This is a genomic window from uncultured Ferrovibrio sp. (genome assembly GCF_937960835.1).
Taxonomy (GTDB): domain Bacteria; phylum Pseudomonadota; class Alphaproteobacteria; order Ferrovibrionales; family Ferrovibrionaceae; genus Ferrovibrio.
The window spans coordinates 1-112082 of sequence record NZ_CALGPC010000006.1; the positions used below are offsets into that span (position 1 = coordinate 1).

At 63.9% G+C, this 112082-nt stretch carries 110 protein-coding genes (1 of these 110 running past the window's edge); 66 read left to right on the plus strand and 44 right to left on the minus strand.

Going from position 1 to position 112082, the window contains the following annotated elements; genetic code table 11:
* Window positions 1–514 precede the first annotated feature (514 nt).
* Window positions 515–2290 (minus strand): SLC13 family permease, encoded by a 1776-nt coding sequence (locus Q0603_RS04370; RefSeq protein ID WP_298722615.1) that lies wholly within the window; start codon window positions 2288–2290, stop codon window positions 515–517.
* Between the two features lie 134 nt (window positions 2291–2424).
* On the opposite strand from Q0603_RS04370, the gene Q0603_RS04375 reads away from it, so the two are divergent.
* Complete coding sequence (locus tag Q0603_RS04375; protein WP_298722618.1) at window positions 2425–3714, plus strand: NCS2 family permease; 1290 nt, start codon at window positions 2425–2427, stop codon at window positions 3712–3714.
* A gap of 3 nt (window positions 3715–3717) precedes the next feature.
* Here the strand turns inward: Q0603_RS04375 and Q0603_RS04380 are convergent, their stop codons facing one another.
* Window positions 3718–4626 (minus strand): DMT family transporter, encoded by a 909-nt coding sequence (locus Q0603_RS04380; protein WP_298722621.1) that lies wholly within the window; start codon window positions 4624–4626, stop codon window positions 3718–3720.
* 157 nt (window positions 4627–4783) lie between these two features.
* Here Q0603_RS04380 and Q0603_RS04385 point away from each other — a divergent pair, with 157 nt between their 5' ends.
* The 4 genes from Q0603_RS04385 (at window position 4784) to Q0603_RS04400 (ending at window position 9070) form a co-directional block, all read left to right on the plus strand.
* Window positions 4784–5506 (plus strand): transporter substrate-binding domain-containing protein, encoded by a 723-nt coding sequence (locus Q0603_RS04385; RefSeq protein WP_298724191.1) that lies wholly within the window; start codon window positions 4784–4786, stop codon window positions 5504–5506.
* Between the two features lie 32 nt (window positions 5507–5538).
* The gene (gene cmk, locus Q0603_RS04390; RefSeq protein ID WP_298722624.1) at window positions 5539–6213 is read left to right on the plus strand and encodes a (d)CMP kinase; all 675 of its coding nucleotides are present in this window, start codon (window positions 5539–5541) and stop codon (window positions 6211–6213) included.
* A 132-nt stretch (window positions 6214–6345) separates the two neighbouring features.
* Window positions 6346–8082: a 30S ribosomal protein S1 gene (rpsA, locus tag Q0603_RS04395; protein WP_298722627.1), complete on the plus strand. Its 1737-nt coding sequence runs from the start codon at window positions 6346–6348 to the stop codon at window positions 8080–8082.
* A gap of 565 nt (window positions 8083–8647) precedes the next feature.
* The gene (locus Q0603_RS04400; protein WP_298722630.1) at window positions 8648–9070 is read left to right on the plus strand and encodes a YbaN family protein; all 423 of its coding nucleotides are present in this window, start codon (window positions 8648–8650) and stop codon (window positions 9068–9070) included.
* Window positions 9071–9107: 37 nt separating this feature from the next.
* Here Q0603_RS04400 and Q0603_RS04405 read toward each other — a convergent pair whose 3' ends face one another.
* From Q0603_RS04405 to Q0603_RS04415, 3 genes are all read right to left on the minus strand, one after another.
* A complete protein-coding gene (locus Q0603_RS04405; RefSeq protein ID WP_298722633.1) occupies window positions 9108–9665 on the minus strand; it encodes a hypothetical protein in 558 nt (185 codons plus the stop codon).
* Between the two features lie 435 nt (window positions 9666–10100).
* Window positions 10101–11162, minus strand: a complete 1062-nt coding sequence (locus Q0603_RS04410; protein ID WP_298722636.1) for an alcohol dehydrogenase — start codon at window positions 11160–11162, stop codon at window positions 10101–10103.
* A gap of 72 nt (window positions 11163–11234) precedes the next feature.
* Complete coding sequence (locus tag Q0603_RS04415; RefSeq protein ID WP_298722639.1) at window positions 11235–11519, minus strand: GNAT family N-acetyltransferase; 285 nt, start codon at window positions 11517–11519, stop codon at window positions 11235–11237.
* 217 nt (window positions 11520–11736) lie between these two features.
* Between Q0603_RS04415 and Q0603_RS04420 the strand changes: the two genes are divergently transcribed.
* Window positions 11737–12114 (plus strand): response regulator, encoded by a 378-nt coding sequence (locus tag Q0603_RS04420; RefSeq protein WP_298722642.1) that lies wholly within the window; start codon window positions 11737–11739, stop codon window positions 12112–12114.
* Between the two features lie 236 nt (window positions 12115–12350).
* Window positions 12351–13106 carry a helix-turn-helix domain-containing protein gene (locus Q0603_RS04425; RefSeq protein WP_298722644.1) on the plus strand — a complete coding sequence of 252 codons (756 nt, stop codon included), beginning with the start codon at window positions 12351–12353 and terminating at the stop codon, window positions 13104–13106.
* 132 nt (window positions 13107–13238) lie between these two features.
* On the opposite strand, the gene Q0603_RS04430 is transcribed toward Q0603_RS04425, so the two are convergent.
* Window positions 13239–14768, minus strand: coding sequence for a hypothetical protein (locus Q0603_RS04430; protein ID WP_298722647.1), 1530 nt, complete (start codon window positions 14766–14768; stop codon window positions 13239–13241).
* A gap of 138 nt (window positions 14769–14906) precedes the next feature.
* Window positions 14907–15422, minus strand: a complete 516-nt coding sequence (locus tag Q0603_RS04435; RefSeq protein WP_298722650.1) for an RNA methyltransferase — start codon at window positions 15420–15422, stop codon at window positions 14907–14909.
* Window positions 15423–15499: 77 nt separating this feature from the next.
* Here Q0603_RS04435 and Q0603_RS04440 point away from each other — a divergent pair, with 77 nt between their 5' ends.
* From Q0603_RS04440 to Q0603_RS04450, 3 genes are all read left to right on the plus strand, one after another.
* The gene (locus tag Q0603_RS04440) at window positions 15500–16537 is read left to right on the plus strand and encodes an asparaginase (RefSeq protein WP_298722652.1); all 1038 of its coding nucleotides are present in this window, start codon (window positions 15500–15502) and stop codon (window positions 16535–16537) included.
* A gap of 189 nt (window positions 16538–16726) precedes the next feature.
* Complete coding sequence (locus tag Q0603_RS04445; RefSeq protein ID WP_298722654.1) at window positions 16727–18286, plus strand: MFS transporter; 1560 nt, start codon at window positions 16727–16729, stop codon at window positions 18284–18286.
* Between the two features lie 158 nt (window positions 18287–18444).
* Window positions 18445–18801 carry a response regulator gene (locus Q0603_RS04450; protein ID WP_298722656.1) on the plus strand — a complete coding sequence of 119 codons (357 nt, stop codon included), beginning with the start codon at window positions 18445–18447 and terminating at the stop codon, window positions 18799–18801.
* Window positions 18802–18847: 46 nt separating this feature from the next.
* On the opposite strand, the gene Q0603_RS04455 is transcribed toward Q0603_RS04450, so the two are convergent.
* From Q0603_RS04455 to Q0603_RS04470, 4 genes are all read right to left on the minus strand, one after another.
* Window positions 18848–19696: a hypothetical protein gene (locus Q0603_RS04455; protein WP_298722659.1), complete on the minus strand. Its 849-nt coding sequence runs from the start codon at window positions 19694–19696 to the stop codon at window positions 18848–18850.
* Window positions 19697–19775: 79 nt separating this feature from the next.
* Entirely contained in the window at window positions 19776–20204 is a 429-nt protein-coding gene (locus Q0603_RS04460; RefSeq protein ID WP_298722661.1) for a DUF1499 domain-containing protein, read from the minus strand.
* Entirely contained in the window at window positions 20201–21367 is a 1167-nt protein-coding gene (locus Q0603_RS04465) for a GTP-binding protein (RefSeq protein WP_298722664.1), read from the minus strand. The genes Q0603_RS04460 and Q0603_RS04465 overlap by 4 nt, the downstream gene beginning before the upstream one ends.
* 66 nt (window positions 21368–21433) lie before the next feature.
* Window positions 21434–22690 carry a nucleotide sugar dehydrogenase gene (locus Q0603_RS04470; RefSeq protein ID WP_298722665.1) on the minus strand — a complete coding sequence of 419 codons (1257 nt, stop codon included), beginning with the start codon at window positions 22688–22690 and terminating at the stop codon, window positions 21434–21436.
* 180 nt (window positions 22691–22870) lie between these two features.
* Here Q0603_RS04470 and Q0603_RS04475 point away from each other — a divergent pair, with 180 nt between their 5' ends.
* The 3 genes from Q0603_RS04475 (at window position 22871) to Q0603_RS04485 (ending at window position 27037) form a co-directional block, all read left to right on the plus strand.
* Window positions 22871–24034, plus strand: a complete 1164-nt coding sequence (locus Q0603_RS04475; RefSeq protein WP_298722668.1) for a glycosyltransferase family 4 protein — start codon at window positions 22871–22873, stop codon at window positions 24032–24034.
* Window positions 24034–25053 carry a glycosyltransferase family 4 protein gene (locus Q0603_RS04480; protein ID WP_298722670.1) on the plus strand — a complete coding sequence of 340 codons (1020 nt, stop codon included), beginning with the start codon at window positions 24034–24036 and terminating at the stop codon, window positions 25051–25053. The genes Q0603_RS04475 and Q0603_RS04480 overlap by 1 nt, the downstream gene beginning before the upstream one ends.
* A gap of 85 nt (window positions 25054–25138) precedes the next feature.
* The gene (locus Q0603_RS04485) at window positions 25139–27037 is read left to right on the plus strand and encodes a nucleoside-diphosphate sugar epimerase/dehydratase (RefSeq protein ID WP_298722673.1); all 1899 of its coding nucleotides are present in this window, start codon (window positions 25139–25141) and stop codon (window positions 27035–27037) included.
* 15 nt (window positions 27038–27052) lie between these two features.
* Here the strand turns inward: Q0603_RS04485 and Q0603_RS04490 are convergent, their stop codons facing one another.
* The 4 genes from Q0603_RS04490 to Q0603_RS04505 form a co-directional block, all read right to left on the minus strand.
* Window positions 27053–28030 (minus strand): CoA ester lyase, encoded by a 978-nt coding sequence (locus tag Q0603_RS04490; protein WP_298722676.1) that lies wholly within the window; start codon window positions 28028–28030, stop codon window positions 27053–27055.
* Window positions 28031–28113: 83 nt separating this feature from the next.
* Complete coding sequence (locus Q0603_RS04495; RefSeq protein WP_298722679.1) at window positions 28114–29028, minus strand: site-specific tyrosine recombinase XerD; 915 nt, start codon at window positions 29026–29028, stop codon at window positions 28114–28116.
* A gap of 23 nt (window positions 29029–29051) precedes the next feature.
* The gene (locus tag Q0603_RS04500; RefSeq protein ID WP_298722682.1) at window positions 29052–30986 is read right to left on the minus strand and encodes a hypothetical protein; all 1935 of its coding nucleotides are present in this window, start codon (window positions 30984–30986) and stop codon (window positions 29052–29054) included.
* A 2-nt stretch (window positions 30987–30988) separates the two neighbouring features.
* Window positions 30989–31120: a hypothetical protein gene (locus Q0603_RS04505; RefSeq protein ID WP_298722685.1), complete on the minus strand. Its 132-nt coding sequence runs from the start codon at window positions 31118–31120 to the stop codon at window positions 30989–30991.
* A gap of 148 nt (window positions 31121–31268) precedes the next feature.
* Between Q0603_RS04505 and Q0603_RS04510 the strand changes: the two genes are divergently transcribed.
* Genes Q0603_RS04510 through Q0603_RS04525 form a run of 4 tightly spaced genes read left to right on the plus strand, consistent with a single transcriptional unit; the run spans window position 31269 to window position 35272 of the window.
* Window positions 31269–31955, plus strand: coding sequence for a shikimate kinase (locus tag Q0603_RS04510; protein WP_298722688.1), 687 nt, complete (start codon window positions 31269–31271; stop codon window positions 31953–31955).
* On the plus strand, window positions 31952–33073 hold the full coding sequence (gene aroB, locus Q0603_RS04515) for a 3-dehydroquinate synthase (protein ID WP_298722691.1): 1122 nt from the start codon (window positions 31952–31954) through the stop codon (window positions 33071–33073). Before Q0603_RS04510 ends, aroB begins: the two co-directional genes overlap by 4 nt.
* Before the next feature lie 8 nt (window positions 33074–33081).
* Window positions 33082–34371: an HlyC/CorC family transporter gene (locus tag Q0603_RS04520; protein ID WP_298722694.1), complete on the plus strand. Its 1290-nt coding sequence runs from the start codon at window positions 33082–33084 to the stop codon at window positions 34369–34371.
* Between the two features lie 10 nt (window positions 34372–34381).
* On the plus strand, window positions 34382–35272 hold the full coding sequence (locus Q0603_RS04525) for an AEC family transporter (RefSeq protein WP_298722697.1): 891 nt from the start codon (window positions 34382–34384) through the stop codon (window positions 35270–35272).
* Here the strand turns inward: Q0603_RS04525 and Q0603_RS04530 are convergent.
* Both Q0603_RS04530 and Q0603_RS04535 read right to left on the minus strand, forming a co-directional pair.
* A complete protein-coding gene (locus Q0603_RS04530) occupies window positions 35226–35555 on the minus strand; it encodes a ribbon-helix-helix domain-containing protein (RefSeq protein WP_298722699.1) in 330 nt (109 codons plus the stop codon). The two genes, Q0603_RS04525 and Q0603_RS04530, sit on opposite strands and share 47 nt — an antisense overlap.
* 183 nt (window positions 35556–35738) lie before the next feature.
* Window positions 35739–36032, minus strand: a complete 294-nt coding sequence (locus Q0603_RS04535) for a BolA family protein (protein ID WP_298722702.1) — start codon at window positions 36030–36032, stop codon at window positions 35739–35741.
* 105 nt (window positions 36033–36137) lie between these two features.
* Between Q0603_RS04535 and Q0603_RS04540 the strand changes: the two genes are divergently transcribed.
* From Q0603_RS04540 to cobT, 3 genes are read left to right on the plus strand one after another with little or no spacing between them, the layout of a single operon-like run.
* Window positions 36138–36752, plus strand: coding sequence for a DnaJ domain-containing protein (locus Q0603_RS04540; RefSeq protein WP_298722705.1), 615 nt, complete (start codon window positions 36138–36140; stop codon window positions 36750–36752).
* 56 nt (window positions 36753–36808) lie between these two features.
* Entirely contained in the window at window positions 36809–37810 is a 1002-nt protein-coding gene (gene cobS / locus Q0603_RS04545; protein WP_298722708.1) for a cobaltochelatase subunit CobS, read from the plus strand.
* 18 nt (window positions 37811–37828) lie between these two features.
* Window positions 37829–39700, plus strand: a complete 1872-nt coding sequence (gene cobT, locus Q0603_RS04550) for a cobaltochelatase subunit CobT (RefSeq protein ID WP_298722710.1) — start codon at window positions 37829–37831, stop codon at window positions 39698–39700.
* Window positions 39701–39722: 22 nt separating this feature from the next.
* Here cobT and Q0603_RS04555 read toward each other — a convergent pair whose 3' ends face one another.
* A complete protein-coding gene (locus Q0603_RS04555; RefSeq protein WP_298722712.1) occupies window positions 39723–43919 on the minus strand; it encodes a PAS-domain containing protein in 4197 nt (1398 codons plus the stop codon).
* Window positions 43920–44041: 122 nt separating this feature from the next.
* Between Q0603_RS04555 and Q0603_RS04560 the strand changes: the two genes are divergently transcribed.
* Window positions 44042–44974 carry an esterase-like activity of phytase family protein gene (locus Q0603_RS04560; protein ID WP_298722714.1) on the plus strand — a complete coding sequence of 311 codons (933 nt, stop codon included), beginning with the start codon at window positions 44042–44044 and terminating at the stop codon, window positions 44972–44974.
* 99 nt (window positions 44975–45073) lie between these two features.
* Here Q0603_RS04560 and rpmB read toward each other — a convergent pair whose 3' ends face one another.
* A complete protein-coding gene (gene rpmB / locus Q0603_RS04565) occupies window positions 45074–45376 on the minus strand; it encodes a 50S ribosomal protein L28 (protein WP_298722716.1) in 303 nt (100 codons plus the stop codon).
* Window positions 45377–45678: 302 nt separating this feature from the next.
* Between rpmB and rpmH the strand changes: the two genes are divergently transcribed.
* Genes rpmH through argB form a run of 6 tightly spaced genes read left to right on the plus strand, consistent with a single transcriptional unit; the run spans window position 45679 to window position 49908 of the window.
* Window positions 45679–45813, plus strand: a complete 135-nt coding sequence (rpmH, locus tag Q0603_RS04570) for a 50S ribosomal protein L34 (protein ID WP_298722719.1) — start codon at window positions 45679–45681, stop codon at window positions 45811–45813.
* 10 nt (window positions 45814–45823) lie between these two features.
* A complete protein-coding gene (rnpA, locus tag Q0603_RS04575; protein WP_298722722.1) occupies window positions 45824–46201 on the plus strand; it encodes a ribonuclease P protein component in 378 nt (125 codons plus the stop codon).
* Window positions 46198–46455, plus strand: coding sequence for a membrane protein insertion efficiency factor YidD (yidD, locus tag Q0603_RS04580; RefSeq protein WP_298722725.1), 258 nt, complete (start codon window positions 46198–46200; stop codon window positions 46453–46455). The genes rnpA and yidD overlap by 4 nt, the downstream gene beginning before the upstream one ends.
* The gene (gene yidC / locus Q0603_RS04585; protein ID WP_298722728.1) at window positions 46455–48281 is read left to right on the plus strand and encodes a membrane protein insertase YidC; all 1827 of its coding nucleotides are present in this window, start codon (window positions 46455–46457) and stop codon (window positions 48279–48281) included. The genes yidD and yidC overlap by 1 nt, the downstream gene beginning before the upstream one ends.
* A 5-nt stretch (window positions 48282–48286) precedes the next feature.
* A complete protein-coding gene (yihA, locus tag Q0603_RS04590; RefSeq protein WP_298722732.1) occupies window positions 48287–48952 on the plus strand; it encodes a ribosome biogenesis GTP-binding protein YihA/YsxC in 666 nt (221 codons plus the stop codon).
* A gap of 41 nt (window positions 48953–48993) precedes the next feature.
* Complete coding sequence (gene argB / locus Q0603_RS04595) at window positions 48994–49908, plus strand: acetylglutamate kinase (RefSeq protein WP_298722735.1); 915 nt, start codon at window positions 48994–48996, stop codon at window positions 49906–49908.
* A 52-nt stretch (window positions 49909–49960) separates the two neighbouring features.
* On the opposite strand, the gene Q0603_RS04600 is transcribed toward argB, so the two are convergent.
* The 3 genes from Q0603_RS04600 to gcvA are packed head-to-tail and all read right to left on the minus strand — an operon-like array spanning window position 49961 to window position 52824.
* Window positions 49961–50866, minus strand: coding sequence for a DMT family transporter (locus Q0603_RS04600; RefSeq protein WP_298722738.1), 906 nt, complete (start codon window positions 50864–50866; stop codon window positions 49961–49963).
* Between the two features lie 18 nt (window positions 50867–50884).
* Window positions 50885–51886 carry an LLM class flavin-dependent oxidoreductase gene (locus Q0603_RS04605; protein ID WP_298722741.1) on the minus strand — a complete coding sequence of 334 codons (1002 nt, stop codon included), beginning with the start codon at window positions 51884–51886 and terminating at the stop codon, window positions 50885–50887.
* A gap of 44 nt (window positions 51887–51930) precedes the next feature.
* Window positions 51931–52824, minus strand: a complete 894-nt coding sequence (gene gcvA, locus Q0603_RS04610; RefSeq protein ID WP_298722746.1) for a transcriptional regulator GcvA — start codon at window positions 52822–52824, stop codon at window positions 51931–51933.
* An 85-nt stretch (window positions 52825–52909) separates the two neighbouring features.
* Here gcvA and Q0603_RS04615 point away from each other — a divergent pair, with 85 nt between their 5' ends.
* A complete protein-coding gene (locus Q0603_RS04615) occupies window positions 52910–53362 on the plus strand; it encodes a VOC family protein (RefSeq protein WP_298722749.1) in 453 nt (150 codons plus the stop codon).
* 54 nt (window positions 53363–53416) lie between these two features.
* Here the strand turns inward: Q0603_RS04615 and purB are convergent, their stop codons facing one another.
* Window positions 53417–54805 carry an adenylosuccinate lyase gene (gene purB, locus Q0603_RS04620; RefSeq protein ID WP_298722752.1) on the minus strand — a complete coding sequence of 463 codons (1389 nt, stop codon included), beginning with the start codon at window positions 54803–54805 and terminating at the stop codon, window positions 53417–53419.
* Between the two features lie 218 nt (window positions 54806–55023).
* On the opposite strand from purB, the gene Q0603_RS04625 reads away from it, so the two are divergent.
* Window positions 55024–56853, plus strand: a complete 1830-nt coding sequence (locus Q0603_RS04625) for an acyl-CoA dehydrogenase (RefSeq protein WP_298722754.1) — start codon at window positions 55024–55026, stop codon at window positions 56851–56853.
* 396 nt (window positions 56854–57249) lie between these two features.
* On the plus strand, window positions 57250–57624 hold the full coding sequence (locus Q0603_RS04630) for a VOC family protein (RefSeq protein ID WP_298722756.1): 375 nt from the start codon (window positions 57250–57252) through the stop codon (window positions 57622–57624).
* Between the two features lie 54 nt (window positions 57625–57678).
* Here Q0603_RS04630 and Q0603_RS04635 read toward each other — a convergent pair whose 3' ends face one another.
* Complete coding sequence (locus tag Q0603_RS04635) at window positions 57679–58095, minus strand: hypothetical protein (RefSeq protein ID WP_298722759.1); 417 nt, start codon at window positions 58093–58095, stop codon at window positions 57679–57681.
* Window positions 58096–58322: 227 nt separating this feature from the next.
* Between Q0603_RS04635 and Q0603_RS04640 the strand changes: the two genes are divergently transcribed.
* Window positions 58323–58961, plus strand: a complete 639-nt coding sequence (locus Q0603_RS04640; protein WP_298722762.1) for a LysE family translocator — start codon at window positions 58323–58325, stop codon at window positions 58959–58961.
* Window positions 58962–59173: 212 nt separating this feature from the next.
* Here Q0603_RS04640 and Q0603_RS04645 read toward each other — a convergent pair whose 3' ends face one another.
* Together Q0603_RS04645 and aceB are read right to left on the minus strand one after the other, a co-directional pair.
* Window positions 59174–59488, minus strand: a complete 315-nt coding sequence (locus Q0603_RS04645) for a hypothetical protein (protein ID WP_298722765.1) — start codon at window positions 59486–59488, stop codon at window positions 59174–59176.
* Between the two features lie 144 nt (window positions 59489–59632).
* Window positions 59633–61243: a malate synthase A gene (gene aceB / locus Q0603_RS04650; protein WP_298722768.1), complete on the minus strand. Its 1611-nt coding sequence runs from the start codon at window positions 61241–61243 to the stop codon at window positions 59633–59635.
* Window positions 61244–61476: 233 nt separating this feature from the next.
* Here aceB and Q0603_RS04655 point away from each other — a divergent pair, with 233 nt between their 5' ends.
* Complete coding sequence (locus Q0603_RS04655; RefSeq protein ID WP_298722771.1) at window positions 61477–61980, plus strand: GntR family transcriptional regulator; 504 nt, start codon at window positions 61477–61479, stop codon at window positions 61978–61980.
* A 31-nt stretch (window positions 61981–62011) separates the two neighbouring features.
* Window positions 62012–62200: a hypothetical protein gene (locus Q0603_RS04660; RefSeq protein ID WP_298722774.1), complete on the plus strand. Its 189-nt coding sequence runs from the start codon at window positions 62012–62014 to the stop codon at window positions 62198–62200.
* Between the two features lie 9 nt (window positions 62201–62209).
* Here the strand turns inward: Q0603_RS04660 and sugE are convergent, their stop codons facing one another.
* Together sugE and Q0603_RS04670 are read right to left on the minus strand one after the other, a co-directional pair.
* On the minus strand, window positions 62210–62527 hold the full coding sequence (sugE, locus tag Q0603_RS04665; RefSeq protein WP_298722777.1) for a quaternary ammonium compound efflux SMR transporter SugE: 318 nt from the start codon (window positions 62525–62527) through the stop codon (window positions 62210–62212).
* A 12-nt stretch (window positions 62528–62539) separates the two neighbouring features.
* Complete coding sequence (locus tag Q0603_RS04670; RefSeq protein ID WP_298724193.1) at window positions 62540–63259, minus strand: 3-oxoacyl-ACP reductase family protein; 720 nt, start codon at window positions 63257–63259, stop codon at window positions 62540–62542.
* A gap of 165 nt (window positions 63260–63424) precedes the next feature.
* Here Q0603_RS04670 and Q0603_RS04675 point away from each other — a divergent pair, with 165 nt between their 5' ends.
* A complete protein-coding gene (locus tag Q0603_RS04675; protein ID WP_298722782.1) occupies window positions 63425–64126 on the plus strand; it encodes a TetR/AcrR family transcriptional regulator in 702 nt (233 codons plus the stop codon).
* A 126-nt stretch (window positions 64127–64252) separates the two neighbouring features.
* Here Q0603_RS04675 and puuE read toward each other — a convergent pair whose 3' ends face one another.
* The 3 genes from puuE to Q0603_RS04690 all read right to left on the minus strand — a co-directional run bounded on the left by puuE (window position 64253) and on the right by Q0603_RS04690 (window position 67847).
* Complete coding sequence (gene puuE, locus Q0603_RS04680) at window positions 64253–65242, minus strand: allantoinase PuuE (RefSeq protein ID WP_298722785.1); 990 nt, start codon at window positions 65240–65242, stop codon at window positions 64253–64255.
* Window positions 65243–65244: 2 nt separating this feature from the next.
* Complete coding sequence (locus Q0603_RS04685; RefSeq protein WP_298724195.1) at window positions 65245–66417, minus strand: ArgE/DapE family deacylase; 1173 nt, start codon at window positions 66415–66417, stop codon at window positions 65245–65247.
* Window positions 66418–66614: 197 nt separating this feature from the next.
* Window positions 66615–67847 (minus strand): allantoate amidohydrolase, encoded by a 1233-nt coding sequence (locus Q0603_RS04690; RefSeq protein ID WP_298722788.1) that lies wholly within the window; start codon window positions 67845–67847, stop codon window positions 66615–66617.
* A 108-nt stretch (window positions 67848–67955) separates the two neighbouring features.
* Here Q0603_RS04690 and Q0603_RS04695 point away from each other — a divergent pair, with 108 nt between their 5' ends.
* The 4 genes from Q0603_RS04695 to Q0603_RS04710 all read left to right on the plus strand — a co-directional run bounded on the left by Q0603_RS04695 (window position 67956) and on the right by Q0603_RS04710 (window position 70680).
* On the plus strand, window positions 67956–69224 hold the full coding sequence (locus tag Q0603_RS04695; protein WP_298722792.1) for a glycerate kinase: 1269 nt from the start codon (window positions 67956–67958) through the stop codon (window positions 69222–69224).
* 99 nt (window positions 69225–69323) lie between these two features.
* Entirely contained in the window at window positions 69324–69836 is a 513-nt protein-coding gene (gene uraD, locus Q0603_RS04700; protein WP_298722795.1) for a 2-oxo-4-hydroxy-4-carboxy-5-ureidoimidazoline decarboxylase, read from the plus strand.
* Window positions 69837–69853: 17 nt separating this feature from the next.
* Complete coding sequence (uraH, locus tag Q0603_RS04705) at window positions 69854–70207, plus strand: hydroxyisourate hydrolase (RefSeq protein WP_298722798.1); 354 nt, start codon at window positions 69854–69856, stop codon at window positions 70205–70207.
* Window positions 70207–70680 carry a nucleoside deaminase gene (locus Q0603_RS04710; protein WP_298722801.1) on the plus strand — a complete coding sequence of 158 codons (474 nt, stop codon included), beginning with the start codon at window positions 70207–70209 and terminating at the stop codon, window positions 70678–70680. The genes uraH and Q0603_RS04710 overlap by 1 nt, the downstream gene beginning before the upstream one ends.
* A 196-nt stretch (window positions 70681–70876) precedes the next feature.
* On the opposite strand, the gene Q0603_RS04715 is transcribed toward Q0603_RS04710, so the two are convergent.
* Together Q0603_RS04715 and Q0603_RS04720 are read right to left on the minus strand one after the other, a co-directional pair.
* Window positions 70877–72064 carry a urate hydroxylase PuuD gene (locus Q0603_RS04715; RefSeq protein WP_298722804.1) on the minus strand — a complete coding sequence of 396 codons (1188 nt, stop codon included), beginning with the start codon at window positions 72062–72064 and terminating at the stop codon, window positions 70877–70879.
* A 115-nt stretch (window positions 72065–72179) separates the two neighbouring features.
* Window positions 72180–72737 (minus strand): hypothetical protein, encoded by a 558-nt coding sequence (locus Q0603_RS04720; protein ID WP_298722807.1) that lies wholly within the window; start codon window positions 72735–72737, stop codon window positions 72180–72182.
* Window positions 72738–72849: 112 nt separating this feature from the next.
* Here Q0603_RS04720 and Q0603_RS04725 point away from each other — a divergent pair, with 112 nt between their 5' ends.
* Window positions 72850–73407, plus strand: coding sequence for a histidine phosphatase family protein (locus Q0603_RS04725; RefSeq protein WP_298722810.1), 558 nt, complete (start codon window positions 72850–72852; stop codon window positions 73405–73407).
* Between the two features lie 33 nt (window positions 73408–73440).
* Here Q0603_RS04725 and phnF read toward each other — a convergent pair whose 3' ends face one another.
* On the minus strand, window positions 73441–74196 hold the full coding sequence (phnF, locus tag Q0603_RS04730) for a phosphonate metabolism transcriptional regulator PhnF (RefSeq protein WP_298722813.1): 756 nt from the start codon (window positions 74194–74196) through the stop codon (window positions 73441–73443).
* Between the two features lie 142 nt (window positions 74197–74338).
* Between phnF and phnG the strand changes: the two genes are divergently transcribed.
* The 9 genes from phnG to Q0603_RS04775 all read left to right on the plus strand — a co-directional run bounded on the left by phnG (window position 74339) and on the right by Q0603_RS04775 (window position 81438).
* Window positions 74339–74818, plus strand: a complete 480-nt coding sequence (gene phnG, locus Q0603_RS04735) for a phosphonate C-P lyase system protein PhnG (RefSeq protein ID WP_298722815.1) — start codon at window positions 74339–74341, stop codon at window positions 74816–74818.
* 2 nt (window positions 74819–74820) lie between these two features.
* Window positions 74821–75447 carry a phosphonate C-P lyase system protein PhnH gene (gene phnH / locus Q0603_RS04740; protein ID WP_298722817.1) on the plus strand — a complete coding sequence of 209 codons (627 nt, stop codon included), beginning with the start codon at window positions 74821–74823 and terminating at the stop codon, window positions 75445–75447.
* 1 nt (window position 75448) lies between these two features.
* Window positions 75449–76552 carry a carbon-phosphorus lyase complex subunit PhnI gene (locus Q0603_RS04745; protein WP_298722820.1) on the plus strand — a complete coding sequence of 368 codons (1104 nt, stop codon included), beginning with the start codon at window positions 75449–75451 and terminating at the stop codon, window positions 76550–76552.
* A complete protein-coding gene (locus Q0603_RS04750; RefSeq protein WP_298722823.1) occupies window positions 76549–77460 on the plus strand; it encodes an alpha-D-ribose 1-methylphosphonate 5-phosphate C-P-lyase PhnJ in 912 nt (303 codons plus the stop codon). Before Q0603_RS04745 ends, Q0603_RS04750 begins: the two co-directional genes overlap by 4 nt.
* Window positions 77457–78233 carry a phosphonate C-P lyase system protein PhnK gene (gene phnK, locus Q0603_RS04755; RefSeq protein ID WP_298722826.1) on the plus strand — a complete coding sequence of 259 codons (777 nt, stop codon included), beginning with the start codon at window positions 77457–77459 and terminating at the stop codon, window positions 78231–78233. Before Q0603_RS04750 ends, phnK begins: the two co-directional genes overlap by 4 nt.
* A 7-nt stretch (window positions 78234–78240) precedes the next feature.
* A complete protein-coding gene (gene phnL / locus Q0603_RS04760; RefSeq protein ID WP_366132447.1) occupies window positions 78241–78936 on the plus strand; it encodes a phosphonate C-P lyase system protein PhnL in 696 nt (231 codons plus the stop codon).
* Window positions 78933–80081, plus strand: a complete 1149-nt coding sequence (locus Q0603_RS04765; protein ID WP_298722828.1) for an alpha-D-ribose 1-methylphosphonate 5-triphosphate diphosphatase — start codon at window positions 78933–78935, stop codon at window positions 80079–80081. The genes phnL and Q0603_RS04765 overlap by 4 nt, the downstream gene beginning before the upstream one ends.
* A 76-nt stretch (window positions 80082–80157) precedes the next feature.
* Entirely contained in the window at window positions 80158–80712 is a 555-nt protein-coding gene (gene phnN / locus Q0603_RS04770; RefSeq protein WP_298722831.1) for a phosphonate metabolism protein/1,5-bisphosphokinase (PRPP-forming) PhnN, read from the plus strand.
* Between the two features lie 72 nt (window positions 80713–80784).
* A complete protein-coding gene (locus Q0603_RS04775; RefSeq protein WP_298722834.1) occupies window positions 80785–81438 on the plus strand; it encodes a LysE family translocator in 654 nt (217 codons plus the stop codon).
* Here Q0603_RS04775 and Q0603_RS04780 read toward each other — a convergent pair.
* Window positions 81435–82127 (minus strand): DUF1045 domain-containing protein, encoded by a 693-nt coding sequence (locus tag Q0603_RS04780; RefSeq protein ID WP_298722837.1) that lies wholly within the window; start codon window positions 82125–82127, stop codon window positions 81435–81437. The genes Q0603_RS04775 and Q0603_RS04780 overlap by 4 nt on opposite strands.
* 160 nt (window positions 82128–82287) lie before the next feature.
* Between Q0603_RS04780 and phnC the strand changes: the two genes are divergently transcribed.
* The 3 genes from phnC to phnE are packed head-to-tail and all read left to right on the plus strand — an operon-like array spanning window position 82288 to window position 85073.
* Complete coding sequence (phnC, locus tag Q0603_RS04785; protein ID WP_298722840.1) at window positions 82288–83163, plus strand: phosphonate ABC transporter ATP-binding protein; 876 nt, start codon at window positions 82288–82290, stop codon at window positions 83161–83163.
* Window positions 83164–83196: 33 nt separating this feature from the next.
* The gene (phnD, locus tag Q0603_RS04790) at window positions 83197–84201 is read left to right on the plus strand and encodes a phosphonate ABC transporter substrate-binding protein (protein WP_298722843.1); all 1005 of its coding nucleotides are present in this window, start codon (window positions 83197–83199) and stop codon (window positions 84199–84201) included.
* A 59-nt stretch (window positions 84202–84260) separates the two neighbouring features.
* On the plus strand, window positions 84261–85073 hold the full coding sequence (gene phnE, locus Q0603_RS04795; protein ID WP_298722846.1) for a phosphonate ABC transporter, permease protein PhnE: 813 nt from the start codon (window positions 84261–84263) through the stop codon (window positions 85071–85073).
* A gap of 90 nt (window positions 85074–85163) precedes the next feature.
* Here phnE and Q0603_RS04800 read toward each other — a convergent pair whose 3' ends face one another.
* From Q0603_RS04800 to Q0603_RS04810, 3 genes are all read right to left on the minus strand, one after another.
* Window positions 85164–85340, minus strand: coding sequence for a hypothetical protein (locus Q0603_RS04800; protein WP_298722848.1), 177 nt, complete (start codon window positions 85338–85340; stop codon window positions 85164–85166).
* Between the two features lie 80 nt (window positions 85341–85420).
* Window positions 85421–85909 carry an RT0821/Lpp0805 family surface protein gene (locus tag Q0603_RS04805; protein WP_298722850.1) on the minus strand — a complete coding sequence of 163 codons (489 nt, stop codon included), beginning with the start codon at window positions 85907–85909 and terminating at the stop codon, window positions 85421–85423.
* 241 nt (window positions 85910–86150) lie between these two features.
* Window positions 86151–86441, minus strand: a complete 291-nt coding sequence (locus Q0603_RS04810; protein WP_298722854.1) for a glycine zipper family protein — start codon at window positions 86439–86441, stop codon at window positions 86151–86153.
* A gap of 197 nt (window positions 86442–86638) precedes the next feature.
* Between Q0603_RS04810 and Q0603_RS04815 the strand changes: the two genes are divergently transcribed.
* The 3 genes from Q0603_RS04815 to Q0603_RS04825 are packed head-to-tail and all read left to right on the plus strand — an operon-like array spanning window position 86639 to window position 89433.
* Complete coding sequence (locus tag Q0603_RS04815; protein ID WP_298722857.1) at window positions 86639–87229, plus strand: hypothetical protein; 591 nt, start codon at window positions 86639–86641, stop codon at window positions 87227–87229.
* A complete protein-coding gene (locus Q0603_RS04820; RefSeq protein ID WP_298722860.1) occupies window positions 87213–87935 on the plus strand; it encodes a response regulator transcription factor in 723 nt (240 codons plus the stop codon). Before Q0603_RS04815 ends, Q0603_RS04820 begins: the two co-directional genes overlap by 17 nt.
* On the plus strand, window positions 87928–89433 hold the full coding sequence (locus Q0603_RS04825) for an ATP-binding protein (RefSeq protein ID WP_298722863.1): 1506 nt from the start codon (window positions 87928–87930) through the stop codon (window positions 89431–89433). Before Q0603_RS04820 ends, Q0603_RS04825 begins: the two co-directional genes overlap by 8 nt.
* A gap of 8 nt (window positions 89434–89441) precedes the next feature.
* On the opposite strand, the gene Q0603_RS04830 is transcribed toward Q0603_RS04825, so the two are convergent.
* A complete protein-coding gene (locus tag Q0603_RS04830) occupies window positions 89442–90014 on the minus strand; it encodes a DUF308 domain-containing protein (protein ID WP_298722866.1) in 573 nt (190 codons plus the stop codon).
* Between the two features lie 163 nt (window positions 90015–90177).
* Between Q0603_RS04830 and Q0603_RS04835 the strand changes: the two genes are divergently transcribed.
* A complete protein-coding gene (locus Q0603_RS04835) occupies window positions 90178–91188 on the plus strand; it encodes an adenosine deaminase (protein ID WP_298722869.1) in 1011 nt (336 codons plus the stop codon).
* Here Q0603_RS04835 and Q0603_RS04840 read toward each other — a convergent pair.
* Complete coding sequence (locus Q0603_RS04840; RefSeq protein ID WP_298722872.1) at window positions 91178–92104, minus strand: LysR family transcriptional regulator; 927 nt, start codon at window positions 92102–92104, stop codon at window positions 91178–91180. The two genes, Q0603_RS04835 and Q0603_RS04840, sit on opposite strands and share 11 nt — an antisense overlap.
* Window positions 92105–92247: 143 nt before the next feature.
* On the opposite strand from Q0603_RS04840, the gene Q0603_RS04845 reads away from it, so the two are divergent.
* Together Q0603_RS04845 and Q0603_RS04850 are read left to right on the plus strand one after the other, a co-directional pair.
* The gene (locus tag Q0603_RS04845) at window positions 92248–93453 is read left to right on the plus strand and encodes an acyl-CoA dehydrogenase (RefSeq protein WP_298722875.1); all 1206 of its coding nucleotides are present in this window, start codon (window positions 92248–92250) and stop codon (window positions 93451–93453) included.
* Window positions 93454–93486: 33 nt separating this feature from the next.
* Window positions 93487–94707, plus strand: a complete 1221-nt coding sequence (locus Q0603_RS04850) for a CaiB/BaiF CoA-transferase family protein (RefSeq protein WP_298722877.1) — start codon at window positions 93487–93489, stop codon at window positions 94705–94707.
* On the opposite strand, the gene Q0603_RS04855 is transcribed toward Q0603_RS04850, so the two are convergent.
* Window positions 94704–95657, minus strand: coding sequence for a DMT family transporter (locus Q0603_RS04855; protein ID WP_298722880.1), 954 nt, complete (start codon window positions 95655–95657; stop codon window positions 94704–94706). The genes Q0603_RS04850 and Q0603_RS04855 overlap by 4 nt on opposite strands.
* 186 nt (window positions 95658–95843) lie before the next feature.
* On the opposite strand from Q0603_RS04855, the gene Q0603_RS04860 reads away from it, so the two are divergent.
* Window positions 95844–97052: an acyl-CoA dehydrogenase family protein gene (locus tag Q0603_RS04860; RefSeq protein ID WP_298722883.1), complete on the plus strand. Its 1209-nt coding sequence runs from the start codon at window positions 95844–95846 to the stop codon at window positions 97050–97052.
* Here Q0603_RS04860 and Q0603_RS04865 read toward each other — a convergent pair.
* Window positions 97041–97964 (minus strand): LysR family transcriptional regulator, encoded by a 924-nt coding sequence (locus Q0603_RS04865; RefSeq protein WP_298722886.1) that lies wholly within the window; start codon window positions 97962–97964, stop codon window positions 97041–97043. The genes Q0603_RS04860 and Q0603_RS04865 overlap by 12 nt on opposite strands.
* 85 nt (window positions 97965–98049) lie before the next feature.
* Here Q0603_RS04865 and Q0603_RS04870 point away from each other — a divergent pair, with 85 nt between their 5' ends.
* Genes Q0603_RS04870 through Q0603_RS04890 form a run of 5 tightly spaced genes read left to right on the plus strand, consistent with a single transcriptional unit; the run spans window position 98050 to window position 103591 of the window.
* Window positions 98050–99396, plus strand: coding sequence for an acyclic terpene utilization AtuA family protein (locus tag Q0603_RS04870; protein WP_298722889.1), 1347 nt, complete (start codon window positions 98050–98052; stop codon window positions 99394–99396).
* A 29-nt stretch (window positions 99397–99425) separates the two neighbouring features.
* Entirely contained in the window at window positions 99426–99779 is a 354-nt protein-coding gene (locus tag Q0603_RS04875; protein ID WP_298722892.1) for a hypothetical protein, read from the plus strand.
* Complete coding sequence (locus Q0603_RS04880; protein ID WP_298722897.1) at window positions 99776–100738, plus strand: TAXI family TRAP transporter solute-binding subunit; 963 nt, start codon at window positions 99776–99778, stop codon at window positions 100736–100738. Before Q0603_RS04875 ends, Q0603_RS04880 begins: the two co-directional genes overlap by 4 nt.
* A 30-nt stretch (window positions 100739–100768) precedes the next feature.
* Complete coding sequence (locus Q0603_RS04885) at window positions 100769–102652, plus strand: TRAP transporter fused permease subunit (RefSeq protein ID WP_298722900.1); 1884 nt, start codon at window positions 100769–100771, stop codon at window positions 102650–102652.
* Window positions 102653–102679: 27 nt separating this feature from the next.
* Window positions 102680–103591, plus strand: a complete 912-nt coding sequence (locus Q0603_RS04890) for a 3-hydroxyacyl-CoA dehydrogenase NAD-binding domain-containing protein (RefSeq protein ID WP_298722903.1) — start codon at window positions 102680–102682, stop codon at window positions 103589–103591.
* Here Q0603_RS04890 and Q0603_RS04895 read toward each other — a convergent pair.
* Together Q0603_RS04895 and malQ are read right to left on the minus strand one after the other, a co-directional pair.
* Window positions 103588–104052 carry an NUDIX domain-containing protein gene (locus Q0603_RS04895; RefSeq protein WP_298722906.1) on the minus strand — a complete coding sequence of 155 codons (465 nt, stop codon included), beginning with the start codon at window positions 104050–104052 and terminating at the stop codon, window positions 103588–103590. The two genes, Q0603_RS04890 and Q0603_RS04895, sit on opposite strands and share 4 nt — an antisense overlap.
* A 3-nt stretch (window positions 104053–104055) precedes the next feature.
* Complete coding sequence (gene malQ, locus Q0603_RS04900; RefSeq protein ID WP_298722910.1) at window positions 104056–105963, minus strand: 4-alpha-glucanotransferase; 1908 nt, start codon at window positions 105961–105963, stop codon at window positions 104056–104058.
* A gap of 128 nt (window positions 105964–106091) precedes the next feature.
* Between malQ and Q0603_RS04905 the strand changes: the two genes are divergently transcribed.
* The 3 genes in view from Q0603_RS04905 to glgB are tightly spaced (each overlapping or abutting the next) and all read left to right on the plus strand, a layout consistent with a single transcriptional unit that may run on beyond the window.
* Window positions 106092–108032 (plus strand): alpha-1,4-glucan--maltose-1-phosphate maltosyltransferase, encoded by a 1941-nt coding sequence (locus Q0603_RS04905; protein ID WP_298722913.1) that lies wholly within the window; start codon window positions 106092–106094, stop codon window positions 108030–108032.
* Complete coding sequence (gene treS / locus Q0603_RS04910; protein WP_298722915.1) at window positions 108029–111340, plus strand: maltose alpha-D-glucosyltransferase; 3312 nt, start codon at window positions 108029–108031, stop codon at window positions 111338–111340. The genes Q0603_RS04905 and treS overlap by 4 nt, the downstream gene beginning before the upstream one ends.
* A protein-coding gene (gene glgB / locus Q0603_RS04915; protein ID WP_298722918.1) for a 1,4-alpha-glucan branching protein GlgB crosses the window boundary here: on the plus strand, window positions 111337–112082 show its beginning. Its footprint extends 1402 nt past the window's final position; 746 of the gene's 2148 nt are visible here — the first part of the coding sequence; its start codon is at window positions 111337–111339; its stop codon lies off the right edge, out of view. Before treS ends, glgB begins: the two co-directional genes overlap by 4 nt.

Below are 112082 nucleotides of genomic sequence, written 5' to 3' on the forward strand. Positions count from 1 at the left end.
AGAAGACGGCATACGAGATTGGTCAGTGACTGGAGTTCAGACGTTTGCTCTTCCGATCTGAGCCGCACCTGTACGTGTTGCGGCCATGTGTCGGCGGATAACCGCCAGACACAGGCCCGGTTCGCGTGCGTGGAATGTGGCTTCGAGGACAACGCCGATGTGGTCGGCGCGATCAATGTACTAAGGGCGGGACACGCCCGGTTCGCCTGTGAAGTGAGCGGTGAGGTAATGCCGCCAGCAGCAGGAACCCACCGAAGCGACTCAGGGGCGGCTCAATGCCGCGCCTGAGCGCCGTAGGAATCTCCGGCCTTCAGGCCGGGGAGGATGTCAAGCGGCGAGAGGGCCACCGCCCACCGTATTGCCGACGGCAATCGATTCCTTGCGCGAGATTTAGCCGGCAACCATCAGGAGCGTTTCGGGCAAGGCGGTCTGGCCGGCTGTATAGGAGCCGACAATGGCCGCCGCTCAGACGATCCGGTGGTCTTGGGCTATCTTCTATCCCTCTCAAGCAGCCCTAAAGCGGCCAGACCAGCGGCAGCAGAAGCATGCTGGTGATGAAGACAACCGCCTGCAGAGGCAGGCCGAGCCGCCAGAAATCGCCGAAGCGATACCCGCCAGGGCCCATCACCAGAAGATTGTTCTGATGCCCGATGGGCGAGAGGAAGGCGCAGGAGGCGCCGACCACCACCGCCATGAGGAAGGTGTCGGGATTGGCATCGACCTGCTTGGCCATATCGATGGCAAGCGGCGCCATCAGCAATGCCGTCGCCGCATTGTTGACCATGTCGGACACCCACATGGTCAGCAGCAGCATGGCGCCAAGCAGCCAGAGCGGCACGACCTCGCCCGACAGGTCGACCAGGAATTCAGCCAGCAGTCCTGTCGTGCCCGTGCTGTCGAAAGCATCGCCCACCGGTATCAGCGCGCCGAGCAGGATCAGCACCGACGGGTCGATGGCCTGATAGGCTTCGCGCGTCGACAGGCGGCCCGTGAGCAGCAGCAATGTCGCCGCCGCGCCCAGGCAAACCGCCGCCGGTGCCAGTTCCAGGATCAGCGCCAGAAGGCCTAGCCCGGCGATCCCGAGAGTGAAGGCGGCACCGGCGGGGCGGGTCAGCATGAATTCCCGCTGCGCCAGCGCGAGCAGGTTGAGCCGGCTGATCGCATCTTCCACGCGGTCGGTCTCGCCCTGCAGCAGCAGCACGTCGCCGGCATGGAAGCGCCAGTTTTTCAAGCCGCCGAAAGTATTCTGGCCTTCCCGCGCGACGCCCAGCAGATTGACGCTATAGCGCTGCCGCAAGCGGATTTCGGCCGGCGTCAGGCCTTCGATAAGACTGTAGGGCCGCACCACGGCTTCAGCGGTATGCAGGTCCAGCTTCTTGGCATCCGGCACTACCGCCTGATGCGGCTTGATGAGTGACAGCCCCAGGCTTTCGGTGATGGCTGCGACGTCTTCGGGCGCGGCCTCGATCAGCAGCGTGTCGCTGGCCCGCACCGGCGTCCATTGCGCGGCGCCGGGAATGGTGACGCTGCCACGCCGCAGGCCCAGCAGGGTAGCATCGAGCTTGTCGATCTGCGCCGCAACCTCACCCAGCGGCTGCCCGATCAGGGATGAGTCCTCGCTGATCGTGGTTTCCAGCAGATATTCCTGCACGCCTTCCTGGCGCCCCTCGCCGGCCTTCACCCGCTGCGGCACCAGCCGCCAGCCGGCGATGGCGATGAAGGCGACGCCTGCGAGAGTGACCGGGATGCCGATAGGTGCGAAATCCAGCAGCGCAAAGCCGCTGCCCAGCTTGTCGGCGCGGACGCCGGAGATGATGATGTTGGGCGGCGTGCCGATGAGCGTAATGACGCCGCCCAGCACGGTCGCATAGGAGAGCGGCATCAGCACGATGCTGGGTGAGCGTTTGGCATTCTGGCAGGCGGCGATGGCAACCGGCAGAACCAGCGCTAGGGCCGCCACATTGTTCATGACCGCCGAGGCGAAGGCGGCCGGCAGGCACAGAACGGCAATTAATACTGTCGGATGCTTCGCCCGTCCGGCCAGACGATTGGACAATGCATCCAGCACGCCGGTGGTGGCGATGGCGCGGCTTATGATCAACGCGGCAGCCACGGTAATGACGGCGGCATGGCCGAAGCCGGTGAAAGCCTCGCTGGCGGGCACCAGGCCCAGCCCCACGGCGACAAACAAAACGACCAGCGCGACCACGTCATGACGCCAGCGGCCCCAGGCGAACATCGCCAGGGCCACCACAAGCAGGATGAGGATTTCGATCTGGGATTGGGTCATGAGGGGGCTGAAAAGACCTCGTATTAACGTGTGTTACAGGAAAAAGTTTCATACTAAAGTCGAACAAGTGATTCGGCGGCGAGCGTACCGGGGGGTAGGCGTCGCCGAATGAACCATTATGGGGGAGTTCACGTATGCTCGACCGGTATTTCAAACTGGCAGAGAACGGTACCACCGTCCGCACGGAGGTGCTGGCCGGTATCACCACCTTTCTGACGATGGCTTATATCGTCTTCGTCAATCCGGCCATTCTCGCCGATGCGGGAATCGATCGCGGCGCTGCCTTCGTCGCCACCTGCCTTGCGGCGGCGATCGGCACGGCGATCATGGGCCTTTACGCCAATTATCCGGTCGCGCTGGCGCCCGGCATGGGGCTGAACGCCTATTTCACTTATGGCGTTGTGCTTGGCATGGGCCATAGCTGGCAGGTCGCGCTGGGCGCGGTCTTCGTCTCGGGCGTGCTCTTCCTGATCCTCTCGGTCCTGCCGATCCGCGAGAAGATCATCAATTCGATCCCAACCTCACAGAAATTCGCCATCGGCGCGGGCATCGGCTTGTTCCTCGGGCTGATCGGCCTGAAGAATGCGGGCATCGTCGTCGACAATCCGGCCACTCTGGTGGCGCTCGGCAAGCTGACCGTGCCGACTGTCGGCATGGCCATCCTCGGCTTCTTCATCATCGCCGTGCTGGATCACCGCAAGATTCCGGGTGCGATCATGATCTCGATCCTGGGCGTGACTGTGCTGGGTATTCTGTTCGGACTGTCGCCCTTCGGCGGCATCGCTTCGGCTCCGCCGAGCCTGGCGCCGACCTTGCTGCAGATGGATATCAGCGGTGCGCTGTCGCTTGGCCTGCTCACCATCGTCTTCGCCTTTTTGATGGTCGACCTGTTCGACACCGCCGGCACCCTGGTGGCCGTGGCGCCGCGCGCCGGACTTCTGGAGCCAGACGGCAAGCTAAAGCGGCTTGGCAAGGCGTTGGTTGCGGATTCCACGGCCACCATTGCCGGCGCTGCGCTCGGCACCTCGACCACCACCAGCTACATTGAATCGGCGGCGGGCATCCGTGTCGGCGGCCGCACCGGCCTGACCGCGGTGGTCGTGGCGATCCTGTTCGTGCTGGCGATCTTCTTCGCGCCGCTGGCCGGCTCGATCCCGGCTTATGCCACCGCGCCGGCCCTGATCTTCGTGGCCTGCGTGATGACCAGCAGCCTGGCGCGCATCGATTGGGAAGACATCACGGAATATCTGCCGGCGGTCATCACCGCGGTGATGATGCCGTTCACCTTCTCGATCGCCACCGGCATCGGACTGGGCTTCATCACCTATGTGGTGCTGAAGGCGCTGACCGGTAAGGGCAAGGACATCCATCCGGTGATGGCGGCGGTCGCGATCATCTTCGCGATCAAGTTCATCTTCGTGTAACGATCAGCGCGCGGCCAGTGCCAGCAGGATTCCGGCAATCAGGACGATCACGCCGATAATCTCGCTGCGCGCTGGCCGCTCGCGAAACACCAGATAGGACATCAGAAACGTAAAGACCATTTCCGTCATGCCCAGCATGCGGACATAAGCCGCCACCTGCAGGGCCATGGCGGTGAACCAGCCGGCCGATCCGGCTGCCGATGCGATGCCGACAACCAGGCCAGGCTTCCAGGCCGCGATCACGCGGTGAAGTTCGCCCGGCTCGCGCCAGACCAGATAAATCACCATCACGGTAATCTGCAGCACGATGGCATGCACCAGCGTGGTGGCAGCCGCGAGCGGCAAAAACTCTTCGTCCAGCGACAAGGAAGCCGCACGGAAGCCGATGGCGGAGACGGCAAACAGCGCGCCCGAGCCGATGCCGATCAGGGCTGAGCGTTCCGTCCAGCCCAGCAGAAAGGCGCGCATCGGCTCGCCGCTGCCTTTCAGCGAGATCAGCAGCACGCCGAGCGTGCCGATCACGATAGCGGCGACGCCGCCAAGCGAAACAGGTTCAGCCAGGATCAGCATGCCGAAGGCTGCGGCCTGCAAGGCTTCCGTTTTGGAATAGGCGGTGGCGACCACGAAGTTGCGCATCGACAGCGCGAGGATCAGCAGATTGGTCGCAAGAATCTGCGCGATGGCGCCGAACGCCGTCCAGGCATAGAAGTCCGAATGGGGCTCCGGCATGGCGCGGCCGCTGCCCCAGGACACGGCGGCGAGATAAAGCAAAGCCACCGGCAGGCCATAGGCGAAGCGCACGAAGCTGGCGCCATTGGTGCTCAGGCGGCCCTTCAGCTGTTTCTGCAGACCGGTGCGGATGGTCTGGCAGAAAGCAGCCCATATGGTGATCGGTATCCAAGCCCATTCCATGGCAAAGGGAGTAGCCGCTGCTCCGGCGCAAGGCAAATGAGAAGCGCTGCGAACGGGGTTGAGACAAATTTGCCCGACGATTTCGCTTGCAACCTCCATTGCGCCGGGATGAACTCATGAGGAGTGGTTGTGCATCCTGGCCTGGAGGCGCGGCTTGATGCATCTGGTCGGCATCTTGGTTGCCATGGTCATGTGGGCTGCGGCTCCCGTGCGGGCTGAAGTCTGGCTGATCGCCTGCGATGAAAATTTCCCGCCCTATAACTATGCCGAGAATGGTCGCGTCATTGGCCTGGATGCGGAGATCGTTGCCGCCATCGTCCGTCAGGCCGGCGCGGAGCCGCGCATCGAGCCGCATCCATGGAACCGCGTGCAGCAGATGCTGGAGCGCGGCGAGGTCGATGCGGCCTTTCAGTTCGTCGGCCGCGCCGACCGCTTCGACCGGTACTTCATGATCGGTCCGCACCGCACGGGATCGACGGTCTTCGCCGCGCGCCGCGGCCAGACGGTGGCCTACCGCGAGCTGGAGGATCTGCACGGCCTGCGCATCGGCGTGATCCAGGGCTATACCTATGGCGCGGCTTTCGATGAATCGGCCTTCCTGATCAAGGACGCAGCCGCTGGCAATTACCGCCAGCTCGTGCGCATGCTGGCGGCGGGCCGCGTCGATCTTGTCATCGGCGACCGCGAGACGCTGACCTATTTCGCGCGGCTGGAGAATCTGCGCGAGCAGATCACGGTGCTGCCGAAACCCTTTGCTAAGGTGCCGCGCTACATCGCCGTGCCGCGCAGCAAGCCGGCAATCGCCGACCGCATGGAGAAGGCGCTGGCCGCCCTGCGCCGCAATGGCGGACTGGCGGCGATCCTGGCGCGCTGGGAGTAGCGCCGCCGCCGCGCCTGGGCTAAACCGGCGCCATGACTCAGCAGATCAAGTCAATGGTGGTTGCGATCGACGGGCCGGTGGCGGCCGGCAAGGGCACGCTGGCCCGCAGGCTCGCCGCCCGCTACGGCTATGCCTATCTCGATACCGGCTCACTTTATCGCGCGGTCGGCAGCAAGGTGCTGCGCCAGGGCGGCGATCCCGCCGACGAGGCCGTGGCGACCCAGGCTGCGGCGACGCTCACCGAAAGCGATCTGGCGGCACCTGATCTGCGGACCGAACCGGTCGGGCTTGCGGCCTCCAAGGTCGCTGCCATTCCAGGCGTGCGGGCCGCGCTGCTGGATTACCAGCGCCGCTATGCCGTAACCCCGCCGGGCGGCCAGCCCGGCGCAGTTTTGGATGGCCGCGACATCGGCACGGTGGTCTGCCCGGATGCGCCGGTAAAACTCTTCGTGACCGCCCGCGACGAAATCCGCGCCCAGCGCCGCTACAAGGAACTGCTGGATCGGGGCGAAACCGCCACATTCGAGCAGGTTTTGGCCGATCTGCGCCGCCGCGATGCGCAGGATCAGGCCCGCGCCACTGCGCCGCTGAAGCCCGCCGCTGACGCCCACTTGCTGGATACCTCGGATTTGGATATAGAAGCGGCCGTCACCGCGGCTGTGGATATCGTCAACGACATCCTGAATCGCGGGTCCCTGTCGCGCTGACGCCGCGGCGGGTGGCTCAATCAACCGACCGGTCGTCGCGTCAGCGCCGGATGCCTGCTTCGCCCCGCGGCGGTGCCCTCATAATCTCGCACCCCGGCAGGCCACAACCCCTAGGGGCGTCTAGGAGACATAATGGCTAAACGTAGTGCCGTTCAGGCCGCGGAAACCTATTCCGCCGATACCGAGAATTTTGCTGCCCTGCTGGAAGAGTCCTTCACCACCGCCTCCGCGATGGAAGGCTCGGTCGTCAAGGGCATCGTGGTCAGCATCGAGAATGACTTCGCCCTGATCGATGTGGGCCTGAAATGCGAGGGCCGGGTGCCCTTGAAGGAATTCGCCGGCCCCGGCCGGTCTGCCGAAGTCAAGGTCGGCGACGTGGTCGAGGTCTTCCTCGACCGGATCGAGAATGCCCAGGGCGAAGCGGTGATCAGCCGCGACAAGGCCCGCCGTGAAGAGGCCTGGGAGAAGCTGGAGCAGAGCTTCAACGCGCAGCAGCGCGTCGAAGGCGTCATCTTCGGCAAGGTCAAGGGCGGTTTCACCGTCGACCTGTCGGGCGCCGTCGCCTTCCTGCCGGGCAGCCAGGTCGACGTCCGTCCGGTGCGCGATATCGGGCCGCTCATGGGCCAGCCGACCGCGTTCCAGATCCTCAAGATGGACCGCCGCCGCGGCAACATCGTCGTGTCGCGCCGTGCCGTTCTGGAAGAGAGCCGTGCCGAAGCCCGCAGCGAACTGGTCTCCAACCTCAAGGAAGGCCAGATCCTCGACGGCGTGGTCAAGAACATCACCGATTACGGCGCCTTCGTCGATCTCGGCGGCGTGGACGGCCTGCTGCATGTCACCGACATCGCCTGGCGCCGCGTCAACCATCCGTCGGAAGTCCTGTCGATCGGCCAGACCGTCAAGGTGCAGGTCATTCGCGTCAATCCTGAGACCCAGCGCATCAGCCTCGGCATGAAGCAGCTCGAGGCCGATCCGTGGGAAGGCGTGAAGTCGAAGTATCCGGTGACCGCCCGCTTCATGGGTCGCGTGACCAACATCACCGACTACGGCGCCTTCGTGGAGCTGGAGCCGGGCGTGGAAGGTCTGGTGCACGTCTCCGAGATGAGCTGGACCAAGAAGAACGTCCATCCGGGCAAGATCGTCTCGACCAGCCAGGAAGTCGAGGTCATGGTGCTCGAGGTCGATCCGGCCAAGCGCCGCATCAGCCTCGGCCTCAAGCAGTGCATGGCCAATCCGTGGGATGCCTTCGCCGAGAAGCATCCGATCGGCTCGACCATCGAAGGCGAGATCAAGAACATCACCGAGTTCGGCCTGTTCATCGGTCTCGATGGCGGCGTCGACGGCATGGTGCACCTGTCGGATCTCGACTGGAACAAGCCGGGCGAGCAGGTCATCGGCGAGTACCAGAAGGGCCAGATCGTCAAGGCGCAGGTGCTCGACATCGACGTCGAGAAGGAGCGCATCAGCCTCGGCATCAAGCAGCTGGCGAATGATCCGTTCCAGTCGCTGGGCGAGCTGAAGCGCGGCAGCGTGGTCACCTGCACGGTGGCCGCGGTCGACCCGAAGGGCATCACCGTCACCGTCGGCGACGGGGTGCAGGGCTACATCCGCAAGTCGGAGCTGTCGCGCGACCGCGACGAGCAGCGTCCGGATCGCTTCTCGGTCGGCGACAAGCTGGATGCCAAGATCACCACGATCGACGGCAAGGCCCGCAAGCTGACCCTGTCGGTCAAGGCGCTGGAGATGGAAGAAGACCGCAAGGCGATGGAGCAGTACGGCTCGACCGACAGCGGCGCTTCGCTCGGCGACATTCTGGGTGCGGCGATGAACCGCGCCAAGGCCAAGAAGGAAGGCGAGGCCGGCCAATAAGACGCCGCGCCCCGGTTTCCAGACCGGTTCAGACCCCGGCGGAGCAATCCGCCGGGGTTTTTCTTTGGTGGCCGGGGTTTTTCTTTGGTGGCCAGGGTTTTTCTTTGGGGGAACGGGATTTCCTGAGCTTATCCCCTGTCGCCAGCGGGCAAAAGCGGGCCGGCAGAAGCTGTCGGCGAGGTCCAGGCGGAGCAAAACGGAGCCAGGCTCGTCGCAAAACGCCGAACGCGCCCAAACTCATCCAAACTGGGCCAAACGCGCCCAAACAGGACCAATTCGGGTCGATTCCGGTCAAAACAGGCCGGATTTGGGGGTAACGCATACGCAGCTATGCGCCGGCTGTGCATGCGTGCGCCGGCGCGCCGGGGCCGCAAGGCACCGGGCCGGGAGGAAAGCGGGCCGGGAGGGAAGATAGACGATGTCCGACAGCGGCAGGACCATGAGGCTGGTTGTCGAGCCGGGGCGTTAAGCCGGGCCTGCGATCGAGCCGAGCAGGTGGCACGCCGGCAGCCTTTGTAACTCCCGCCATTGTAAACCCGGGGAGGGCGCGATAGGTGGTAGCCACATGCGTCCCCTCTGGCTTGCATCGGGTTTCGTCGCCACCGGCTTTGGCATTGCCGGGGCGATTCTGCCGCTATTGCCGGCGACGCCGTTCCTGCTGCTGGCGGCCTTCTGCTTTGCGCGCTCCTCGCCGCGCTTTCACCGCTGGCTGATCGAGCATCGCCAGTTCGGGCCGTTGATCACCAACTGGCAGCGTTACGGTGCCATCGGCCGGCGGGCGAAGATCGCCGCGCTTTCGGTGATGGGCGCGACCCTGATCCTTGGTCTGATCGCGGGATTGCCGGCCTGGGTGCTGGCTTTGCAGGGTACCATCATGCTGGCCGTGTCGGTCTTCATCCTGACGCGGCCCACGCCGCCGGCATCCGCGGCCGCCAACGAGGATGCGGCAGACGCTGACGACAGCGAGGCGGATGCGCAAAGCGGCTGAGGCACCGATCAAAGAGCGCTGCGCGCCGATTTTGGTTTTAAGTGTTCGGGCCTCGCGGCATGCCCAGCTTGTCGCCCATGCCGGCCGCGATCAGCAGGCTGGCGCCGAGATCGGCAAACAGCAGTGCCAGCGATTGCACATTGAGCTGCAGGACGCTGGCTTCGTCGGCGACCTGCAGATCGGCATGGCGCGTCAGTGTTTCGGTGGTCGACTTGATCTGGCGCAAGAGTGTGCCGGTCACCACCGCCTTGGATATCGCCGGCGCGGCGCGCAGATCGTCGGGCGCATCCGGGGAGACGAAACGGTTGACCAGACGTCCGCCCTCGATGCCGTCGAGATAGCGCATCAGATCCTGCGGTGTGCTTTCGTAGCCGAGTTCGAGCGTCAGGCGCGCCGTGCAGACATGCAGCAGCATGTAATACAGATCGGCTGTCATTGCGCGCCAGGCGTCGAATTCCTCGGGATCTTCGAACAGCTTGCGGTTCAGATGGATCGCTTCGGCAAACGAGCGCGCCATGCGCAGCTGGTCCGCCGCCTTATCCGCAAGTTCGGCATCGGATTGCGGCTGAACCGCCGTCTTGTCTAACGATTGCATAGGGCCTCCATGCTGAAGCGCGACCTTTGCCGTCGCGATTGCAGGATTCAGTCAGGATCGAGACCTAAGAGTCTGCCAAATTCGCTCCCTGCCTGCCGGTGACCAAACGGGGGCAAGAAAAGTTGCAGGGATCATGCAGGGCGACGATCGCTCTGCCTTTTCTTGCCCGCACCTTCCGGCTCTGCCTTTCCGCAGGCAGGCGAAAGGACGCGGCGGAACAATAGGAGGTTCTGGCGGTTTTATTCCGCACAACCACGGGAGCATGCCCGATGATCAAGTTCCTCGGCTGGACCGTCCTTATCATCTTCCTGATCGGGCTGGCGGTCGTGCTCGGTGTCTTCAAGATGATCTTCTGAATTCACCCGTCTTAGGCGTTCGCCTGGTCCCGCATTCCACATGGAGTTCAGGCCACATGGTGTTCAGGCCACATGGCGTTCAGGCCGGTTCCGGGCAGAGAACCGTGCGGCCAATGATCTTGCCGTCGCGCAGATCTGCGAGCGCGCGGTCCGCCTCATGCAGGCCGCGCCGCGAAACCGGGCGCGGCTTCACAAGTCCCTGACGTACCATGGCGACCAGTTCCTCCAATTCCTGCAAGCTGCCGGTATAGCTGCCCAGAATGCTGGCGGCTTTCATCGGAATCAGCGGCAGCGACCAGCTGGCCGCGCCGCCGAACAGGCCGACGATGATCAGCTTGCCGCCCTTGGCAAGCGCATCGAAGCCCAGCGCGGTTGTCTGGCTGCTGCCGACGAAATCGATTACGGTGCGTGCAGGCCCGCCGGGTGCCGCCGTCACCGCAGCCAAGGCATCCTGCCCTTTGCCGGAAATCGTCGCCGTTGCGCCCGCAGCCTTGGCCGCGGCGCGCTTGCTGTCATCGACCTCGACCACCACGGCGCCAAAGCCGCCCAGCGCCTTGAGGATTTCGATGCAGATCAGGCCAAGCCCGCCAGCGCCGATGATCACGACGGGCGCTTCGCGCAAAGCGTCGCCGGCTTTTTTCAGCGCGCTATAGGCAGTAAGGCCGGAGCAGGCAAAGGGCGCCATCACGGCGGGATCGAGGCCGTCGAGGTCGATCAGGTAGCGCTGATGCGGCACCATCACATGATCGGCATAGCCGCCATGGCGATGCACGCCGAGATAAATGGGCTGTGGGCAGAGATTTTCCTCGCCGCGCTTGCAGGCGGAGCAGAGGCCGCAGCCGGTCCAGGGATAGACCAGATAGCTGCGTCCCATCGCGGCAGGATTGGCCTGTTCGCCGATAGCGACGACGCGGCCGGCGATTTCATGGCCCATGGTGAGTGGCAACTGGATGCCGCGGTCCTTCAGCGACAGGCGGCGCCCATTGCCCAGATCGTAGCCGCCTTCCCAGATATGCAGATCGCTGTGGCAGACGCCGGCCGCCTCGACGCGCAGCAGCAGCTCGGTGCCGCGCGGCACGGGATCAGGCTGCTGCTGCAGGGTCAAGGGGGCGCCGAATTCGGCCACCTGATAGCTTTTCATGATCTCCTCCCCGGACCGGCCGCCATGCGATCTGGCCGGCGCTTCGTTGGGAGGAAGTATAGGGTGGGACGGTCAGACGACCATGCCGGAATAGTCCTGGCTGTGGCGGCGCAGCCAGGCGGCGGCATAGCTGCAAAGCGGCCGCAGCTTCCAGTTCTCGGCCCGGGCGATTTCCGCCACGCCCTGCATCAACTGGCCGGCAGCCCCGGTGCCGCGCAGCACCGGCGGGGCCTCGACATGGCGGATCACCAGAATGTCGCCCTCGCGGCGGTAGGTGGCGAAGGCCACAGCGCCGTCGATCTCCAGCTCGTAGCGGCTGAGTTCGGGATTGTCGCGGACGGAATTGATGTGGGTCATGGTGCTGATCTGGCGCCTCGGCCAAGTTTTATCAAGCCCGGATCACGCCGCGGCGGACAGGCAGGTTTCCTGTGGGAAAACGGCCGCGATTCGCTGGGGATGAGGGGCTAAGTAGATTTCCGTAATTTTCGAGATCCAGGGAAGCCCCTATTGTTCGAGCGTTGAGGGGCCGATCTGAAAACGGTTTCTGGTTGACCGTCAGGAAAGGGCGGCGAGTATGGGTGCGTCTACTCCAAAAGCTTTGATCGGCGTCATCGACGACGATGAAATGGTACGCGATTCTCTGAAGGTCCTGCTAGAGACCCGGGAATACGCCGTCGCCGACTTCAGTTCGGGCAGCGAGTTTCTCAACCGCCCCAGCCATGATGACATGGCCTGCCTGGTGCTCGACGTGCATATGCCGGAAATGACCGGCCTTGATCTGCTGCAGCGCTTGCGCCATGGCGGCGACAAGGTGCCGGTGGTGATGATCACCGGCCGCAGCGATCCGCAGATCAAGGCACAGGCAAAATCGCTCGGCGCCGTCGCCACGCTGGACAAGCCGGTGGCCTTCACCGCCCTGTTCCAGGCGATCGAGCAGGCGCTCAATTCCTGACCGGCCATCATTAGGGCAAGCGGCGGTAAATTGCGCCGTACAGCACCGTTTTTGCATGCGCATGTCAGCGGTAAGCGCCGCGGCGGCCGGTCATGGCCGTGATTCGCAGCCGCTGCATGCAGCGACTACGCAAAAACCCTTAAGTAGAATTCCGAAATATTCAGCAGCGGTGACAAAGGGTAGGGTCCCAGCATCGAACGCGCGTGTTGCGCAGTTGATGCGAAAGGTGGGACAAAATGACACAGGCGCTTGCATATCAGGAAAAGGCCCGCATTGCCCCCGTGGCAAGCCAGCGTGAGCCGGTTTCCACGCCGCGCAAGCCGGCGCTGCATATTGTCGGTGGCCAGTCCGTCAACGCCCAGCTGCAACAGATCGCTTCGGTGGTTCATCTCGAGCGTGAAGAAACCCTGCTGGACGAGGGCGATCCCGCCGATCACGTCTATCAGGTCGCGCGCGGCACGCTGCGCGCGGTGAAGCTGCTGCCGGATGGCCGGCGCTGCATCACCAAGTTCATTCATGCCGGCGATCATGTCGGCCTGAGCCAGGTCGATACCTATTCCTTCTCCATCGAAGCCGTGACCGATGCGACGCTGGTGCGCTATCCGCGCCGCCGCTTCCAGGCGCTGCTGCAGAGCGATGCGAAGCTCATGCACAGCTTCTACGCCATCATGTGCGACGAGCTGGCCGCGACGCAGGACCGCATGCTGCTGCTGGGCCGCAAATCGGCCAGCGAACGCCTTGCCAGTTTCCTGCTGAACATGGCCATGCGCAGCGTCAAGTCGGAAGGCGCGATGACGGAAGACGGCGGCATCATCGTGGAACTGCCGATGAGCCGCGCCGATATCGCCGATTATCTGGGGCTCACCATCGAGACGGTCAGCCGCCTGATCAGCAAGCTGCGCGCCCAGCGCATCATCACGCTGCGCAAGGCGCAGGAGATCGTGCTGCTGCGCCGCGACCTGCTGGAAGAGATGAGCGAGGCCGCTGCGTAAGCGGCAGCCCGGATACGACGTTTACAGGAGAGCGTCCTGTCGCCGTTCTTCCTCCCCGTCACGCGGTATTTCCTGGCCCGGCCTTCATGGCCGGGCTGCTTTTTTGGCCTGAATTAGCTTTGCCGGGCCTGTTCAGACCTTGGCGCCGGCGAGCGGGTCGAAATACAGCGCGACCTTCTTGGCAAGCTGCGGGTCCAGGCAGCGATAGCGCATCGCCACCATGCCGTCCTCGGTGTAGCGCACCACGTCGCCTTCGGCGTCGAAGGTGATCTGCAGTTTCGGATTCTTGATCCGCACGGTGAGCTTCAGGATCTCGCCTTCCAGGAAGCTGCCGGTGATCGGCCCGAACAGCAGGCCGATGGCGCTCCAGTTCTTCAGCGGGATGCGGGTGCCTTCCAGCACGACATGATCTTCCGGGCCGCATTGTGTGCGGCTGGCGCGGCGCTGGTCGCCGCGCTGCAGGCGCTGGATCAGCGGATCGAGGATGCCGAGGAACTGCTCGCGGCGATGATCCGACAGGCCGGAACTGATCAGCTTCTTGCGCAGCTCCTGGGCGATTTCGACCTTTTCATCCGGCGTATAGGCCGGATCGACGAATTCTTTCTCCAGGTCGCGGTGCTCGAACAGGTAGGAGATGTATTTGAGCAGGATCTCCTTCGGCCCTTCGCCGATGGCTTCCTCGAAAAGCTGCAGGCCCTGCATCAGTTTCGGCGCCGAGTAATAGCCCGGGATCAGCTTGTTCAGCTTCTCGGCGGTCACCAGCCGCACCATGCGCTTCTCGAACAGGTCGGCAGCGCCAAGCTCCAGCGCGAATTCGCGGTCGCGGGTCAGCAGCGCGTAGATTTCGCGGGTTGCGCCGAATTCCTCGGTCGGCTCTTCCGACAGCAGCGGCACCGAGGACAGCAGCAGGCGGCGCACGAGCTGCACGATGGCCTCGCGCAGGGCCGGAAGGCTGTGCCGCGTCATGATGTCGTGCGCATGCCGGGCAAAGTCGGTGGCGTAGGCTTCCTCGTCGATGGCGTAGCGTTTGTCGAGCAGCGACATCAGCTGGATGATGCGCAGCCGGCCGTCGCGGAACTTGCCGAGCAGTTCGGGCACCGCGCTCTTGGCCTGCAGGATTTCCGCCAGCGCCTCGTCGAGGATGGTCACGGCGCTGGGCTCGATGCCGGGGCCGGGCTCGAACAGCTTGAGGCAGCGGTCGGCCTTTTCGGTCCAGCTCTTCGACATGTAGAGGTGATGCGCCAGCGCGGTGAAGGCGATGCGCTCGCCATAGAGCGGATCGGCGGCGACAAGCTGGGCCAGCAGGCGATGGGTCAGCGGCGCGGCAGGCAGGCGCTTCTCGAAGCTCTCGACCTGGGTGGTCGCCGCCGTGGTGATGGCATAGAGCTTCTTGACCTTGTCGCGGACGGGGCTGTTGGTCGCCTGGGCCTGGGCGACCGCCGCCTTCTGGATCAGGGCGGCGTAGAGCGACTCGGAATTGTTGATCACCTTGGCATGGCCGCTGTGGTGCAGCAGCTCGATGGGGATCATGATGTTTTCGTCGAGATAGTCACGGCAGACGCGCCCGATCATGTTGCGGGCGCGGCGTTCCGATAGAGAATGGGCGTCCTGGCACAGGATCACTCCCCCGGACGCTTCCGTAATGCCTGACGGCGCGTTCATTGCGGCCTTAATTCCCTGCCTCGTTTTGCCAACACTATGACAGGCAAGAGAAAAAGGAAATGAACAGGCCCGGCCGCCCGATCAGCGCTCGCTCTCACCGGTTATATAAGTCTATGAGAAATAGACTAGAAATAGCGCCTAGCGCTTCGGGTGCCGGCCGCCGGGATTGCCGGGGTCGACCGGCTTGGCCAGCGGCGAGATCGGCCGTTCGCCGAACTTGCCGAGCGTGATCAGCCGGTCATACATCACGATGGCGCCGGCGACCGCGACGTTGACGCAGAAGCTGGTCGGGATCTTGATCACATGGTCGCAGCGGGCGACCAGTTCCGGGCTGAGCGAGCCCATCTCCGGCCCCAGCACATAGGCGGCGCGCAAGGGATGGCGGAAGCGCGGCAGGTCGATGGCGTCGTCCAAAAGCTCGATGCCGACCAGCTGGCAGCCCTGGGGCAGGCTGAGCTCGGCGGCGCTGGCATAATCGTACCAGGGCAGGTTATGCGGCGACTTGCTGGTGTCGGAGCGCGCGGCGTTGACCGAGTAGGTAGCGCCAATGGTGAAGACGAAGCCGGCGCCGAAGGCATGGGCGGTGCGGAACAGGTTGCCGGCATTCATCGGCTTGCTCATCCGCTCGACGCCGATTCCGAAATAGCCGCGCATGCCAGTTTGCCCTTAAGTGTTGTGCCCAATGCCGATGCGTGTATAAGCCGGAGCAGAATATTGCAGGAGATTCAGGGATGACACGTCCCTTCGGTCCGCTGCCGCCGCCCGGCGCGCGGCCCTTTATTGTCGAGGTCAAGCGCGGAACGCAAGTGGAAAGCCGCCATCCGGTGGCAGCCGCCATCGTCGATGCCCAGGGCAAGCTGGTCGCCGGCTGGGGCGATGTCGATGCGCTGATCTTCCCGCGCTCATCCAACAAGGCGATCCAGGCCCTGCCGCTGATCGAAAGCGGCGCCGCCGATGCCTTCAATCTGAGCCAGGCGGAAATCGCCATGGCCTGCGCCAGCCATGGCGGCGAACAGCGCCATACCGAAACCGTGGCGGCTTGGCTTGCGCGCATCGGCCGCAAGCCGGAAGACCTCGAATGCGGCGCGCACTGGCCCTATCATGAGGAGACCGCGCGGCAACTGGCACGCAGCCAGCAGACGCCGACCAATCTGCACAACAACTGCTCGGGCAAGCATGCCGGCATGGTCTCGGTCGCCACCCATCTGGGCGAGGATATCCGCGGCTATGTGCGGTCCGATCATCCGGTGCAGCGCCGCGTCACTGCCGCGATCGAGGATGTCTGCCAGATAAAGCTGGCCGCCGATGCGGTGGCGGTCGATGGCTGCTCGATGCCGACGATTGCCTTGCCGCTGCGTGCGCTGGCGCATGGTTTTGCGCGGTTCATCACCGGCGAGGGCCTGCAGCCCGAACGCGCCAAGGCAGCCAAGCGCATCGCCGCCGCAGTGATGGCGGAGCCGTTCTTTGTGGCCGGCAGCGGCCGTTTCTGCACCGCAGTGATGCAGGCGGGCAAGGGGCGCTTCATCGCCAAGACCGGCGCAGAAGGCACCTTTACGGCGGCCGCGCCGGAACTTGGGATCGGCATCGCGCTGAAAGTGCTGGACGGCACCGCGCGGGCGGCGCAGACGGCGCTGGGCGGGTTGCTGGACCATGTCGGCCTGCTGGACGAGCAGGGCCGCGAAGCGATCAGGCCGATGGTCGAGCAGCCGCTGAACAACTGGCGCGGGATCAATGTCGGCAGCATCGGTCTGGCGCCGCCGGCTTTCTGAGACGCGGCAGTGCCTCATTAGCCTCATCATCGCTGTCTCGGAAACGCGGCGCTTCTGACATATCGCGCCAAAAAGCGTCCGATTGTCGGGGTGCAATTCGTGTGACCGGTGTCATCGCCGCGTCCGAGGGTTGCTCTATGTGTTGCTAGCCGCCGTATCGCAGCTCATAAAAATATTCCGGGGAGCATCGTGACTGACACCGCCGACATGCCGAAAGCAACGCGCCGTGAATGGATCGGCCTGGCGGTGCTGGCCTTGCCCTGTCTGCTCTATTCGATGGATCTGACGGTGCTGATCCTTGCGGTGCCGCATCTGAGCGCCGATCTGCAGCCGACCGGCACGCAGCTTCTGTGGATCATGGACATCTACGGCTTCCTCGTCGCCGGCTCTTTGATCACCATGGGAACGCTGGGCGACCGCATCGGCCGCCGCAAGCTGCTGATGATCGGCGGCGCTGCCTTTGGTCTTACCTCGATTTTCGCGGCTTTCGCCCCCAGCGCCGAGATGCTGATTCTCGCGCGCGCCCTGCTCGGGATTTCTGCAGCGACGCTCGCGCCGTCGACGCTGTCGCTGATCCGCAACATGTTCCTCGATCCGAAGCAGCGCACGGTGGCGATCAGCGTGTGGGTTGCAAGCTTCTCGGCCGGCGGCGCGCTGGGGCCGGTGATCGGTGGCGCATTGCTGGCCTGTTTCTGGTGGGGATCGGTGTTCCTGATCGCCGTGCCGGTGATGGTGCTGCTGCTGACCATCGGGCCGTTCCTGCTGCCCGAATATCGCGATCCCAATGCCGGCCGCCTCGATATCCGCAGCGCGGTGCTGTCGCTGACTGCTGTGCTGTCGAGCATCTACGGCATCAAGCGCATCGCCGCCCATGGCACGGACGAGATCGCGGCCGTGTCGATCATCGCGGGCCTGATTATTGGCGCGCTGTTCGTGCTGCGGCAGCGTAATCTCGCCGATCCGCTGATCGACGTGCGGCTGTTCCGCATTCCCGCTTTCAGCACGTCGGTAACCTGCAACATCTTCGGCGTCTTCGTTGCCTTCGGCTTTTTCCTGTTCCTGGCCCAGTATTTCCAGCTGGTGCTGGGCATGGGTCCGCTGGAGGCCGGGTTGTGGACGGCGCCGTCGGGTATCGTCTTCGCCGCCGGCTCGATGGTGGCGCCGTGGATATTGAGCCGCGTGCGGCCAGGCTATGTGCTGGCCGGCGGCTTTGTCTGTGCGGGGCTGGGCTGCGCGATGCTGGCGCATGCGATCGGCATGCAGCAGGGATTCGGCATGCTGATGACCGCCTTCATGGTTTTCTGCCTAGGGCTCGCGCCGATCTTCACCCTGACCACCGATGTCATCATTGGCACGGCGCCGCCCGAGCGTGCTGGCGCGGCATCGGCGATTTCGGAAACCGGCGCGGAATTCGGCGGCGCGATGGGCATTGCGATGCTGGGCAGCATTCTGACCGCCATCTATCGCTGGATCATGGCCGATGCCGTGCCAGCAAACGTCGCGCCGGACGCAGCCGAGGCGGCCCGCAATACGCTGGGTGGCGCGCTAACCGCGGCCGCGCAGTTGCCGGCTGCACAAGGCGAAGCCCTGGCGGCTGCGGCGCGTGCTGCCTTCACCCAGGGTTTCGTGGCCGTTGCTGCCCTCAGCGCGGTCATCGCGGTGGCAACGGCGATTCTGGCCATGGCTGTGCTGCGCCGCGTCGGCATCCAGAACGGAGAAAAGACCGTTGCTGCAGCATCTGCCGACTGATCGTCATCCTCTTCCATCCATGCTCAGCTAACCGCCAAATTTGCTTCATCGGCTGCGGAATAGTCACATCAGTCCGTGGAACAGGGAGGCGCGGCAGGCGGTTTGGACGAGTATCGTCATTCCGCTCCGGGATGACGTTGTTCAGGCGAAAGCAGCCCTTGCAAAAGACGGTCTTGATTGTGGAAGACGAATTCCTGATCGCGATGGACCTCACGCTGTTGCTGGAGGGACATGGCTGGCGGATCATCGGGCCAGTCGCGAGCGTATCGGCAGCACTCAGCCTGATGGAGGACGAGCGGCCCATGGTCGCGCTGCTCGATGTCAATCTTGGACATGAACTGGTCACGCCGGTGGCCGAGAGCCTGAAGGCGCGCGACATCCCGTTTGCGCTGGCCAGCGCTTATGACAGGCCCGAACAATTCGGCGGCCAGGTGCTGGCCGACGTGCCTAATATCGGCAAGCCGATCAATGAACAGCGCCTGCTGGCCACACTGGCGCGGCTGACGGAGGCTTGAACTTCTGGGGCTTGAACTTCAGGGGCTTGAACTTCAGGGCTGAGACTTAGTTTTCCGCTGCTTCAGCCTGCGCAAGGGCGCGGCCGATGGCCTGATCGGCCGCAACAGCCTGACGAACATCGCGTCCCGCATGAGGCGCGATCCAGCGCGCCAGTGCCAGCAGCCAGGCCATGCGTCGCCGCAGGCGCTGTAACGCGGCGCGGCTTTTGGGGCTGGCCTGCGCGATCATCACGGCGGCTTGCGCGCTGATGCGCGGCAGTCCCGGCGCGCGGTCATAACGGGTCAGGGAATACAGAAAGAGCAGCAGATCGCGGGCCTGCCGGTCTGCCAGCGTCATGCGGTCAAGGCCGTGATCTTCGAGGTCGAGCAAACCCGGCTGGCCATCCTGCCAACAGAAATTGCGGATCTGGGCGCCGCCATGCCAATGACCGGCGGCATGCAGCCGGGTCAGCAAGGTGCCCGCAGACGCGATGAAGCGCCAGCGCTTGTCATCATCCCTGGTGGCATGCAGCAACGGCTCCAAAGCCTGGCCGGCATCGCCCAGCACCAGATACTGATCGGTGCAGGCAACGACCTCCGGCACGGGGAAGCCAGCCTGCGACAGCATGCGAATGGCCGAGGCCTCCTGGGCAAGGCCGGCCGGGCCCACCAGCTGACGCGCAGGCAGCAGAATGGGAAGTGCGAAGACACGGGCAATGCCTGTCTGCATCAGCACCGAGGAACGCAGCCGCGGCACGCCCGGCCGCTTGATCCATAGCTTCCGGCCGCCATAGGTCAGCGAGAAGACGCGATCGCGGGCGGTAGCGCTGAGACTGGCGATCAGATCGAGAAGATCCTGCGGGATCGCGTCAGATGAAGGCGATGGGCCGCTATGCAGCGACGGCGTTGCGGTCATCGCGAATAACTCTTTTGCCGATAAAGGTGCTTTTGCCGACGACGCGTGTGAGATGCCAGTGCAATCATGCTGCGGCTTTTTACATCCTTTGGTCCGCCTGCTCCAGCCGCGCAGGCAAAGCCGCCAGCCAGCGTTTGACACGGTCGCGGTTCACGCTGGAGTTTTGCCAGCCGTATTTTGAGCGGCTGAAGATCGCCAGCGTGCTGCGGCTGGCGCTGCCATTGGCATCGCGAACAGGGAGGATTTCGACGGAGATCAGATCTGGAAGGCGGAAAAACCCTCTGCGCTGGACCAGATCGAAACGCAGGCCATCGGCGCTCGTCTCGCCCCAGGTAATATGCGGCTCCTCGGCGAGGACGGCACGCAAGGCGTCCTTCAGACGCTGCGGCGGAACGTCGTATTCCGGCGCTACCCGATGTGGTGGCAGCCAGGCGAATCCCCGCGGACTGATCCAGCACTGATTGCCGGGCTGAACCTGCGCCAGCTGACGCAAGTCGATCAACGTCATGCTGCGTTCACCGGCGGTTCGGCCTGGCGCAGCGCCGATAGCGTCTGCTCGATCACCTCGCGCGGAAGGTCGCGGGTGATGAAGACGATCCGGCTGCGGCGATCCTCGTCGGGCCAGGCGGGAATGGTGGCTGGCGGGTGAAACAGGTGCTGCACGCCATGGACCACCACCGGACGGTCTACGCCGGTGACATTCACCAGGCCTTTCACGCGCAGCAGATTGTCGCCGCGATAGGCGGCGAGGAGATCGAGCCAGGTGGCCAGCGTGTTCCAGTCGAAGGGCTCGTCGAAGGTGAGACAGAAGGCCTGGATCGAAGCATCGTGGCGGTTGACGTCATGCGGGTCCTGGCCACCCCCCGCGTCATGATGATGGTCATGATCATGGTGATGATTGTGGCCGTGACGGTGATCATGGTCGTGGTCATGACCGTGATCGTGATCGTGATCGTGATCGTGATCGTGATGATGGTGGTGCCCGCCCTCATAGGCCTCGGCGCGCAGCCAGTTCTGCACATCGAAAGTCTTGGTCGCCGGGTCGTACAGGCCGGCATTGAAAAGCTGCTTCGGCGCAATATCGCCATTGATCGCCGTGAGGATCGGCGCGCCGGGGTTGAGATGACTGAGGCGATGGCGCAGGCGCTGAACCGTTTTCTGCTCGGCGACATCGACCTTGCTCAGCACCAGGCGATCGGCCACGGCCGCCTGCTTGACCGCTTCCTTGTGGCGATCCAGCGTGCCATCGCCGTTGACGGCATCGACCAGGGTGACGACGCTTTCCAGGCGGCAGCGCTCGGCGACGACCGGATCGGTCATCAGCGTGTGCAGGACAGGCGCCGGATCGGCAAGGCCGGTCGTCTCGATCACGACGCGACGGAAGGGCCTGATCTCGCCGCGGTCTCGCTTGGCCGTGAGGTCGCGGAAGGTGTTGACCAGATCGCCGCGCACGGTGCAGCACAGGCAGCCCGAATTGAGCAGAACAGTGTCCTCACTGCTGGAGGCGATCAGCGCATGATCCAGCCCGATCTCACCGAACTCATTGACGATCACGGCGGTCTCACCCATGTCCGGGTGGCGCAGCAGGCGGTTCAGCAGGGTGCTTTTACCGGCGCCGAGAAAACCGGTGATGACGGAAACGGGAATGCGCGGATCAATCTGCTCGGACATGACTAGCTCCTCGGAAGCCGGTCATTATGTCGTATCCGAGCCGGGGGATGTCCAGTGCCTTGGCGCCTACAAGGTCCAGTATTTGAGGCTTTCCGGAATGGCCTGGTTGCGCCAGATGCCTTTGAGGTCGGCGACGAGACCGCCCGGCTTGAGCAGCCTGGCCAGCCCGGTAGGCGTCATCTCGCGATAGGCCTGATGCGGCACGGCGGCAACGATGGCGTCGCAGCCGCCGATCTGGTCCAGCTTGGGCGTCAGCATGATGCCGTATTCATGCTGGGCTTCGTCAGGATTGGCCAGCGGGTCATGGACGATCACCCGATGGCCAAGCTGGCGCAGATGGACGATCAGGTCGGCCACCTTGGAATTGCGCAGATCCGGCACATCTTCCTTGAAGGTCAGGCCCAGCACCAGGATCTGGCTGCCGGGGGCGATGCGGGCTGAGACGCAATCGCCGATATAGCGGCTCATGCCGTCATTGATGGCGCGGCCCGACAGGATGATACGGGCATGATGGCCAAGCTCCTCGGCCCGGTGCGCCAGGTAATAGGGGTCGACACCGATGCAATGGCCGCCGACCAGGCCGGGCTGGAACTTGAGGAAATTCCATTTGGTACCGGCGGCTTCCAGCACGTCGTAGGTCGAGATGCCCATCTTGCCGAAGATCATGGTGATCTCGTTGACGAAGGCGATGTTGATGTCGCGCTGGGCATTCTCGATCACCTTGGCGGCCTCGGCCGTCTTGATGTTCGGCGCCAGATGGATGCCGCCCGTAGTGATCTGGCCATAGATGTCGGCCAGCTTCGCGGCCACGTCCGGGGTCTGCCCCGCCACCACCTTGGTGATCTTGTCGACGGTATGCACCTTGTCGCCCGGATTGATGCGTTCGGGCGAGTAGCCAAGGAAGAAATCCTTGCCGCAGGTCAGGCCGGATTCGGCCTCCAGAATCGGGCCGCAGATCTCTTCGGTGACGCCAGGATAGACGGTGCTTTCATAGACCACGATGGCGCCGGGCACGGGATTGCGGGCCAGGGCCTGGCCGACGGTGCGCGACGCAGAGCGGACCGGGCCGAGATCAGGCTGGTTCTGGGCGTCTACAGGCGTCGGCACGGTGACGATATAGACCGCATGGCCCGGCAGGTCGGCCGGGTCGGCCGACAGGCGCAGGCTGCTGCTGCGCAGCGCTTCGGCGTCCGCCTCTTTGGTACGGTCGATACCGGTGCGCAATTCATCCACCCGGCCCCGATCGATGTCGAAGCCCAGCACCGGAAAATGCTTGGCCAGCGCCAAGGCCAGCGGCAGCCCCACATAGCCAAGGCCGATCACGGCAAGCGATGCAGCCTGAAGTGGGGCAGGGTTTGGGGATTTTGCAGCTGGCACGCGATTAGCCTCAGAATGGCGTCGCGACGGGGGTAGCGTGCCTATCCTGCCCTGTCAATGAACGGCGCCGTGAATGGTGGCGGTCGCTGGCTTGACCCATGGGGAAGAGCAGGATAGAGCCCGGGCATGTCCCGCCGGCTGCTCTTCGCCGTCCAAGAGGCGCTTTTTTTCACGACCCATCGGCTGCCCATCGCCCAGGCGATGCGCGCGCGCGGCTGGGAGATCCATGTCGCTGCGCCAAATGATCCGGCCATCGCAGCCAAGCTGCAGCAGCAGGGATTTGTGTTTCATCCCATTCCTCTGGCGCGTGGCGCCCGCGACATTGTTGCCGAACTGCGGCTGATCGCGGCGATGGTGGGCTTGTTCAGGCGGGTAAAGCCCGACCTTCTGCATCTGGTTTCGATCAAGCCGGTGATCTGGGGCGGGCTGGTGGCGCGTCTGCTGCGCGTGCCGGCCGTGGTGCACGCGATCACCGGACTGGGCTTTCTTTTCATCCGCGATGGCGAAGATGGCGGCCTGCTGCGCCGCGTGATCCAGTGTCTCTACCGGTTTGCGCTTCATCACCGCAATTGCGTCGCAATTTTCCAGAACGGCGACGACCTCGCCTTGTTCGAAGCGCGCGGCATGGTTCCATCTGACCGGTGGGTGATGATCCGCGGCTGCGGCGTGGACATGAACGTGTTCGCCGCGCGGCCCGAGCCGCCGATCGATGAAGGGCATCCGCCGGTGGTGATGTTTCCCGCGCGGCTGCTTGGCGACAAGGGCGTGCGCGAATTCGTTGCCGCCGCGCGACTGCTGCAAGGCGAAGGCGTGACGGCGCGCTTCGTGCTGGTCGGGCGGCGCGCCCCCGATAACCCGACCGATATCGGCGAGACAGCCTTACAGGAATGGATTGCCCGCGGCATCGAATACTGGGGCTATGCCGAGGATATGCCCGGCATGCTGGCGCGGGCGCATATCATCGTGCTGCCTTCCTATCGCGAAGGCCTGCCGCGCGGGCTGATCGAAGCCGCAGCGGTGGGACGGGCCATCGTCACCACCAATGTCCCTGGATGCCGCGAAGTTGTGCGGCATGGCGAGAATGGCCTGCTGGTGCCGGTGCGCGATGGCGCGGCGACGGCAGAAGCAATCCGCCGGCTGCTGAACGACGGCGAATTGCGTCAGCGCCTTGCGCGGCGCGGACGCGCCATCGCCGAGGCGGAATTCTCCGTCGAGCATTTCGTCGCAGCGAGTCTGGCCGCCTATGACCGGGTTCTCGCCACCGCTGATGCTGCCAAGGGAGCCGGGTGATGACGGCGGAATTTTCCTGGGCCTTGGCGCTGGCCTTTGCCGCCGCAACCGGGGGTGGCGTTTTCCTTGCCATGGGGCCCGCGATTGCCTGGCTGAAGCGCCGCGCGGTGTGGGACATTCCCAATGCGCGTTCCAGCCATAGCGAGAAGACGCCTCGTGGCGGCGGCATCGTGGTTTCGACCGCCGTTATCCTGGCCTCGGCTATCTGGTTCACTCTTTGCCCGGACGAGGCGGCGGCACTGGTGCTGGTTGGCGCCGCAGCGCTGGCACTCATCTCATGGATCGACGACCGCCGGCCGGGGGGATTGCCCGCCTGGTTCCGGCTGGGTGCCCAGGCTCTGGCAGTTTTCGCCGTGCTGGCATTCCTGCCCGAAGAGCAGCGCATCGCCGAAGCCTGGCTGCCGCTTTGGCTCGAACGGCTGCTCTGCTTCCTGGCATGGTTGTGGTTCACGAACCTGTTCAACTTCATGGACGGGATCAATGGAATTGCGGGCCTGGAGACGGTGTCCATCGGCATCGGCACCGCTGTCGTTCAGTTCCTCGCCGGACCCGCGCCTCTTGCCGGCCTGGCCCTGATCCTTGCGGGCGGGGGGCTCGGCTTCCTGCCCTGGAACTGGAACCGGTCCAAAGTTTTTCTGGGTGATGTCGGCAGTGTGCCGCTGGGCTTTCTGCTCGGCTGGCTGCTGCTGGGCCTGTCGATGACGGGGCAATGGGCTATCGCGTTGATATTGCTGATGTTTTACTGGATGGATGCGACTGTTACGTTGATCCGGCGCCTGTGGCGCGGAGAAAAGGTCTGGCAGGCGCATCGCAGCCATTTCTACCAGCAAGGGACCGACAAGCTGGGCTCGCATGTGGCGGTGACTTGGCGGATTGCTGCGCTGAATGTCCTGCTGATCGGCCTTGCCGCCGTGGCAGCATCGGGCTGGCCGCAAGACGTGCTTGGCGTGCTGACGGCGGCAATCGCGGCAGCGCTACTGTGCAGGCATTTCGCGATGACGGCAAAGCGAGTAGAATGATGTTTTCGAGTAACGACGGCGGGTAGCGATCGCTGTGCGGCCACTATCGTATCTTCGATCGTATCTTCGCCGAAACCGGCGCGTCATGCTGGTGGCGCTGCATGACCTGGTCATGGCGGCCGCTTCCTTCCATCTGGCGCTGCAGTTCCGTTATTGGCTTGCCGACCTGCCTTGGAGTGCCGGCGAAAGCTGGGCCGGCATGCTCATCTTCTCAGCCGTAGCCGCCATCGTATTCCAGTATTGCGGCCTCTACCGTGGCATCTGGTATTTCGCCTCGCTGCGCGATCTGCTGAACATCGCGCGTGCCAGCGCATTGTCGCTGCTGATCTTCCTGCCGCTCCTGTTCTTCGTCACCCGGCTTGAAGCCTATCCGCGCAGCGCCCTGGTGCTGCAATTCTTCATTCTCGTCTGTTTGCTGGCCGGTCCGCGACTGCTGTACCGGAGCTGGAAGGACGGCAGCCTGATCGAGGTGCTGAGCCGCGCCGAGGACAAGCGCGTGCCGGTCCTGCTGGTAGGATCGGGTCTTGCCGCCGATGCCTTCATTCGCGAAACCGAGCGCAACCGGCTGACCGAGTATCGCGTCGTCGGCATTCTCGACAACAGCGAGAGCCGCCAGGGCCGCGACATGCGCGGCGTGCGCATCGTCGGCAACATCGAAGATCTGCCTGAGATCGTGCGCAATGCCCGCGATATCGACAAGCCGCGCCGCATCATCGTGGCGGACGAGCGCATCGGCGGCGCCGCGATCCGTGCGCTGCTGGAAAAGGCGGCGCCGCTGGGACTGAGCGTGGCGCGCCTGCCGCGCTTGACCGAATTCCGCAAGGAAGGCGTGGGCGCGCAGCAGCCCAGGCCGATCGATGTTGAGGATCTGCTCGGCCGGCCGCAGCGTGTGCTCGACCGCGCGCCGGTGGCCCAACTGATCGCAAACCGCCGTGTGCTGGTCACCGGCGCCGGCGGCACGATCGGCTCGGAACTGGTGCGGCAGATTGCCGACCTCAAGCCCGCCCTGATCGTGCTGTTCGAGCAGAGCGAGCACGCGCTGTATCAGATCGACCTGGAAATGGCCGAGCGGTTTCCGGCGGTGCCGCGTGCTGCCGTGATGGGCGATGTGCGCGTGCCGGATCGCATCGAGCAGGTCTTCCGGCAATACCGGCCCGAGATCGTCCTGCATGCCGCGGCCTACAAGCATGTGCCGCTGGTCGAGGCCAATGTCGAGGAAGCGGTGCTGACCAATGCCATCGGCACCCGGCTGGTGGCGGAAGCCTGTCAGCGCCATGGCGTTGCGACCATGGTGCTGATTTCCACGGACAAGGCCGTCAACCCGACCAATGTGATGGGCGCGACCAAGCGCGTGGCGGAGATGATCTGCCAAAGCTTCGATCTGACCCAGGGCGCGACGCGGTTCGTGACCGTGCGGTTCGGCAACGTGCTTGGCTCGTCAGGCTCGGTGGTGCCGCTGTTCCAGCGTCAGCTCGCCGCCGGCGGTCCGCTTACGGTCACTCACCCGGAAGTGACGCGCTTCTTCATGACCACACGCGAAGCGGTCGAGCTGATCCTGCAGGCCGCAGCATTACCAGCTGGCGAGCTTCATACAGAGGGCAAGATCTTCGTGCTCGACATGGGCGAGCCGATGCGCATCCAGGATCTGGCGCGGCAGATGATCCGCCTTGCCGGCCTGCGGCCCGATGTCGATATCCAGATCGCCTTCACCGGTTTGCGGCCGGGCGAGAAGCTGTATGAGGAAGTGCTGCATCGCGACGAGGCCCTGGTGCCGACCCAGCAGGATGGCGTGCTGCTGGCCGCGCCGCGGGTGATCAATCTGGCCGAATTGCAGCCGGCGCTGGAAACCCTGATGCGCGCCGCCAAAGCGCGCGAAACTGCCCTGGTTCTGGCCCAGCTCAGGCAGCTCGTGCCGGAATTCCAGCACGCGCCGCTTGGACAGGATAAGAGCGCGGTGAAGTCTGCCGTGGATGCGGCAGACTGACGCGTCCTGCGCGCGTCAGCCGCGCGCGATCAATTCCGCCTGTTTGACGATGCCTTCGGCCTGGCGGATGGAAGCGATGTCGATCAGCTTGCCGTCCAGCGCCACCGCGCCTTTGCCTTCGGCCTGCGCCTGTTGCATCGCTTCCAGGATGCGGCGCGCCTTCTTCACTTCCTCTTCCGGCGGCGTGAAGACTTCGTTGGCGAGCGGGATCTGCGAGGGATGGATCGCCCATTTGCCTTCGCAGCCCAGGATCGCGGCGCGATTGGCCTGCGCTTTGTAGCCATCGGCATCGGAGAAGTCGCCAAACGGGCCGTCGATCGGACGCAGACCGTTGGCGCGTGCCGCGACCACCATGCGGGCGATGGCATAATGCCACATATCGCCCCAGAAGAATTCGCGCGGCTTGTCGCCGTCCTTGTCGGTCAGCACGCCATAAAGCGGATTGGGGCCGCCGATCGAGGTGGTGCGGGCGCGGGTCGAGGCCGCGTAATCGGCGACACCGAAATGCAGGCTTTCCAGGCGGGGCGAGGCGGCTGCGATCTCATGGATGTTCTGCATGCCGAGCGCGGTTTCGATGATCGCCTCGATGCCGATGCGGCGCTTGAAGCCCTTGGCGGTTTCGATCTGCGTCAGCAGCATGTCGACGGCGTAAATGTCGGCTGCCGTGCCGACCTTCGGTACCATGATCAGATGCAGCTTGTCGCCCGCGGCTTCCACCACCTCGACGACATCGCGATACATGTAATGCGTATCGAGGCCGTTGATGCGCACAGACAGGGTCTTATTGCCCCAGTCGATATCGTGCAGCGCCTGAATGATGTTCTTGCGCGCCTGCGGCTTGTCATCGGGCGCAACGGCATCTTCAAGGTCGAGGAAAATGACGTCGGCTGCGGATTTGGCGGCTTTCTCGAACAGCTTGGTGTTGCTGCCGGGCACTGCCAGTTCGCAGCGGTTCAGCCGGGCCGGGGCGGGGGTGATCGTCTTGAAGCTCATGGCGCTCTACTCTCCCTTGGGGTCTGTTGCATCTGCTAACTGTGCCGGCGTTGCTTGGCAAGCCTGACGTTGGGATAACAGAATTACCTTTTCGCCAGCGGATGATGCTCGCGCACCAGTGCCTGTTTGCGGGCTTCCAGCACATGCGTGTAGATCTGCGTGGTGCTGATATCGGCATGGCCGAGCATCTTCTGCACGGCGCGCAGATCGGCGCCGCGCGCCAGCAGATGGCTGGCGAAGGCATGCCGCAGCACATGGGGCGAAACCTTGCTGGGCGATAGGCCGGCGGCAACGGCGAGATCTTTCAGCAACTGCCCGAACCGCTGGCGCGTCAGATGGCCGCTGTCGCCCCGCGAGGGAAACAGCCAGGGGGAGACCTGCTTCGGCGCCAGGAATTCCGAGCGCCAGCCGGCATAGGCTTCCACCGCCTTGCGGGCCGGCTCGCTCAGCGGCACAAGACGCTCCTTGCCGCCTTTGCCGCGGATTACCAGGAAGCGCGCATCGTCGCCGAAAGGCGGCCAGCGCAGGCCGACCAGTTCGCTGACGCGCAAGCCGGTGGCGTAGAGCAGTTCCAGCAGGCAGTTCAGCCGCGCCGATTCCGCCGGATCGTCGCGCAGCTTGCGGCTGGCTTCCAGCAGGCGGTCGACTTCTTCCTCGCTGAGGATTTTCGGCAAGGGGCGCGCGCGCTTCGGCGCATCCAGCAGGGCGGCTGGATCGTCACTGCGAATGCCTTCCTGCGCCAGAAACCGAAAGAACTGGCGCAGCGCCGACAATCTGCGCGCAGCAGTCGCCGGCTTCATGCCCTGATCAGCCAGGCCCTGCACATAAAGACGCAGCGAATCGATGCCGACCGTTTGCGGTGTTTCGTTGCGCGCCGCGAGAAAGCCGGCGAAGTCGGCCAGATCGGTCTGGTAGGCCAGCAGGGAATTCTGCGCCAGCCCCCGCTCGGCGCTCAGCATCTCAAGAAAGTTTTCGATATGGCGATCGGTGCGGGCCATCGTTCGGCTGCGCAGCTGGCGCGTCAGAGGCCGCGCCGCAACGCCACATCAAGCGCGATCCGCCGGGCATCCACTTCCAGCTCAACCTTGCGAAGCGCCTCCAGTGCCGTGGTCAGCGTCAGCCCGTCGGCTTCCTCGGCGCCATTCGGGCCGAGCAGCGCCAAGGCCAGCGCCGCGGTCTCCGCCCTGGCCTTGATCTCGGAGGCCCGCAACAGGCTGCGCCAGACGGCAATGGACGGTGCGGGCCGGGCATTGTTCTCGACCGGCACCAGCAGGATGTCCCAGCGCTCGGGCGGCACCGGGAAGCCGACGCCTTCTGCCAGGGTCAGCAGCAGTGTGATGCGCATATTGCGCTCCGGCGCCTTCAGAGAGTCGAGCGTCGCCAGCCAGGCCTCATAGCGGCTGTCGCGCCATTCGGCTTCAGCGCCAGCCAGCAGAAGCAGAGGCCAGGCCTGGGCGACGGTTTCGCCGGCCTTGCCGGTCTCCGGCGGGATTGTCAGCGCCGTGTTGTACCACAGCCGGGCGATGCCGGTATCGCGGGCGGCCAGCGCCAGCCGGATCATTGCCGGAGCGGCGGCTATCGTGCTGTCATCGGGCGTGACGTCGGCCAGGAAGGGCTGCAGGATCGCCGCGGTCGGGAACAGCAATTCGCGCGCCTGCGCCAGTTCGAAAGCCTGGCGCAGAAACTCGGCCCGCGTCTTGGCATCGGTGGCGGCCTTGACCGACTGATAAAGATAGGCGGCCGCGCGGGCGGATTTATCCTTGCCGCCGGCCAGCGCCGCGCGCTGATTGTCGGCAATCTCGACCGCCGCATAGGCTTCGGCCAGCGCAGCCGGCGGCAAAGCGCCATAACGGGCGGCGCGTTCTATTGCCGCCAGGCGCAGCTCGGCATCCGCCTTTTCATAGCGGGCCAGCGCCGGCAGCAAAGCCGGCGTCGCAACATCCAGCGTGTCCTTGGGCAGCGGCCGTCCGGCCGCGCGCAGCATGGCGAAATGCACAGCGCTGGCGCCGCCGAGCGTTTCAACCTTGGCGCGGGCATCGCCGCGCAGCGCGGCAGCCAGCGCGTTAAATGGCGGATCGTCGCCGCCGTTGTCGCGCCACAGGCTGAGGGCCAGATCGCCGCCGGCGATGTCCTTGGCGTGATAGCGGCACAGGACGACGATCTTCTGCCAATAGGCAGCGCCATCCTCACGCAGCCCCTGATTCGCCATCTCGCAGGCGCGGTCCAGATCGTTGCGCAGCAGGGCCGCCTCGACGGGAAGCTGCAGGAAGATCGGATCCTTCAGGCTGGCGGGCCTGGGCGTTGCCAGTTGCTCGGCCTCGCCCACCAGTCCCAGCTTGTAAAGCTGAGAGATGCGGGTGCCGAGCAGGCTGGGCGTGCCGGGCTCGCCCTTGGGCACTTCGGCAAAGGTAAGCAGCAGCCGGCGTTGCAGATCGCGCAGCGCCGGTGTGGCGACCGGGGCAGGCAGCACGCCAAGCACCTGGATCGCCTGACGCAGAGCGGTGCCGTCCCACATATGGGCGCCGAGGCCGCCATTGGTATCGTCGAGCAGGCCCGTCGAAGACGGATCGGGGGCGCCTAGCGGCTGAATGACGAAGCCGTCGGTTTCCTGCTGGACAGTCTGCAGGCGATTCTGCTGATCGGCCTGCGCATTGCCGGGCAGGCCTGCGGGCGTGTCGAGCGGCGGCGTATTCGACTGTGCCGGGAGGGCGGGAGCCTGGAATTGCCCGGGGGCCTGCGACTGTGCGGGGGCCTGCGACTGTGCGGGGGCCTGCGATTGTGCGGGGGGCTGCGACTGTGCGGGGGCCTGCGCCGGGGCCGGGGCTTCGTCCGGATTGCCGCCCGGCGGGATCAGCCGGATCGGCTGGGCCTGCACCGCCGCGCTGGCAGCGACCAGATGGGCGGCCAGGCCGGCCGCCAGGGCGAGCCGCCCCGCCTGCAACACCGCCCGGGTCATCGCTATTTCCCCAGCTGGTCGGCGGGAATGACCTTCTCCACCTTGGCGCGCGGCGCGGGAATGTCCCAAGTGGCAAGGAAGATCGCTCCGCCGCCCAGCAGCAAAACGAGAAACAGCAACAAAATGGTCGACATACGGGCCATGCGGCTTGGGCTCCGGACTAGGGATTTCCCGGCGGCGGACGGGCCAGAACCCGGCCCGCGCGCTGGAAATGTGACGCGATTGCTTTATTGTATCGACGCGGCGGGACCCAGGCAATGCGGCCCGCCACACGGAGACGACGTGAACATCTTCAATACAGCGTCTGCCGTCGCCGCTTCATCCGACGATTCGTCCAGTCCCGAATCCCAGTCCGATGCCGCGCCGGCCGACCGGGGCGACACGAAAACGAATGACGGCACCGGCCTGCGCAGCTTGGTGCTGGTCGGACTGATGGGGGCCGGCAAAAGCTCGGTCGGGCGGCGGCTTGCTGCGGCGATCGGCTTCGATTTCGTCGATGCCGATATCGAGATCGAGAAGGCCGCCGGCGCCACGATCCCGGAAATCTTCGCCACCCATGGCGAAGCCGCCTTCCGCGATGGCGAGCGCAAGGTGATCGCCCGCCTGCTGGAACAGCCGCGCATCGTGCTGGCGACCGGGGGCGGGGCCTACATGAATGCCGAAACCCGCCAGCGTATCCGGGAGAAAGGCGTCTCGATCTGGCTCAAGGCCGATCTGGACGTGCTGGTGAAGCGCTGCGCGCGGCGCAACCATCGCCCGCTGCTGCAAAACGGCGATGTCCGCGGCACGCTGGAGCGTCTGATGCACGAGCGTTATCCCGTCTATGCCGAGGCGGATTACACCGTCATCTCCAGCGACGGGCCGCATGAGAATGTCGTCGCTCAGATCCTGGCGGTGCTGCCGGCTGCCTATCGTGACGGGGCCGCCCAGAATTTTGCCGCCTCATCGAAAGTGAAGTCATCGCCATGATCCGCAAGGTCCGTGTTGCTCTGGACGATCGCGCCTATGACATCCTTGTCGGCGGCGGTTTGCTGGCGCGTGCCGGCGAATTCATCGAGCCTTTGCTGCGGCGGCCCTTCGCCGTCATCGTCACCGACGAGAATGTCGCCGACCGTCACCTCGGCACGCTGAAGCGCGCGCTGGCGCAGAAGAATATCGGCTGCGAGGCGGTGATCCTGCCGGCGGGCGAAAGCCAGAAATCCTATGCCGGATTCGAGCAGCTGTGCGAGGCGCTGCTGGCTCTGAAAGTCGAACGCCGCGATCATCTCATCGCGCTGGGCGGCGGCGTGATCGGCGATCTGGTCGGCTTTGCCGCCTCGGTGCTGCGCCGGGGCATGGATTTCATTCAGGTGCCGACCTCGCTGCTGGCCCAGGTGGACAGTTCAGTCGGCGGCAAGACGGCGATCAACAGCCGCCAGGGCAAGAACCTGATCGGCGCCTTCCATCAGCCGCGGCTGGTGCTGGCCGATGTCGATCTGCTCGACACTTTGCCGCCGCGCGAATTGCGCGCAGGCTATGCCGAGGTGGTGAAATACGGCCTGCTGGGCGATGCCGATTTCTACGCATGGCTGGAAGCCAACGGCGCCAGGCTGCTGGCCGGCGATGCGCAGTTGCGCGCCGAGGCGGTCGAGCGCTGCTGCGCGCATAAGGCCCGCATCGTTGCCGCCGACGAACGCGAAGAGGGCGAGCGCGCACTGCTCAATCTGGGGCATACCTTCGGCCATGCGCTGGAAGCTGAGACCGGCTATTCGCAGCGCCTGCTGCATGGCGAGGGCGTTGCCGTCGGCATGGCGCTGGCCTTCCGCCTGTCGGCATCTCTGGGCCTTTGCGATGCGAGCCTGGCGCCACGCATCGAGCGCCATCTGGAAGCTGTCGGCCTGCCGGCGCGGCTGCGCGACGTCGACGGCGCCGAGCGTTTCTCGCCCGCCGTCCTGCTCGATCACATGAAGCAGGACAAGAAGGTGCGCGACGGCAAGCTGGTCTTCATCCTGGCCGAAGCCATCGGCCGCGCCGTACAGCGCAATGACGTCTCGCCGCGCGCGGTCGAAGAGCTTCTGTCCGAGCAACTGACCAAAACGGCCGCCTGACTGCCGCCATGGCCGATACCATCATAATCGTCACCGCAGTAGCCATCCTGCTGCTGCTTGCGCTGTCCGCCTTTTTCTCGATGTCGGAAACCGGCCTCACTGCCGCGTCGCCGCCGCGCATCCATCATCTGGCGGGCGAGGGCAAGGCGCGCGCGCATACGGTGCTCAAGCTGCTGGAAATGCGCGATCTGCTGATCAGCTCGATCCTGCTCGGCAACAATGCGGTGAACATCCTGGCCTCGGCCTTGGCCACCAATCTGCTGATCGCCGTCTTCGGCGACGCGGGCGTGGTCTACGCCACTGTCGCGATGACCGTGCTGATCGTGATCTTCGGCGAGGTGATGCCGAAGACCTATGCGATCAACAAGCCCGAACGCGTGGCTTTGGCGGTGGCGCCGGTCATTGTGCTGCTGATCAGGCTGCTGGCGCCGCTGGTGCGCGCGGTGCAGTGGATCGGCGTGCAGACCCTGAAGCTGTTCGGCGTCCATATCACGCGCGAACAGCCGCTGACGGCGAGCGAGGAAATCCGCTCCGCGCTGCAGCTTCATGCCGAAGAAGGCACCATGGTGAAGCACGAGCGCGACATGCTCGGCTCCATCCTCGACCTTGAGGAAGTGCCGGTCGGCGATGTCATGGTGCATCGCCGCAACATGGTGATGCTGGATGCCGATCTGCCGCCAGAAGAGCTGGTAAGGCAGGTGCTGTCCAGCCCGCATACCCGCATCCCGGTGTGGAAGGGCGATCCCGAAAACGTCATCGGCGTGCTGCATGCCAAGGATCTGCTGCGCGCGCTCGCTGCCGTGCAGTTCGACATCCAGCAGATCGACCTGCAGCGCCTGCTGGCGCTGCCGTGGTTCGTGCCGGAAACCACCACCTTACGCGGCCAGCTCAACGCCTTCCGCCAGCGCCGCGCGCATTTCGCCCTGGTGGTCGACGAGTACGGCTCGATCATGGGGCTGGTCACGCTTGAGGACATTCTGGAGGAGATCGTCGGCGATATCCGCGACGAGCACGATCCAGCGCGGCGGATCTACCGCCTTCAGCCTGACGGCTCGCTGATCGTCGACGGCACCGCCACGATCCGCGACCTCAACCGGCAGTTCGACTGGCATCTGCCCGATGATGACGCCACTACCATCGCCGGCCTGGTGCTGCATGAGGCGCAGATGATCCCCGATCCCGGCCAGGTGTTCATTTTCCACGGCTTCCGTTTTGAGGTTCTGCGGCGCCTGCGCCATCAGATCACGCTGCTTAAGGTCACCCCGGTCAGCGAGCCGGATCAATCGGACAAAAACTGAGTACTCCTTTATGGCATTTGCGTTGGTTGCCGAAGTTTTTACGGTCATCGCGCCGCTTTTCGTGCTGGCCGGCTTCGGCTGGCTATGGGCCAAGCGCGGCCGTCCCTTCCAGGTCGATTCGGTCAGCCTGCTGGCGACCAATATCGGCACGCCCTGCCTGGTCATACATACCCTGCTGTCGACGGAGATCGACCGCACGATGCTCGGCACCATGCTGGGCGGCAGCATTGCCGCGATGGCCTGCTTCATGGCGTTCAGTGCGCTGGCGCTGAAGCTAATGCATCTGCCGGTGCGCAGCTTCGTCACCTCGCTGACCTTTCCCAATGCCGGCAATGCCGGCCTGTCGCTGTCGCTGTTCGCCTATGGGCAGCCGGGCCTGGCGCTCGGGATTTTGTTCTTCGCCATGTCCTCGCTGGGCAACTGGACGATCGGCCAGGCCGTGCTGGCCGGCCGCGGACAGCTGCGCGAGGTGCTGCGCTCGCCGATGATCTACGCCACGCTCGCCGGCATCCTGGGCAATCTCGCCGGGGTGGAACTGCCGTTATGGGCGATGCGCAGCCTGCAGGTGGCGGGCAACATCGCCATTCCGCTGATGCTGCTGACCCTGGGCGTGTCGCTGGCGACCCTGAAGGTGCAGGACCTGCGCAACGGCCTGATACTGTCGGTCCTGCGGCTGGGGCTTGGTGTCGCTGTGGGCTTTGGCCTGAGCGCGCTGCTTGGCCTGGAAGGCGCGGCGCGCGGCGTCTTCCTCATCCAGTGCATGATGCCGCCGGCGGTGGTGAACTACGTCTTCGCCGTACGCTATGCCCGCGAGCCGGCGGCGGTGGCCAGCCTCGTCGTGCTGTCGACCCTGCTCAGCTTCGCGAGTCTTCCAATTCTGATGCTGTTCGTGCTGTCGTAAGCGGCGCTCTGGCGCGCCCCGAAGGCTGGGTGCCCAGGCCGGCCACGCCATGGCTGGCGCCGGGGACCGCAAGGCCGGACTGGGTGATGAAATAGGTCAGGATGGCGCTGCGGATCCGCGAGGTCAGGGTCTTCTCCCGCCGGGCCGGGTCGCGGTCGATCATCGAGGCGAAAACGTGGCGGTCGATTCCCTCGATCTCGCAGATCGCGTCGAGAGCCGCCCATTCAAGCTGCTCCAGCCGGATACTGGTGCGGCCGCGGTCCAGGCGCAGATTGCGCGTCACCAGACTTGATCCGTCAGACGGGTATGCGTTGTGCTGTGGGTGTCGTGTCACGGGCATGACACAACCAATAATAGCTCTTGTTGAAATGTTCAAATAAAAAGGTTGTATAATGCAGGGAAATTGACTCGGATGGTTGTGGCCAATCCACCCTCTGGTAGTGTTCCAGGCCATCGGCCTGCCGGATCAGGGCGCGCTTTGGCGCTGGTTTTCCTCCGGTGTCAGGGCGGTGATTGCCAGCGCATGGATGCCGCCGGCCATTTCCTCGGCCAGGATCTGGTAGACCAGCCGCTGGCGCTGCAGGCGGGGCAGACCCTCAAAACGGGCGGAGACGACGGTCAGCAGGAAATGGGTCTCCCCCGGCGGCAGGCCCTTCATGGCTGCATGGCCGGCATGGCGGGCCGAGTCGTCGACAAGGTCCAGCCGCTCCGGCGCCAGGGCGGCGGTCAGTTTGGCCTGGATGCGCTCTGCCATCGACATGACGAATACTCCTGCGGGGCTTACGAAAAATGCATGTCCGACGCAGGGTAGGACAGCACCTATTGCCTTGCCAGTGTCATGCCGCCGCCCCATACTTTCGCGGTTATGACAAGAGCCCGTTCCGCCAACCAGAAAGTCTTCCTCGATCTTGCCGCCGAGGCGGCCTTCGGCCGCAGCCAGGCGCGCCGCTGCGACCATCCGGGATGCAGCGAGGAGGGTGCATTTCCGGCCCCGAAAAGCCGGGAACCCCGTGACGGGCGGTGGTATTTCTGCATGACCCATGTCCGCCAGTACAATGCCGGCTGGGACTTCTTCCGGGGCATGAGCGCGGCGGAAATCGAACGCTACCAGCGCCAGGACATGCTGGGGCACCGGCCGACCTGGCGGATGGGAACCAAGCCGCAGCGGGAAGAGCCTCAGGTCTGGGTCAAGGACGATCTCGGCATCCTGGCCGATGTCGGGATCAGCCTGGGCGCCGGGCGGCGGAAATCGAAGGCCGAGCTGCAATTGCAGCCGGCGGAACGCGAAGCCATGATCACGCTTGGCTTCGATCTGGACAAGGTGGTGTTGCCGTTGCGAAAAGCCGACATCAAGGCCCAGTACAAGATGATGGCCAAGCGGTATCATCCCGATACCAATGGTGGCGACCGCGCCGCCGAGGAAAGGCTGAAAAGCATCAACCAAGCCTATGCCTTCCTGCAATCGCGCGGTTATACTTGAGGCGATTGAGATCCAGGCTGACCAACTTTTAGCCCAAAAAGACCTTCGAGAGTGAGATGACGGCCCTCCAGACCAAGTCCATTTCCGCGCCGGCTACCGACATGCCGGACATCACCGTTTCCGTGCGCGACGTGTTCGGCATCGAGAGCGACATGAAGGTGCCTGCCTTCAGCCAGCCGACCGAGCATGTGCCGGATCTCGATCCGACCTATCGTTTCGACCGCGAGACCACGCTCGCGATCCTGGCGGGCTTTGCCTATAACCGCCGCGTGATGGTGCAGGGCTATCACGGCACCGGCAAATCGACGCATATCGAGCAGGTCGCCGCGCGGCTCAACTGGCCCTGCGTGCGCGTCAATCTCGACAGCCATATCAGCCGTATCGATCTCGTCGGCAAGGACGCCATCGTGCTGCGCGACGGCAAGCAGGTCACCGAGTTCCGCGAAGGCATCCTGCCCTGGGCGCTGCAGTCGCCGGTGGCTCTGGTGTTCGACGAATACGACGCCGGCCGCCCGGACGTGATGTTCGTGATCCAGCGCGTGCTGGAAGTCGAAGGCAAGCTCACGCTGCTTGATCAGAACCGCGTGATCCGCCCGCACAAGGCGTTCCGCCTGTTCGCCACGGCGAACACCGTCGGCCTGGGCGATACCAGCGGGCTCTATCACGGCACCCAGCAGATCAACCAGGGCCAGATGGACCGCTGGAGCATCGTGACCACGCTGAATTACCTGCCGGCCGAGGACGAAGTGGCCATCGTGCTGGCCAAGTCGCCCAGCTATGCCGGCGAGCAGGGCAAGAAGACGATCCAGAACATGGTGGCGGTGGCCGATCTGACGCGCGCCGGCTTCATCAACGGCGATATCTCCACCGTGATGAGCCCGCGTACGGTGATCACCTGGGCCGAGAATGCCCGTATCTTCGGCAGCGTCGGCTTTGCCTTCCGGCTGACCTTCCTCAACAAATGCGACGAACTGGAGCGGCCGATGGTGGCTGAGTATTACCAGCGTTGCTTCGGCGAGGAATTGCCCGAGACCGCTGCCAAGGCCGACCTTAACTAGCCGGCCGCGGCCATTGTCATGGCGAAGCCGGAAAGCCCGATCGAACCTTTCAAGCGCGCATTGACCGCGGCGACGCGGGCGATTTCGCATGATCGCGACCTGCAGGTCAGCTTCGGACCGGAAACGCCGGGCCTGCGCGGCAAGCGGGCGCGGTTGCCGGTGCCGGGACGAGACCTGCCGCCGGAGGAAGTGGCGCAGATCCGCGGGCTGGCCGATGCCATGGCGCTGCGGCTGCGCCATCACGACGATGCGCTGCATTCCAAGCTGCTGCCGCAGGGCGGCACCGCGCGGGCGGTGTTCGACGCGATCGAACAGGCCCGGGTGGAGGCGATCGGTGCCAACCGCATGGCCGGCGTGGCGAAAAATCTCGCCGCCGCGCTGGAAGACCGGTGCAAGAGCCGCGGCTATGCCAAGGTCAAAGACCGTTCCGAAGCGCCGCTCGCCGATGTGCTGGGCCTGATCGCACGCGAGCGCCTGACCGGCGAAGCCATCCCCGAAGCGGCGCGCAAGATGGTCGCGCTGTGGCGCGACTGGATCGAGGAAAAGGGCGGCGAGGATCTCGATCGCCTGTTCGACGCCATCAACGACCAGCGCGCTTTCGCCAAGGTTGCCCGCAAGCTGATCCGCGATCTTGATCTTGCCGAGGATGAAGGCGGCGAGATGAATGATGAGGAAGAGGGCGAGGATCAGGACAGCCAGGGCCAGCAGCCGCAGAGCCAGTCCGACGGCCAGGAATCTGAACAGGGCGAAGCGGCCAGCAGCGGCATGGAGCAGGCCGATGCGGCCGATGCTGCCGGCGGCGAGGCTGTCGAGATGGAAGCCGAAGCCGGCATGGAGCAGGAGGCCGCCGGCTCAGGCGAGGAGGCCGGCAAGGGGCGCCGTCCGCCTTATGCCGATCAGATGGGGCAGAACCGCGAGCCGACCTACAAGGCCTATACCAAGCAGTTCGACGAAGTGATCGACGCCGACGATCTTTGCGACAACGAGGAACTGTCGCGCCTGCGTCATCATCTCGATCAGCAGCTCAGCCATTTGCAGTCGGTGGTCGGCAAGCTTGCCAACCGCCTGCAGCGTCGCCTGATGGCCAAGCAGTCGCGTTCCTGGTATTTTGATCTTGAAGAAGGCATCCTCGATGCCGCGCGGCTTGCCCGCGTCGTCGCCAATCCCACCTTGCCGCTGAGCTACAAGCAGGAAAGCGACACTGAATTCCGCGATACCGTCGTTTCGCTGCTGATCGACAATTCCGGTTCGATGCGCGGCCGTCCGATCACGGTTGCGGCGATGTGCGCCGACATTCTGGCCCGCACCCTGGAGCGCTGCGGCGTGAAGGTGGAGATCCTTGGTTTCACCACCCGCGCCTGGAAGGGCGGCCAGAGCCGCGAGAAGTGGCTTGCCGACAACAAGCCGCCGCATCCCGGACGGCTCAACGATCTGCGGCATATCATCTACAAGGCCGCCGATGCGCCCTGGCGCCGCGCGCGCCGCAATCTCGGCCTGATGCTGCGCGAGGGCCTGCTCAAGGAGAATATCGACGGCGAAGCGCTGATGTGGGCGCATGACCGGCTGCTGGCGCGGCCCGAACAGCGCCGCATCCTGATGGTGATCTCTGACGGCGCGCCGGTCGACGATTCCACGCTTTCGGTCAATCCGGGCAATTACCTGGACCGCCATCTGCGCGAAGTGATCGAATGGGTCGAAAAACGCTCGCCGGTGGAGCTGGTGGCGATCGGCATCGGCCATGACGTGACGCGCTACTACAAGCGTGCGGTGACCATTGTCGATGCCGAGCAGCTCGGCGGCGCCATGATGGACAAGCTGGCCGAGTTGTTCGACGAGACTCCGGCTGCGGCGCAGCCGACACGCCGCGGCGCCCGCCGCCGCGCCGCCTGAGCAACGGGTTTAGTCCGGCTTTTCAGTTCAGCTTCTTCAGCGAGGCCAGCAGGTCATTCAGACCGGCCTTGGCCTTGTCGCTGAGTTTTTCCGCTTCGCCGGAATCTGACGCGCCGGCCCCCGTTCCTGCCTCAGGCTGAGTTGCGGAAGCTGCGCCGCCGGTTTCCCTGGCGCTGATCACGCGGTTCATGGCGGCGATCAGCTGCGGCAGGGCAATCGGCTTGGCGATGTAGTCGTTCATCCCTGCCGCAAGATAGGTCTCGCGGTCGCCCTCCATGGCATTGGCGGTGAGCGCGATGATCGGGATCGTCGCGCAATCATGCGGCAGGCTGCGGATCGTCTGGGTCGCCTGGATGCCGTCCATCTCCGGCATCTGCACATCCATCAGCACCAGATCGTAGGGCATCTTCTGCACCTGCTCGCAGGCTTCGATGCCATTGGTGGCGACATCCACCTGATGACCCAGCTGGCGCAGCATCAGGCCGATCACCATCTGGTTCACCTGATTGTCTTCCGCCACAAGGATGCGCATGGGTCGCCGGGTCGCCGGGCCCTTGTCAGCGGCCTGCGGGACGGTGGTGACCACCGGTTCGCCTTCTTGCAGAGTGACGCTGAACCAGAAGATGCTGCCTTCGCCTTCGACGCTTTCAACACCGACTTGTCCGCCCATCAGCTCGATGAGCTGCTTGGAAATGGCAAGACCCAGTCCCGTGCCGCCGAAACGCCGCGCAATCGAGCTGTCAGCCTGCGTGAACCGGCCAAACAGGTTCTTCAGCTTGTCCTGCGCAATACCGATGCCGGTATCGCAGACCCGCACCGTCAGTTTGTAGGCATTGTCGGGCTGCCGCGAGGTTTCGACCAGGATTTCGATATTGCCGCGGTCGGTGAACTTGATCGCATTGCCGAGCAGGTTGAACAGAACCTGGCGCAGGCGGCCCGGATCTCCTTTCAGGAAACGCGGCATGTCGGGCGGCAGGCGGCTCTGAAGCCGCAGGCCCTTCATCACCGCGCGCGGATTCATCATCGAAATCGCGCTCTCGATCAGTTGCGGCAGATCGAAATCGATATGCTCCAGATCGATGCGGCCGGCTTCCAGCTTGGAGAAGTCGAGGATGTCGTTGATCAGGGTCAGCAGATGCTCGGCCGATTCACGCGCCGTGGTGACGAGCTTGTTCTGCTGCGGCGACAGCTTGGTGTTCAGCAGGAGGCCGATGGTACCCAGAACGCCGTTCATCGGCGTGCGGATCTCGTGGCTCATCATGGCGAGGAATTCGGATTTCGCCCGGCTGGCCGCTTCGGCGCGGTCTTTTTCGATGGCGAAGCGATCCGCCAGTTCGCGCAGCTGGAAGGCCTGCTGCTCGACCTGCCGGTTGGCGGCTTCCAGCTCGGCGACATGGCGCTCCAGCGCGGCCTGCTGTTCCTTCAGCGGCGTGATGTCGCGCGCGATGCTGACGATGCCGCCATCGGCGGTGCGCTGTTCCTGCACCAGCAGCCAGCGGCCTTCGGCGGTCAGCCGCTCGAGGACCGGACCGGGATTGCGGTGCGCTTCGAGGCGCTCGGCAATCCAGGCTTCGGGGTCGCCGGAAATCACGAACTGGTCGGTGGCGAGGCCGTGGCGCAGGGTATCTTCGAAAGTAAGGCCGGGCCGGAGATAGCCGACCATTTGCGGGTAGTAGTCGAGAATCCGCTGGTTGAACAGCACCACGCGGTCGTTCTTGTCGTAGAGAATGAAGGCTTCGGTGATCGCATCGATGCCGTCGCGCAGCTGGCGTTCGGCGCGCTTGATCGCGGTGATATCCGTGCCGATGCCGACCGTGCCGCCATCGGCGGTCCGCTCCTCGCGCAGCAGAATCCAGCGGCCGTCGGCCAGGCGGCGCTCGATCGGCCCGCCCGGGTCGCGGTGGCTGGCGATCCGGTCGGCGATCCAGCGTTCGGGATCGACGCCGCTGGCAATGAAGACGCCGCGCTCCACGCCGGTGCGCAGCAGTTCTTCGAAGGTGACGCCCGGCCGGATGATGTCAGCCAGTTTCCAGTAATAGGCGACGAAGCGCTGGTTGAAGAGCACCACGCGATCGGTCTGATCGTACAGGACGAAGGCTTCGTTAATCGACGAGATCGCGTCGCGCAGGCGCTGCTCGGCCTTCTTCAGGTCGCTGATGTCGCCGACGATGGAGATCACGCCGCCATCGGCGGTGCGGTGACGCTGGATGCGCAGCCAGCGCCCGGGATAGACCTCGGCATCGATGGGCCTGCCCGACGGATTCCAGAAGTCCTGCCGCAGCGTTTCCAGGAACTGATCGAGATCGAGGTTTGGCGAGACGCGCTGGCGTAGCTCTCTGGCAACGCGCAGCTCGTCATCGATATGGCTGCCGACCTTGACCCGCTCCGGGCTCTGTCCGGTCAATTCGTAGAAGTGCCGGTTGATCAGCACGAGATAGCCGTCGCGGTCGTAGAGTGCAAAACCTTCGGTCAGCGCATCAATGGCATCGCGCAGGCGCTGCTCCGCCAGCTTGAGGTCGGTGATGTCGGAGAAGACGCTGATGATGCCGCCGTTGGAGGTCCGACGGCGCGTCGTGCGTACCCATTTTCCCGTCGTATAGGATACGTCGACCGGCTTGCCGGTGGGATTGCGGAAATCATTCCGTATGGCCTCGGCAAAGGCGCTGACATCGAAGTCTGGTGTCTGCGCCTTGCGCCGCTCGACCAGCACATCGATCACGTCTTCGAAGGTCTTGCCCGGGTGGATACGCTCCGGATCGTGCTCGGTGACCTCGTAGAAGCGCTGGTTCACCCGGATGATGCGCTCGGCCGCATCGTAAAGCACGATGCCGTCGCTGATGCTGGAGAAGGCGTCGATCAGGATCTGCTCGGCCTGCTTGAGGTCGGAGATGTCGGAAACCATGCTGATGACGCCGCCATCGCCGGTGCGGTGGCGTACGCTGCGCAGCCAGAAGCCCGGCCGCGGCTCGACATCGAAGGGCTGTCCGCTGGGATCGCTGAAATCCTTCCGCAGTTCCGCGACATAGCGGAGTACGTCGTCCTCGCGCCCCTGCCGCCGGTCCGACGCCGCGATATGGGAGAGAATCTCCTCGTGGTTGGTGCCGGGCTTCACCGTCGCCGGATCGTGGCCGGTCAGCGCGTAATAGCGGCGGTTGACCATGATGAGGTCACCATTAGGGCCGAACAGCGCGAAACCTTCCGCCAGCGCCTCGATGGCATCGCGCAGACGCTGCTCGGCGGCACGGGTGCGCCTGATCTGGTGCTGCAGGACGAGGAGGAACAAGCCGGAGGCGGCCGCCGCGACGCAGAAGGCGATCAGGTTGAAGGACAGGTTCTTGCGCCAATCGGCCAGAATGTTTTCAACCGAAATGCCGGCCGTCACCACCAGAGGATAGCCGTCGACGCGGCGGAACGCGATGTAGCGGGGCGTTTCATCCGGAACGGTATCCGACAGATAAAGGCCGTTCTCAGCGGTGGCGAATTCCGGGTGCAGGATGCGGGCTTCCAGCATCGCGGTTTCGCCTGAGGGACCGGCTTCGGGAATGCGGGCCAGCCGGTTGCCGTTTTCATGCAGCAGCGCCAGCGAATTGCCGGGCGCGATCAGCGCCTCGCGATAGAAGGCGATGAAATAATCCGGATCGATGGCTGCGGAGATGACGCCGCCAAAACTGCCATCCGGCCTGGTGAACCGGCGGCTGAGGCTGATTGCCCATTTTCCGCTGCGACGGCTGATGGTCGGTTCGCCGACGAACAGGCCGCCATGGCCATCGCGCGCATGCGCCAGGAAATATTCACGGTCGGAGCCGTTGAAGCTGCCCGGTGCATTGCCTGCGCTATCGATGATTAAATCGCCATTGGCATCCAGCACCAGATAGGCACGAAGCTGCGGCAATTCCGAAAGCCGCGCATTCATTCGCAGTCGCACCGCCGACAGATCGCCAGCGTCGGTGCTGGGCATGCTGCTCAGTGTCTCGGAGAAATTCTGCAGGAATATGTCAACGGCCGAAAATGTGCGGCCGGCATGTTCGTCCAGCACCGTTGCAAGCGAGCGCGCTGTCGCTTGCCCTGCGTCAATCTCGTCGTGATACTGACGATAGAGCTGCAAGCCGAGAATGCCGGCGAGCAGAAGCAGCAGGCCGCCGACGAACAGGGCCGGGGCGATGTTCCCGGCGGATCGGGACTTGCCGGCCGATGGCCGGGCTGCGGTTCCAATGAGCATGCGGTGCCGCTGCTATGGTGTCAGAAAGGGAAGCATACCGGATGGATCAGCGGCAACAAGGCCGAGTATGGCGCAACGCTGTTTTCAAGTTCATTTTCCTAATCGCCGCGCTGGCCGTTCCGATGGCGGTCCCGGCAGCGGCGCAGCCCGCACCGGAACGGCCGGTGACGGTGCGCAGCGCGGAACTGGAGCTTAATCCCGAACAGCCGGATCAGCGCCGGCTCGGCAGCCTGCATTATCTGGGCGGACTGATCCTGGCGGCCGATGACGACACTTTCGGCGGTTATTCGGGCATGGAGGTTGATCCCGACGGCAAGGGCCTGTGGGCGATTTCCGATCTCGGTCACTGGCTGCGCCTCGATTTCACGCTGGACGATAACGGCCTGCCCAGGGGCGTCGCGTCCGCGCGCCTTTTGCCACTGAACGATGCCGAAGGCCGGCCGCTGGAGCGCAAGCGCGATAGCGATGCCGAGGCGCTGCGCCGCGGCGTGGATGGCAAATGGCTGGTCGCGTTCGAGCGTTCGCACCGCATCTGGAGCTATGCCGAGCCGGGCGGCGTGGCGGCCAGCGCGCTGCCATTGCCGCCGGCTGTTGCGGATCAGCCGGCGAATGGCGGCATCGAAGCGATGGCGGTGCTGCCCGATGGCAGCCTGCTGCTGCTGAGCGAGGAGCATATGTTCGGCCAAGACAACGCCGCCTGGCTGTGGCGGGACGGGCGCTGGCACGATCGCCTCTGGCCGGTCAGCGGCGACTTCCATCCGACCGATGCGACAGCCTTGCCCAATGGCGATGTGATCGTGCTGGAGCGCTACTACACGCCGTTCGTCGGGCCGAAGGCGCGGCTGAAGCGCCTGCCGGCAGCGGGGCTTGCCGATACGCGGCTGAAGCCGGAAACCTTGGCCGAATGGGCGCGGCCGGTTTCGGTCGACAATATGGAAGCGTTGGATGCGCGCCGCGCCGCCGATGGCTCAACCTGGCTTTACGTGATGTCGGATGACAACCGTAACCGGTTGCAGCGCATGCTGCTGATGATCTTCCGCCTTGATCCGCGCTGACGCATTGCATTGCAGCGGTAACGCAAAAACGCCGACGCCCGCCGGCATTGCTGCCGGCGGGCGCCGTAGAAACAGGAAAGCGCGGTTGAGCGTGTAGGCTTAGGCAGCCTGGCTCTGCTTGGCCGCCAGCGCCTTCTTGATCTTGCGCTTCAGGACCTTCGCCTCGTCCGAGAGGAGGGTGTCCTTGGTCTTCAGCAGCCAGTTGTCGATGCCGCCGTTATGCTCGACCGAGCGCAGGCCATGGCTGGAGACGCGCAGCCGCACGTTCTGGCCGAGCGCCTCGCTGATCAGCGTGACGACCTTCAGGTTCGGCAGGAACCGGCGCCGGGTCTTGTTGTTGGCGTGGCTCACATTGTTTCCGGTCCGAACGCCCTTGCCGGTCACTTCGCAACGACGAGCCATGGTAAACCTCTTAGACTTTCAGTGTTTCTGCAAAATTGGCGGCCGGTTATAGGGGCTCCCCCCCGCCGCGTCAATGCCAAAACCCGGCTTTTGCGGGGCCAAAGCCGCGGCATCATGGCGCGCCGGGGGCGCGATTTGCAGCCCAAGCCCGCCATCCTCGCGTTGACTCAGGCGGTTCAACCCCTTATACAGCGGGACCGATTTTGCGCGGGGCCCTAACCAGGCCCCTTATTTACGCTTTTCATCGCGGTTTTCCGCCGGTTTTTCGGAGGAAGCCCGCGATGGCAACACGGAGAGCGGCTGTGAAAAGGACCTATCAACCCAGCAAGCTGGTGCGCAAGCGCCGCCACGGCTTCCGCGCCCGTATGGCCACCAAGGGCGGCCAGAAGGTGCTCGCCAATCGCCGCGCCATCGGCCGCAAGAAGCTCTCGGCTTAATCTCGTCCCGATGGCGACGGGCGGCGTCGAGCGACTCCGCCGCCGCGCGGATTATCTCCGGGTGCAGGCGGCCGACCGCCGGGCGGCATTCCCAGGCCTGCTGCTGCAGGCCGCGCCGGGCCAGGAAGGCTGTTGCCGGGTGGGCTTCACCGCATCGCGTAAGGTCGGCAACGCCGTCACCCGCAACCGGGCGCGCCGGCGCCTGAAAGCCCTGGCTGCCGAAATCCTTCCCCGCCATGCCGCCTGCGGCCACGACTACGTTCTCGTCGCTCGCCAGGCCACGCCCCAGCGCGATTTCGCCGCGCTTCGCCGCGATCTCGAAAGCGCGCTGAAGAAGCTGAAATTGTGGCAGGCGGCAGAGATGCCGCGGGAAAGCGAAGCCTCATGACGCCGCTGGCCCGCCTCGCCGCCCTGCCGGTCCAGGCTTATCGGTTGTTCCTGTCGCCCTGGGTAGGGCATAACTGCCGCTACCAGCCGACCTGTTCGTGCTATGCGCTGGAAGCGCTGGAACGGCATGGCGGCATCAGGGGCAGCTACCTCGCCGTCCGTCGTCTGGCGCGGTGCCATCCCTTCGGCGGCAGCGGCTTCGATCCGGTGCCGCCGGCGCGTAACTCTTCATCCGTACAACAAGGCTCAGTCTGATGTCCGACCAGAAGAACCTCATCATTGCGATTGCGCTGTCGGTGGCGATCCTGCTCGGCTTCCAGCTTTTTATCGAAAAACCCAGGCAAGATCGTCTGCGCGAACAGCAGGCGACGCAGCAGCAGGCGCAGGTGCCGACGGACAGCAGCGTGCCGCAGGCGCCCGGCAATACCGGTCTGCCGCAACTGCCGAGCCTCGCCCAGCAGGTCGATCAGGCGCAGTCGCGCGAGAAGGCGCTCGCCGCCGCGCCGCGCGTGAAGATCGAGGGCAAGCGCATCGTCGGCTCGCTGAACCTGATCGGCGGCCGCATCGACGATATCGTGCTGCCGGAATACAAGGAGACCATCAAGCCCGACAGCCAGCCGATCCACCTGCTGTCGCCGGCGGGCGGCCCGTCGCCCTATTACGTCGAATTCGGCTGGACGGCGGCCGGTGCCAATGTCGCCCTGCCGAGCGGCCAGACCCGCTGGACCGCCGATAAGGATGTGCTCAAGCCCGGCCAGCCGGTGACGCTGACCTGGGATAACGGCCAGGGTCTCGTGTTCACCCGCGTCGTCAGCGTCGATGACGACTATCTCTTCACCGTGACGCAGAAGGTGGAGAACAGGGGCGGCAGCGCGGTGACGCTGTTCCCCTATGCGCTCGCCTCCCGCCATGGCACGCCGCGTACCGATGGCCTCTATATCCTGCATGAAGGCCCTCTCGGCGTGTTCCGCGCCAAGGCGGATGAAAACGGCACGCTGAAGGAATTCACCTACAAGGACATCGCTGACGACCAGTCCGTGGAGTTCGATTCCTTCGGCGGCTGGATTGGCTTCACCGACAAATACTGGCTGACCGCATTGGTGCCGGCGGTCGGCCAGAACATCAAGGCGCGCTTCACCCATGCCAAGCCCAATGGCGGGCCGGAGCGCTATCAGGTCGATTATCTTGGCGGCGGCCTTCAGCTCGAGCCCGGCAAGACGATCGAGAATACCTCGCTGCTGTTCGCCGGCGCCAAGGAAGTGAAGCTGATCGATCGCTACGAAGAGCAGCATCAGATCGCCCGCTTCGATCTGGCGATCGACTGGGGCTGGTTCTACTTCCTGACCCGCCCGATGTTCTTCGCCATCGACCTGCTGAACCGCCTGATCGGCAGCATCGGCCTGGCCATGCTGGCGCTCACCGTCATCGTGAAGCTGCTGTTCTTCCCGCTCGCCTATAAGTCCTATGTGGCGATGAGCGCGATGAAGAAGCTGCAGCCGGAGATGCAGCGTCTGCGCGAACGCTATGGCGAGAATCGCGAGATGATGCAGAAGGAGCTGATGGCGCTGTACAAGCGCGAGAAGGTCAATCCGGCTGCCGGCTGCTTGCCGATCCTGCTGCAGATCCCGGTTTTCTTCGCGCTGTATAAGGTGCTTTACATTGCCATCGAGATGCGCCACGCGCCCTTCTATGGCTGGATCAAGGACCTCTCGGCGCCCGATCCGACCTCGTGGATCAACGGCTTCGGCCTGCTGCCCTGGGCGGTGCCCGATCTCGGTCCGCTCGGCATCATCTCGATTGGCGTGTGGCCGATCATCATGGGCGTTACCATGTACCTGCAGATGAAGATGAACCCGACGCCGCCGGATCCGGTGCAGCAGAAGATCTTCGCGCTGATGCCGGTGGTGTTCACCTTCATGCTCGGCCATTTCGCCGCCGGTCTGGTGATCTACTGGAGCTGGAACAACACACTCAGCATCATCCAGCAATACGTGATCATGAAGCGCATGGGCGTGAAGATCGGCGGCGGCGCGGAGAAGCCCGAGACGCCGGCCAAGCCCGCCGCCAAGCCTAAGAAGTAAGTCCAATGGCCGAGCTGCCGGCCGCGGACGAAACTTTCAGCCCGGCCGCGCTGGAGCGCGGCCGGTTGCTGTTTGCCAGCGAATGCGAGTTCTTCGCCGGTGCCATGACGATGGCGCAGCTGCCGCTGGCGCGTGGGCCCGAAGTGGCTTTTGCCGGCCGTTCCAATGTCGGCAAATCCTCGCTGATCAATGCGCTGACCGGCCGCAAGGCGCTGGCGCGGGTATCCAACACGCCCGGCCGCACGCAGCAGCTCAATTTCTTCGATCTCGGCCGCGGCAAGCTCACCCTGGTCGACCTGCCGGGCTATGGCTATTCCTCGGTGGGCAAGGCCAAGGCGGCTGCCTGGACCGAGACGACGCGCGCCTTCCTCAAGGGCCGGCCGGAACTGCGCCGGGTCTGCCTGCTGGTCGATGGCCGGCACGGGCTGAAGCCCGGCGACGAAGACATCATGAAGCTGCTGGACAAGTCGGCGGTGATCTACCAGGTGGTGCTGACCAAGGCCGACAAGATCAAGCCGGCGGAACTGGAGCGGGTCAAAACCGAGACCGCCGCCACATTGTCCCGCCATGTCGCCGCCCATCCGGTGATCCGGGTCACCTCCAGCGAGGACGGAACCGGCATCCCGGAACTGCGCGCCGAGCTTGCGGCCCTGGGCGAAGGGCCCCTATAACCGCTCATCTGAAACCTGAAGAGTAGTCCGAGACCTCTGCCATGAAGACCTCCGGTCCCCAGCCTTTGGAAGCGCATCTGCAGCAGACCGCCAAGGTTCTGTCCGAGGCTTTGCCCTATATGCGGCGCTTCGCCGGCCAGACCATGGTCATCAAGTATGGCGGCCATGCCATGGGCGATGAGGCGCTGGCCGAGCAGTTCGCCCGCGACGTGGTGCTGATCAAGCAGGTCGGCATCAATCCCATTGTGGTTCATGGCGGCGGTCCGCAGATCGGCGCGATGCTGGAGCGTCTCAAGATCAAGAGCGAATTCGTCGACGGCCTGCGTGTTACCGATCAAAGCACGGTCGAGATCGTCGAGATGGTGCTGGCCGGTTCGATCAACAAGCAGATCGTCACCGCGATTGGCGCCGCCGGCGGTATCGGCATCGGCATCAGCGGCAAGGACGGCAAGCTGATCGAGGCGCGCAAGCTGCGCCGCTCGGTGCGCGATCCCGGCTCCAATATCGAGAAGCTGCTTGATCTCGGCTTCGTGGGCGAGCCGGTGCGGATCAACCCGGATATCCTGCGCACCCTGCAAAGCTCCAACGTCATTCCGGTCGTGGCACCGATTGGCGTGGGCGAGCAGGGTGAGACCTATAACATCAATGCCGACACGTCGGCGGGTGCGATTGCCGCCGCGGTGGGGGCCAGCAAGCTGCTCATGCTCACCGACGTTCCGGGCGTGCTGAACAAGGAGAAGAAGCTGATCCCGACGCTCACCGCCAAGGAGGCGCTGATGCTGATGGGCGACGGCACCATTTCCGGGGGCATGATCCCGAAGGTCGAGACCTGTCTGGAGGCGGTGCGCGGCGGCGTGCAGGCGGCGCATATCCTCGATGGCCGCATTCCGCATGTGCTGCTGCTCGAACTGTTCACCGCGCACGGCGTCGGCACGATGATCGAGCGGACGCCGTAGGCCGCGCGCGATAAAATGAAGAAGCCGCCGGATGTGAATTCCGGCGGCTTTTTTATGCGGTCTGCCGCACCTGCCGCCGGTTGACCAGAACGATGCCGGCAACGATCACCGCGGCGGCCAGCCAGACCAGCAGGCCATAGCGCTCGCCGAACACGAAGGTGCCGATGGCAAGGCTGGTTGCCGACATCACATAGCCGATCTGGCTCAGATAAACCGGCCCGGCAACGCGCTGCAGCTCGAAATAGGGAATGAAGCTGAGGCAGGCGAACAGCCCTGCCGCGATCAAGGTCCAGTCCGCCGGCGCTGCCGTGGACGGAAGATAAAGCATGCCGAATGCCGCGCAGGCGATCAGCAGCCAGAAGGCAGCGCCAAGCAGCGTGCCGGCCGCAAGCGCCAGGGGCGCCGCATCCTTGGGCCAGGCGCGGGTGCGATAGATGTTGCCCACAGCCAGCGACACGGGCGCGATGAAGGCAAGCAGCATCCAGGGCAGGACTTCGGCATTGATGGGGCCTGAGCGGGGAGCGAGAATCATCAGGATGCCGATCAGGCCGAACAGAATGCCGGTCGCGCGCATCCAGGCGAACTGCTCCATCCGCAGGCCGAGCGCGATGATATAGGTCAGCATTGCCGGGAAAGCATAGACGATGCTGGGCAGTCCCGCGCCGATCTGCGCCACCGCGAGGAAGACCATCACGCTGGGCAGGGCGAGCGTGATGAGGCCGCTGATCATATAGAAGCGCAGATGGCGCAGGCTCAGCGGCGGCCGTGCGCCGGTCATGATGGCCAGCAGCAGCAGGGCGATGCCGCCGATCAGGTTCTGCCAGAAAGCGAAGGCGGCAGCCGGAATGCCGCTGGCGGTCGCCAGCTTGGCGAAGGGCGGCGCAAGGCCCAGCGTGCTGCCGGTCAGCACCAGCAGGACAAGCGGGTAGGATTTGGACTGACGAAGCGCGACGAGCATGATGGTTTACTGAAAATTTCAGGTTGGGGTCTTCAGGCTGTCGCGAATATCGGCAGCGATTTCAAAAGAATGCAGGCGCGCCTTATGATCGTAGATCTGCGCCGTCAGCATCAGTTCGTCGGCGCCGGTGCGGTTGAGAAAATCCTGCAGTTTGGCGCGCACGGTGTCCGGACCGCCGACGGCAGAGCAGGACAGAACCTGATCCAGCATGGCCTGGAATTGCGGCGGCAGTTCCTTCTCATAACCAGGCTTGGGCGGCGGCAACTGGCCCGGCCTGCCGCTGCGCAGGTTCACGAATGCCTGCTTCCACGAGGTTGATAGAAGCTGCGCTTCCTCGTCGGTATCGGCAGCAAAGATGTTGAAGCCCAGCATCACGTAAGGCCTGTCCAGATGTTCGGACGGCTTGAAGCGCTCGCGGTAGATCGCGATGGCATCCATCATCTGCTGCGGGGCGAAATGCGAGGCGAAGGCATAAGGCAGGCCGAGCATCGCCGCCAGCTGCGCGCCGAACAGGCTGGAGCCGAGAATCCAGATCGGCACATTCAGCCCGGCGCCCGGCACGGCGCGGATGGCCTGTCCGGGCTCGGCCGGTGCGAAGTAGTTCATCAATTCGACCACGTCGCGCGGAAATTCGTTCTCGTCCGAGGTGAGATTGCGCCGCAAGGCATAGGCCGTGCGCTGGTCGGTGCCCGGCGCGCGGCCAAGGCCGAGATCGATACGGCCCGGATAAAGCGATTCGAGGGTGCCAAATTGCTCGGCGATCACCAGCGGCGAATGATTGGGCAGCATGATACCGCCGGCGCCGACGCGAATCGTCGAAGTGCCGCCCGCGACATGGCCGATCAGGATTGACGTGGCGGCAGAGGCGATGCCGGGCATGTTGTGATGCTCAGCCAGCCAATAGCGTTTGTAGCCCCAGCGCTCCGCATGGCGCGCCAGATCCAGCGTATTGCGGAAGGATTGCGCCGCATCGCTGCCTTGGGGAATCGGGGAGAGGTCGAGAACGGAAAAAGTCGGCATGGCTCGCCAATATGGGAGAGTGAAGGGAAAAGACTAGAGGGTGATCAGCCGAACAGCCAGTCGCGGAACGCCTTGATCGCAAGCTCGCGTTCGCGGCCGGGCAGATGCAGCAGGTAGTAACCGCCCTTGCGCTGCACGCGGTGGTTCGGCAGAGGCTCGACCAGGCGGCCATCGGCCAGTTCGGCCTGCACAAAAATGTCGGGCACCAGCGCAAGGCCCAGGCCATTCACGGCAGCTTCGATGGACATGAAGAAGTGCTCGAATGCCGGACCGCGCGGCGGCTTGTGCGTCTTCAGCCCGGTGGCGGCGAACCATTCGCGCCAGGCTTCAGGCCGTGTCGAATGGGTGAGCAGCGTGTGGCGCTTCACATCCTCGGGCCGCTTCAGCGGCCTGGATTTCAGCAGCGCCGGGCTGGCCACCAGGATGACGGTCTCGCCCATGAGAAATTCGGCGGTGACATTCGGCCAGTCGCCATGCCCGTACTGGATGCCGACATCGACCGGCTCGGTGAGGAAATCCACCGGCCGGTCGGCGCTGGTGACATCGACGGTGATCTGCGGGTGACGGCGATGGAAATCGGCAAGGCGCGGCATGAACCAGCGCATCGCAAAAGTCGGCAGCATGGTGATTGCCAGATGATCCGGGCGCCGGGCTGGCCGCGTGATGAGCTGGGTTGCGGCGCTGAGCCGCTGAAACGCATCCGTCAGGCTGGGCAGATAGGCGGCGCCGGCGGGGCTGAGTTCCAGGCCGCGCGGGCCGCGATGAAACAGCGCAACGCCGAGATCGGCCTCAAGCTGCTTGACCAGCCGGCTGACCGCGCCCTGCGTGACATTCAGTTCCTGGGCCGCGCGGGTGAAGCTCAAATGCCGTCCGGCGACTTCGAAAGCGCGCAGCGCATTCAGCGAGGGCAGGCGGGATTCACTATGAGAAAAACTCATGACAAGGCGAGTTTAAATCGATTGTGAGGCCGTCGCCAGTCGCTAATATCGCCGCAGTTCAGGCTTCTCCAGCAAAGGAATCAACATGAACGCCATGGCCCCAGCCAAATCCGCCGTGAAGGCGATCCGCCCGTTCCATCTCGCCTTCCCGGTGCGCGACATCGAGGAGGCCCGCAAGTTCTACGGCGAGCTGCTCGGCTGCCCTGAAGGCCGCTCATCGGATACCTGGGTGGATTTCGACTTCTACGGCCATCAGGTGGTGGCGCATCTGGCGCCCGAGGAGGTCGGCTACAAGAAGGCCGGCGAGGTGGACGGCCATGACGTGCCGGTGAAGCATTTCGGCGTCATCCTCACCATCCCGGACTGGAAGGCGCTGGCCGAGCGGCTGAAGGCCGCCGGGATCAAGTTCATCATCGAGCCTTACGTGCGCTTCGAGGGCGAGGTGGGCGAGCAGCACACCATGTTCTTCCTCGACCCCTCGGGCAACGCGCTTGAGTTCAAGGCCTTCGCCAATGACGACATGATCTTCGCCAAGTAAGGCGTTTGAGTCTTGGAAAGCAAGCGGCCCGCTTTTCAGCGGGCCGTTTCGTTTTCAGCGCTTCTTCTTCGCGGGCTTCCTGCTTTTGGGCGCCGCGGCCTTCTTCGCCTTCAGGCGGGGCTTCGCCTTGACGCCGGGCGTCAGGCCTTCCTTGCCGAAGACGCGGGCGAAGATGGTGTCGACATGCTTCAGGTGATAGCCAAGGTCGAACAGCGCGGTGAGCTGCGCCGGCTTCAGGCGGTCGGTGACTTCCTTCTCGCCCAAGAGGGCCTGGAGGAAATCGCCGCCATGCTGCCAGATGCGCAGGGCATGACGCTGCACGATCCGGTAGGCGTCCTCGCGGCTCATGCCCGCCTGCGTCAGCGCCAGCAGCACGCGCTGCGAATGCACCAGGCCGCCGAAGCGGTCGAGGTTCTTCATCATGTTGTCGGGATAGACCACCAGCTTCTCGATCACGCCGGCCAGACGGTGCAGCGCGAAGTCGAGGTGGATGGTGGCGTCCGGGCCGATGCCGCGCTCGACCGAGGAATGGCTGATGTCGCGCTCATGCCACAGCGCGACATTCTCCAGCGCCGGGATCACGGCCGAACGCACCAGGCGGGCGAGGCCGGTCAGATTCTCGGTCAGCACCGGATTGCGCTTGTGCGGCATCGCCGAGCTGCCCTTCTGGCCGGGCGAGAAGAATTCCTCGGCTTCCATCACTTCCGAACGCTGCAGATGGCGGATCTCGACGGCCAGCCGCTCGATTGAGGAGGCGACCACGGCGAGATGCGCGAAGTAGGCCGCATGGCGGTCGCGCGGGATCACCTGCGTGGAGACCGGCTCGGGCTGCAGGCCCATCTTCTTGGCGACCCATTCCTCGACGAAGGGATCGATGTTGGCGAAGGTGCCGACCGCGCCGGAGATCGCGCAGGTGGCGACTTCCTCGCGGGCCAGCAACAGGCGCTTGCGGGCGCGCTGGAACTCGGCATGGAAACCGGCCAGCTTGAGGCCGAAAGTGGTCGGCTCGGCATGGATGCCGTGGCTGCGGCCGATGCAGGGCAGCAGCTTGAATTCGAAGGCGCGCTCCTTCAGCGCGTCGAGCACGCGGTCGACGCCGGCGATCAGCAGGTCGGCAGCGCGCACGAGCTGCACGTTGAAGCAGGTATCCAGCACGTCCGACGAGGTCATGCCCTGATGGACGAACCGCGCCGAGGGGCCGACATGCTCGGCCAGATTGGTCAGGAAGGCGATGACGTCATGCTTGGTCTCGCGCTCGATGGCGTCGATGCGCTTGATCTCCCACTTGCCCTTGGCCCAGACCTCCTTGGCGGCGGCTTTCGGGATCACGCCCAGAGCGGCCTGGGCATCGCAGGCATGGGCCTCGATTTCGAACCAGATGCGGAATTTCTGCTCCGGCTCCCAGATGGCAGCCATTTCAGGACGGGTATAACGCGGGATCATGCGGGCCTCGGCGGCTAACGGTGAGGTCAGAAAAGGCGGGAAAACTCGCGGGTTGTGTAGCCCCTCCGGGCCCTGCGATCAAGCGGACTTAACGTCGCGGCAGAGGTCCGCTGCAGAGCCCCGGAGACTCGCCGGGCATGCCGCAGGGGGAGCCTTGATTCCGGGCCTTCCGGGCGGCAGCCTCCTCCGCCGTCAGAAAGAGCATCAGGGAGAGAGGCATGGCCGCCGAGAACATGCTTGCCACCGTCAACCGCCGCGACCTCGATTTCCAGCTTTTTGAGGTGCTGAAGGTTGAAAATCTCACCACCCGGCCGCGCTTTTCCGATCATGACCGCAGCACCTTCGCCGCCGCGCTGGACACCGCCCAGCAGGTGGCGGCGGAGCATTTCCAGACCCACAACCGCAAGGCTGACCTGAACGAGCCGCATTTCGACGGCAGCCAGGTGCATCTGATCCCGGAGGTGCGCAAGGCGCTGGACGAATTCATCAAGGCCGGCTTCATGGCGGCGCACCGCGATTACGACGAAGGCGGCCAGCAACTGCCCAATGCCGTGACCCAGGCCTGCTTTGCCTGTTTTCAGGCCGCGAATGTCGGCACTTCGGGTTATCCGTTCCTGACTGTTGCCGCGGCCAACCTGATCGGCGCATTCGGATCGAAGGAGCAGAAGCGGCGCTTCATGCAGCCGATGCTGGAAGGCCGCTTCTTCGGCACCATGTGCCTGTCGGAGCCGCAGGCAGGATCGGGCCTTGCCGATATCCGCACCCGCGCTACGCCGCTGAGCAACGCCGATGAAGCGGGCGCCGCCTACCGCATCCAGGGCAGCAAGATGTGGATCTCGGGCGGCGAGCACGAACTGACCGAAAACATCGTGCATCTGGTGCTGGCCAGGATCGACGGCGCGCCGGCAGGTGTGAAGGGCATCTCGCTGTTCATCGTGCCGAAGCGCCGCGTCAATGGCGACGGCAGCCTGGGCGAGCGCAACGACGTGCAGCTCATGGGCCTCAATCACAAGATGGGCTTCCGCGGCACCACCAACACGCTGCTCAGCTTCGGCGAGAAGGGCGACTGCATCGGCTATCTGGTCGGCGAGCCGCATCGCGGCCTCGATTACATGTTCATGATGATGAACGAGGCGCGCATCGGCGTGGGCCTTGGCGCCACTATGTTGGGCGTCGCCGGCTATCTCTACAGCCTCGATTACGCCAGGCAGCGGCCACAGGGCCGCCGGCCGGACAACAAGGATCCGAACTCAAAGCCGGTGTTGATCATCGAGCATGCCGATATCAAGCGGCTGCTGCTGGCACAGAAAAGCTACACCGAAGGCGCGCTGGCCCTGTGCCTGTACGCAGCGCTATTGGTCGACGAGCAGCATACGGGTGAAAGCGAGGAGGCGCGTCAGCGCGCCGGGCTGCTGCTCGATATGCTGACGCCGATGGTGAAATCCTGGCCCAGCGAATTCTGCCTGGAGGCCAACAAGCATGCCATTCAGGTGCTGGGCGGCTATGGCTATACCCGCGATTATCCGGTCGAGCAGTATTACCGCGACAACCGCCTGAATCCGATCCATGAAGGCACGCATGGCATCCAGGGTATGGATCTGCTCGGCCGCAAGATGCTGATGAAGAACGGCGCGGGCGCCAAGCTGCTGTTCGAGACGATTGCCGCCGATATCGAAGCCGCCAGGGCAGTGCCCGATTGCGCCGCCTGGGCAGAGCAACTAAAAGCCGCGCTCAGCCGCGTGATGCAGACGACGCAGGCCATGCTCCCGGCGGCAAAGGACGGGCGCATCGCACTCTATCTCGCCAATGCCACCTTGTATCTCGACATGATGGGGCATGTAGCGATTGCCTGGATGTGGCTGCGTCAGGCGCGCGTGGCGGCGCAGGCCTTGCCGCAGGCGGCGGGCGCGGATGAGGCCTTCTATCGCGGCAAGCTGGCCGCGGCGCGCTACTTCTACGCTTATGAATTGGGGCGGCTGGACCACTGGTTGCCGATTTTGGGCCGCCTGGAGCCGGCAACCCTGGAGATGCAGCCCGATTGGTTCTGAGTTCAAGCAATTAGCGGCAAGACGGCTTAGGCGAAATCAGGCTGATCCAAGCGCGTTTCATACTTGTCCAAACTCGACCAATCGGGGCCAATGGAACCAAGTCCGGCACATTCGCGCTGGTATTTGGATGGTCCTGTATGCGACCGGTTCTTGGGTGTTTGAGGGATATTCACGATGCCCAGCAGCCGTATGGAACATGGATAGAACCCCGCGCGCCTGCTTCCAGTCCCATCATCGTCACGCGATTGCGATCCCGCCCAGTCGCTGCGCGCCCTAGATCAGACGCATCCCTTCATCGCGCATGCTGCGCTCACACGCCCGCCAGGATCCGTCAGCACCAGGATCCGCCAGCACCAGGATCCGCCAGCACCAGGATCCGCGAGCAGGAGGCCAAGGATGACCATTGTCTTGAACCACACCATCGTGCCGGCGCGCGACAAGGAAGAAGCGGCGCGCTTCTTCGCCCGCATTTTCGGCTTGGAATGCGGCGAGACGGATTACTTCGCGCCGGTCAGGGTGAACGAGCATTTCACTTTGCTGTTCGACAGCTATGAGGCCGACGAGGCCTTCGACGTGCATCACTATGCCTTCCATGTCAGCGATGCGGAATTCGATGCGATCTTCGATCGCGTGCGGGAAGCCGGCATTTTGTTCGGCAGTGATCCCGATACGCCCGATAACGGCCGCATCAATCGCTGGGGTGGCGGACGCGGCTTTTATTTCCGCGACCCGAACGGGCATCTGCTGGAATTGATGACGGTGCCGCAATAGTGGGCGCCGCAATAGTGGGCCGCAGTGATGCGCTGCGGTGAACGCAGCGTGAGATCAGCCCGCCTGGCGCCGCGGCGGGCTCTGCTGCATCAGCAATGGCTCGAAATTGCCGGCTGCCTCGACGCCTTCGTTCTGGATCAGCGCTTCCAGAGCTTCGCAGCATAATTCGGCCGAAAGCTTCACCTCCGGGCGGAAATGCCAGGTGAGCACCAGCCGGGCGCGGCGCACGGCCGTATGCAGTACCGCGTAATCCTGCACGAGGAAATCGTCCATCGGTCCTGCGCTGACGATCTGCGTCATGTCGCCAGCCAGATCGAGATCCTCGTCGAAAAGAATGGCAACGAAAGGATCGAAGAAATTGTCAGGCAATGTGGCATGGTCGGCTGCGGCGTATTCGGCGAGCAGCCGCCGGGCGCGGTCAACCGTATCGCGCAGGACAAGGAAATGCCGTTCCAGTTCGGATCGTTGCATGAGTCTGTAACAAGCGGGCCCGGCAAGTGATCCAATCCGGGCGCATGAAATCTAGCAGAAAATACACGCCTGCCGGGCGGAATCCGAAATGCACCGGCACAATTTTGCGCTTACGGGCCGCGAAAGGCGCGGCTAGAGTGACGCGTAAGAGTGCGTCCCCATAAAGGCGCCCAAAGAAAAGCCACCGAGAAAAGCTAGAGAAAAGTCAAAGAGAAAAAGCTCGCCCCATGCTGTCCTCTGCCAATCTGCTCGCCTTCGCCGCCATTTCGCTGGGCATGGTGCTGACGCCAGGCCCGAACATGATCTACCTGATCTCGCGCTCGATCTGCCAAGGCCGCATGGCCGGGCTGATCTCGCTGGGTGGCGTGGCGCTCGGCTTCGTCGTCTACATGCTCTGCGCCGCCTTCGGCATCACGGCTTTGCTGTTCGCCGTGCCCTATGCCTATGACGCGCTGCGCTTCGCCGGCGCGGCCTATCTGCTGTATCTCGCCTGGCAGGCGGTCAGGCCGGGCGGGCGCTCGCCGTTTCAGGTGCAGGCCTTGCCGCAGGACAGTCCGCGCAAGCTCTTCACCATGGGGCTGGTCACCAATCTGCTGAATCCGAAGATCGCGATGCTGTATCTGTCGCTGCTGCCGCAATTCATCACGCCAAGCGAAGAGGCGGGCAGCGTGCTGCTGCAATCGCTGATCCTGGGCAGCACGCAGATCGTCATCAGTGTGTCGGTGAATGCGCTGATCGCAATCACGGCTGGCTCAATCGCCGGCTTCCTCGCCGGCCGGCCCTTCTGGCTGCTGGTGCAGCGCTGGCTGATGGGCTGCGTGCTGGCGGGCCTCGCCGTGAAGATGGCTACCGAAGCGCGACGGTAGGTGGAATGTTTTGTGAGGCGTATCGATAGGCGTGCTTGCGGATGTGTGCCGCGTGACACCGGGCGTCAATTACGCGGTCACCCGCGGCCCAGGAAATGCTCGCTTGGCCGGGGGTCTTTCGCCGGGTGGCGGTCATGACGACGAAGGTTGGCCCAACATGACGAGAAATGTCAGCATGACGGTTATGGGTGTGCCTTGCGCGTAAACCCGTCTCACCCTTTCCCATGCTCGCCGATGCGGCCGTAGCGTTTGGATTTGGTGCGCGTGGTTGGGCGGTCGACGGAGGCTTGCGGATCCTGCAAACCCTCGGGCAGCTCCTCGTCGTAGTCCGAGCTGCCGTGATGCTCGGCGGTGAACATGTCGTTGCCATAGGTGCCGGGACCGTAGTCGCCCTGCGGCACCGAGCCCTTGCTGAGCGGTTCGTGATGCGTCGGCCCATCAGGTGAGCCGCGGCCGCCGGGGCGGTCGGTCTTCTGGCGCGGCAGGGATGGCGTTTTCAGCTTCGGTTCGACGACTTTCTCCGGCATGGCGGGCCCTCCTGATTCAACAGGAGAAAACCCGCCCAGGCCGGTGAAGGTTCCGGCTGCGTATAGTTTGACGCGGGCACCGACGGTCTGCTGCGAGCCGTCTGTTGCACGCTCGCCTGCGGCGCGCCGTTTACGGCCTTGTCGTCACTGTCCCGCCGCGACGATGCGGTCGTAGGCCGGGAGCGTCAGGAATTCGGTGAATTCCGGCGCCAGGGCCAATTCGCGGAAGAGGTCGGCGGCTTCCTTGTATTTACCGCTGTCGAACTTCTCGGCGCCGACCAGCTCGCGGGTCTTGGCCAGTTCTTCCTCGATGGTGCGCTCGATCAGCGCCGCATCGACCACGCGGCCATCATCCAGTCTCGCCTTGTGATGGCGCCATTGCCAGACCTGCGCGCGGCTGATCTCGGCGGTGGCGGCGTCTTCCATCAGGTTGTAAAGCGGCACGCAGCCGATGCCGCGCAGCCAGGCCTCGATATAGCCGATCGAGACATTCACGTTCTGGCGCAGGCCGGCCTCGGTGATGCTGCCATTGGGCAGTTCCAGCAGATCCTTGGCGGTGACATGCACATCCTGACGCTGGCGGGCGATCTGGTTGGCTTCCTTCATCACCGCATCAAACTCGGCCTTCGCAATCGGCACGAGGCCCGGATGCGCCACCCAGGTGCCGTCATGGCCATCGGTCGCCTCACGCTTCTTGTCGGCGGCGACCTTGGCCATCGCTTCGGCATTGGCCTTTTCATCATTCTTGATCGGGATCAGCGCCGCCATGCCGCCCATGGCATGCACGTTGCGCCTATGGCAGGTCTTGATCGCCAGCAGCGAATAGTTGCGCATGAAGGGCACGGTCATGGTGACCTGCGCACGGTCGGGCAGCACGGCCCAGGGCTGCTTGGCGAATTTCTTGATGAAGCTGAAGATGTAGTCCCAGCGGCCGCAATTGAGGCCCGCGGAATGCGTGCGCAGCTCGTAGAGAATCTCGTCCATCTCGAAGGCAGCGAGAATGGTCTCGATCAGCACGGTGCCGCGGATGGTGCCGCGTGGCAGATTCAGCCTGTCTTCGGAGAAGTCGAAGATCTGGTTCCACAGCCGTGCTTCCAGATGGCTTTCCATCTTCGGCAGATAGAAATAGGTGCCCTTGCCCTGTTCGGCGCGCAGCTTGGCATTGTGGAAGAAGTAGAGGCCGAAATCGAACAGCGCGCCCGACATCGGCAGGCCATCGACGATCACATGCCGCTCGGGCAGGTGCCAGCCGCGCGGCCGCACGAACAAAGTCGCGGGTTTCGGGCCCAGCTTGTATTCCTTGCCGGAATTGGGATCGGTATAGGCGATAGTGCCTTTGTTGGCATCGATCAGGTTGATCTGGCCATCGAGCATGTTCTCCCAGCTCGGGGTGGAGGCATCCTCGAAATCGGCCATGAAGACATAGGCGCCGGAATTCAGCGCGTTGATGATCATCTTGCGGTCCACCGGGCCGGTGATCTCGACGCGGCGGTCGAGGATGTCGGCAGGCAGCGGCGCCACTGTCCAGTCGCCCTCGCGGATATGTTTGGTCTCGGGCAGGAAGTCGGGCTTTTCGCCGGCATCAAGACGCGCCTGGCGCTCGACGCGCTTGTCCAGGAGGCGGCGGCGCTCAGGACCGAAGCGGCGCTCCAGCTCGACGATGAAGGCCAGCGCTTCGGCCGAGAGGATGGTCTCGAAACCAGGCTTATGCGCCCCGGTGATATGCACACCGGCCATCTGCGGCCAACCCGACATGGGCGTTCTCCCTCTGCTGCGATCATGAAAACGGCGCACACGATGAAACGTGGCGAAGGCGGACATTAGGCCCGAACTGGCCCCCTCTTCAAGGAATCGTATACAATCTTTTGCGATATTGTCCGGTGATTCGCGCATATCGCAGCTTGGACGCGGCTGGGCGGGCAAGCGCTGCCGCAATCATCCTGGGTCGGGTATGCGGACGGGAAGCTTCCGGGCAGCACAGTATCGGCGTGACTGAGGCGCGCATCTGCAAGGCCGCAATCCTGAAAATCACCGCCGCAGATGTCCAGCAATCGGCGCGCAGAATCTGGCGCGCCGGCTGCGCGTCAATATCGGCTGCGCGCAGGCGGCAGAACGGCGCAGCCAGTAGCAGCAGCGGTAGCGGCGCCCGGCGCGGCGCCATCGATGACGCCACCATCCATGACAGCGTCCATACCACGATTGTCGAGCATATCGTCATGCCGGGCACCAAGCTGGCCGGGGATGTGCTGGCCAAGGCCTTCAGGGTGTCGCGCACGCGCATCCGCAAGGTGCTGCTGGCGCTGGCGCATGAAAATCTGGTGACCCTGCAGCACAGTCGCGGCGCCTCGGTCGCAAAATCAAGTGTGCAGGAAGCGCGCGACCGCCGCATGGCGATCAAACTGTCGGGCGAACTCCATCTCGAACTGGCCAGGCTGCTCGGCAACGAGCCGCGGACCCTTTTTTTAAGGCGCTCATCTCGCGCACCTCGCTGATCATCGCGGTCTGCGAGGCGCCGGGCACACCATGTACAGCCATGAGGAGCATGGCGCGCTGCTCGACCGGCTGGCGGCGAAGGATGCGGCGGGCACGGTGCGCTACATGGAGGAGCATCTGCAGCGCATCGAGGAGGGGCTCGGTCTTGCCGCCGCGCGCCGCCGGCCGGTCGATCTGCAGGACGTGTTCAGCCGTCTGGCCGCCAAGGGCGCGCGCTAGCCCGCCGCATCAGCCTTCGACGATTTTCAGGCCGACGATCCCGATCAGGATCAGCGACAGAAGGCTGATCCGCGCGAGGCTGGCCGCCTCGCCCAGAACCAGCATGCCGACCACAGCGACACCAATTGCGCCGATGCCGACCCAGACGGCATAGGCCGTGCCGACCGGGAGCGATTTCAGCGCCATGGTCAGCAGGACGAAACTGGTCACCGCCGCGCCGATGCCGATGACGCTCGGCCAGAGCCGGGTGAAGCCGTCGGTCTGCTTGAGCGCAATGGCCCAGACCACCTCCAGCAATCCGGCTATCACCAGCATGATCCAGGCCATCGCGTGCCCTCCTTACGCGTTCACGCCGCCATCGACGGTGATCTGCGCGCCGGTGACGTAGCTGGCGGCTGGACTGGCGAGGAAGGCGACCGTCGCGGCGATCTCCTCCGCCTGGCCGTAGCGGCCAAGTGCGGTGAGCGCGCGCTGATTGTCGGCATCAGGCCCGTCGGCGGGATTCATCTCGGTGTCGATCGGGCCGGGCTGCACGACATTGACGGTGATGCCGCGCGAACCGAGATCGCGGGCCAGGCCGCGCGTCATGCCGGTCATTGCCGCCTTGCTCATCGAATAGAGCGTGATGCCGGGGAAGCGGACATTCTCGCCGAGACATGAGCCAATCGTGATGATGCGGCCGCCCTCTTTCATCGCCTCTGCGGCATCGAGCGCGGCGAGATACGGCGCGCGGGTGTTGATCGCCAGGGTGCGGTCGATGTCTTCCAGGCTGTTGCCAGGCGCGACGATGCCGGCGTTGTTGACCAGGATGTCGATGCGGCCGAAGGTCTTCACGGTCTGCGCCACCGCATCGCGGGTGGCCTGCGCCTCGGCATGGTCGGCCTTGATGGCCAGCGCGCGGCGGCCGAGCTTCTCGATCTCCTGGACAACGGCCTTCGCCCGGTCCGGCGAGGCGGCATAAGTCAGCGCCACATCGGCGCCGTTTCTGGCCAGACGCAGCGCGATGGCTGCGCCAATGCCGCGGCTGCCGCCGGTCACCAGGGCTACTTTTCCGCTCAATTCGGTCATGCAGGATCTCCTTATCTGCGCTGTTGAATTTGTAGTAATCGATACAGAATAGGAGGCGCCAGATAGGAGCCTTGCCGCGCCCGGTCAAGGGGATTATTTTATCGACTGCTACAAAATGTGAAGGAAGGGCAGGAAACGGATATGGCGGCTCGCGCCATGACGAGGACGGCTGCGAAGGTGGCAAAAACGCCAAAAACCGGGGCGGCCAAGGCCAAGACAGCTGGGGCTAAAGCGGCCAAGGCTGCGTCCTCCCGCGGCCGGCCGCGCAGCTTCGACCGCGATGCGGCGCTGGCGGCTGCCATGCGCGTTTTTTGGCAGCGCGGCTATGAAGCGACCAGCATCCATGACCTTACCGCCGCGATGGGGATCAATCCGCCGAGCCTTTATGCCTGCTTCGGCTGCAAGGAAGCGCTGTTCCAGGAGGCCGTGGCGCTCTATCAGCGCACCGAGGGGCAAGCAGCCAACCGCGCACTGCAGGAAGAGCCGACCGCGAGGGATGCCATCGCTACCATGCTGCGCCGCTATGTCATGGATTACACCGATCCGGGCAAGCCGGCCGGCTGCATGATCGTGCTGGCAGCCGCCGTCGGCACGCCGGACAGCGACGAGGTGCGCGCGCTGCTGCGCAAGGAGCGGCAGGCGGCGCTGAGCAGCATCGCCACCCGGATCAGGCGCGGCATCAATGATGGCGACGTGCCGCCCGGCACTGATGCGCGCCGCGTCGCCGCCTTCTATGCCACCGTGGTGCAGGGGCTTTCCATCCAGGCCCGCGACGGCGCCAGCCGCAGCGAGCTGCTGGCCGTGGTCGACGGCGCAATGGCGGCGTGGGACGGGCTGGTGGGAAAGAAGTCGCGGTAGGTGGCCGTTGGCTTTTTCTCTTGTCGGCACGAGATGGCCGGGTCAAGCCCGGCCATGACGATAGAACAGGCCCGGGCATGACGTGAAGCGCGGCCCGGCCATGACGGCGCTAGTCGGCTGGCGGTCTCACCCCCGATACGGATGCACGCGCTTCCAGTGTTCGGCGATATCGATGCGCCGTGCGATCCAGACCTTGTCGTGGCGCTGGATGTAATCCATGAAGCGTGCAAGTGCCGCCGCGCGGCCGGGGCGGCCGGCGAGGCGGCAATGCAGCGCGACCGTCATCATCTTCGGCGAACCCTGCTGGCCCTCGCGGTAAAGCACGTCGAAGGCGTCCTTCAGATAGTCGAAGAAATCCGTGCCGGTGGCAAAGCCATGCAGCTGGCCGAATTTCATGTCGTTGTTGTCGAAGGTATAGGGCAGCACGAGCTGCGGCTTTTTGCCGACCAGGGTCCAGTAGGGCAGGTCGTCGTCATACGCATCCGAGTCGTAGACGAAGCCGCCTTCCTCCACGACCAGCTTGCGCGTGTTCGACGACAGCCGCCCGGTATACCAGCCGAGCGGGCGCTGGCCGGTGGTCTGGCGGATCGCCTCGATGGCGAGCTTCATATGCGCGCGCTCGGTGGCGATCGGCACTTTCGCGTAGTCGTACCAGCGCCAGCCATGGCTTGCGACCTCGTGTCCGGCCTCGTGCATTGCCTGTGCCGCTTCCGGATATCGCGCCACCGCCATGCCGACCGCCCAGGAGGTGAATTTCAGGTCGCGCTCGGCGAACAGGCGCATCAGCCGCCAGAAACCGGCGCGGCTGCCATAGTCGTAGACCGACTCCACCTGCTCGTCGCGCATGCGCTCGCGCGGCACGCCGCCGGGCACTTCATGCAGGAAGGTCTCGGAGACCTTGTCGCCATGCAGAATGCTGCGCTCGCCGCCCTCTTCATAATTGAGGACGAAGCTGACCGCGATTTTCGCCCCGTTCGGCCATTGCGGATCGGGCGGATTGGGGCCGTAGCCTTTGAGGTCGCGCGGATAGGGCGCCTTACCCAAAGCCTTTGCGACGATGTCCGTCGTTCTGGCGGCTTTCTTCTTCGCGGTCGTCTTCGTCGTCTTCCGGGCCATGCTCACCTCAGTAGTTCGTAAAGCGTGCGGGCAACCACTTCGGTCGCCTTAAAGAGATCGGACAGGACCAGCTTCTCGTCGGCACGATGGCCGTTGGCTTCCAAAAGATTGCGTGGCCCGGCGCCGTAGAGCACGGTTTTCACGCCGGCAGCCGAGTAATGCCGTGCATCGGTATAAAGTGGGATGCCTTCGGTGCCGACCGGCTTGCCCATGATCTCGCTCGCATTGCGCGCCAGGATGTCAATCAGCCTGTCGACGCCTTCGACCTTGCCGAAAGGGCGCGCCAGCATGATGCGCCTGACCTCGACGCTGATGCCCGGCAGGCCGCTGGCAGCGGCGTCGATCACATTGCGCAGGCCGGTTTCCACCACTTCCGGATTCTCTTCCGGCACCATGCGGCGGTCGAGGCGGAAGCTGACGCGGTCTGGTACCACATTGGTGTTGATGCCGCCCTTGATCAGCCCAACCACCATGGAGGGCGAGGTGATGCCTTCCACCTTGGATTTGATCTGGCTCAGCGTATCGCGATAGGCGTAGAGCGCGGTGAGGATCTTGGTGGCGGCTTCCAGCGCGTCATGGCCGGTATCAGGCCGCGCCGCATGGGCGGATTTGCCGTTCACCGTGACTTCCAGATGCAGGCAGCCGTTATGCGCGGTGGTGATCGCGTAGGAGAAGCCGGCCGAGAAGGCATAATCCGGCTTCGAGATACCTTGCTGCAGCAGCCATTGCGGCCCGATGGCGCCGCCGGCTTCTTCGTCATAGGTCAGATGCAGTTCGATGGTGCCGTTCAACGGCTGGCCCAGCTTTTCCAGCGCCAGCAAAGCATAGGCATAGGTGACGAAATCCGATTTCGACACTGCCACGCCGCGGCCATACATCACGCCATCCTTGATGACGGCGCCGTATGGATCGACGCTCCAGCCTTCGCCCGGCGCCACCACATCGCCATGGGCGTTGAGCGCAACCACGGGGCCTTCGCCGAATTTCCGGCGCACGATCAGGTTGGTGCAGGAGATCATGCCGTTCTCCTTCACCAGCGCTTCCGGCACCGGATGACGCTCGACCGTGAAGCCAAGCTGTTCCAGCAGTTCGGCCGCGCGGCGGGCATGCGGCGCGCAGTCGCCCGGCGGATTGTCGGACGGCACCTTGACGAGTTCCGCCAGCATGGCGGTCATGTTGTCTTTCTGCGCGGCGATGAAATCGTGGATCGCGGCGGCCGTGGCCTGGTCGATGCTCATATACTGATCCTGCTGCCTTCTTTTTTTGACACCCCGGGAAAAGACCAGGGATCCCATTCGGTTTGCATCGAAATGAGACCCGGCTCGCGCTTCGCTTGGCCGGGGTGACGGTTACAAGGTGGCCTCAATCCGCATCACTGAACCGTACGGAAGTTCTCGATGAAATGCAGAAGCGCCGCGGTGGCCAGCTCGACATCCTCGGGCAGCACGGCTTCCAGCGGATTGTGGCTGATGCCTTTGGTGCAGCGCATGAAGATCATACCGATGGGACAAAGCGGAGCAAGCGTTGCGGCATCGTGGCCGGCACCGGACGGCAGATGCATCGTTTCCACACCCTGGGCGCGGATCGCTTCTTCGGCAGCCTTCATCAGCGCCGGATGGCAGGGCGTCGCGGTGCTGTTGTAAAGCTCGGTGACCGAGACCTTCAGCTTGCGGCGGGCACAGATCGCCTCGATCTCGCGCAGCACGTCGTCGATCGCGGCATCGCGGGTGGCATCGTCGCTGGCGCGGATGTCGACCGAGAATCGCGCCATGCCCGGAATCACGTTCATCGCGCCGGGCAAAGCCTCCATCATGCCGACCGTGCCGACCAAAGTAGGCGTGCCGGTGCAGCGTTTCTCGATGAAGAGCGCAGCTTCTGCGGCGGCGAGCAGGGCATCCTGGCGCTGGCCCATCGGCACGGTGCCGGCATGACCGGCAAGGCCGGTGACCTCGACGCGATGGCGCCGCGCGCCGGAGATCGCGGTGACGACGCCAAGCGCCAGATTGTTATGCTCCAGCACCGGGCCCTGTTCGATATGCAGTTCCATGAAGGCGGCAACCGAGCCGGGCTTGCGGGCGCAGGAGCCCACTTTCGCCGGATCGAGACCATAGGCCTTGTAGGCTTCGCCCATGGAGATGCCGTTGCGGTCCTTGGCTTCCAGCATGGCGGGATCGAACGTGCCGGCGATGGCGCGGCTGCCGGTCATCGGCGAGCCGAAGCGGGTGCCTTCCTCGTTGACAAATCCGACCACCTCGATGGTGAAGGGCAGGCGCTTGCCGCGCCTGTTCAGGTCGGCGATGCAGGCAATCGGCGCGATGACGCCCAGCATGCCATCGTATTTGCCGGCATTGCGCACCGTGTCGAGATGCGAACCCAGCATCAGCACGGGGGCATCGGGCGAGGTGCCTTCATAGCGGCCAACGACGTTGCCGGCGGAATCGTGTTCGACGCTCATGCCGGCTTCGCGCATCCATTGCGCGGCTTTCTCATGGGCTGCTTTTTGCTCGGGCGTCAGAAAGGTGCGGACCAGGAAGTCGGGGCTTTCGCTGATGCGGCCAAGTTCGTCAAGCTGGGCCAGCATGCGGTCGGCAAAACGGAAGGCCATGGGGCGGGAGACCTGATGTTGGAATTGTATACAGTTTTGACTGTACACTGCGGCCGAACACTGGCCAAGAGCGTCTGCATCCTTTAGCAAAATGGCAAGGAGGCGCCGATGACCCGCAACGATCCGGAAACGCTGCTGCGTGCGATGTTTGACGCGGCCCGCAAGGCTGCCGATCCGGCGATCTGCGTGCCGTTGCATCTGCCGAAGCCGCCGAAGGGCCGCATGGTGGTGGTCGGCGCCGGCAAGGCGGCGGCCAGCATGGCGCGCGCCGTGGAGCAGCATTGGCAGGGCAGCGCGCTGGATGGCGTGGTGGTGACGCGCTACGGCCATGCAGTGGACTGCCAGTCGATTGCCGTGATCGAGGCCTCGCATCCGGTGCCCGATGCCGCTGGCGAGAAGGCAGCCGGACTGATCCTGGACAAGGTGAAGGGGCTGGGGCCAGACGATCTGGTGCTGTGCCTGATCTCTGGCGGCGGTTCGGCTTTGCTGGCTTTGCCTGCGCCGGGTCTAAGCCTTGCGGACAAGCAGGCGGTGAACCAGGCGCTGCTGAAATCCGGCGCCAGCATCGCGGAAATGAACTGCGTGCGGAAGCATCTTTCGGCGATCAAGGGCGGGCGGCTTGCCGCAACGGCAGCGCCGGCCCGCGTGGTGTCGCTGCTGATCTCCGATGTGCCGGGCGACGATCCGGCGGTGATCGCTTCCGGCCCCACCGTGCCCGATCCCACCAGCTTTGCCGATGCGCGGGCCGTGCTGCAGAAATACGGCATCACGCCCCCGCCGGCCGTGGCGCGGCATCTGGAAGCGGCAATGGACGAGACGCCGAAGCCCGGTGATGCTGCCTTTGCGCATACCGAGACGATTATGGTGGCGACGCCGCAGATGGCGCTGGAAGCCGCAGCTGAAGTCGCGCGCAAGGCCGGCATCACGCCCGTCATCCTGGGTGATGCCATCGAAGGCGAGGCCCGCGAGGTGGCGCAGGTGATGGCCGGCATCGCGCGGCAGGTGCGCCGCCATGGCCAGCCGGCGAAGGCACCCTGCGTGCTGCTGTCCGGCGGCGAGACGACGGTGACGGTGCGCGGCAAGGGGCGCGGCGGGCGCAATGCCGAATTCCTCACCGCTTTGGCGGTGGCACTGGATGGCGCAGAGGAGATTTACGCGCTGGCGGCCGATACCGACGGCATCGATGGCAGCGAAGACAATGCCGGCGCCTGGCTGGCGCCCGACAGCATGGCGCGCGCCGCTGCGAAAGGCGTTTCCGCTAAGGAATGCCTGGCCAACAACGATGGCTATGGCTTCTTCCAGGCGACCGGCGGCCTGGTCGTGACGGGGCCTACCCTGACCAACGTGAACGACTTCCGGGCCATTCTGGTTTTATAACCGGATCGCCCTGCGCGGGCTTGACCGCTGCGAAACGTTCTGGTCCCAATTCGGAAAACAGGGATCCTCGGTGACGCCCGAGGGTGACAGAAGGAACGCATGACCACGCTCTCCGAACTCAACGCCATGCCGGCCGCGGATTTCATCGCCGCACTGGGTGGCATATTCGAGCATTCACCCTGGATCGCGCAGCGCGTCGCCAGCCTGCGGCCGTTTTCCAGTCTCGACAGCCTGCATGGCGCGATGGTGCAGGTGATGTGGGCGGCGACGCCGGAAGAAAAGCTGGGCCTGCTGCGCGCGCATCCGCAGCTTGCCGGCAAAGAAGCCGATAGCGGCACACTGACCGCGCATTCGACCAGCGAGCAGGACAGCGTCGGGCTGACGCGCCTGTCGCCGGAAGAAAAGCAGCGCATCCGCGAGATGAACCATGCTTATTTGGAGCGGCATGGCTTTCCCTTCATCATTGCAGTGAAGCTGCGCACCAAGAGCCAGATCTTCGCCGAATTCGAGCGGCGGCTGGCCAATGCGCCGGCGGATGAATTCGTCACGGCGCTGAACGAAGTGGGCAAGATCGCCCGGCTGCGGCTGGAAGCGCTGCTGGCTGCCGCCTGAACGGAAAGGATGTCGCGATGGGCCGCCTGAGCACCCATGTGCTGGATACGATGCATGGCAAGCCGGCCGCTGGCGTAAAGATCGAGCTCTATGCGCTGGAGGGCGAAGCGCGCCGGCTGATCAAGCGCGCCGTTACCAATGCCGATGGGCGCACCGATGCGCCGCTTTTGATCGGCGAGGAATACAAGCCCGGCCGCTATGAGCTGGTATTCCATGTCGGCGCTTACTTTCGGGCAAAAGGCGTGGCCTTGCCCGAGCCGGCCTTCCTTGATGCCGTGCCGATCCGTTTTGCCATGGCCGAAGCCGACGGGCATTATCATGTGCCGCTGCTGGCCTCGCCCTGGAGCTTCTCGACCTATCGGGGATCGTGATGACCGATCATGCCGCCTTCATGCGCCGCGCCATTGCCCTGAGCCGCGAGCATATGGAGGCCGGCCATGGCGGTCCTTTCGGCGCGGTGGTCGTGCATGAAGGGAGGATCGTCGGCGAAGGCTGGAACCAGGTGACCGGCGCGAACGATCCGACCGCCCATGCGGAAGTCGTGGCGATCCGCGCTGCCTGCCAGGCTCTGGGCCGCTTTGATCTGCGCGGCGCGACGATCTACACAAGCTGCGAGCCCTGCCCGATGTGCCTGGCGGCGGCCTATTGGGCGCGGGTGGACAGGCTTTATTACGCCAATACGCAGGAGGATGCGGCGGCGATCGATTTCGACGACGCCTTCCTCTACCGCGAACTGGCGCTACCGATGGCAAAGCGCAGCCTGAAATGCGAGCAGATCCTGCGCGACGAGGCGCTGGAGGTCTTCAAGGCCTGGACGGCAAAGCCGGACAAGGTGCCGTATTGAGAGTGGGCGAGGCGGATGCATGTTCCGTTCGCCCGGCTGCCTTCTCTCGCCTGATTTGATCGTCATGGCACGCTTCAGGTGCTCGGGCCCATCAATGCTTTTTGGCCCGAGCCTGACATCGTAATCGCCCGTCACGCCCGGGCTTGACCCGGGCGTCTTGTACCGAATGGAAAAAGACCGCGGGTAACGCGCAGCCCTAATCCAGCTTCGCGCCGGCGGTGATCCAGGCGCCGAGCATCTGGCGCTCCTCCTCGGTGATCTCGGTGATGTTGCCGGGCGGCATGGCTTCGGTGCGCACGGCCTGCTGGTTGATCAGCGCGGCGAAGCGGCGCAACTGTTCGGGCGTTTCCAACATCACGCCTTTCGGTGCCTCGGCAATGCCGTCAAAGGTCGGCCGTGCGGCATGGCAGGCGGTGCAGCGCGCCGCCACGATGCGCTGCGCATCCTCGACGCCGACATTGCCGGCATGGGCGCTGCGGCGCGGATCCCACTGAGTGAAGAAGACGAGGCCGACCACCAGCAGGAAGGCGATGACGAGGAACTCGTAGCGCTGGCCGCGGCCCTGGTTCTTCAGGTTGAAGAAATGCCGCACCAGACCGCCGATGATCATCACCACGGCCAGGATCACCCAGCCATAAGGATGGCCGTAGGTCACCGGGTAATGGTTGCTGATCATGGCGAACAGCACCGGCAGGGTCAGGTAGTTGTTGTGCAGCGAACGCTGCTTGGCCTGCTTGCCATAGACCGGGTCCGGCGTCTGGCCGGCCAGCATCTGGGCCACGGCCTTCTTCTGGTTCGGAATGATCACATGGGCGACATTGGCCGTCATGATCGTGCCGATCAGCGCGCCGACATGCAGATAGGCGGCACGGGCTGAGAAGACCTGCGCATAGCCATAGGCGGCGGCTACCAGCAGAACGAATCCGACCATGGCCAGGGCTGCATCGTTCTTGCCCAGCGGCGATTTGCACAGCCGGTCGTAGAGCAGCCAGCCAAGGATCAGCGAGCCGACGCTGATGCCAATCGCCTGCCATTGCGCGAGCGGCAGCACCTTGCTGTCGATCAGATAGAGATCGGCGCCGGCGTAATACAGCACGCCCAGCAGGAAGAAGCCCGACAGCCAGGTGAAGTAGGACTCGTATTTGAACCAGTGCAGTTCCTTGGGCAGCTGCGGCGGAGCGACCGCGTATTTCTCGGTGAAGTAAAAGCCGCCACCGTGGATCATCCAGGTCTCGCCCAGCACGCCGGGCTTGGTGTGCTCGCTCTTGCGCAGCGAATTGTCGAGCCAGATGAAAAAAAAGGACGAGCCGATCCAGGCGATGCCAAAGATCAGGTGCATCCAGCGCAGCACCAGATTGAGCCATTCAAGGGCAAGATCGGTCATGTAGGCGAAAACTCCGGGCAGGCAAAAGGCGCGTGAAGCGCAATCAGCCGTAAAGCCGGTCAGCAGAATCGTCAACCGGAATTGTGTGCGATTTGATGCAGACGCTGATGCCTGGTCAGTTCAGCCGCGGCGGCGGCGCCGGTTCCAGCTCGGCCAGAATCGCGCGAACGCTATCGAGATGCGGATTGATCTGCAGCGCGGCGTTGAAGGCGCTGGCCGCTGCCGCCTTCTCGCCGCAGCGCAGGCAGATCTGGGCGAAGCCGCAGATGGCGCCGAAATGGCGCGGTTCCAGCGCCAGGGTGCGGCGGATATCCTCCAGGCTCTCGGCGTCGCGGCGGGTGAGGTAATAAAGCGTCGCGCGCTTGTTCCAGGCCTCAGCCCAGTCCGGCGCCTCGCGCACGAGTGCATCGAGCAGGGTCTCGGCTTCGGAAAAACGCCGGCGCGCGATGGCCGAGATCGCCCGCTGCATGCGCGCCTCCAGCGCCGGATCGTCATGGGCGGTCCACAGCGCCCAGATATCGTCCTCGATTTCCTCCGGCGGGCGCGGCGGCTTGGCCGATTGCAGCGCGCTGAAGAGCGGCGCTAAGCGGTCGGACGGTAAGGCGCCGGCAACCACCGGCGGCGCTGGCGCCGTCAGGATCAGTTTCAGCACATCGGAAACGGGCAGATTCATTGCAGGCCCCCATTCCGTCATCTTAAGCCGCTGCTCGGTCAGCCCTGGGCGGCTGGAGCGGATGCTCTATGACTTAGGACTTAGTACGAATGCGCGGGCTGGCGAGGTGAGCGTGCGGCGTCTGATCCACTGTGTCGTCGTTTTGTTGCTGTGGCCCATCTGCCCGGCGGTGGCCAGTGACGACGGTAGTTTATGGCAGGCCTTGCGTGAGCGGCGTGCCGCGGCGCTGATCCGCCATGCGGAAGCGCCAGGAATCGGCGATCCACCCGGCTTTCGGCTGGATGACTGCAGCACGCAACGCAATCTGTCCGAGGCCGGCCGCAATCAGGCGCGCCGCTTCGGCAATGAATTCCGCCGCAACGGCGTCGATGCGGCCCTGGTGCTGAGCAGCGCCTGGTGCCGGGCCCAGGATACCGCGCGGCTGCTGGATCTCGGCCGCGTCGAGGTTGCGCCCGCGCTCGCCTCGCTGCATGGCCGTCCGGAGCGCCGCGCGGCGCAGATGGCAGAGCTGCGCGCCCTGATTCACAGCCTGCCGGAAGACCGGCCGGTAATCCTCATTTCGCATCACGCGACGATTGGCGCCTTCACTGAGGCTTATCCGCAGAATGGCGAAGCCATCGTCATCGACCGGCGCAGCCTTGCTGTGCTGGGCCGCCTGCGGGTGCCGTAAGCCCAGGCCAGATCAGGGTTCATCGGGGCCAGATCAAGCCAGATATTCGATGCTGAGCGTGATGTGGTCGGCGGCGAAACGCGCGCGGACGAATTCCACCGGCTTACCGCGCGGATCGACATTGACGGTTTCGCTGACCAGAACGGGACGCGTGCGCGGCAGTTGCAGCAGACGTGCGTCGCTGGCAGAGATCAGCTTCGCCGCGATCCGCGTGGTGCGCCGGGAATAATCCGCTACCCCGCCAAGCTTCATCGCGCCGGTGATCGAGCCCGCGCGTCGGAACAACTCGGGCATGTCGGGGAAGCGATCGACGGTGAAATAATGACTGCTGACGCTAACTGGCTTGTCGTCCGCCCTGTTGCGCGTCTCAAGCTGCCAGACCGGCGCGCCGGTGGGGATGCCAAGTGCGCGGGCAATGTCGCCCGGCGCAGGCACGGTTTCGGCAAATATCAATTCACGCATCGGCTTCTTCTGCCTGGTCAGCAGGTTCTCGGTGAAGCGCGTGCGCGGCCCGAGCGCATAATCGAGCGAGCTTTCGGCGACGAACATGCCACGGCCCTGCTCGATGCTGACCAGGCCATGCTCGGCCAGCCGGTTCATCGCCTGCCGGACGGTATGGCGGTTGACGCCGAATTGGCGGGCAAGCTGCTTCTCGGTCGGCAATTGCGTGCCGGGCTTGTAGTCGCCGCGACGGATCGCCTGTTCGAGATTGGCCGCGATCTGCCGCCAGACGGTAAGTCCGCTGCCACGCTCGATCTTGCCAATGTCCGATGCGCTGTCGCCGGTCACGTCGATGCCTGCTCGTTCTTAAAACGACTGTCGAAGCCGATTGTCATAAAAACTTCCCCAAATGCTGGCTTGATAAGATCCGGATCAGGGATTAGACATATAGATGTCTAGACAAATTTAGACGAATGTGCAAGAGGTCCAGATGACCGCAGCCCTTTCTCCAGACGATCCAGCCATTACTGCGCGGCAGCGCCGGCTTGCCATTCTGGCGCGGACTGACGCCACCGCCCTGCAGCAAGCCTGGGACGGGCTGGCGGAGAAGCCGCGCTACCGCCATCTCAAGGTGCCGGAGACGGGACTGGTGATGGTGCGGGCCCGCGCCGGCGGCGTTGGGCAGCGCTTTAATCTGGGCGAGATGACGGTGACGCGCTGCGTCGTCGCCGTGGAAGCGGCTGGCCGGGAATTGATGGGCGTGGGCTACGTGCAGGGCCGCGATGCCCGCAAGGCGGAGCTGGTGGCTTTGTTCGACGCGCTGGCGCTCGATCCGGCCCATGCGCCGAAGATCGAGGCCGACCTGATCGTGCCGGCGCAGAAGCTGTTGGCCGAGAAGCGGCAGAAACGCGCGGAGAAAGTCGCCGCCACCAAGGTTGATTTCTTCACCCTCGTGCGCGGGGAGGGCTGAGCATGACCATGCTGTCATCAGCACCTTCATCATCCGCCCCGCCTGCAGGATTCAGCGATCCGGTGCAGCAAAGCCAGGCAAGCTTCCGCGCGCTTCTGGATGCGATGGCGCGGCCTGGCCGCATTGCCAGCATCGCCGGCGACATTGGCCGTCCTGATGGCGTGACGCAGGCCCTGGCGGCTGCCGCATTGACCTTATGCGATCTGGATACGCCGGTCTGGCTCGGGCCCGGCTTCGATACGCCTGCCCTGAAGAACTGGCTGCGGTTCCATACCGGCGCGCCGGTTGTCGCGCAGGCGGGTGCGGCGCAATTCGCACTGCTCAATGCCGGCCAGCCTCTGCCCAACCTGGAAAATTTTGCTCAGGGCAGCGACGAAGCGCCGGAGAAGGGTGCCACGCTGCTGATCCAGGTTGCGACGCTGCAAGGAAAAACCGCGATGCAATGGCGCGGACCGGGCATCAAGGACGGCGTCGCCATGCCGCCCTGCGGTCTGCCAATGGCGTTCTGGCAACAGCGCGCGGCGCTGAGCGCGGCCTTTCCGCGCGGCCTCGACCTTTATCTGTGCTGCAGCACTGACCTGATCGGCCTGCCGCGCAGCACGGCGATCACCTTCGCGACGGAGGCCTGACATGTATGTGGCCGTCAAAGGCGGCGAAGCCGCCATCGAGAACGCCCATAAGCTTCTGGCTGAGGACCGCCGCGGCGATCCCGATGTACCGGAACTGACGGTTGCGCAGATCCGCGAGCAGCTAAGCCTCGCGGTCGACCGCGTGATGACGGAAGGCTCTGTCTACGATCCCGATCTGGCGGCGCTGGCGCTGAAACAGGCGCGCGGCGATCAGGTGGAGGCGATCTTTCTTCTGCGCGCCTATCGCACGACCCTGCCGCGTTTCGCCGTGTCCAAGCCGATCGATACGGCCAGAATGCAGGTATCGCGGCGGATTTCCTCCTGCTTCAAGGACATGCCGGGCGGTCAGTTGCTGGGGCCGACCTTCGACTACACTCACCGCCTGCTGGATTTCAGCCTGCTGGCTAAGGGCGAGGCGCCGCAGGCGGAGGGAAACGGCGGCAGTGTTGCGGATGCGTTGCCGCAGGTGGTCGATCTTTTGAATGCCGAAGGGCTGATCGAGCAGGAAAAGCCCGATCCGGATGACGCGCCGGTCGGCGATCTGACGCGTGAGCCGCTGCTGCTGCCCGCCGGGCGCGATGTCAGGCTGCAGAATCTGGCGCGCGCTGATGAGGGCTATCTGCTGGCGCTCGGCTATTCGACGCAGCGCGGCTATGCGCGGTCGCATCCTTTCGTCGGCGAAATCCGCTCGGGCGAGGTTTCGGTTGAGATCGACGTGCCGGAACTCGGCTTCAGCGTCGATATCGGCGATATCACCGTTACCGAATGCCAGATGGTGAACCAGTTCCGGGGGTCCAAAACCGAGCCGCCGAAATTCACCCGCGGCTATGGCCTGAGCTTCGGCTATGCCGAGCGCAAGGCGATGGCGATGGCGCTGGTCGATCGCGCTTTGCGGGCCGAGGAATTGGGCGAGGACGTGACCGCGCCGGCGCAGGATCAGGAATTTGTGCTGTATCACGCCGACAACGTGGAAGCCTCGGGCTTCGTGCAGCATCTGAAACTGCCGCATCATGTCGATTTCCAGTCGGAACTGACCCTGGTGCGCACCATGCGGGCGGAGATTGCGGCCGAGCGCGAGGAAGCGCTTCGGGAGGCGGCGCAATGACGATTCAGCAGAGCTACGCGGCAACGGCGACCGTGGCAGGATACAACTTCGCCTTTCTGGACGAGCAGACCAAGCGGATGATCCGACGCGCCATTTTGAAGGCCGTCGCGATTCCGGGCTATCAGGTGCCGTTCGGCAGCCGTGAAATGCCGTTGCCCTATGGCTGGGGCACCGGTGGCATGCAGGTGACGGCCGCGGTGATTGGCAAGAATGATGTGCTGAAGGTGATCGACCAGGGTGCCGACGACACCACCAACGCCGTCTCGATCCGCCGCTTCTTCACCCGCATGACCGGTGTAGCGACGACGGAAAAGACCCGCGAGGCGACACTTATCCAGACGCGCCACCGCGTGCCGGAAATGCCGCTGACGGAAAATCAGATCCTCGTCTATCAGGTGCCGATCCCGGAGCCCCTGCGCTGGCTGGAGCCGCGCGAAAGCGAAACGCGCAAGATGCATGCCCTGAGCGAATACGGCGTCATGCATGTGAAGCTGTATGAGGATATATCACGGCATGGCCATATCTCGACCGCTTACGATTATCCGGTGATGGTGAATGGCCGCTATCTGATGCGCTGCTCGCCGATCCCGAAATTCGATACGCCGAAGCTGCATATGAACGCGGCGCTGCAATTGTTCGGTGCGGGGCGCGAGAAGCGCATCTATGCCGTGCCGCCCTATACGGAGGTCAAGCCGCTCGATTTCGAGGACCATCCCTTCCAGATCGAACGCTGGCCGGAGACCTGCGCATTGTGCAACGCCGAAGACAGCTTCCTCGACGAGGTGATTCTCGACGACAGGGGCGGGCGGATGTTCGTCTGCTCGGATACCGATTATTGCAGCGAACGCCAGGCTGCCGGACATCGCGGCCGCATGGCGGCGCCCTACAAGGAAGAGGCGGCACAATGATCGACATGCCTTTGCTGAGCGTCGAGGGCTTGAGCAAGAGTTTCGGCCGCCAGGTGGCCTGCCGCGACATATCCTTCGAGCTCTGGCCCGGCGAGGTGCTGGGGATTGTCGGCGAGAGCGGCTCCGGCAAGTCGACTTTGCTCAATTGCATCGCCGGGCGGATCGCCGTCGATGGCGGCAAGATCCTCTACCGCACGGCAGCCGGCGACATCGTCGATCTTGCTACGGCGCTGGAATCGCGCAAGCGCCATCTGATGCGCACCGAATGGGGTTTCGTGCAGCAGCATGCCCGCGATGGTCTGCGCATGAATTTTTCAGCCGGCGCCAATATCGGCGAGCGGTTGATGGCGCTGGGCCGGAAGCATTACGGCAGCCTGCGCGACACGGCGCTGGAATGGATGGCGGCCGTCGAGATGCCGGGCGAGCGCATCGACGATCTGCCGCGCAGCTTTTCGGGCGGCATGCAGCAGCGCCTGCAGATCGCCCGCAACCTGGTGACCCGTCCGCGCATCGTGCTGATGGACGAGCCGACCGGCGGGCTGGATGTCTCCGTGCAGGCACGGCTGCTCGACCTGATCCGCCGGCTGGTGCAGGACTACAATGTCGCCGCCATCGTGGTGACGCACGATCTGGGCGTGGCGCGCCTGTTGGCGCATCGCCTGATGGTGATGCGCCATGGCGAAGTGGTCGAGACCGGCCTGACCGACCAGTTGCTGGACGATCCGCAGCATGCCTATACGCAGCTGCTGGTATCCTCCGTGCTCAGCGTGTGAGGCTGCCATGGAGATGATCCGCGTCGAAAATCTGGAAAAGACCTTCACCCTGCATCTGCGGGGCGGCGTGGCGCTGCCGGTGCTGCGCGATACCTCGCTGAGCGTCAGCGCGGGCGAATGCGTCACCCTGCACGGGCCGTCCGGTGCGGGCAAGTCCACCCTGCTGCGCTCGATCTACGGCAATTACCGGCCCCAGGGCGGACGCATCCTGCTACGCCATGACGGTGAACTGGTCGATATCGTCGGCGCCCAGCCGCGCGTGGTGCTGGATATCCGCAAGCGCACGCTGGGTTACGTGACGCAGTTTCTGCGCGTCATTCCCCGCGTGGCGACTTTGGATATCGTGGCCGAGCCGCTGATTGCGCGCGGCGTTCTGGCCGAGGCGGCAAGGGAGCGGGCGCGCCTGCTGCTGAGCCAGCTGCAGGTTCCGGAGAAGATGTGGAGCCTGCCGCCAGCGACTTTCTCAGGTGGCGAGCAGCAGCGTATCAATATCGCGCGCGGCTTTGCCGCGGAGTATCCCATTCTTCTGCTGGACGAACCGACGGCATCACTGGATGATCACAACCGCAAAATTGTCATAAACCTGATCAATGATGCCCGCGAGCGCGGCGCGGCCATCGTTGCCATCGTGCATGATGCCGAAACGCGCGCCGCCATCACCACCCGCCTGTTACCATTGCAAGCCCTGGGAGCCGCGGCATGAGTTTTGAATTGGCCATTACCAATGCCCGCATCGTCGGCCGCCATGCCATCATCGAGTCCGGCAGCCTGCTGGTTCGCGACGGCGTGATCGCCGATCTGGATTCCGACAGCCGCCCGGTGGCAGGTGCCGAGGATTTCGGCGGCGATTATCTGCTGCCCGGGCTGGTCGAACTGCATACCGACAATCTGGAAAAGCATTTCGCGCCGCGGCCTGGCGTGCGCTGGCCCGGCAAGCTGGCGGTGATCAGCCATGACGCACAAATCGCCGCCGCCGGCATTACCACCGTGCTGGACGCCATCGCGGTGGGTGATCTGCGCGATAATGCGGTGCGCATGGAAATCCTGCGCGACATGATCGCCGCCATCGAGGCGAGCCAGCAGGGCGGCATGCTGCGCGCGGAACACCTGCTGCATCTGCGCTGCGAAATCTCGTTCAAGAATCTGATGCCGCTGGTCGAGCCGCTGACCGAACTGAGCTGGCTGAAGCTGGTTTCGGTGATGGACCACACGCCGGGCCAGCGGCAATTCGTCAATTTGCAGACATACCGGCAGTATTACCAGCGCAAGTACGGCTTGTCGGGCGAGGCCATGGATCAGTTCATGGCCGAGCAGATCGCCAATGCCAAAGCCTATGGCGCGCAGAACCGCCGCCGCATCGTGGCGCTGTGCCGCGAGAAGGGCCTGCCGCTGGCCAGCCATGATGACGCCACGCCCGAGCATGTGGCCGAAGCCGCGGCCGACGGCATGGTGGTGGCGGAATTCCCGACCACGCGCGAAGCGGCGGCCCTGTCGCGCCAGCATGGCATGCAGGTGATGATGGGTGGGCCCAATCTGGTGCGCGGCGGGTCGCATTCGGGCAACATCTCGGCGCGCTCGTTGGCCGAGGAGAGCCAGCTCGACATCATCTCCTCGGATTACGTGCCGAGCAGCATGATCCAGTCGGTTTTCCTGCTGCCCAAGGAAGTGCCGGACATTTCGCTGCCGCAGGCGGTGGCGATGGCTTCGGCCAATCCGGCGGACGCCATTGGCCTGAAGGATCGCGGCGCGATCGAGCCGGGGCGGCGCGCCGATCTCGTCCGCGTCAGCCTGATCGACGACACGCCGGTGGTGCGCGCCGTCTGGCGCAATGGCCAGCGCGTGATGTAAGTAAGCGTGTCATGCATTTCACGATGTTGCCGGAAGAGGCCGCCGCCATGATCGCCACAGTGCTGAGCGTTGCGTCATGACGGGCCGTTTGATTCTGGTCGTCGGCCCCAGCGGGGTCGGCAAGGATGCCGTCATTGACGGGGCGCGCGCCGCGCTGAAAGAGCGTTCTGACGTGGTGTTTCCGCGCCGCTACATTACGCGGCCCTCCGGTCTTGCCGGCGAAGATTACATCGGCATCACCGAAGAGGAGTTTGCCGTCAAAAAGAATCAGGGCGATTTCGCATTGTCCTGGGGTGCGCACGGATTGCATTACGGGATTCCGGCCAGCGTCATCGCCGACTGGAAGGCCGGCAGACAGGTGGTGATCAATGTCTCGCGCGCCGTGATCGATCAGGCGCGGCAGAAATTTCCCGGCCTGATCGTGGTGCTGATCACGGCCTCACCAGATGTACTGCGCGCCCGCCTGATCAAGCGCGGCCGTGAAACACCGGCCGAGATCGAGGAACGCCTGGCCCGCGCCGCGGCCTTCACTCTGTCGGGTGACGATGTCGTGGTGCTGAACAACGACGGCGCGCTGGCCGATACGGTGCGGCAGTTTCTCGCTCTGCTGGAGCAGCAGCCGGTTTCATAATGCGGTCTGCAACGGCGTGCATGGCGGCAAAAAATCGCGCATGATCGCCGCCTGACCGCCCGGAGCGTTATCATGAGCGCCATCATGGATATCCTGCCGTCCCTGCTTCCCTTGTTCAGCATTCTCGGCGCCATCGCGATTGGCGCGGCCAGTCCGGGGCCAAGCTTCGTGCTGGTCGCGCGCACCGCCATTGCCGGCTCGCGCGCCGTCGGCATCGCTGCGGCCTTCGGCATGGGGCTGGGCGGCATGACCTTTGCCAGCCTGGCCTTGCTGGGCTTGGTGACGTTGCTGATGCAGGTCGGATGGCTGTATCTGGCGCTGAAGCTGATCGGCGGCGCCTATCTGCTTTATCTCGCTTTTCTGATCTGGCGCGGTGCCACGCAGCCGCTGCGGATGGAAACGCCGCAGGCGGAAGCAGGGCGCGGTGTGTTGCGTGCCTTCTTTATCGGTCTGGCAACGCAGCTCAGCAATCCGAAAACCGCCGTGGTCTATGCCAGCATCTTCGCGGCCCTGCTGCCGGCCGATCCGCCGCTCTGGATGACCTTGCTGCTGCCGCCGCTGCTTTTTGCGGTCGAGTTCTGCTGGTACTGCATCGTCGCCGTGGCTTTCTCAGCCCCCAGACCGCGGGCAGCCTATCTGCGCTCGAAACGCTGGATCGACCGGCTGGCGGGCGGCGTGATGGGCCTGCTGGGCGCCCGGCTGATTTTCGAAGGCGCGCGCGGCTAGCCGCCGAAGCGATAGCGGCCGGCGATGCGGAAGGGCGCGTCGCTGGCGGGCTGCACGAACAGGCAGATCTCGTCCACCATGAAAGGATCGCGGATCAGGGGCGCCGTTTGGGCTTGCAGATGCCGGAACAGCTTCTCGCGCTCGGCGGCATCTTCGATGCGGCCGGTCAGCGTGAAATGCAGCCGGAACTCCTCCATCACATAAGGATAGCCCCAGGCCGCCAGATATTGCTCCTGGCGCTCGGTCAGCCCGGCGGCGCGGCGGCGGGTAAGTTCGCTCTCTGACGGGGGCGCGCGGAAGCGGTCAAAGTCGCGCACGCAATCGGCGGCCAGCGCGTCGATCTCAGGACAGGGTGCATCGGGCCGCAGGGCCAGGAAGCTACCTAAGACATCCAGCTTCAACCGCAGGCGGATCGGCTTGCGTGCCGCCACGAAGCGCTCAAGCGCGACGATGAGCTGTCCTTCATCGCAGCCTTCCGCCAGATGGAAAGGCGGCTTCAGCGTGCCGTGAAAGCCGTAGCGCCGTGGCTCTGCGGTCAGCGCGGCAATGCGCTCCGCGTTTAAACCGGCCGCTGGCTTGATGGGAAGACCCTCGCCGGTCTCCGGGTCCCAGCCGAGCCATTCGGCTGCGAATTTATGCAGCGGGCCGTCGGCAGGCGGAGCGGCATAGAGAGCAAAGCGCGAAGCCATGGCGGGTTTCCCTAGACAAATTCGTTATGGGTCCTGATTCCGGCCGGAGGCAGGTCCGATTTCATCCAGGCGACGCCGATCTGCAACAGAAGTGTCACCCCCCGTCGCTATCACCGTCTGCGACAGCGACGGGCCAACAGGGAAGAGCCGAGGGAATCGCATGCGGGCCGCCATCGAGATCGCCCATCTATCGAAAACCTTCCGGACGGGCAAGCGCGCACTTGAGAATATCAGCCTGACGATCCAGCCGGGCGAAATGGTGGCGCTGATCGGCGCGTCGGGTTCGGGCAAGTCGACCTTGCTGCGTCATATCGCCGGTCTCATGCCGGGCGACCGCGGCGCGCATGCGCAGGTCATCGTCAATGGCCGCATGGTACAGCAAGATGGACGGATCGCGCGCGGCATCCGCCGCACCCGCGCCGGCATCGGCTTCGTCTTCCAGCAGTTCAACCTCGTCGGCCGCATGCCGGTGATCACCAATGTGCTGGCCGGCAATCTGGGCTGCATGCCGCTGTGGCGCACGCTGCTGCGCTGGTTTACCGACGAGCAGCGCCGTATCGCCATCCATGCGCTGGACCGGGTCGGCATCGCGCCCTGTGCCTTCCAGCGCGCCTCAACCCTATCCGGCGGCCAGCAGCAGCGTGCAGCGATTGCCCGCGCGCTGGTGCAGAAGGCAGGCGTGATCCTGGCAGATGAGCCGATCGCCTCGCTTGATCCGGAAGCCTCGCGCAAGGTGATGGAGAGCCTCGCCGACATCAATCGCAACGACGGCGTCACCGTTGTGGTGTCGCTGCATCAGGTGGACTTCGCACTGAAATACTGCCGACGCGTCATCGCGCTGCGTGACGGCAGGGTGGTGTTCGACGGCGCCGCCAGCGGCGTTACGGCGGCGCTGCTGCGCGGCATCTACGGCAACGATACCGGTCTGGAATTTGGCGATCTGGATGGCGGCTGGTCTTCGTCCGCCGCCGGCATGCCGCCTGTCCCGGTAGCCGCGCAACGCCTGCTGCTGCAGCCCGAAGCCATGCCTGCCTGATCCTTCGCGTCATCCATCAACGGGAGAGAACCAATGCTTCGCCGCACCATCCTGAAAGCCACAATGGCAAGCCTCGCCCTGGCCGCCTATGCGCAGAACATCCAGGCATCCGAGTTGAAGGAAGTCAATTTCGGCATCATCTCGACCGAGTCGAGTGCGAACCTGCGGACGGTATGGGAGCCGTTCCTGGCCGATATGGAGAAGCTGACCGGCTATAAGGTGAATGCCTTCTTCGCGCCCGACTATGCCGGCGTGATCGAGGGCATGCGCTTCAACAAGGTGCAGGTGGCCTGGTACGGCAATGCCTCGGCCATGCAGGCGGTCGACCGCGCCGATGGCGAGATCTTCGCGCAGACCACCTCCAAGGATGGCGCGCCGGGCTACTGGTCGCTGCTGCTGGCGCATAAGGACAGCCCGATCAATTCGCTGGAGGACGTGCTGAAGGCGCCGGGCAAATACACGCTGGGCAATGGCGATCCGAATTCGACCTCCGGCTTCCTGGTGCCGGGCTTCTATGCCTGGGGGCAGAACAATATTGACGTGCGCAAGCATTTTGCCCGCGTGGTGACAGGCAATCATGAGGTCAACGCGCTCGCGGTGGCCAACAGGCAGGTCGATCTGGCGACGAACAACAACGAGAACCTGGAGCGCCTGCAGAAAAGCCAGCCGGCCAAGGCGGCCGAGGTGAAGACGATCTGGAAATCGCCGCTGATCCCGTCCGATCCGATCGTCTGGCGCAAGGATCTGCCGGAGGCCGACAAGACCAAGATCAAGGCCTTCTTCATGACCTATGGCACGCGGCAGCCCGGCAAACCGGCCGAACGGCTCAATCGCGAGCTCAAGGTGCTGGCCGATCTGCAATGGGGACCGTTCCGCGAATCCTCCAACAAGCAGCTTTTGCCGATCCGTCAGCTCGCGCTGTTCCGCGACAAGCTGAAGATCGAGGCCGACGCCAATATGGCGGCGGATGAGAAAGCCAGGAAGCTGGCCGAGATCGAGGCCAAGCTGGCCGATCTCAACAGGCAGATGGGCTCGTAAGCAGCATTGCTGGGTGGCTGGGTATCCCAGCCGCCCGGCATGAATCCGGCGAGGTTTCCATGACTGTACCTGCGGCTGCCATCACGAAGCATCCAATCCATCCGCCCAAGGCGGGACTGAAAACCTCTTTGGGCAAGCTGGCGGTCTACGCCCTGGCGGCAGCCATGCTGATCTGGTCCTGCAAGGGTGCTGAGATTGCGCCGATGAAGCTGATCGCCGACGCCGGCAACATGACGGTCTTCCTCGGCGATTTCTTCCCGCCGGATTTCAGCGAGTGGCGCTACTATCTGTCGGAGCTGGCGATCACGCTGCACATCGCCATCTGGGGAACGTTGCTGGCGGTGATCTTCGCGGTGCCCTTCGGGCTGCTCGCCTCCGCCAATATCACGCCGGCCTGGCTGCATCAGCCGGTCCGCCGCCTGATGGATGCCTGCCGCGCAATCAACGAGATGGTCTTTGCCATGCTGTTCGTCGTGGCGGTGGGGCTCGGACCCTTCGCCGGCGCATTGGCGCTGTTCGTCCATACCACCGGCATCCTCGCCAAACTCTTTTCCGAAGCCGTGGAGGCGATCGATCCGCAGCCGGTGGAAGGCATCCGCGCCACCGGCGCCAACGCCATCGAGGAGATTGCCTATGGCGTGATCCCGCAGGTCATGCCGCTCTGGGTGTCCTACTCGTTGTATCGCTTCGAATCGAATCTGCGCTCGGCATCGGTCGTCGGCATGGTTGGTGCCGGCGGCATTGGCGTGGTGCTGTGGGAGGTGATCCGCAGCTTCGATTTCGGCAAGACCTGCGCCGTGATGATCATGATCATCCTGCTGGTCAGCCTGGTGGATGTGATCTCGGCGCGAATCCGTAAATTGCTGATCTAGAATCGGTTGCGACCGGCATGAAGGCGACATAAAAAAAGCCCGCTTCGAAGGCGGGCTTTTTGTCTGATCGATTTCTTTGAGCGACGCGGCTCAATGGCGCGTCGGCCAGGATTTCTCGGCCTTCTTCAGGCGCATCTTCGGCGCGATCTGCCAGGCCTTGGCGACCGTTGCGTATCCCTGGTTCGGCGCGGCGAAGGCCGCCAGCCGCTCGCGCGCTTTTTCCAGCGCTTCCTGGGTGACGTAAAGCAGCAGTGTATTGGTCAGCATCTTCGCCTCCATTCGGCGATTCTGGGGATGATCTGTTTACGAATTCTTTGGGCGAATTCGTTTTTAGCTGGAATTCGTTTTTAGCTGACGGTTTGCCAGCCGCCGTCAGGCATCCGGCAGGCTGTTCCGTACACGCGTTTATCCTGGCCGCCAATTACGGCGGTTGTTTGATACTCCCGGCAATAACGTCCATCCCGCTCGAAAGTATGGAGCGGCGTGACGGCATAGCCGGTGCCTGTTGCGCCATACCACTGCACGGCAGAGTGATCGGGCGCATATTCCAGAACGCGGCTGACGCAGGATTGATCCACGTCATCCATGCTGCGGGCGATGGGGCTGCCGACCAGGATCGTGGCCGCCGGCATCGTAGTCGTCGGCGCCGTCGTTGCGGCGGTCGCCAGTTTCGGGGTTTCGGCGTTGCCGGCGCTGTTCATGCTGGCCTTGGCGGGGGCGATCTCGGCGCTGGTGAGGCTGCCCATCAGTTCCTTGGCGAGCAGATTGCGGTCGCAGGTACCGTGATTAATCCCGTATGGCACGGCGTAGACCATATAAGGCTGCGGCGCAGGCATATAGCGGGGCTGCTGGAAGGGAACCTGCCCCCGCCAGCCCTGGGGGGAAGCCCAGGGCGACGGGGAGGCAGGGGGGGGCGGATCTGCCATCGCCACCCCGGATAACACCGAGGCGACGATGGCAGCGGCCAGGCCGAGGGTGGGTCGGCGACCAGGCCGCGGCGCGGCGATGGAGGGGGTGCTCCACCACGGGGTTGAGGCAGGCATGACGCGCCGCTCCGCTAACTCAACCAAAAACCAGTTACTTCTTGCTCTCATGATAGAGCAGACCGCCAGCTGTGCCCGCGGCAGCGCCGATCAGCGCACCGGTTACCGTGCTGCCGGTCAAGGCACCGACCGCCGCACCGCCTGCCGCCCCGAGGGCGCCACCGGATAAGGCGCGTTGCTGCTGCTCGTTCAAACCCGAACAGCCCGCCGCCGCCAAACCGGCCAAAGCAAGGGCAACGATCTGCGACTTCTTCACTAAACGGACCTCCGTAAACCCTTTGCGTAAACCCTTGCCGATTCTTTCACTTAGCGATTTCTCTTTCACTTAAGCGATTTCACTGAGAGGAGGAATCGGCGTGAACGTCTTGTTGAGACAAGACTTGTCCGAACTTGGAGGCCGCAGCAATGATTATTTAAAACCGTCTGCGTTTTATTGCGGCAGTCACAAGTATATCGGCTTTAGATCACAATTAGGTCACAAGTTTTACTATAAGCTAATGACTTCCTCACTCAGGGTTGTTTTTGCATCTGTTCCAATCTGAAAGAATAAGGTGGCTTTTCGGCTACGCGGCGCTTGCGTATCGTCCAGACATGCCCGATTCGTTTTTCCAGCGACGTCCTTGGTGTCCCATGCTATGGGCGCTTGTCCTGCCCATAGCCTTGGCGGGCTGCGATTTTCTGCATCGCGTAGAACCGGAGCCGGACGTCGTGATGGAGCCGGAACTGCCGCCGTCAGAGCTGCCGCCGGTACAGGACGCTCGGCCAATGCCGCCTTTGCCGCGGTCGAAGCCGAATCTGGCAGTGCATCATCAGGCCGCACCTCAGGCCGCGCCGCAGATACCGGTGATGACGGATGGCGTGCCGGTGGTAATGGGGCTGAACCGCGATGGCCTGACGCGGCAGTTCGGTCAGCCGCTTCGCGAACGTGACGCGCCGCCGGCAAGAGTGCTTGAATTCGGCGGCGGCGAATGTGTGCTGGCTGCCTATCTTTATTTCGATACCCAGCGCAACGATTTTTATACGCTCCAATATGAAGTGAATGGCATGCCCGACAAAAACCCCGCGACAGACGCTTGCCTGGCAAGGATCGCCCGTGATGCCGGTCGCCGCTGATGCTCCGCTGATCGCCGTCGTCGACGACGACGGCCTGTTCCGCGATACGGTTTCGGCCAATCTGGCGGAAGCCGGCTATCGTGCCATAACCTTCGAAGGCGGCGCGGTGCTGCTCGATTGGCTGCTTAAAGGCAATCGGCCCACCGCATTGCTGCTGGATTGGCAGATGCCCGATCCCGATGGTCCGGCAACATTGGAAAAGCTGCGCGCCGCCGGTCACGATTTCCCGGTGCTGTTCCTGACTGGGCTCAATCAGCCGATCTTCGAGGAGAAGGGGCTGAAGCTCGGCGCCATCGACTTCGTCGACAAGAGCAAGAGCTTTGCCATCATCCTGCAGCGCCTGCGCATCGCTCTGACCACCAAGCAGCCGGCCGCCAATCCGGCCGCCGAACAGGGGCCGACGGGACTGATGCTGGATGTGGCCAGCGCGCGTGCCGCCTGGAACGGCCAGCAGGTCGATCTCACCCATGGCGAGTTCAAGGTGGTGCAGTTGCTGGCGCAGCGCATCGGCCGTGATGTCGGCTATCGCGAGATCTACGACGCGGTGCGCGGTGCGGGTTTCGAAGCGGGACAGGGGCCGGACGGCTATCGCGCCAATGTGCGCGCGATGGTGAAGCGCATCCGCCAGAAATTCCGCGATCTTGATCCCGACTTCGACGCTATCGAAACCTATCCAGGCTTCGGTTACCGTTGGCGTCATGGTTAAGCGGGAAGGGCGTTTCAGCCGGCTCGGCCGCTCGTTGACTCTGCGGGCGTTGCTGGTGGCGGCCCTGTTCATCGCCCTGCCGCCCATTCTCTACGTCACATTCCGCCAGGCCGATCTCGACCGGCAGCGCCTGCTGCTGGAAAGCATCCGCGTGAAAGGTTTGACGGTCGGGCGCGTGCTGGAGGAGCGCCTGCAGCGCGCCGACATGATCCCGCTGTTCCGCCTGGGCGAGGAGCTGGCGCGTTTTCAGACGGAAGGCGTCAGCTTGCGACTGCTGTTCCGGCCGCATGACGGACCGCCGGACGCGGGTTTTCTCTATGTCGCCTCGGCGCCGCCGGTGCCGCCTGATGAACTGGAGCGTGAGCAGCGCGAACTGGCCGATGCCGGTGTGCTGGAGCAGCTTGGCGCCACCTGCGGCGGCGATCTGCCGCTGGCGCTGCGCATCGAGCGCCAGGATGGCGCGGCAGAACTGATCTCGGCGATCACGCCGGTGCGGACGCAGCGCGGCTGCTGGGCACTGGTGATTTCCAACGATCTTACCGAAGCCTCCGAACAGCGCCTGGGGCAGCCCTACTGGAAGGCGCCGGAAGTGCAGATCGCGGCGGCGATCTATCTCGGCTTTGCCGCCATCGTGCTGCTGATTGCCTTCGATCTGTGGCGCGGGCTGCGGCGCTTTACCGAAACGGCGCGGGCGGTGGCCGAGCGCCGAGTCGAAGGCCTGTTCGCGCAGCGCAACAAGATTCCTGAATTGCAGCCGGTCGCCATCGCCTTCGACCGCATGGAAGACAGCCTGCGCGCCACCGCATCCGAATTGCGTCAGGCCGCGGAAGAAAACGCCCATGCCTTCAAGACGCCGCTGGGAACGATACGGCAGGCCCTGGTGCCGCTGCGGCATCGTCTTACCGCCGATGACCGGCGCGGGCAGCAGGCCTTGCAGGCAATCGATGCCGCGCTGGATCGGCTGGATGGCCTCGTGCGCGCCGCACGCCGTCTCGACGATGTCGCAGCTGACCGCCTCGATCCGCCGCGCGAAGCCGTCGATCTGGGCGCGCTGGTCGAGGATGTGGTGGAGACCTTCAGCGACGATGCGGCCACCCGCAACATCACATTGACGACCTCGGTGGAGGCCGAGGCGGCTGCGCCGCGCGGCGGCCGGCTGATCGCCGAAGCGCTGAGTCAGGTGATTGAGAATGCGCTGAGCTTCGCGCCGGTCGGCAGCGTGGTCACGGTGACACTGCATCGCGGCACCGGGCGCGTGCTGCTGATCGTGGCCGATGCCGGGCCTGGCGTCGCACCCGAGCTTCTGCCGCATATCTTCGAGCGGCATGCGTCCTTCCGGCCGGCTTCCGGTGAGAACGGCGAAGAGAAGAAGCCTGACAATTTCGGCCTCGGGCTGTGGTTGGCGAAACGCAACATCGAATCCGTCGGCGGCTCAATTGTCGCCGCCAACCGGCCGGGCGGCGGTTTCATCGTGACTATCATCCTGCCGTCGGTGTGACGGCAGGTTTAAAGAACCATCCGGTCGCGCCTGCGGCGCCGCCAGGCAAAGGTCAGCAAGCCGGCGCCCAGCAGCAGGGCGAAGATGCCGATCACCCAGGTGGCTGCCACGGCGACGGCACCAGGGAAGCTGATCAGCAGCAGGCCGAAAATGACCAAAAGGATGCCGCCCTTGCTGACCGGCCAATCAGGGCCAAGCTGCCGTTTCATCTGCAGGCTGCCGGCGATTTCGATCAGGCCGAACACAAGCGCCCAGGCGGCAACGAAATAGACCAGCAGCACCACCGTCACCGCTGGCCACAGCACGCTGATCAATCCGATGGCGATGCCGACGCAGCCTGTCAGCATCAGGAAGGCGCGCTGCGGCAGGCCGGCGGGCATGCGTATCGCGCTGAACAAGGTGATGAGGCCGTCCACCAGGGCATAAGCGCCGAACAGGATGACCAGAAACTCCAGGCTGATGCCCGGCCAGAAGATAGCGATCAGGCCGAACAGCAGCGCTGCAAGGCCGCGCAGCACGATCAGCCACCAGAGGCGGTTCGGCATCGGCGCCGCGGCGCCGGGCGGCATGCGTTCGACCATCGACGGCTCCTTGTCTTAAACTCTGCACTCAGCCGCGAACAAGCATGGCGGCTCTTCAAGGAATATAACTGGCACTGATCGTGTTTGCACCGGTGCCGCCGTCACAAGAGGACCGGTTGCCGCGATAATTGCCGCCACTATGCCGGCGCGCTAGAGTCATGCCATGGCCGATCCCACTCACTTCATCGCCGGATTGCCCAAGGCTGAGCTGCATATCCATATCGAAGGCAGTCTGGAACCGGAACTGATGTTTGCGTTGGCCGAGCGCAACGGCGTCAGCCTGCCTTACGTCAATGTCGATGCGCTGCGGCAGGCTTACCGCTTCGGCAATCTGCAGGATTTTCTCGATCTCTATTATCAGGGCATGAGCGTTCTGCTGCACGAGCAGGATTTCTACGATCTCGCGATGGCGTATCTGCGACGCGCCGCCGCGCAGAATGTCCGGCATGCGGAAATCTTCTTCGATCCACAGGGTCATACCGAACGCGGCGTGGCCTTCAAGACGGTGATCGACGGCCTGTGGCGCGCCCTGAAAGATGCCGAGCGCGAATTCGGCATCACCGTGCAGCTCATTCTCTGCTTCCTGCGGCATCTCGACGAAGCCAGCGCGCAGCGTACGCTGGATGAGGCTTTGTCATGGCGCGACCGCTTCATCGGCGTCGGTCTCGATTCATCCGAGAAGGGCCATCCCCCGTCGAAATTCCAGAGAGTCTTCGCCCGTGCGCGGGAACTGGGGCTGAAGGCAGTCGCGCATGCCGGCGAGGAAGGGCCGCCGGACTATGTGCGCGAGGCTTTGGACCTCCTGAAGGTGCAGCGGATCGACCACGGCAACCGGGCGCTGGAAGATGCGGAGCTGACGGCGCGGCTGGCGCGCGAGCAGGTGCCGCTGACGGTTTGCCCGCTGTCGAACCTGCGGCTTTGCGTGGTCAGCGATATGAAACAGCATCCGTTGCGCCGCATGCTGCAGGCCAATCTGGTGGTGACGCTGAATTCGGACGATCCGGCTTATTTCGGCGGCTACGTGAACGAGAATTACCAGGCCGTGCAGCAGGCGCTGGATCTGACGCGGGACGATATTGCCATTCTGGCCCGCAACGGCTTCAAGGCCGCTTTCCTCGACAGTGCCGCGAAGCAGCGCCATCTCGACGCGCTCGACGCCTATCTCAGGACTTAGCCGCCGGATCGGCAGCCGCTAAAGGCTTGGCGGTTTCCACCAGCCAGTCGCGGAAGGCGCGCAGGGCCGGGTCGTTGCGCTTGGCTTCCGGGTAGAACAGGCAATAGGCCTGCTTGCTGCCGATCGTCTGCGAAAAGGGCGCAATCAGCTCGCCCTGTTTCAATTCGCGCTCCACCAGAAAGCGCGGCACGATGGCGGCGCCGAGGCCAATCACGGCAGCCTGCACCACCATTGAGAATTGGCCATAACGCGGACCAAGCGGCACCGGCGGGCAGGCGATGTTCAGGGCCGCGAACCAGTCCGCCCAGGCGGTGGGGCGCGTCGCCTGCTGCAGCAGCGGGATTTTGAACAGGTCTTCCGGCTTGCGGATGCGATGCCGGGCGAGCAGCTTCCTTGCCGCAACCGGCACCAGCTCTTCTTCGATCAGGCGGTCGACCACCGCGCCCGGCCAGACTGGATCACCGAAGGAGATCGCGGCATCCAAGGGCTCGGCCGTGAAGTCGAAGGTCTCAATGCGCGTCGGCAGGTTGATGGTGATCTGCGGGTGCTTGGCGGCGAAATCCGGCAGACGCGGGATCAGCCAGCGGGTGCCGAAGGTCGGCAGGGTGGCGATATTCAGCGTCGCATTGCCTTCGCGCGCCGCCATGGTGTTGACGGTTGCCCGGCCGATACGGCCGAGCGCCTCCTGCAATTCCCGGGCATAGGCGGCGCCGGCGGGGGTCAGCACCACACGCTGGCGGATCCGCTCGAACAGCGTGAGACTGAGCAGCTCCTCCAGAAGCTGCACCCGGCGGCTGATGGCGGCCTGGCTGACATTGAGCTCATGGGCTGCCGCCGTGAAGCTGCCATGGCGGGCGGCCGCCTCGAAAGCCATCAGGGCGGATAAGGGCGGCAGGAAACGGCGGGGAAGGGCCATAAAAAGTTGATAACCTCCGGTTATCAATTAATAGCGAGAATTCGTTTGCGCGCCAATGGCCGGTCTGACAGCTTGCCCCTTCCGCCAAGGGGTTTAGACTCCCGGCCCATTATTCATTCCGTCACGTCCGTCCGAGGAACGCCATGAACGTACAAGCCGCCAAGCCCGCCTCCGCCGCCAAGGCCACCTTCAAATGGGATGATCCCTTCAATCTGGAGGCCGAGCTGACGGAAGAAGAGCGCCTGGTCCGCGACACCGCCCGCGACTACTGCCAGAACAAGCTGCTGCCGCGCGTGAAGGAAGCCTTCCGCGAGGAGAAGACCGATCCGGCGATTTTCCGCGAAATGGGCGAGCTGGGCCTGCTGGGCCCGACCATCGAGGGGTATGGCTGCGCCGGCGCTTCCTATGTCGCCTATGGCCTGATCGCCCGCGAAGTCGAGGCGGTGGACAGCGGCTATCGTTCGATGATGAGCGTGCAGTCCAGCCTGGTGATGCATCCGATCTATGCCTATGGCACCGAGGCGCAGCGCGAGAAGTATCTGCCCAAGCTGGCCCGCGGTGAGTGGATCGGCTGCTTTGGCCTGACCGAGCCGGACCATGGCTCCGATCCGGGCAGCATGAAGACCCGCGCCAAGAAGGTCCAGGGCGGCTATGAGCTGACCGGCGCCAAGATGTGGATCAGCAATTCGCCGATCGCCGATGTTTTTGTCGTCTGGGCGAAGACCGAAGACGGCGTGATCCGCGGCTTCGTGCTGGAAAAGGGCATGAAGGGCCTGTCGGCGCCGAAGATTCACGGCAAGCTGTCGCTGCGCGCCTCGATCACCGGCGAGATCGTGATGGACAAGGTGTTCGTGCCGGAAGACAACCTGCTGCCGAATGTCGAGGGGCTGAAGGGCCCATTCGGCTGCCTGAACAATGCCCGTTACGGCATCGCCTGGGGCGCCATGGGCGCGGCGGAAGCCTGCTGGCATCAGGCCCGCAGCTATGTGCTGGAGCGCAAGCAGTTCGGCCGTCCGCTGGCGGCGAACCAGATCATCCAGCTCAAACTGGCCAACATGCAGACCGAAATCGCGCTCGGCCTGACGGCTGCGCTGCGCGTCGGCCGTCTGAAGGACCAGGATCTGGCAACGCCGGAAATGATCTCGCTGATCAAGCGCAACAATTGCGGCAAGGCGCTGGAAATCGCCCGCATGGCGCGTGACATGCACGGCGGCAATGGCATCCATGAGGAATATCATGTGATGCGCCACCTGATGAATCTGGAGACGGTGAATACCTACGAGGGCACGCATGACATCCATGCGCTGATCCTCGGCCGTGCCCAGACCGGCATCCAGGCTTTCCAGTAAGCCGTTTCGAAAGCAAAAGGCGGAGGCGCCGAGATGCGTGCGCTCGACGATATCGTTGTGCTCGATCTCAGCCGTGTGCTGGCCGGGCCGTGGTGTACCCAGAACCTGGCCGATCTCGGCGCCACCGTGATCAAGGTCGAAAAACCCGGCGCGGGTGACGATACCCGCAGCTGGGGCCCGATCTTCCTGAAAGACCCGAAGACGGGTGAACGCGGCGATGCGGCGTACTACCTGGCCGCCAATCGCGGCAAGCTGTCGATCACCGTCGACATGGCAAGCCCGGAAGGGCAGGCGATCATCCGCGATCTGGCCAAGCAGGCCGATGTGGTGATCGAGAATTACAAGCTCGGCGGCCTGAAGAAATATGGCCTCGATTACGAGAGCCTGAAGGTGATCAATCCGCGGCTGGTCTATTGCTCGATCACCGGCTTCGGCCAGACCGGCCCTTATGCGTCGCGCGCGGGCTATGACTTCTTGATTCAGGGCATGGGCGGTCTGATGAGCGTCACCGGTGAACGCGACGATCTGCCGGGCGGCGGTCCGCAGAAGGCCGGCGTCGCCTTGGCCGACGTGATGACCGGGCTGTATGCCACCATCGCCATCCTGGCGGCGCTAAACCAGCGCCATCGCAGCGGCGAGGGCCAGTATATCGACATGGCCCTGCTGGACGTGCAGGTCTCGACCCTGGCCAATCAGGCGCTCTATTACCTCGTCTCGGGCCAGGTGCCGGTCCGCATGGGCAACGGCCATGCCGCCATCGTGCCCTATCAGAGCTTCCCGACCGCCGACGGCCACGTCATCATCGCGGTCGGCAACGATTACCAGTTCGGCAAGCTGGCCGAGGAGCTGGGCCATCCGGAATGGAAGACCGATCCGCGTTTTGCCACCAATATCGAGCGCCTGAACAACCGCGCCCTGGTGGTCAGCGCCATCGAGGCGGAAACCCGCAAGCGCACAATGGACGATCTCATCGCTGCGCTTGAGAAGCGGCAGGTGCCCTGCGGCCCGATCAACACCATCGACAAAGTGTTCGCCGATCCGCATGTGAAGGCGCGCGGATTGCAAAAGACCGTGCCGCATACGCAGCAGGGTGAAGTGCCGAGCGTGGCCAGCCCGCTGCGGCTGTCGGCCTCGCCTGTCGCCTACGACCGCGGCCCGCCGCTGCTTGGCGAGCATACCGATCAGGTGCTGCGCGAGCGGCTGGGCTTCGATGACGCGCGGCTGCAGGAATTGCGGCAGAAGGGCGTGATCTAATCGCTGCTGTCTGACGCGCTGGCCGCGGCTGCCGTTGCTGCGCCCCCCGCCTTCTGCGGCGCGTTGACCAGATAGATGCCGCCCGCCACCAGCGTCAGCGCGCCGAGCAGCCATGGCGAGAGCGGTTCGTTCAACAGAGCACTACCCGCCAGCACGCCGAAGATTGGCGTGAGGAACGAGAAGGCCGATAGCCGCGATACCGGGTATTGCGTGATCAGCCAGAACCAGACGACGTAGCTGATCCCTGCCACGATAACAATCTGGACGCCGAGCGAGCCCAGCACGAAAGGTGTCATCGAAATGGTGAAATCCTCGCCCACGAGCGCCGCCCCGGCCAGCAGGCCGACGCCGGATACCGCCAGCTGATAGAGCAGCGTCTTATAGGGCGAGGCTTCGCGCAGGCGCGTGGCCTTGATCAGCACGGTTGTTGCCGCCCAGAGGATGGAGGCGCCGAGGATCATGGCATCGCCGATCATTTCCTCCCGCTGCGGCGCCTGCAGGCGATCAATGAAGGTCAGGACGACGCCCAGGAAGGCCAGCAGCAGCCCGGACAGCTGCAGCGGCCGGATGCGTTCGCCCGGGATGAAGAGATGTGAGCCGAGCGCCACCCAGAACGGTGCCGTGTAAAGCAGGATCACGACCCGTGAGGCGCTGGTCATCGTCAGGCCGATGAAGATCAGGGCGAATTCCGCGCCGAACAGCAGACCGGCGAGGATGCCAGGGACCAGGCTGCCGTCGCGGTTGAACAGGGGCACGCGCCGCCACTGCATCCAGCCGGCAACCAGCAGGGTTGCACCGGCCGAACGGATGCCGGCCTGCAGCAGCGGCGAGACGAATTCCGTGGTGACCTTGATGAGCACTTGCTGCCCGCCCCAGACCAGGCACAGGACAGACATCAAAAGGATGGCCAGGCCATCCAGGCCGCTGGCGTGAGTGTTTGTCTTGTTCATTTTTCTGATGCGCGAAACGGATGTTGCGGAAACCGATCATAAGTAGCCGGATCATCCACAGCAAATGCCATGTGACGTTACGGCAGGGATGGCGACGGTTTGACGGCAGCGGGGATTTCATGTCCTACTTTGCGGACAGAGATAAGATGCCCAGGCGACATGGGCGCCTGCCAAAGGTCTAGGGATATGGATCTGAACTTCACCGCCGAAGAGCTTGCCTTCCGAGATGAGGTCCGCCGCTTCATCGCCGAGAATTTCGATGACGAGATGCGTGCCGCCATGGCGCGTACCCGCACCGGCTATATCGCCAAGCACCTGCATATCCGCTGGCAGCAGCGGCTGAATGAAAAGGGCTGGCTGGCGCCGAACTGGCCGGAGGAATATGGCGGTCCCGGCTGGACGCCGGTGCAGCGCTACATCTACGACCAGGAAATGATGGCAGCCGGCGCACCCATCGTGGTGCCATTCGGCCCGCGCATGCTGGCGCCGGTGATCATGAAATTCGGCACCGAGGCGCAGAAGAAGAAATATCTGCCCGACATCCTCGCTAGCCGGACCTGGTGGTGCCAGGGCTATTCCGAGCCCGGCGCCGGATCGGATCTTGCCTCGCTGCAGATGAAGGCCGAGGACAAGGGCGATTACTTCCTGTGCAACGGCAGCAAGATCTGGACCTCGGAAGCCCAGCATGCCGACATGATCTTCTGCCTGGTGCGCACCGCGCAGACCAAGAAGCCGCAGGAAGGCATTTCCTTCCTGCTGATCGACATGAAATCGCCGGGCGTGACCGTGGCGCCGATCGTCACCATCGACGAGCCCAGCGCCGGCATGCAGGAAGTCAATCAGGTTTTCTTCGACGACGTGAAGGTGCCGAAGGAGAATCTGGTCGGTGAGATCAACCAGGGTTGGACCTGCGCCAAATACCTGCTGGAATTCGAACGCGGCAATGCCTATTCCGGCAATCTCAAGCGCGGCCTGGAGCGGGTGCGCAAGATCGCCCGCGCGGAAGCGGCCGGCGGCGGCGCGCCGCTGATCGAGGATCCCGCTTTTGCCGCCCGTCTGGCTCAGGCGGAGATCGAGGTCATGGCGCTGGAGATGACCGAACTGCGCATTCTCGGCCAGTTACGGGGCGGACAGAATGTCGGCGCTGCCTCGTCGCTGCTGAAGACGCGTGGTACGGAATTGCAGCAGATGGTGACTGAACTGGCGGCCGATGCGGTGGGGTATTACATCGCGCCCTACACGCCGCTGATCGAGGGCGCCAACGAGCCGATCATCGGTCCGGATTACGCCGATGGCGTGGCGGCACGCTATCTCAACATGCGCAAGGTCACGATCTACGCGGGCTCTAACGAGATCCAGCGCAACATCATGTCAAAGCTCATCTTAGGACTTTGAGGTTTTCGGGCGCGTTTGCTCTGTGCATTGCGCCTGCAATATCTCCATCAGGCTTTGCGCCGAGACGGATGGCGTGCGGCCCTTGCGCTGGATGATGCCCATCGTCCGGCGCAGGGCAGGTTCCTTGATCGGCACCTCGGCCAAACCGGCGAACTTCAGCAGCGATGTGGTGAGCGAGGGCAGGGCGGCAATGCCAAGCCCCTGGCTGATCAGCGCGCCAACTGTTGCCAGATGTTCGGGATCATACTGGCTTTGCACCTCGATGCCGGCGGCGGCGCAGGCGGCATCGATATGCTGCCGCACGCTGGAAGTGCGCGCCATCATGATGATGGGATAGGTCACCATCTGCGTCCAGGTGACGGCCTTCTTGCGCGCCAAGGCGTGATCGGGCCGGCAGACCATGACAAAGCGGTCGTCGATCAGCGGCTGGAAGTCGAAATCCTTGCTTTTAGCAGGCGCGACCGTAAGGCCGAAATCGGCCGCGCCGCTTTCCACCAGTTCCTGGATTTGATCATGCAGCGTGTCGCGGATCATCACGTCGATGGCGGGGTAGCGCGCCTTGAAGACTGCCAGGGCGGGCGGCAGCGTGATGGCGGCCAGCGAGGGCAGGGCGGCGATCACCAGCCGTCCGCGCCGGCGGGCGAGATAGTCCTGCAGGTCGACGCTGACGGCTTCGAATTCATCGATGAGGCGCGTGGCCAGGCGCTGAAGTTCTTCGCCTTCGGCGGTTAGGAGGACCTGCCGCGTGGTGCGGTCGAACAGTTTGGTATTCAGCGTCTCTTCCAGCTTGCGGATCGTGGCGCTCAAGGCGGGTTGGGACAGATGCAGCCGCTCGGCCGCCTCGCTGAAGCTGCGCAACGTCGCGACGACGCGAAAGGCCTGGAGCTGGCGCAGGGTTACATTTATAAGCATAGTCTATCAATAAATAAGATAAATCCATTTGTAAAATAGATCGGCCGCCGCCAACCTTTTGGCAGAAAGATTGGGAGGAGACGGGTTGGGGACCGACAGCGTATTGGTCGGCTGCGGGGCCGGTTTTTCCGGCGATCGTCTGGATGCCGCAGCGCCGGTGGTGCGCAGCCTCATTCGCGCAAAACGCCCGGCGGCGATCATGTTCGAAACGCTGGGCGAGCGGACGCTGGCGCTGGCGCAACTGGCGCGCATGGAAAATCCCGACAAGGGGTATGAGCCGCTGCTGGAGCGTCTGCTGGCGCCCATCCTGGAAGCCTGCCTGCAGCACAATATCCGTATCCTGGGCAATTTCGGCGCGGCCAATCCGCTGGCCGCGGCCAAGGCCATTGCCGGTTTGGGGCGCCGCTTAGGCTGCCGGCCGATGCGGATCGCCGTGGTGCAGGGCGATGATCTCGTTGCCGCAGGACAGCTCGGCGCGCTGGAGGATGAAAGCGGCAGGCCGCTGGCATTCGGTCCGGTGATTTCCGCCAATGCCTATCTCGGCGCCGCGCCGCTGGTGGAAGCCTTGCAGGCCGGCGCGGATATCGTGGTGTCGGGCCGCGTGGCCGATCCGTCGCTCGCCCTGGCGCCGTTCATTCACCATCACGGCTGGGCCCTGGATGACTGGCAGCGGTTGGCCTGCGGGACTCTGGCGGGGCATCTGCTGGAATGCGGGGCGCAGGTCACCGGCGGCTATTATGCCGATCCCGGTTTCAAGGACGTGCCCGATCCGCACGATATCGGCTTTCCCATCGTGGCCATGCAGGGCGACGGCGACTTTACAATCGGCAAGGCCGATACCGGCGGCGGACTGGTGGACCGCCACACGGTGACGGAACAGATTCTCTATGAAATCCACGATCCCAGCCGGTATCTGACACCGGATGTCACGCTGGATATCACCAATGTCGAACTGGATGATTCGGTCCAAAATGAGGTGCGGGTGCGCGGCGCCGTTGGGCATGCGCGGCCGGAGCGCCTGAAGGTCACCGTCGGCTATGACGGCGGCTGGCTGGGTGAAGGCGAGATCTCCTATGCGGGGCCCAATGCCGCTGCGCGTGCCAAGCTGGCACTGGATGTCATACGCCGCCGGATTGGCCCCGATATCTCCATGCGCGGGGACATCATCGGCGTGGCCAGCGTGTTCAACGACGATGCAGGGCAGTGGCTGTCGCAGCACATGGCGCCGTCTTCGGATGTGCGTCTGCGCATTGCCGTCTCCTCGCCGGACCGCGCCATCGCGGCCCGGGCGGCTGAAGAAGTGCTGGCGCTTTATACCTGCGGGCCGGCCGGCGGCGGCGGCGCGCGCGGCAATACCCGGCGTCGCATAGCGACGGCCTCGGCCTATATCAGGCGTGACCTGGTCAAGACGCGGATCGAGATGCTGGAATGAATCGCACGCCGCATATATCGGGCCTTGAGGTGCCGCTGCACAGCATCGCCCATGGCCGGACCGGCGATAAGGGCAACCGGTTGAATGTCAGCGTGATCGCCTACCGGCCGGAATATTACCCTGTCATCTGCGAGCAGGTGACGGTCGAGCGTATCGCTGCGCTGTTTGCCCATCGGCGCATTTCTGCCGTGCGGCGCTTCGAATTGCCGAAACTCTGGGCGCTGAATTTTGTCATCGACGATGTTCTCGAGGGCGGCGTGAATGATGCGCTCAATCTCGACGGGCACGGCAAGACGCATTCGTTTCTCGTCCTGTCGCTTCCGATCCGCTTACCGGAAGGCATGAGGCCAATAATCAACAAAACGGAGGAAACGGTAAAATGAAGAAGATCATCCTGACGGCGATGACCGCCGCCATCCTGTCATTCCCGGTTGCAGCCAAGGACAAGCTTCTCATCGGCGCCACTTCGGCGTCGTCCAGCCAGTATGGGTATTTCGTCGCGCTGTCGCAGCTCATCAACAGCAAGGTGCCGAATGTGGAAAGCGCGGTCGTCGAGACCGGCGCGACCGTCGACAACCTGCGCCGCATCGACCGCAAGCAGATCGATCTCGGCCTGGTGACCACCAATGTCGGTTATCAGGCCTATGCCGGCGAAGGCGATTTCGCGGGCAAGAAGGTCGATAACCGTCTGCTGTTTGTCTATTCGGGCGCGCCGCAGAACGTGATCGTCCGCGCCGATAGCGGCGTCAACACACTGGCTGACCTGAAAGGCGTGCGCTTCAATCCCGGCTTGAAGGGTTCGGCCACGGAGAAGACCACGGAAGCGATCTTCAAGGTGCTGGGGATCGCGCCAGACTACGTTCGCGGCTCGACGACCGACATCGTCGATGCGATCAAGGACAAGCGGGCCATCGGCACGGTGAAATCGGGTGTGGGCAACAAGCTGGACGGCTCGACCCTGGATATCGCCACCTTCACGCCGATCAAGGTTCTCAGCCTGACACCTGAACAGAAGAAGCTGGTGGAGGAGAAGTTCCCCGATCTCTCCGTGGTTGACGTGCCCGCCGGTGCTGCCGAAGGCATTCCCGCCTATAGCACCTGGAGCTTCGGCCTGGCGGTACATGCCCGTACCGACATGCCGGAAGAAATCGCCTATCAGATCGCCAAGGCGGTTTTCGAGGACAAGACCGTGCAGGTGGGCGCGCTGAGCAGCCTGAAGGGCTTGGATCTCATCCAGATGACGCTTGAGAACGGCACGATTCCGCTGCATCCCGGCGTTCTGCGCTACCTCAAGGAGCGCAATGTCAATGTTCCGGCGAAGCTGATGCCGAAATCCTCCTGACGACGGCTGCCGACGTCGAAAGGCCGAGACATGCGCTCGATTGCGACAAAGGGAGTGGCCGCGCTGCTCGGCCTCTTCATTCTCTATACGTCCGCCTTCGGATCCTTCGAGGGATTGATTCAGCGGGCGATTTTTGTCGGGTTGATCGTTGTTCTCGGCCTTTTGATGTACCCGCTCGGGGCGGGCAGGTCCTGGCGGGCGTTCGGCATCATCATCGACGTCGCATTCGCCGCTGCCTCGCTTGGCGCCTGTATCTACACGATCGTCAATTATGACGAGATCATGGGCAGTCTGCCTACAGCGACGGCGCTCGATATCACGCTGACGGCAGGGCTGGTGATCAGCATCCTGGAGATATCCCGCCGGGCCATCGGCGGCATCTTTCCGGCAATTGCCGCGGCAGGGGTGGCCTATGCCCTGCTGGGCCACTATCTGCCTGGCTCGCTCGGGCATCGCGGCTTTGACATCTATTTCGTGACCGAGACCTTGCTGCTTGGCGATCTTGGCGTTTGGGGGCTTCTGGTTGGCGTCGCCAGCACCACGATCGGCGCCTTCATCCTGTTCGGCAGCGTCCTGCTGTTCACCGGCGGCGGCCAGACCTTCATGGACCTGTCGATCCGGCTCAGCGGCCGTTCTCCAGGCGGCGCCGCAAAAATCGCTACCGTGGCGTCTGGTCTGTTCGGCACGATCAGCGGCAGCGCTGTTGCCAATGTTGCGACGACAGGAAATTTCACCATTCCGCTGATGAAGCGGTTGGGCTATCCGCCGGCCCTGGCGGGCGGGATTGAAGCCGTGGCTTCCACCGGCGGGCAGATTGCGCCGCCCGTGATGGGAGCGGCTGCCTTCGTGATGGCGGAGATCATCGGTCGCAGCTATTTCGACATCGCCAAGGCGGCCATATTGCCGGCCTTCCTGTATTATCTCGGCGCGTTTGCCACGATCCATTTCATCGCAATCCATCGCGGCCTGCGCGTCGTGCCGGAATCGGAAATGCCACCCTGGCCGACGGTTCTGGCCCTGCGGCGTACCGGACCGATTGTCGCTGCCTTCGGCGCCTTGCTGTTCGGCATCCTGAGCGGCCGCTCGGTACAAAGTTCTGCCTTTTTCGGTATTGCCGCACTGTTCGTCTCTTACTTCCTGCTGAATGTCCGCACCTTCAAGGATCTGAAAAACTCCCTGCGGGTAGTCATCGACAGTCTGGAAGACGCCGGCAAGGCGCTGGTGATGATCGGTATTCTGCTGGCCGGTGCGCAGATTCTCGTCAGTATGGTCAATCTCACCGGGCTTGGCGTTGCACTGTCTTCCCTGATCGTCACCCTGGCTGGACATTCGATCTGGGTGATTGCGCTGGTGACGGCTGTGGTTTGCATGATCCTCGGAATGGGAATCCCGACCACGGCGGCCTATGTACTGGTGGCTGCGGTTCTGGCGCCGGCCCTGGTCAAGGTGGGCATTGAGCCCATCGTGGCGCATATGTTCGTCTTCTACTACGCAACCATCTCGGTGATCACGCCGCCGGTCTGTGTTGCGGTCTTCGTGGCCGCGGGGATTGCGCAGACCAACTGGCTCTCGGTCGCGCGCGAGGCCTGCAAGCTCGGCGCGGTGACTTACGTCATTCCTTTCATGTTCCTAGCCTATCCGGGCATGCTGGCAACCGGAAGCTGGCTTGATTTCCTGGAGGCCATCCTTTCGGGCTTCATCTTCACCATGGCTTTTGCGGCTCTGTTCGGCGGCGCACGTTTCTTCGATTCCCGTGCGATCAATGCATCCCTGCTTCTGGCAATCGCGGCATTGTCAGTGCTTCCTACCTGGTATGGCTTGGGGATATCGACGCTTGCGTTTATTCTTCTGTGGTTCTTCCGGCGCCATAGAATCCGCGCGCCGGAAGAGCTGATACCTCAATCCAGTACCTGAAGAGCCAGCACACAAAGGGGAAGTCGCGTGTATAAGGCGGTTGCGGTGGTCGGTTGCGGCACAATCGGCGCCAGTTGGTCGGCTTTGTTTCTGGCCCATGGGATCGATGTTCAGGCAACGGACCCTTCCGCCGAGGCAGAACAGTATCTTCGGCGTTATATCGAGAAGGCTTTGCCGCAGCTGGCGCAGCTCGGCCTTTCCGGTCGGGGCCGTCTGACGTTCACCACCGATCTGACGACGGCGCTGAAAGGCGCCGAGTTTGTTCAGGAAAATGCGCCGGAGAAAGAAGCGCTGAAGCGCGAACTGCTGGCCCGGATCGACGATCTCCTGCCAGCGGATGTCATCGTGGCGGGCAGCACGTCCTCGCTCCTGCGCAGCCGTCTGGTCACCGATTGCCGCCATCCCGATCGCCACATCACGGCGCATCCCTTCAATCCGCCGCATCTCATTCCGCTGGTCGAGATCGTCGGCGCGACTGAGGAAATCACCGCGCGGGCAGCAGAGTTTTACCATGCGGTCGGCCGGCAGCCGGTGGTGCTGCGGCGCGAGATGCCCGGTCATATCGCCAACCGCCTGGCCTCGGCACTATGGCGCGAGGCGGTCTATCTGGTGGAACAGGGCGTGGCGAGTGTTGCCGATATTGACGCGGCGATGACTTATGGTCCTGGCCTGCGCTGGGCCGTCGTCGGGCCGCATATGGCCTATCATCTTGGTGGCGGCGAAGGCGGCATCCGGCATTACCTGGATCATCTCGGGCCAAGCCAGGTCCGCCGCTGGGAATCGCTCGGCACGCCACGGTTTGACGACGCGGCCAAGGAAGCCCTGGTGCAGGGCATCGAGGAAGAGGCTGCTGGCCGGTCGATCCCAGAACTTGAGGCGCAACGGGATGCCCTGCTGCTGCGCCTGCTGAAAGCCAAGCAGGAGGCCAAGGCCAGCTAGGCATTCGCCAGCAGGGTTTCGAGCTCGTCGAGAAAACCGACTTGCGCGGGATTGATCTTCCGCCGCGCCTCGTCCATGCCGAACCATGCCGCGCGGTCGATTTCGGGCGCATCGATGTAGCGCCCGGAGCGCGGCGGCCATTCCAGGCGGAAGGTGTTACAGCGGATCTTTGCCGGGTCGCAATCCATCTTGGTCGCCCAGGCATGGACCAGCTTGCCGCCCGTCTGCCGGCAGGGCTTAAGAGCCGTGAAAGGACCGGTGGCTGAAAATCCGGTTTCCTCCTCGAATTCCCGGCAGGCGGCGTTGAGCAGATTCTCGCCAGCCGTGGGCTCGCCTTTCGGGATCGACCAGGCGCCTAAATCCTTTTTTGCCCAGAAGGGTCCGCCGGGATGGGCGAGGAATACCTCTAACTTGCCATCGTGGTGGCGATAGAGAAGCAGGCCTGCGCTTTCCTTTCCCATGCCTCACTCTTTCGGCGGCCAGGCGCGGCCTTCTTTGGCAAACGCCGCTGCAACCTGTTCAAGTACGAAAAAGCTGCTCAAGGCATCCAGCTCCACGGGCAGGCGCCGCCGCCAGTTCGGATATTCCCGCCAGGTGCCTGGCAGATTCTGCTGATCTTCCATCCCGAGGATGTCGTCCAGGCCGATGCTGAGAATACCACAGGGCGCGCGCGCCACCATCTGCATCACGGCGGAGACATCCGGCTTGTCCCTTGCGTTCGCATCTAAGGCCAGAAGCTTTTCGCGGCGCAGGGCGCTGATCAGCGCGTGCCGTGCTTTCTCGCGTTCCACAGGGCTTTCACCAAGGATCATGCCGAGCTTCTGCTGCGTCTCGATATCGCGGCCGGTCCACCAGCCAGCATAGCTTGGCAGGTCGTGGGTGTTGAAGGTGATCAAGGCGCGCTTTGGCAAGGTACGGACATCCTGGAACGCGCCGCTCTCGTCGCGGGAGAACAACAGGACGGTATAGGTCCATAAGCCCCAGTCGCTGAGCGTCTCGCGGAAACCTTCGGGCACGGTGCCGAGGTCTTCGCCGATCAGAAGGCATTGCTCGGCAACGCTTTCGCTGGCCATGACGGCAAGGAATTCCTCCATCGGCAGGCTCAGATAGGCACCGTTGCGGGCATCACTGCCGCACGGAATAAGGTAGATCCGGTTGATCCCCAGGACGTGATCGAACCGCAACGCGCCGGAATAGCGCATCGAGGCGCGCAGCGCCCGGCGAAACGCCGAATAATCGGTTCGCTGCAGGGTGCGTGGATTGAAGCAGGCCAGCCCCCAATCCTGGCCGCTGCGGTTCAGCAAATCCGGTGGTGCGCCGACCTGCGCCTCTGCCACAAAGGCATCGGGCGCATTCCAGACGTCGAAGCCTTCCGGATGCACGCCGACCGCAAAATCGAGATAAAGGCCGACCGGCAGATTAAGCGACTGGCCCAACGCGCGGCAGGCATCAAGCTGCCGATGCGCCTGCCATTGCAGGAATTCGTAAAAACCGGTTTCCAGCGGCGCGTCCTTCTGAAGGTCTTCGATGTCGCCGTCGCTGGGCTGGCGCCAGGGCTCCGGCCATTGGCGCCAGTTGTGCCCATGGCGCCGGCATAAAGCCTCGAACGCTGCGAAACGATGCAGATCCTGGCCCTGGTCATTGCGGAAGCGGTCGAACTCTTCCCAGAGCGCGGCAGGGTGTTGCTCAGCGAAACGCTGATAGGCCGTCTCCAGGAGGACAAGCTTCAAGGCTGCTGCGCGGGAATAGTCCATCAGCGGAAGCTGCCGCAGTTCGTTCAACTCGGCTTCCTTCCCGGCAAGGTCGCTGGGAAGAAAACCGGGCACATCCGGGACATGGATATAAAGGGGATTGAGGAAAATCCGACTGCTGGGGGAATAGGGGCTGCAATCCTCGGGCGATGAGGAAAATAGGGCATGCAACGGATTGAGCCCAATGCCTGCTGCTCCCTGCGCGGCGGCAAGGCGCAGCAGGTCCGCCAGATCGCGAAAATCGCCATGCCCCCAGTTGCGGGCGGAGCGGATGCCGTAAAGCTGCACGGCAATCAGCCATAGACGGTGTCCGGCCTCGCAGGCCGGTAGCTGATAGGCTTGACGCGGACAGACGAGAGCCCGGTGAGCGGGGCCGCCTGCTGCTGGCGAGAGGTGGTAACTGCCGAAGGGCAATTGCGGATCGGCTTTGCTTCTGCGGATGACGACAGCTATGGGAGCGGCCGACGCATCGGCCTCCCGGCTGCCGCCAGCCGGCAAGATGGTGGCCGCCAGTTGGCGCAATACGGATTCATCGGCCGCAACCAATACGCCATCGAATCCCAGGTAAGACGTCTCCAATCCGGCCGACCTGGCCAGGTCTTCTATCGAGATCGATTGCACCGGCAGCCCTCCATGCGGATCAAAAAAACCGCAGGCTGCGATGGAAGTTCCGCCCGCTATTCGGGCGGCCGGAACAAAGCAACAGGGAGGTGGTTGCTGGTGCAGCAGGTGATCAGGCGGTGCGGACGATGGCTGTGGTGACGAAGCGAAGACAGCGCAAAAGCGAGAAAACAGAACTCGATCCCGTACCGGTCCAAGCTCCCCGCCATATCATTGAGGATGTCTATCCGTCCCTGAATGGCGGCCGTTTCCCCGTCAAGCGCATTGTCAATCAACCTGTCGATGTCTGGGCCGATATTTTTGGTGATGGCACCGATGTGATCGAAGCCGTGCTGGTCGTTTCGCGGCCGGGGGGCGGCGGCGAGCAGGTTATCCCCTTACGCTATCATGAGAATGACCGCTGGCAGGCCAGCTTCATTCCCGAGAAGCCGGGGCGCTACAGCTTTCGCATCGAGGCCTGGGCCGATCCGTTCCTGACCTGGCAGCGTGACCTGCGCAAGCGGATCGAGGCCGCCCAGGATGTTGCGCTGGAACTGCAGGAAGGCCAGGGCATGCTGGAGCGCGCCGGGCTGGAGCCGGTTTCTGATGCAGAGAGACTGCTGTCCAGCGAGATTGCCGTGAAGATGCGCCGTGCCCAGTCGCATGGTCCGCGCGCCGTCAGTGCGGATTTTCCGCTGCTGGTCGAGCGGGAGCGGGCGGCCTGCGGCGCCTGGTATGAAATCATGGCGCGCAGCCAGGGCAAGGATCCAACGCGCGGTGCCACCTTCGACGATTGCATTGCCCGCTTGCCCGATATCGCCGCCATGGGCTTCGATGTCGTTTATCTTCTGCCGATCCATCCGATCGGCGAGACCGCCCGCAAGGGCCGCAACAACAGCCTGACCTCAGAATCCGGCGATCCCGGCAGTCCCTATGCGATCGGCGCCGCGGCCGGCGGTCACGATGCGATCCATCCGGAGCTTGGTACTTTGGAGGATTTTCGCCGTTTCGTGGCGGCCTGCCGTAAACACGGCATGGAGGTTGCGTTGGACTTCGCCATCCAATGCTCACTTGATCATCCCTGGCTGCGCGAGCATCCCGACTGGTTCCGCAAACGCCCGGACGGCTCGATCCGCTATGCCGAGAACCCGCCGAAAAAATACGAAGATATCGTCAATGTGGACTTCCACTGCGCTGGAGCGCCCGATCTGTGGCGCGCCCTGCGCGACGTGGTGCTGTTCTGGGTGGAGCAGGGCGTGCGGATTTTCCGTGTCGACAACCCCCATACGAAGCCGTTTCCCTTTTGGGAATGGATGATCGCTGAGGTGCATCAGGTCGCGCCGGATACGATCTTTCTTTCCGAAGCTTTCACCCGGCCCAAGGTGATGAAGGCTCTCGCCAAGCTCGGTTTCTCACAGTCCTACACCTACTTCACCTGGCGGCTCAGCAAGCAGGATTTTAGGGAATACCTGACCGAGCTGACACGCTATCCCGAGCGGGAATTCTTCCGCCCGAACTTCTTCGTCACCACGCCGGACATTCTGCCATTTCACCTGCAGGGCGGCGAGCCATGGGCGTTCAAAAGCCGTTTTGCTTTGGCCGCCACGTTATCCAGCAATTACGGCATCTATAACGGCTTCGAACTGCTTGAGCATGAGCCGGTGCCGGGCAAGGAAGAATATCTGAATTCCGAGAAGTACGAATATAAGGCCCGCGACTGGGACAAGCCCGGCAATATCAAGCCTTATATTACGCAGCTCAATAAGCTGCGCCGCGAGAATCCTGCGCTGCAGCAGACCAACGACCTGCGTTTCGCCCAGATCGATCATGAGCGCGTCATCGGCTTTATCAAGGAATCGTCGGATCGTGCGAATGCCGTCGCGGTTGCCATCTCGCTCGAGGACGGGGCTGTCAAGGAATTCTGGTTTCATTTCGGCGACATGACCGTCGGCCCGGACGATGACCGTCGCCACGTGGCCGCCATCGAAAATCTGGTGACTGGAGAACGTCATCGGCTCGAATGGGGCGGCATCCGCCTGAGGATCGATCCAGAACAGGATCCCATGCTCATCTTCAGGTGCCTGCCATGAACGCGCTGTCCGGCAATGACGTGGTGGCCAGCCTGCGCCGCAGCGCGCAGGAAGATCAGGACCATGATAACTGGTGGTACAAGGACGCCATCATCTATCAGTTGCATGTCAAAGCTTTTGCAGACAGCAATGGCGACGGCATCGGCGATTTCGCTGGCCTGACCAGCCGTCTTGGTTATCTGCAATCGCTGGGCGTCAATACACTTTGGCTGCTGCCCTTTTATGAAAGCCCGCAGCGCGATGACGGCTATGACATCGCAGACTACCGGAAAATTCATCCGGATTTCGGCACCATGGCCGACTTTCGCCGCTTTCTGGCCGAGGCAAAGCGGCGCGGCCTGCGCGTGATTACGGAGCTGGTGGTCAATCACACCTCCGACCAGCATCCCTGGTTTCAGCGGGCGCGGAAAAGCCGCCCGGGTTCCCGCTATCGCGACTGGTATGTGTGGAGCGATACCGATCAGAAGTTTCTCGAAACCCGGATCATCTTTACCGATACCGAAAAGTCGAACTGGACCTGGGATAGCGAAGCCGAAGCCTATTACTGGCACCGCTTCTTCTCCCATCAGCCGGATCTGAATTTCGACAATCCGGAAGTCGTGTCAGCCATCGTGCAGATCATGCGCTTCTGGCTGGACAAGGGCGTCGACGGCTTCCGGCTCGACGCCATTCCCTATCTTTGCGAGCGCGACGGCACCAACAACGAAAACCTGCCGGAGACGCATGCCATCATCAAACACCTGCGGGCTGAGATGGATGCCTATGCGCCCGACCGGGTGCTGCTGGCGGAAGCGAACCAATGGCCGGAGGATGTCAGCGCCTATTTCGCCGATGGCGATGAATGCCATATGGCCTACCATTTCCCGCTGATGCCGCGGATCTACATGGGCATCGCCGCGGAGGACCGCCACCCCATCACCGATATCATGCGGCAGACGCCGGAGATCCCGGAGAACTGCCAATGGGCGCTGTTTCTGCGCAATCATGATGAATTGACCCTGGAGATGGTGACCGACGAGGAACGCGACTATCTCTGGTCCACCTATGCCACCTCGCCGCGGGCGCGGATCAATCTCGGCATCCGGCGGCGTCTTGCACCGCTGATGGACAACGACCGGCGCAAGATCGAGCTGGTCAACAGCCTGTTGTTCTCGTTCCCCGGCACGCCGATCATCTATTACGGCGACGAGATCGGGATGGGGGACAATATCTTCCTCGGCGACCGCAATGGCGTCCGTACCCCGATGCAATGGACGCCGGACCGCAATGGCGGCTTTTCGCAATGCGATCCAGCCCAGCTTTATCTGCCCGCCATCATGGATCCGATCTTTGGATACCAGGCCGTGAATGTCGAAGCGCAGTCGCGCAATATCGCCTCGCTGCTGAGCTGGATGAAGCGGATCATTGCCGTGCGGCGTTCGACGCAATGCTTCAGCCGCGGCACGCTCACCTTCCTGCGCCCGGAGAACCGCTCCGTACTGGCCTATCTGCGGCAATGCGGCGATGAGGTCATCCTCTGCGTCGCCAATCTGTCCCGTTCCGCCCAGGCGACCGAAATCGACCTGTCGGCCTTTGCTGGCCGGACGCCGCTCGAGCTGCTGGGCAGGACCAGCTTCCCGAAGATCGGCACGGCACCCTTCACGGTGACGCTGGCACCCTATGGATTCTTCTGGTTCGAACTTGCCCGTGTCGCGGAGCCCGTCCACATGCAGCGACCGCTGATGCCTGCCTTTACCACTCTGGTCTGGAGCAATGCCTGGGCGTCGCTGGAAGGGGCGGCGATGCGTCAGGTTTTCGAGGCCGATGTCCTGCCGCCATACCTGATGGCGCAGCGCTGGTTCGCCGGCAAGGGCCGCAAGATACCGGATACGCGTCTCAAGACCGTCATTCCACTCGACGCTGCCCATCCCGACATCGCCTTGGCCGTGATTGATACGAAATCGGGCGACCATGACGCACGCTACTTGCTGCCTTTGACCATCCAGTGGAACTGGTCGCGCACCAGTCAAAGCCTGCAGCCTTCTGCCATCCTCGCTATCGTGCGGCGTGCGGCAAAGCAGGGCGCCCTGGCGACAGCCATCGGCGAGAAGGAGCTGAGCACCTGGCTGCTGGCAAATATCCGGCAGGACGTGACGGCTAAGCAGGCCGGATGCCATCTTGAATTCAAGAAGACGGCAGCCTTCAGCGCAGATATGCCGACGACAATCGAGGAGGTGACGCCTGTCGGCGTCGAGCAAAGCAACTCCTCGGTGATCGTCGACAATCAGTATATGGTGAAGTGGTTCCGCCAGATCAGGCCGGGCCTCAATCCGGAAATCGAGATCGGCCGGCATCTCGCTTTGACGGACTACAAGAACGCGCCGCCGCTTCTAGGCACCTTGGAGGCCATTATTGACGGCGAGCTATATGCCCTGGCGGTGGTGCAAAGCTATGTCGGAAACCAGGGCGATGGCTGGGCGCTTACCGCCAGCTATCTTGACCGGTTTCTGGAAGAGCAGCGCCTGCTGGAAGGCGGCAGCGAGGCGATCCAGAATCAGCATGCCGGCTACATGCCGCGAATGCAGCAGATTGGCACCCGGCTGGCCGAACTTCATGCAGCATTGAGCCGCCCGGAAGGCGATCCGGCCTTCGAGCCGGAGCCGATGACCCAGGCCGATCTCGACGCTCTGGCCGACCGCGTTCTGCGCTCGGCAGAGGAACTGCAGGAAATGCTGCAGCAGCGCCTGCCGTTGTTGCCTGACCGGGTCAAGCCGATGGCTGCGGCGCTGGTGGAGCGCCGGCAGGAATTCATCGACCGTATCGCGCGGAAAAAGCCCGCTGACAAGACGACATCAAGGGCACGTCACCACGCGGATTTCCATCTCGGCCAGGTGATGATCGTGCGGGATGACGTCTTCCTGATCGATTTCGAGGGCGAGCCGAGCCGCAGCATCGAGGAACGCAGCCGCAAGGAATCTCCGCTGCGCGACGTGGCCGGACTGATCCGCTCGCTGGATTACGCCGCCTTAGCCGCCGTCGATCGTGTGGTGCAGGTGATCCCCGATGGAGCCGAACGGCTCTATGCTGCTGCCCGTCAATGGCAGCGCGAAGCCACCGCAGAATTCCTCGATGCTTATCGCCGCCACCCAGATGCCATGGCCCTGCATCCAGAATCGGCAGCGGCCTTCCAGGAATGGATGGACTTCTTCCTGCTGGAAAAGGTGATCTACGAGGTCGGCTACGAACTGGCCAACCGGCCGGCCTGGCTGCATGTGCCGCTGATCGGGATATGGAACCTGATCTTTCCCGACGAGGGCCTGCCGCGATGAGTGCGCTATCGCCTGAAGCCCTGGCGGTGGTCGCTGGCCGGCACAGCGATCCCTTCCGTTATCTTGGTCCGCACCGGATCAATGGCGGTCTCATGATCCGCGCGCTGTTGCCCTCGGCGCAGGAAGTGCGGGTCGTCAAGCCCGACGGAACCGAGCACGCGTTGAAACCCCTGCATGAAGCCGGCCTTTTCGAGGGACGCGTGCCCGAGCCGATTGATGAGTATCGCTTTCGCGCCCGGTTCGGCGACGTGGTGGCAGAGATTGACGATGCCTACCGGTTTCCGCCGGTAATATCCGACTTTGACCTTTATCTTCTGGGCGAGGGCACGCACCGCCATGCCTATGATGTGCTGGGAGCGCATCCGCGGCAAATAGATGGTGTCGACGGTGTCACTTTCGCCGTCTTCGCGCCGAATGCCGAGCGGGTCAGCGTCGTCGGCGATTTCAATCACTGGGATGGCCGGCGCCACGCGATGCGAGTGCGTGGTAATGGTTTTTGGGAAATCTTCATTCCCGGCGCCAAGGCGGGGCAGAAATACAAATACGAGATCGTCGGCCCAGGCGGCGAAATGCTGCCACTGAAGTCCGATCCCTTTGCCTTTGCGGCTGAAGTGCGGCCGAGCACGGCATCCATCATCGTGGACCTGAAGGCCTTGCCGCGCGCCAATGCGGGGCTGCCTGATTTGAACCGCCGGGACCGGCCGATCAGCATCTATGAGGTGCATCTGGGCTCCTGGCGCCG

Bases quoted from the DNA above. Each gene is read 5' to 3' on its own strand.
- Q0603_RS04370 (WP_298722615.1), bottom strand. From the start codon at position 2,290: ATGACCCAATCCCAGATCGAAATCCTCATCCTGCTTGTGGTGGCCCTG.
- Q0603_RS04375 (WP_298722618.1), top strand. From the start codon at position 2,425: ATGCTCGACCGGTATTTCAAACTGGCAGAGAACGGTACCACCGTCCGC.
- Q0603_RS04380 (WP_298722621.1), bottom strand. From the start codon at position 4,626: ATGGAATGGGCTTGGATACCGATCACCATATGGGCTGCTTTCTGCCAG.
- Q0603_RS04385 (WP_298724191.1), top strand. From the start codon at position 4,784: ATGCATCTGGTCGGCATCTTGGTTGCCATGGTCATGTGGGCTGCGGCT.
- cmk (WP_298722624.1), top strand. From the start codon at position 5,539: ATGACTCAGCAGATCAAGTCAATGGTGGTTGCGATCGACGGGCCGGTG.
- rpsA (WP_298722627.1), top strand. From the start codon at position 6,346: ATGGCTAAACGTAGTGCCGTTCAGGCCGCGGAAACCTATTCCGCCGAT.
- Q0603_RS04400 (WP_298722630.1), top strand. From the start codon at position 8,648: ATGCGTCCCCTCTGGCTTGCATCGGGTTTCGTCGCCACCGGCTTTGGC.
- Q0603_RS04405 (WP_298722633.1), bottom strand. From the start codon at position 9,665: ATGCAATCGTTAGACAAGACGGCGGTTCAGCCGCAATCCGATGCCGAA.
- Q0603_RS04410 (WP_298722636.1), bottom strand. From the start codon at position 11,162: ATGAAAAGCTATCAGGTGGCCGAATTCGGCGCCCCCTTGACCCTGCAG.
- Q0603_RS04415 (WP_298722639.1), bottom strand. From the start codon at position 11,519: ATGACCCACATCAATTCCGTCCGCGACAATCCCGAACTCAGCCGCTAC.
- Q0603_RS04420 (WP_298722642.1), top strand. From the start codon at position 11,737: ATGGGTGCGTCTACTCCAAAAGCTTTGATCGGCGTCATCGACGACGAT.
- Q0603_RS04425 (WP_298722644.1), top strand. From the start codon at position 12,351: ATGACACAGGCGCTTGCATATCAGGAAAAGGCCCGCATTGCCCCCGTG.
- Q0603_RS04430 (WP_298722647.1), bottom strand. From the start codon at position 14,768: ATGAACGCGCCGTCAGGCATTACGGAAGCGTCCGGGGGAGTGATCCTG.
- Q0603_RS04435 (WP_298722650.1), bottom strand. From the start codon at position 15,422: ATGCGCGGCTATTTCGGAATCGGCGTCGAGCGGATGAGCAAGCCGATG.
- Q0603_RS04440 (WP_298722652.1), top strand. From the start codon at position 15,500: ATGACACGTCCCTTCGGTCCGCTGCCGCCGCCCGGCGCGCGGCCCTTT.
- Q0603_RS04455 (WP_298722659.1), bottom strand. From the start codon at position 19,696: ATGACCGCAACGCCGTCGCTGCATAGCGGCCCATCGCCTTCATCTGAC.
- Q0603_RS04460 (WP_298722661.1), bottom strand. From the start codon at position 20,204: ATGACGTTGATCGACTTGCGTCAGCTGGCGCAGGTTCAGCCCGGCAAT.
- Q0603_RS04465 (WP_298722664.1), bottom strand. From the start codon at position 21,367: ATGTCCGAGCAGATTGATCCGCGCATTCCCGTTTCCGTCATCACCGGT.
- Q0603_RS04475 (WP_298722668.1), top strand. From the start codon at position 22,871: ATGTCCCGCCGGCTGCTCTTCGCCGTCCAAGAGGCGCTTTTTTTCACG.
- Q0603_RS04480 (WP_298722670.1), top strand. From the start codon at position 24,034: ATGACGGCGGAATTTTCCTGGGCCTTGGCGCTGGCCTTTGCCGCCGCA.
- Q0603_RS04485 (WP_298722673.1), top strand. From the start codon at position 25,139: ATGCTGGTGGCGCTGCATGACCTGGTCATGGCGGCCGCTTCCTTCCAT.
- Q0603_RS04490 (WP_298722676.1), bottom strand. From the start codon at position 28,030: ATGAGCTTCAAGACGATCACCCCCGCCCCGGCCCGGCTGAACCGCTGC.
- Q0603_RS04495 (WP_298722679.1), bottom strand. From the start codon at position 29,028: ATGGCCCGCACCGATCGCCATATCGAAAACTTTCTTGAGATGCTGAGC.
- Q0603_RS04500 (WP_298722682.1), bottom strand. From the start codon at position 30,986: ATGACCCGGGCGGTGTTGCAGGCGGGGCGGCTCGCCCTGGCGGCCGGC.
- Q0603_RS04505 (WP_298722685.1), bottom strand. From the start codon at position 31,120: ATGTCGACCATTTTGTTGCTGTTTCTCGTTTTGCTGCTGGGCGGCGGA.
- aroB (WP_298722691.1), top strand. From the start codon at position 31,952: ATGATCCGCAAGGTCCGTGTTGCTCTGGACGATCGCGCCTATGACATC.
- Q0603_RS04520 (WP_298722694.1), top strand. From the start codon at position 33,082: ATGGCCGATACCATCATAATCGTCACCGCAGTAGCCATCCTGCTGCTG.
- Q0603_RS04525 (WP_298722697.1), top strand. From the start codon at position 34,382: ATGGCATTTGCGTTGGTTGCCGAAGTTTTTACGGTCATCGCGCCGCTT.
- Q0603_RS04535 (WP_298722702.1), bottom strand. From the start codon at position 36,032: ATGTCGATGGCAGAGCGCATCCAGGCCAAACTGACCGCCGCCCTGGCG.
- Q0603_RS04540 (WP_298722705.1), top strand. From the start codon at position 36,138: ATGACAAGAGCCCGTTCCGCCAACCAGAAAGTCTTCCTCGATCTTGCC.
- cobS (WP_298722708.1), top strand. From the start codon at position 36,809: ATGACGGCCCTCCAGACCAAGTCCATTTCCGCGCCGGCTACCGACATG.
- cobT (WP_298722710.1), top strand. From the start codon at position 37,829: ATGGCGAAGCCGGAAAGCCCGATCGAACCTTTCAAGCGCGCATTGACC.
- Q0603_RS04555 (WP_298722712.1), bottom strand. From the start codon at position 43,919: ATGCTCATTGGAACCGCAGCCCGGCCATCGGCCGGCAAGTCCCGATCC.
- Q0603_RS04560 (WP_298722714.1), top strand. From the start codon at position 44,042: ATGGCGGTCCCGGCAGCGGCGCAGCCCGCACCGGAACGGCCGGTGACG.
- rpmB (WP_298722716.1), bottom strand. From the start codon at position 45,376: ATGGCTCGTCGTTGCGAAGTGACCGGCAAGGGCGTTCGGACCGGAAAC.
- rnpA (WP_298722722.1), top strand. From the start codon at position 45,824: ATGGCGACGGGCGGCGTCGAGCGACTCCGCCGCCGCGCGGATTATCTC.
- yidD (WP_298722725.1), top strand. From the start codon at position 46,198: ATGACGCCGCTGGCCCGCCTCGCCGCCCTGCCGGTCCAGGCTTATCGG.
- yidC (WP_298722728.1), top strand. From the start codon at position 46,455: ATGTCCGACCAGAAGAACCTCATCATTGCGATTGCGCTGTCGGTGGCG.
- yihA (WP_298722732.1), top strand. From the start codon at position 48,287: ATGGCCGAGCTGCCGGCCGCGGACGAAACTTTCAGCCCGGCCGCGCTG.
- argB (WP_298722735.1), top strand. From the start codon at position 48,994: ATGAAGACCTCCGGTCCCCAGCCTTTGGAAGCGCATCTGCAGCAGACC.
- Q0603_RS04600 (WP_298722738.1), bottom strand. From the start codon at position 50,866: ATGCTCGTCGCGCTTCGTCAGTCCAAATCCTACCCGCTTGTCCTGCTG.
- Q0603_RS04605 (WP_298722741.1), bottom strand. From the start codon at position 51,886: ATGCCGACTTTTTCCGTTCTCGACCTCTCCCCGATTCCCCAAGGCAGC.
- gcvA (WP_298722746.1), bottom strand. From the start codon at position 52,824: ATGAGTTTTTCTCATAGTGAATCCCGCCTGCCCTCGCTGAATGCGCTG.
- Q0603_RS04615 (WP_298722749.1), top strand. From the start codon at position 52,910: ATGAACGCCATGGCCCCAGCCAAATCCGCCGTGAAGGCGATCCGCCCG.
- purB (WP_298722752.1), bottom strand. From the start codon at position 54,805: ATGATCCCGCGTTATACCCGTCCTGAAATGGCTGCCATCTGGGAGCCG.
- Q0603_RS04625 (WP_298722754.1), top strand. From the start codon at position 55,024: ATGGCCGCCGAGAACATGCTTGCCACCGTCAACCGCCGCGACCTCGAT.
- Q0603_RS04630 (WP_298722756.1), top strand. From the start codon at position 57,250: ATGACCATTGTCTTGAACCACACCATCGTGCCGGCGCGCGACAAGGAA.
- Q0603_RS04635 (WP_298722759.1), bottom strand. From the start codon at position 58,095: ATGCAACGATCCGAACTGGAACGGCATTTCCTTGTCCTGCGCGATACG.
- Q0603_RS04640 (WP_298722762.1), top strand. From the start codon at position 58,323: ATGCTGTCCTCTGCCAATCTGCTCGCCTTCGCCGCCATTTCGCTGGGC.
- Q0603_RS04645 (WP_298722765.1), bottom strand. From the start codon at position 59,488: ATGCCGGAGAAAGTCGTCGAACCGAAGCTGAAAACGCCATCCCTGCCG.
- aceB (WP_298722768.1), bottom strand. From the start codon at position 61,243: ATGTCGGGTTGGCCGCAGATGGCCGGTGTGCATATCACCGGGGCGCAT.
- Q0603_RS04660 (WP_298722774.1), top strand. From the start codon at position 62,012: ATGTACAGCCATGAGGAGCATGGCGCGCTGCTCGACCGGCTGGCGGCG.
- sugE (WP_298722777.1), bottom strand. From the start codon at position 62,527: ATGGCCTGGATCATGCTGGTGATAGCCGGATTGCTGGAGGTGGTCTGG.
- Q0603_RS04675 (WP_298722782.1), top strand. From the start codon at position 63,425: ATGACGAGGACGGCTGCGAAGGTGGCAAAAACGCCAAAAACCGGGGCG.
- puuE (WP_298722785.1), bottom strand. From the start codon at position 65,242: ATGGCCCGGAAGACGACGAAGACGACCGCGAAGAAGAAAGCCGCCAGA.
- Q0603_RS04685 (WP_298724195.1), bottom strand. From the start codon at position 66,417: ATGACCGCCATGCTGGCGGAACTCGTCAAGGTGCCGTCCGACAATCCG.
- Q0603_RS04690 (WP_298722788.1), bottom strand. From the start codon at position 67,847: ATGGCCTTCCGTTTTGCCGACCGCATGCTGGCCCAGCTTGACGAACTT.
- Q0603_RS04695 (WP_298722792.1), top strand. From the start codon at position 67,956: ATGACCCGCAACGATCCGGAAACGCTGCTGCGTGCGATGTTTGACGCG.
- uraD (WP_298722795.1), top strand. From the start codon at position 69,324: ATGACCACGCTCTCCGAACTCAACGCCATGCCGGCCGCGGATTTCATC.
- uraH (WP_298722798.1), top strand. From the start codon at position 69,854: ATGGGCCGCCTGAGCACCCATGTGCTGGATACGATGCATGGCAAGCCG.
- Q0603_RS04710 (WP_298722801.1), top strand. From the start codon at position 70,207: ATGACCGATCATGCCGCCTTCATGCGCCGCGCCATTGCCCTGAGCCGC.
- Q0603_RS04715 (WP_298722804.1), bottom strand. From the start codon at position 72,064: ATGACCGATCTTGCCCTTGAATGGCTCAATCTGGTGCTGCGCTGGATG.
- Q0603_RS04720 (WP_298722807.1), bottom strand. From the start codon at position 72,737: ATGAATCTGCCCGTTTCCGATGTGCTGAAACTGATCCTGACGGCGCCA.
- phnG (WP_298722815.1), top strand. From the start codon at position 74,339: ATGACCGCAGCCCTTTCTCCAGACGATCCAGCCATTACTGCGCGGCAG.
- phnH (WP_298722817.1), top strand. From the start codon at position 74,821: ATGACCATGCTGTCATCAGCACCTTCATCATCCGCCCCGCCTGCAGGA.
- Q0603_RS04745 (WP_298722820.1), top strand. From the start codon at position 75,449: ATGTATGTGGCCGTCAAAGGCGGCGAAGCCGCCATCGAGAACGCCCAT.
- Q0603_RS04750 (WP_298722823.1), top strand. From the start codon at position 76,549: ATGACGATTCAGCAGAGCTACGCGGCAACGGCGACCGTGGCAGGATAC.
- phnK (WP_298722826.1), top strand. From the start codon at position 77,457: ATGATCGACATGCCTTTGCTGAGCGTCGAGGGCTTGAGCAAGAGTTTC.
- phnL (WP_366132447.1), top strand. From the start codon at position 78,241: ATGGAGATGATCCGCGTCGAAAATCTGGAAAAGACCTTCACCCTGCAT.
- Q0603_RS04765 (WP_298722828.1), top strand. From the start codon at position 78,933: ATGAGTTTTGAATTGGCCATTACCAATGCCCGCATCGTCGGCCGCCAT.
- phnN (WP_298722831.1), top strand. From the start codon at position 80,158: ATGACGGGCCGTTTGATTCTGGTCGTCGGCCCCAGCGGGGTCGGCAAG.
- Q0603_RS04775 (WP_298722834.1), top strand. From the start codon at position 80,785: ATGAGCGCCATCATGGATATCCTGCCGTCCCTGCTTCCCTTGTTCAGC.
- Q0603_RS04780 (WP_298722837.1), bottom strand. From the start codon at position 82,127: ATGGCTTCGCGCTTTGCTCTCTATGCCGCTCCGCCTGCCGACGGCCCG.
- phnC (WP_298722840.1), top strand. From the start codon at position 82,288: ATGCGGGCCGCCATCGAGATCGCCCATCTATCGAAAACCTTCCGGACG.
- phnD (WP_298722843.1), top strand. From the start codon at position 83,197: ATGCTTCGCCGCACCATCCTGAAAGCCACAATGGCAAGCCTCGCCCTG.
- phnE (WP_298722846.1), top strand. From the start codon at position 84,261: ATGACTGTACCTGCGGCTGCCATCACGAAGCATCCAATCCATCCGCCC.
- Q0603_RS04800 (WP_298722848.1), bottom strand. From the start codon at position 85,340: ATGCTGACCAATACACTGCTGCTTTACGTCACCCAGGAAGCGCTGGAA.
- Q0603_RS04805 (WP_298722850.1), bottom strand. From the start codon at position 85,909: ATGCCTGCGCCGCAGCCTTATATGGTCTACGCCGTGCCATACGGGATT.
- Q0603_RS04820 (WP_298722860.1), top strand. From the start codon at position 87,213: ATGCCGGTCGCCGCTGATGCTCCGCTGATCGCCGTCGTCGACGACGAC.
- Q0603_RS04825 (WP_298722863.1), top strand. From the start codon at position 87,928: ATGGTTAAGCGGGAAGGGCGTTTCAGCCGGCTCGGCCGCTCGTTGACT.
- Q0603_RS04830 (WP_298722866.1), bottom strand. From the start codon at position 90,014: ATGGTCGAACGCATGCCGCCCGGCGCCGCGGCGCCGATGCCGAACCGC.
- Q0603_RS04835 (WP_298722869.1), top strand. From the start codon at position 90,178: ATGGCCGATCCCACTCACTTCATCGCCGGATTGCCCAAGGCTGAGCTG.
- Q0603_RS04840 (WP_298722872.1), bottom strand. From the start codon at position 92,104: ATGGCCCTTCCCCGCCGTTTCCTGCCGCCCTTATCCGCCCTGATGGCT.
- Q0603_RS04845 (WP_298722875.1), top strand. From the start codon at position 92,248: ATGAACGTACAAGCCGCCAAGCCCGCCTCCGCCGCCAAGGCCACCTTC.
- Q0603_RS04850 (WP_298722877.1), top strand. From the start codon at position 93,487: ATGCGTGCGCTCGACGATATCGTTGTGCTCGATCTCAGCCGTGTGCTG.
- Q0603_RS04855 (WP_298722880.1), bottom strand. From the start codon at position 95,657: ATGAACAAGACAAACACTCACGCCAGCGGCCTGGATGGCCTGGCCATC.
- Q0603_RS04860 (WP_298722883.1), top strand. From the start codon at position 95,844: ATGGATCTGAACTTCACCGCCGAAGAGCTTGCCTTCCGAGATGAGGTC.
- Q0603_RS04865 (WP_298722886.1), bottom strand. From the start codon at position 97,964: ATGCTTATAAATGTAACCCTGCGCCAGCTCCAGGCCTTTCGCGTCGTC.
- Q0603_RS04880 (WP_298722897.1), top strand. From the start codon at position 99,776: ATGAAGAAGATCATCCTGACGGCGATGACCGCCGCCATCCTGTCATTC.
- Q0603_RS04885 (WP_298722900.1), top strand. From the start codon at position 100,769: ATGCGCTCGATTGCGACAAAGGGAGTGGCCGCGCTGCTCGGCCTCTTC.
- Q0603_RS04895 (WP_298722906.1), bottom strand. From the start codon at position 104,052: ATGGGAAAGGAAAGCGCAGGCCTGCTTCTCTATCGCCACCACGATGGC.
- Q0603_RS04905 (WP_298722913.1), top strand. From the start codon at position 106,092: ATGGCTGTGGTGACGAAGCGAAGACAGCGCAAAAGCGAGAAAACAGAA.
- treS (WP_298722915.1), top strand. From the start codon at position 108,029: ATGAACGCGCTGTCCGGCAATGACGTGGTGGCCAGCCTGCGCCGCAGC.